Source organism: Streptomyces sp. F63, from assembly GCF_018070345.1.
Classification (GTDB): domain Bacteria; phylum Actinomycetota; class Actinomycetes; order Streptomycetales; family Streptomycetaceae; genus Streptomyces.
In genome coordinates this window covers 1-115343 of the sequence record NZ_JAGPXX010000004.1, presented here as the reverse complement: position 1 = coordinate 115343, position 115343 = coordinate 1, and the positions used below count along the sequence as shown (strand labels likewise).

The window sequence follows — 115343 nt, the reverse complement described above, 5'->3', positions numbered from 1 at the left end:
GCGGCGGCGGAACGCGGCAGCCGAACGGCGAACGGCCCCGGTGCGCAGTGCACCGGGGCCGTTCCGCGTCCGTGTCCGGACCGTCAGCCGCCGAACTCCTGCAGGCCCTTGAGCGCCTGGTCCAGCAGGGCCTGGCGGCCCTCCAGCTCCTTGGTGAGCTTGTCGGCCTTGGCGTTGTTGCCCGCGGCGCGGGCCGCCTCCACCTGGCCGCGCAGCTTGTCGACGGCGGCCTGCAGCTGGCCGGTCAGCCCTTCGGCGCGGGCCCGCGCCTCCGGGTTCGTCCGCCGCCACTCCGCTTCCTCGGCCTCCTGGATGGCGCGCTCGACCGCGTGCATCCGGCCCTCGATCCTCGGGCGGGCGTCGCGCGGCACATGGCCGATGGCCTCCCACCGCTCGTTGACCGAACGGAAGGCCGCCCGCGCCGCCTTGAGGTCGGTGACCGGCAGCAGCTTCTCCGCCTCGGCCGCCAGCTCCTCCTTGCGGGTCAGGTTCTCCCGCTGCTCGGCGTCGCGCTCCGAGAACGCCTCGGAGCGGGCCTGGAAGAAGACGTCCTGCGCGCCGCGGAAGCGGCTCCACAGGTCCTCCTCCGCCTCCCGCTGGGCGCGGCCGGCCGCCTTCCAGGCGGACATCAGCTCCCGGTACCGGGCGGCCGTCGGACCCCAGTCCGTGGAGCCGGAGAGCGACTCGGCCTCGGCGACCAGCTTCTCCTTGGCCTGGCGGGCCTCCTCCCGCTGCGCGTCGAGCGCGGCGAAGTGCGCCTTGCGCCGCTTGGAGAAGGCCGAACGGGCGTGGGAGAAGCGGTGCCACAGCTCGTCGTCCGTCTTGCGGTCGAGCCGGGGCAGCCCCTTCCAGGTGTCGACCAGGGCGCGCAGCCGCTCGCCGGCCGACCGCCACTGCTCGCTGCCGGCCAGCTCCTCGGCCTCGGCGACCAGCTTCTCCTTGGCCTGCCGCGCCTCGTCGGACTGCCGGGCCTTCGCCGCCCGGCGCTCCTCGCGCCGCGCCTCGACGACCTCGACGAGCTTGTCGAGCCGCTGCCGCAGGGCGTCGAGGTCGCCCACCGCGTGGTGCTGGTCGACCTGCTCCCGGATGTGGCCGATGGCCGTCATCGCGTCCTTGGCCGAGAGATCGGTGGTCCGCACCCGGCGTTCGAGGAGGCCGATCTCGACGACCAGCCCTTCGTACTTGCGCTCGAAGTAGGCAAGGGCCTCATCGGGAGAGCCGGCCTGCCACGATCCGACGACTTTCTCGCCCTCGGCCGTACGCACGTACACGGTCCCCGCCTCGTCGACGCGGCCCCACGGGTCGCTGCTCACAGCGCCTCCTCCACATGATGCCGTCACGAGCGCACGGCTCGCGGCATCGTCCACAGTTCCGCCCTCCTCACCCCCTGCGGGGAGGAGGGGCCCGGGCCGGCTCAACGCCCTGACCGGTTACACGCCAAACATAGGCGAATCCCGGGCCGGCTGTCCGCATCCGGACGGCCGGTATTTGGCCTCCGGGCGGGTCAGGCCTTGCGCACCGTCGCCTTGTTGATCACAACGGTGGCGTTGGGCGGGGTGTTCTGCGTCGCGTCGGGGGCGGCGGCACCCGCGTCGGCGATCTTCTTCAGGACCTTCATGCCCTCCTTGTCGACGGTCCCGAACGGCGTGTAGTCGGGCGGCAGCTGGCTGTCCTGGTAGACGAGGAAGAACTGGCTGCCGCCGCTGTCCCGGCCCTTCTTCTCCGCCGCGTTGTACTTGTTGGCCATCGCGACGGTGCCCGCCGGATAGACGTTCCCCTTGAGCCGGGGGTCCTTCAGGTTCTCGTCGGGGATGGTGTAGCCGGGGCCGCCCTGGCCCGTCCCCTGCGGGTCGCCGCACTGCAGGACGTAGATGCCCGACTCGGTCAGCCGGTGGCACCTGGTGTGGTCGAAGAACCCCTCGCCCGCCAGGAAGTTGAAGGAGTTGACGGTCCGGGGGGCCTTCCCGGCGTCCATCGTGATGCCGATGTCGCCGCAGGTCGTCTCCAGCTCCATCACGTAGGAGGCCGAGGTGTCGATCGTCATCTTCGGCTCCTTCTTCCACTGCTCGGTGCCGGGCTTGCCCTCGGCCGGCTCGTCGCAGGGGTCGGGAGCCTTGCTCGTCGCGGACGCCTCCGGGGAGGCCGCGGCGTCGTCCTTCGTGCCGTCGTCACCGCCCAGGCCGGCCGTGGCGGCAGCCGCCGCGCCCGCTACCAGGACGGCGGCCACCGCGGCCGCGATCACCGCGTTGCGGCGGCGTGCCCTGCGCCGCTGCGCGCGGCGCTCCTGCTGCCGTTCGAACTTCTTCCGGGCGAGTTCTCTCCGCCGCTGGTCGCTCGTGGCCACCGGTCCGTCTCCTCGTGACGTGGGGGGTCTGCGGGTTGGATCTGTCGGGTTTGTGCCGGTTCGGCAGTTTCGGTCCGTGTCGGTTCGCCCCTGCCGCCGTGGAACCTGGCCGTACCGTATACGGGTTCGCGGCCGCGGGACCGCCGCCGGTAGGCTCTGACCTGATCGGAATCCAGTGACCGGACCACATGTTGGGGACGATTGTGCTCATTGCCGGGTTCCCCGCCGGGGCCTGGGGGACCAACTGCTACCTGGTCGCCCCCGCCGCGGGCGAGGAGTGCGTGATCATCGATCCGGGCCACGAGGCGGCCCCCGGCGTCGAGGAGACGCTCGCCAAACACCGTCTCAAGCCCGTCGCCGTCATCCTCACCCACGGGCACCTCGACCATGTCGCCTCGGTCGTGCCCGTCTGCGGCGCCCACGGCGTACCGGCCTGGATCCACCCCGAGGACCGCTACATGATGAGCGACCCGGAGAAGGCCCTCGGCCTCTCCATCGGGCGGCAGCTCATGGGCGAGCTGACGATCGGAGAGCCCGATGACGTCGAGGAACTGGCCGACGGGGCGAAGCTGGAGCTGGCCGGCCTGGAGTTCGGCGTCGCGCACGCGCCCGGGCATACCAAGGGGTCGGTGACCTTCCGGATGCCCGAGCGGGCCGATGTGCCGCAGGTCTTCTTCTCGGGTGACCTGCTGTTCGCCGGCTCCGTCGGACGCACCGACCTGCCCGGCGGCGACCACGCCGAGCTGCTCCGGTCGCTGGCCCGGGTGTGCCTGCCGCTGGACGACTCGACCGTGGTGCTGTCCGGCCACGGCCCCCAGACCACCATCGGCCGCGAGCGCGCCGCCAACCCCTTCCTGCGGGAGCTGGCCGCCGGCCCCGGAACGTCCGCACCGGGCGTTCCACGACGAGGAATGTGAAGCTTCCCCCAGTGAGCACCTTCAAGGCCCCCAAGGGCACGTACGACCTCCTCCCGCCCGACTCCGCCGTGTACCTCGCGGTGCGCGAGGCGATCTCCGCCCCGCTGCGGCGCGCCGGCTACGGCTACGCCGAGACCCCCGGCTTCGAGAACGTCGAGCTGTTCTCGCGCGGTGTCGGCGAGTCGACCGACATCGTCACCAAGGAGATGTACACCCTCACCACCAAGGGCGGCGACGAGCTGGCGCTGCGCCCCGAGGGCACCGCCTCCGTGCTGCGCGCCGCGCTGGAGGCGAATCTGCACAAGGCCGGGAACCTCCCGGTGAAGCTCTGGTACTCCGGCTCGTACTACCGCTACGAACGCCCGCAGGCCGGCCGCTACCGGCACTTCTCGCAGGTCGGCGCCGAGGCCATCGGGGCCGAGGACCCGGCGCTGGACGCCGAGTTGATCATCCTTGCCGTGGACGCGTACCGCTCGCTGGGCCTGCGGGACTTCCGGCTGTTGCTGAACTCGCTCGGCGACAGGGAGTGCCGTCCCGTCTACCGCGCCGCCCTCCAGGACTTCCTGCGCGGACTCGACCTCGACGAGGACACCCGGCGCCGCATCGAGATCAACCCGCTGCGCGTCCTCGACGACAAGCGGGAGGCCGTGCAGAAGCAGCTCACCGGGGCGCCGATGATGCGCGACCACCTGTGCGCGTCCTGCACGGCCTACCACGAGGAGGTGCGGGAGCTGCTGACGGCGGCGGGCGTGGTCTTCGAGGACGACACCAAGCTGGTCCGCGGGCTGGACTACTACACCCGCACCACCTTCGAGTTCGTCCACGACGGCCTGGGCTCGCAGTCCGCGGTCGGCGGCGGCGGGCGCTACGACGGCCTCTCCGAGATGATCGGCGGGCCGGCCCTGCCCTCCGTCGGCTGGGCGCTCGGTGTGGACCGCACGGTACTCGCGCTGCGCGCCGAGGGCGTCGAACTCGGGCTGCCCGCGGCCACCCAGGTGTACGCGGTGCCGCTCGGCGAGGAGGCGCGCCGCGTGCTCTTCGGCGTCGTCACCGAGCTGCGCCGGGCCGGGATCGCGGCGGACTTCAGTTACGGCGGGCGCGGCCTCAAGGGCGCCATGAAGTCCGCGAACCGCAGCGGGGCGAGGATCGCCCTGGTCGCCGGGGAGCGGGATCTGGCCGAGGGCGTGGTCCAGCTCAAGGATCTGGAGAGCGGCGAGCAGCGGGCCGTACCGGCCGGCGAGATCACCGCGGCGGTCCGGGCCGCGCTGGGCTGAGGGGCTGAGCCCGGGTCCGGGGGAGCCGGGGACACGCCCCCGGCGCCGCGGACACCTGACGCACGGAGCCCGGCCGGTTCTCCGCCGCCGGCCGGGCTCCCCCCCCGTTCACGCTCCCGTGGTCCGCGCACCGGGAGCCGGCCGACGGCACCTCGTACAGGCCCCGCCGGAACCCGGCACCGCGCGCGGCCGCGTCCCGCCGAAGGCGCCGGATGCCGCGGGGAGACCCGGGGCATCCGGCGCCGGCGTCGTCAGCCGCAGCTGCTCTTGATCCACTGGTGGGACTTGAGCTTGTAGGTGCCCGCGAGGTTGCCGCGCTTGCCCTGCGGGGTGCAGCCCTTGCGCGTGTTGTAGTCCTTCCACTGGTAGTAGGCGACACCGGTGAAGCTGGAGCTCGTTCCGCGGTTCCACACGGACTTCACCTCGTCGGTCTGGGACCAGGAGCACTTGCTGGTGCCCTGGGTCCAGTCCGGGTCGGCCACGCTCCACGCGCACATGAGGCCGGTGCCGTCGCGACCGGTGAAGAAACAGACATTTCCGCTGACGCATGACTCCCACGGGGTGGGGGCGGCGGTCGCGGTCGTACCGGGCAGGGCCACGACCGCGGCGGCCGTCGCGGCGGCGACCGCCAGGGTCGTACGGATCTTGCGCATGGGATCTTCCCCACTTTCTCGCACACGGGTCAATGTGCTGGTGTTCCTGGTGGTGAAACGTCGTTCGGCCCGGCGTGGACGGTGGTGCGCCCCCCGGCCTCTCCGGCGGAATCGCGCCACAGCCCGGCTCGCCGGGACGCCCACAGCCTGGCGCGTTGTCCGCGACATGTCATTGGCCACCGGTGCACTACCCTTGCCGCACAGTGCACAGATGTCCGGGCGGCGTTCAGCAAGGCCCGTCCCGTGGACATCACTGCGGACCGGGGGCCAGGGAATCCTGTGGAGATCGTCTTCGACAGCACCGCTCTGCCTGCCCGGGAACGCCTCGACGCCTGGACGGAGGTCACGGCCCTGGCGCTGATGAGGACCCGCATCAAGGTCACCGACCCGTCCTCGTTCGAGGCGCGGCTGTGGGCCACGGTGCTGGGAGCCGCCCGGCTGACCGTCACGTCCTACGGGCCGCTGGTCGCCCAGCGCACACCGGCCCTGATCCGGCAGCTGGACCCCGAGTGGTACCAGCTGGCCGTGGTCCGCAGCGGACACCAGGGCATCGAGCAGGCGAGGAACCGCTCCCGCCTGGAGCCCGGCAGCCTCGTCGTCTACGACAGCTCGCGCCCGTTCGAGGCCGTGGTCGAGGACACCGGCCCGACCGAGACGCTGCTGCTGCAGTTTCCCAAGAGACTGCTGCCCCTGCCGAGTTCCAAGATCGACCGGCTGCTGGCGGTGCCGCTGCCCGGGACGCGGGGCATCGGCCGCGTCTTCGCCCGGTTCGTGCACACGCTGACCGAGGAGCCGTCGGCGGGCTGGCCCGCGCTCGACCGGGTCCGGCTGGGGCAGACCGCGCTGGACCTGGCGGCGGCGGTTCTGGCGCATCACGTGGACGATGAGTCGGCCACACCGTCGCGGTCGCCCAAGGAGGTCCTCTTCCTGCGCTTCACGTCGTTCATCGAGCAGCATCTCCACGACCCGGAGCTGGGCCCGGCAGCGCTCGCGGCGGCGCACCAGGTCTCGCTGCGCTATGTGCACCGGATCTTCCAGGAGCACGGCACGTCGGTGAGCGCGCACATCAAGGAGCGGCGTCTGGACCGGTGCCGGCGGGATCTGGCCGACCCGGCCCTGCGCCATCTCACCGTCCACGCCATCGCCACCCGGTGGGGGTTCACCCGGGCCCCCGAATTCAGCCGTTCCTTCCGTGCCGCCGTGGGCGCGCCTCCCGGCCGGTACCGCGCCGCGGCCCTCGCCGGGACCGCCGAGGACGACGGCGAGAGGCCCCCGGGACCGCGGAGTCCCCGGCGCGGCCGCCCCGGTGGCGAGCCGGAGTCCGGCCTGTCCCGGTGACACGGTCCGGTCCGCCCGGAGCCGCCCGCGGGCGAGGCCGCTGCGGCCTTATGGCCGCCGTACGGCGGGTGCGGAAGAATGTGCGGCCGCCGTCCCTCATCCGGTTGACCGGCCGGGGGAGAGCGGCGACCGGTGCCACAATGGCAGGAGGCCCGCCCGGACACCGGCCGGGACCGACGGAAGCGACGGGAAACGGCGATATGACGATGACAGAGCGGGACGGCCTGCCCGCCACCGACGGGGACGGCGGCGGGCACGGAGAGCACGGGGCGGCCGGTGTCCGCGGCGCCCTCGGCAGCGGCCGCGCCTTCGCCCTCATGCTCGTGATCACCGGCGCGGCGGGCCTCCTCGCCGCCTGGGTCATCACCCTCGACAAGTACAAGCTGCTGGAGGCCAAGGTGGAGGGCACCACCTTCACCCCCGGCTGCAGCCTCAACCCCGTCGTCTCCTGCGGCAACATCATGGAGAGCGACCAGGCGTCCGTCTTCGGCTTCCCCAACCCCATGCTGGGCCTGGTCGCCTACGGCATGGTGATCGCCATCGGCGTGGCCCTGCTGGGCGGCGCCCGCTTCCCCCGCTGGTACTGGCTCGGCCTGAACGCCGGAACCCTCTTCGGCGTGGGCTTCTGCATGTGGCTCATGTACCAGTCGCTGTACGTGATCGGCTCGCTCTGCCTGTGGTGCAACCTCGCCTGGGTCGCCACCATCGTGATGTTCAGCTACGTCACCGCGCACAACATCCGGCACCGCCTCCTCCCGGCGCCGGACGGGCTGCGCCGCGCGGTGGCGGAGTTCCACTGGGTGCTGCCGGTGGTCTGGATCGGCGCCATCGGCATGCTGATCCTGACCCGCTGGTGGGACTTCTGGACGAGCTGAGCCCGGCCCCTTCCCGGGCCGCGCCGGCCGCCCGCGCGCCCCGTCATCCCGCTGCGGCGCCGACGGGGCGCGCGCATGCCGCGCCGGCCGCCGCTGTTTCCGGGCAGCGGACTGCCGGGGGCCCCTCTCCCGGCCCGGACGGCGTTGTCGGCGCGGTGCCTTAGGGTTTCCGACGTGGAGCCCGACCTGTTCACCGCCGCCGCCGAGGACCGCCAGCGCAAGGACCCGGCGAGCAGCCCCCTGGCCGTACGGATGCGCCCGCGCACCCTGGACGAGGTGATGGGCCAGCAGCATCTGCTGCGGCCCGGGTCTCCGCTGCGCCGGCTCGTCGGCGAGGGGGAGGGCGGCCCCGCGGGCCCGTCCTCGGTGATCCTCTGGGGCCCGCCCGGCACCGGCAAGACCACCCTCGCGTACGTCGTCAGCCAGGCCACCAACAAGCGCTTCGTCGAACTCTCCGCGATCACGGCCGGGGTGAAGGAGGTGCGGGCCGTCATCGACGGCGCCCGCCGCGCCTCCGGCGGCTACGGCCAGGAGACCGTCCTCTTCCTCGACGAGATCCACCGCTTCAGCAAGGCGCAGCAGGACTCCCTGCTCCCGGCCGTCGAGAACCGCTGGGTCACGCTCATCGCCGCCACCACCGAGAACCCGTACTTCTCGGTCATCTCCCCGCTGCTCTCCCGCTCGCTGCTGCTCACCCTGGAGCCGCTGACCGAGGACGGCCTGCGCGATCTGCTGCGCCGCGCCGTCGCGGACGAACGCGGGCTCGGCGGCGCGGTCTCCCTGACGGCGGACGCGGAGAACCACCTGCTGCGGATCGCCGGCGGCGACGCCCGCCGCGCGCTCACGGCCCTGGAGGCCGGTGCCGGATCGGCCATCTCGCAGGGGGAGAAGGAGATCACGCTCCGGGCGCTGGAGGAGGCCGTCGACCGGGCGGCGGTGACGTACGACCGCGACGGCGACCAGCACTACGACGTCGCCAGCGCGCTCATCAAGTCCATCCGCGGTTCGGACGTGGACGCCGCGCTGCACTACCTGGCCCGGATGATCGAGGCGGGCGAGGACCCCCGGTTCATCGCCCGGCGGCTGATGATCTCCGCGAGCGAGGACATCGGCATGGCCGACCCGACGGCCCTCCAGACCGCCGTCGCGGCGGCCCAGGCGGTGGCGCTGATCGGCTTCCCGGAGGCCCGGATCGCGCTGGGCCAGGCGGTGATCGCCCTCGCCCTCGCGCCCAAGTCCAACGCCGCCTACCTCGCGATCGACGCGGCCCTCGCGGACGTACGGGCCGGGCTGGCCGGCCCCGTACCGCCGTATCTGCGCGACGGCCACTACCAGGGCGCGCAGAAACTCGGCCACGCGCAGGGCTACGTCTATCCGCACGACGTCCCCGGCGGCATCGCCGCGCAGCAGTACGCCCCGGACGCCGTCCACGGCAAGCGCTACTACGAGCCGACGCGCTACGGGACGGAGGCCCGCTACGCGGACGTCGCCGAGCGGGTGCGGGCCCGCCTCCGCGGCGAGGCCTCTCTGCCGCGCCCGCCGGAGCGCGCCCCGGCCCGGCCGGGGGCGGAGGGGCGGCCGGCCGGGACCGGGGGAGTGCCGGAGCGGCCCGGGGACGGACCGGAGAAGCGCGGGCAGGACCCGGGGCAGTCGGCGAACCCGGGGCAGTCGGCGAACCCGGAGAAGCGGGCGGAGCCGGGGAAGGGCAGCGCCGGGTAACCGGCGCAACTCTCGCGGCGGGGGCCGGGAAGCGCCTCGACCGGGGTCCGCCGGCCGGGGCAGGATGCTCCCATGACCGTCCCCGCCGCGCCCCCCTCCGGCCCCGCCGCCCAGGGCGTCGACGCGTCCGGCGTCCTTGCCTTCCTCGACGCCCTCGAAGCCGCCCCGGAGATCGAGCCGCACAGCCTGGTGATCGTGCGGCACGGGCACCCGGTCGCCTCGGGCTGGTGGGCGCCGTACACCGCCGAGCGCCCCCACCTGCTGTACTCGCTCAGCAAGAGCTTCACCGGGACCGCCGCCGCCCTGGCCGAGGCCGAGGGCCTGCTCGACTTCGACGCGCCGGTGATCTCGTACTTCCCGGAGTTCGAGGCCGGCATCACCGATCCGCGCAGCCGGGCCCTGCTCGTGCGGCACGTGGCGGCCATGGCGAGCGGCCACCGGCGGGACACCGTCGAGGAGGCCTACCGCCGGGACCCCGCCGAGCCCGTCCGGGGATTCCTGCTGCTGCCGCCGGACGAGGACCCGGGCACGGTCTTCGCCTACAACCAGCCCGCCACCTACACGCTCGCCGCGATCGTCCAGCGCGTGACCGGACAGTCGCTCACCGGCTATCTGCGGCCCCGGCTGCTGGACCCGCTGGGCATCGGGGAGGTGTTCTGGCGTCGCGACCGCACGGGCCGCGAGCTCGGCTTCAGCGGACTGCACGCCACCACCGAGGCCGTGGCCCGGCTCGGGCAGCTGTATCTGGACGACGGGGTCCGGCAGGGCCGGCGGCTGCTGCCCGAGGGCTGGGTGGACCGGGCCACGCGTCCCCGCACACCGACCGCCGGAGCCATCGGGGACGCGGAATGGCGGGACTGGGACCACGGCTACGGCTACCAGTTCTGGATGTCCCGGCACGGCTACCGGGGTGACGGCGCGTACGGCCAGTTCTGCCTGGTGCTGCCGGAGCAGGACGCCGTGATCGCGACGACCGCGGCGACCGAGCGGATGCCGGAGTTCCTGAACCTGGTCTGGGAGCATCTGCTGCCCGCCTTCGGCCCCGCGCCGCTGGCCGGCCGGGAGGCCGCCGACGCGGAGTTGCGGGACCGCCTCGGGCGGCTCGCGCTGCCGCCCGCCCCGGGCCGGTCCGCGCCCCCGGAACGGGCGCGGGACTGGGCGGCCGCCGAGTTCACGTCCTCCGGAGCGGCGGGCCCGGTCCGCGCGGCCCGGCTCGCCCGGGGCGGCGACGGCTGGACGCTCACGCTCACCGGCGAAAGGGACCGGCCGGACCGGCCGGACCGGCTGGACCTGCGCATCGGAGGGGAGGGCTGGTGGGTCGCCGAGGAGCCCGTCCCGACCGCGGTGAGCGGCGGCTGGACCGAGGCCGGCACGCTGGCGGTGGAGACGGTGTTCCTGGAGACCCCGCACCGCCTGGCGCTGACCTGTTCCCTCGCGGACCGGACGGTCGCCGCGCAGTGGCGCACCCAGCCGCTGCACGGCGGCCCGCTCACCTCGCTGCGCGCCCCGCGCGGCCCGGCCTGAGCCCGGCCTGGTCCGGTCTGAGCCCGGCCGGACCCGGTCGGCGCCCCGGGGGCGCCCGGGGCCGCCCCGGCGGAGCGGGGGCTCCCGCCCCCGACTCGACGGGAATCCGCGGCCGAATGCGCAACCGCGGGCCGCCGGAGTCCGCGGTCGACGCCCTTCCGTGAAGCCCCTCCGTGAAGCCCTTCCCGGAGCCGCCGCAGCCTCAGCGCAGGCCGAAGCGACGGGACCAGGCGAACATGTCGGCCGTCGTCGCGTTCCCCCCGCACACCACCAGGCCGAGCCGGGCCCCGTCGCCGACCCGGTCCAGGACCCGCCGGGCGGCGGGCAGCAGACAGCCGGCGGCCGGTTCGGCCCACACCTTGGCGTGGTCGGCCAGGTCCAGCGAGCCCTGGACGGCCTCCTGGTCCGACACCACGAGAACGTCGGTGACGAGAGCGGAGACATGGTCGTACGTCAGCGGCGACACGGACGGGGCGCTGAGCGTGGAGACGATCGACGTCAGGGCGACCGGCCGCGGGCCGCCCGCCGCCAGCGCCTCGGACATGGCCTGCGCGCCCTCGGTCTCCACGCCCCACACCCGCACGCCGGGCCGGCTCGCCCGCAGGGCGGCGGCGACGCCGGAGATGAGAGCGCCGCCCCCGATGCTCACGAGAACGTCGGTGAGCTCACCGGCATCGGCGGCGAACTCCAGTCCGACCGTGCCCTGTCCGGCGATCACCACTGGGTCGTCGAAGGGGTGGACCGGGGTCAGCCCCTCCTGCTGGAGCCGCGTCATGAGCGCGAAAGCCCCGTCCATGTCGTCGGTCAGCCGCACCAGCGCGCCGGCCGCCTCACAGATCTCCACGGCACGGCCGGGCGCCGAGCGCGGCATCACCACCGTGGCCTTCACATCAAGGGCCGCGGCCATGACCGCGAGGGCGATCCCGTGGTTGCCGCCGCTGACGGCCACCACTCCGGCGGCCCGCTCGGCCTCGCCCAGCGACAGCAGCTTCGCCGCCGCCCCGCGCGCCTTGAACGAACCGGTGCGCTGCAGCAGTTCGAGCTTCGCGGTGACCGGGGCACCGAGCAGCGCCGACAGGCCCGGGCTGTCCACGGTCGGGGTGCGCACGACGCGCCCGGCGATCCGCTCGGCCGCGGCTTCGATCTCCGAGATGCCGATCACGGCAGTCATCCTTCCGGCGCGGGGTCGCGGAGCGCGCCGTGTGGAACCCTGACTCACGGAGAGAGCCGGGTCAACGCGGTTCGTGGACGGTGCGCGGCGAGCGGGCCACCGCGGCCCCGCGGGCCGGCCGGGCCGTGCCGGCCCCTCGGCCCGTTCCCGGCCCCGGAGCCGCGTCAGCCGGCCGCGGAGCCATTGCCCGGCCCCGGATACCATGGGGTACGGCGACGGGCGCGGCGTCCGCGATCTCGATCAGCGCGGTGAGCCCGTCGTCCTGCGCGTGGGCCGCGGCGCGAGCCGCGGGGGAGTCCCCAGGCGTCAGCAGCAGCACGTCCCCGTCCGCCGTGACGGCGCGTGCCGTGGGCGCACCGGCGTCCCAACCGCCCGAATCCGCGCTGGGAATGGCCTGCGCGGCGGAGGCGTTCGACTCCGCGAGGGTACGTACGCGCCCGGCTGCCACCGGCTGCCGGGCGTCTTCCCAGGGGCGCGGCTGACCCGTCGTCCCGGCAGGGGCCGGCACGGATTCCGTGGGGCGGCCGGAGCCGGGCACGGGGCTCCGAAGTCGAAACATGCGTTCCCCTCCGATAAGGTAAGCCTCACCTAATGTGTATGGAGGGTGTTTCCCCGTGAACCAGTCGCGTCCCAAGGTCAAGAAGTCGCGGGCCCTCGGCATCGCCCTGACGCCGAAGGCCGTCAAATACTTCGAGGCCCGCCCGTACCCGCCGGGCGAGCACGGCCGTGGCCGCAAGCAGAACAGCGACTACAAGGTCCGGCTGCTGGAGAAGCAGCGTCTGCGCGCCCAGTACGACATCAGCGAGCGCCAGATGGCCCGTGCCTACGACCGCGCCCGGAAGGTCGAGGGCAAGACGGGCGAAGCGCTCATCGTCGAGCTGGAGCGCCGTCTGGACGCGCTCGTCCTGCGGTCGGGCCTCGCCCGCACCATCTACCAGGCCCGCCAGATGGTGGTCCACGGCCACATCGAGGTCAACGGCCGGAAGGTCGACAAGCCGTCCTTCCGGGTCCGCCCGGACGACGTCGTGCGGGTGCGCGAGCGCAGCCGCGCCAAGCACCCCTTCCTGGTCGCCCGTGAGGGCGGCTACGACACCGACGGCGAGACCCCCCGCTACCTGGAGGTCAACCTCCAGGCGCTGGCCTTCCGCCTGGACCGGGACCCCAACCGCAGGGAGATCCCGGTCATCTGCGACGAGCAGCTCGTCGTCGAGTACTACGCCCGCTGACGCCCCCTCACTCACGTCGGCCGGTGCCCGCGGAAACGTATCGCCTCCCGCGCGCCCGTCCGACGGGCCGGAACCGCCGTCTCCCCGCGCGCACCGGGGAGGCGGCGGTCCGCGTTCCGGCCCGGACGGGCCCTTCCGGCGCCACGCCAAATCGGGTACGGGGCCGTCGGCGCGAGACGCTAGGCTTCTGCCAGGTCCCGCGCCGCCGAACAGGCCGGACCGCCCGGCGGACCGGCCCGCCCGGGCCCGCCGCCCGGCGCGCGGGTCCCCGGCCGGGGGCCGGTAACCTCCCGGGGCGCATCCGGGTCGCAGTCGTCTGAGGGAGCGGTGCCAAGGTGTCCGGTGGAGAAGTGGCCGGGATTCTCGTAGCCGTCTTCTGGGCGATTCTGGTGTCCTTCCTGGCCGTGGTGCTGGTGAGGCTGGCCCAGGTGCTCAGAGCGGCCACCCGGCTGGTGGCGGACGTCACCGAGCACGCCGTCCCGCTGCTGGGCGAGGCCTCCGAGACCGTCCGCTCCGCGCAGACCCAGCTCAGCCGGGTCGACGCCATCGCGTCCGACGTCCAGGAGGTCACCTCCAACGCCTCGGCGCTCTCCTCGACCGTCGCCTCCACCTTCGGCGGCCCGCTGGTGAAGGTCGCCGCGTTCGGCTACGGCGTCCGCAGGGCAATCGGACGCAAGGGCGCGCCGCAGGAGCGGCGCCGCACCGTGATCAGGAGTCGAGCGGTGCCCCCGGCCCGCAAGGGCGGGCGGGGCGACCGGCGAGGGAGAGGCTGACCGATGTTCCGCCGCATGTTCTGGTTCACCGCGGGCGCCGCCACCGGCGTGTGGGCCACCACCAAGGTCAACCGCACGCTGAAGCGGCTCACGCCGGAGAGCCTGGTGGCCCAGGCGGCCGACAAGGCCGTCGAGGCGGGCCACCGCCTCAAGGACTTCGCCCTCGACGTCAAGGCCGGCATGGCGCAGCGCGAACTCGAACTCAACGACGCCCTGGGCATCGCCGCCCAGGACGGCCCCCAGGAACTGCCCCCGCCGCGCCGCCCGGCCGCGCTGGGCCCGACCCACCCGAACAACCGGAATGAGGACCACTGATGGAGTCGGCTGAAATCCGCCGCCGCTGGCTGAGCTTCTTCGAGGAGCGGGGGCACACCGTCGTCCCGTCGGCGTCGCTGATCGCGGACGACCCGACGCTGCTGCTGGTCCCCGCGGGCATGGTGCCCTTCAAGCCGTACTTCCTCGGTGAGGTCAAGCCGCCCTTCCCGCGCGCCGCCAGCGTCCAGAAGTGCGTCCGCACCCCGGACATCGAAGAGGTCGGCAAGACCACCCGGCACGGCACCTTCTTCCAGATGTGCGGCAACTTCTCCTTCGGCGACTACTTCAAGGAAGGCGCCATCGAGCTCGCCTGGGAGCTGCTCACCGGCTCCGTCGAGCACGGCGGTTACGGCCTCGACCCGGAGAAGCTCTGGATCACCGTCTACGAGGAGGACGACGAGGCCGAGCGCATCTGGCGCGACAAGGTCGGCGTGCCCGCCGAGCGCATCCAGCGCCTGGGCAGGGAGCACAACTACTGGTCCATGGGCGTCCCCGGCCCCTGCGGCCCCTGCTCGGAGATCAACTACGACCGCGGCCCGGAGTTCGGCGAGGAGGGCGGCCCGGCCGTCAACGACGAGCGCTACGTGGAGATCTGGAACCTGGTCTTCATGCAGTACGAGCGCGGCCCCGGCTCCGGCAAGACGGACTTCCCGATCCTCGGCGAGCTGCCCAGCAAGAACATCGACACCGGCCTCGGCATGGAGCGGCTGGCGATGATCCTCCAGGGCGTCCGCAACATGTACGAGACGGACACCCTCCGCGTCGTCATGGACAAGGCCACCGAGCTCACCGGCGTCCGCTACGGTGCCGCCGAGGACTCGGACGTCTCGCTGCGCGTGGTCGCCGACCACCTCCGCACCTCCGTGATGCTCATCGGCGACGGTGTCACCCCCGGCAACGAGGGCCGCGGCTACGTGCTGCGCCGCATCATGCGCCGCGCCATCCGCAACATGCGGCTGCTCGGCGCCACCGGGCCGGTCGTCGGCGAGCTCGTGGACACCGTCATCGGGACCATGGGCGAGCAGTACCCGGAGCTGATCACCGACCGCAAGCGCATCGAGACCGTCGCGCTCGCCGAGGAGGCCGCCTTCCTCAAGACCCTCAAGGCCGGCACCAACATCCTCGACACCGCCGTCTCCGAGACCAAGAGCGCCGGCAAGGCCGTCCTCCCCGGCGACAAGGCGTTCCTGCTCCACGACACCTGGGGCTTCCCGATCGACCTCACCCTGGAGATGGCCGCCGAACAGGGCTTGTCCGTGGACGAGGAGGGCTTCCGCCGGCTGATGAAGGAGCAGCGGGAGCGCGCCAAGGCCGACGCCCGCGCCAAGAAGACCGGCCACGCCGACGTCTCCTCCTACCGCGAGGTGGCCGACCGCGCCGGGGCCACGGTCTTCACCGGCTACACCGACACCGAGGGCGAGTCGACCGTCGTCGGCCTGCTGGTGGACGGCGTGCCCGCGCCGGCCGCGCAGGAGGGGGACGAGGTCGAGGTCGTCCTCGACCGCACCCCCTTCTACGCCGAGGGCGGCGGCCAGCAGGCCGACACCGGCCGGATCCGGCTCGACACCGGAGCCGTCGTGGAAGTGCGCGACGTACAGCAGCCCGTACCGGGTGTCAGCGTGCACAAGGGCGTCGTCCAGGTCGGTGAGGTCACGCTCGGCGCCGGCGCGCACGCCGTGATCGACGTGATCCGCCGCCGGTCCATCGCCCGCGCCCACAGCGCCACCCACCTCACCCACCAGGCGCTGCGCGACGCCCTGGGCCCGACCGCCGCCCAGGCCGGCTCGGAGAACGCCCCCGGCCGCTTCCGCTTCGACTTCGGCTCGCCGACGGCCGTCCCCGGCACGGTCCTCACCGACGTGGAGCAGAAGATCAACGAGGTGCTGGCCCGTGAACTCGACGTCACCGCCGAGGTGATGTCGATGGAGGACGCCAAACGGCAGGGCGCCATCGCCGAGTTCGGCGAGAAGTACGGCGACCGGGTGCGCGTGGTCACCATCGGCGACTTCTCCAAGGAGCTGTGCGGCGGCACCCACGTCCACAACACCGCGCAGCTCGGCCTGGTCAAGCTGCTCGGGGAGTCCTCCATCGGTTCCGGTGTGCGCCGGGTGGAGGCCCTGGTCGGCGTGGACGCCTACCAGTTCCTCGCCCGCGAGCACACGGTCGTCTCCCAGCTCACCCAGCTGGTGAAGGGCCGCCCGGAGGAGCTGCCGGAGAAGATCTCCGGGATGCTCGCCAAGCTCAAGGACGCCGAGAAGGAGATCGAGCGCTTCCGTGCCGAGAAGGTGCTGCAGGCCGCCGCCGGCCTGGCCGCCGGCGCCAGGGACGTCCGGGGCGTCGCGCTGGCCGCCGGGCGGGTCCCGGACGGCACCGGCGCCGACGACCTGCGCAAGCTCGTCCTCGACGTGCGCGGGCGGATCCAGGGCGGCCGGCCCGCCGTGGTGGCGCTGTTCACCGTTGTCAAGGACCGTCCGCTGGCCGTGATCGCCACCAACGAGGCCGCCCGCGAGCGCGGCATCAAGGCCGGCGAACTGGTCCGCACCGCCGCCAAGACCCTCGGCGGCGGTGGCGGCGGCAAGGACGACGTGGCGCAGGGCGGCGGCCAGAACCCGGCCGCCGTCGACGAGGCCGTGGCCGCCGTCGAGCGGCTCGTCGCCGAGAAGGCGGCCTGACGGCATGACGGAGGAGAACCGGGCGGCGCTCCGGCGCGGGCGGAGGATCGCCGTTGACGTCGGGGACGCCCGGATCGGGGTCGCCTCCTGCGACCCCGACGGGATCCTGGCCACCCCGGTGGAGACCGTGCCGGGACGCGACGTCCCGGCCGCCCACCGGCGGCTGGCGGCGATCGTCGCCGAGTACGAGCCGATCGAGGTCGTGGTCGGGCTGCCCCGTTCCCTGAAGGGAACGGAGGGCCCGGCCGCGGCCAAGGTCAGAAGCTTCGCCCTGCAGCTCGCCAGGACGGTCCGGCCGGTCCCGGTGCGCCTCGTCGACGAGCGGATGAGTACGATCACGGCGGCGCGGGGCCTGCGGGCCTCCGGTGTGAACTCCCGCAAGGGGCGCTCGATGGTGGACCAGGCCGCGGCCGTGGTCATCCTGCAGAACGCGCTGGAGACCGAAAGGGTGTCGGGCGCTCCTCCGGGCGAGACCGTCGAACTGGTCATCTGATCGCGATACGGTAACGTTCGCGCGAAAGTGCGACCCGAACACCGTCGCATACAAGCGGAATGAGGCGGACCGGACCACTGCGCTCCCCACGCGCGCACCGGGAGCCGCCTCCTGTGGGCCAGGAGACCGATGACTGAGTATGGCCGGGGCCGAGGTTCCGAACCGTGGCATCCCGAGGACCCGCTCTACGGGGACCGGGGCTGGGACGGGCAGCAGACGGCGGACGGCCTGTCTCCTCACAGAGAGCAACCGCGGCAGTACCCCGGGCAGTACCAGCAGCAGGCCCCGTGGGACCCCCAGGGCGCGCCGTATCCCGGGCCGCAGTACCCGGACCAGGGATACCCCCAGCAGGGCGGGCAGCAGGGGTACCCCCAGCAGGGATACCCCCAGCCCCAGCACCCCCAGCCCCAGCAGCCCCAGTACCCCCAGCAGGGCGGCCGGCAGCACGGCTGGGCCGGCGGTCCGCAGGACACCGGCCAGGGCTACGCCATGGACCCGTACGGGCACGGCGGCCCGTACGGGCAGCAGCCGTCCGACCCCTACGGCCACCCGTACCCGCAGCAGCCCGGACAGCAGGGCCCCCCGCAGCCGTACGGGGAGGGCCGGCCGCACGGGCACCCGGAGCAGGGCCGGAGGCACCCCGATCCCGGGACCGGCCCGCAGCCGCAATACCGCCCCGCACCGCACGAGCGGCAGCCCGGCGAGGACGACTGGCAGCAGGGGGAGGACGGTCCCGGGCACGCCTTCTTCGCCGACGAGCCGGACAACGCCCCCGGCCGCCGCGGAGGCCGGGCGGCAGCCCGCGACGAGCGTTCCGCCCGCCGCGGTGACGGCTACGACGAACCCGGCGGCCACGACGACGCGTTCGACGACGACCACGACGACCACGACGGCGGGGACGGGGAAGGCCGCCGCGGCGGCCGGCCCAAGAAGCGCCGCAGCGGCGTGGCCTGTCTCTTCGTCGCCGTCGTACTCGGCGGCGGTGTGGCGGCCGGCGGCTGGTTCGCGTACGACTTCTACCAGACCCACTTCGGTCCGGCGCCGGACTTCGCCGGGGAGGGCTCCGGCTCCGTGCAGGTCGAGATCCCGCAGGGCGCCGGCACCGGCGAGATGGGCCGGATCCTCAAGGGCGCCGGTGTGGTGAGGAGCGCCCAGGCGTTCGTCGACGCGGCGGAGGAGAACCCGAAGGGCCTCACCATCCAGCCCGGCGTCTACGCGATGAAGAAGGAGATGTCGGGCGCCGCGGCCGTCGACTGGATGCTCTCCCCGGAGAGCCGCAACGCGCTCATCGTCCCCGAGGGCATGCGCAACGCACAGGTCTACGCGGCCATCGACAAACGGCTCGAACTGAAGGCCGGGACCACGGCGGAGGTCGCCGAGAAGAAGGCCGGGAAGCTCGGACTGCCCGACTGGGCCGATGACAACGAGAAGATAATGGACCCGCTGGAAGGGTTCCTCTACCCGGCCCGCTACGACGTGAGCGAAGGCGCCAAGCCCGAGGACGTCCTGAAGAAGATGATCGCCCGCGCCGCGGCCGAGTACGAGAAGCTGGACGTCGAGGCCAACGCCGAGAAGCTGAAGCTCGATTCGCCGCTGCAGCTCGTCACCGTCGCCAGCCTCGTCCAGGCCGAGGGCAAGACCAGCGACGACTTCAGCAAGATGGCCCGGGTCGTCTACAACCGCCTCGACCCGGGCAACACCGAGACCTACGGGAAGATCGAATTCGACTCGGCCTTCAACTATCTGAAGGGCCAGAGCGAAATCAACATCGGGATCAAGGAGATCCGCACCACCGATCACCCGTACAACACCTACTTCTACCGCGGCCTGCCGCCCGGCCCCATCGGCAACCCGGGAGCCGAGGCGATGAAAGCGGCGATCGACCCGGAGCCCGGAGACTGGTACTACTTCGTCGGCGTCGACGGGGAGAACACCAAGTTCGCGGAGACCCACGAGGAGCACGAGAAGCTCGTGGAGGAGTTCAACGCGAACCAGAAGAACAAGGGCTGAGGATGAGCGCAGCGACACCCCCGGCGACACCCCCGGCGACACCCCCGGCGGCGGACCCCGCGGCGACCGCCGCGCCGCCGCCCGCTCCCGGCGGCCCCGCCGGGAGCGGGCGCCGCGCCGCCGTCCTGGGCCTGCCCATCGAGCACTCGCTCTCCCCGGTGCTGCACCGGGCCGCGTACGCCGCCCTCGGCCTGGACGGCTGGCGCTACGACCGCTTCGCGGTGGACGAGGCCGCCCTCCCGGCCTTCCTCGGCGGTCTGGACGCCTCCTGGGCGGGCCTGTCGCTGACCATGCCGCTCAAACGCGCCGTCATCCCGCTGCTGGACCGGATCAGCGACACGGCCGCCTCGGTGGAGGCCGTCAACACGGTCGTGTTCACCGCCGGCGGAGGCCGCGCCGGGGAGAACACCGACATCCCCGGCATCGTCGCGGCGCTCCGCGAGCGCGGCGCCGGACGGGTCGCGCGGGCCGCGATCCTCGGCGCCGGGGCCACCGCCTCCTCCGCCCTCGCCGCGCTCTCCCGGATCTGCTCCGGCGAGGTCACGGTGTACGTCCGCAGCGAGAGCCGGGCGGCCGAGATGCGCGGCTGGGGCGAGCGGCTGGGCGTCCCCGTGACCACCGCGGGCTGGGACGCCGCCGCCGGGGCGTTCGACGCCCCGCTGGTCGTCGCCACCACCCCGGCCGGTGCCACCGACCACCTCGCCGCGGCCGTGCCGGAGCATCCGGGCACCCTGTTCGACGTGCTCTACGATCCGTGGCCGACCCGGCTCGCCGCGGCCTGGTCCGCGCGCGGCGGGGCCGTCGTCGGCGGTCTCGACCTCCTCGTCCACCAGGCCGTGCTCCAGGTGGAGCTGATGACGGGCCGCGCCCCGGCGCCGCTGGCGGCCATGCGCGCCGCCGGGGAGGCCGCGCTCGCCGCCCGCTCCACCGGCCCCGCTCGTACCACGAGCTGAAACGGCTGTCCGTTTGGCGGACCGGCGCCCGGTCCGCCGCCCCCGGCATGGCAGGATCGACGGCGGCGGGCCGGGGCCGCGCACCCGGCCGTGCCGCCGCACACACCAGGGCGCGAGCATGAGGAGCACCGTTGAGCAGGTTGCGCTGGCTGACCGCGGGGGAGTCGCACGGCCCCGCACTGGTCGCGACGCTGGAAGGGCTGCCCGCGGGCGTGCCCGTCACCACGGACATGGTGGCGGACGCCCTGGCCCGGCGGCGGCTCGGCTACGGCCGGGGCGCCCGGATGAAGTTCGAGCGGGACGAGGTCACCTTCCTCGGCGGCGTCCGGCACGGCCTGACCCTCGGCTCCCCGGTCGCGATCATGGTGGGCAACACCGAGTGGCCCAAGTGGGAGCAGGTCATGGCCGCCGACCCGGTGGACCCGGCCGTCCTCGCCGAACTGGCCCGCAACGCCCCGCTGACCCGCCCCCGTCCCGGCCACGCCGACCTCGCGGGCATGCAGAAGTACGGCTTCGACGAGGCCCGGCCGGTCCTGGAGCGCGCCTCCGCCCGGGAGACCGCCGCCCGGGTGGCGCTCGGCGCCGTCGCCCGCTCCTATCTCCAGGAGACGGCCGGCATCGAGATCGTCTCCCACGTCGTCGAACTGGCCGCCGCCAGGGCCCCGTACGGGGTGCTGCCCCAGCCCTCCGACGTGGAACGGCTGGACGCCGACCCGGTGCGCTGCCTCGACCCGGCGGCGAGCGAGGCGATGGTCGCCGAGATCGACCGGGCCCACAAGGACGGCGACACCCTCGGCGGCGTCGTCGAGGTACTGGCCTACGGCGTCCCGGTCGGCCTGGGCTCGCACGTCCACTGGGACCGGCGGCTGGACGCCCGCCTCGCCGGAGCCCTGATGGGCATTCAGGCCATCAAGGGCGTGGAGGTCGGCGACGGCTTCGACCTCGCCCGGGTGCCCGGCTCGCAGGCCCATGACGAGATCGTCTCCACCGAGGACGGCATCCGCCGCACCTCCGGCCGCTCCGGCGGCACCGAGGGCGGGCTCTCCACCGGCGAACTGCTGCGCGTGCGGGCCGCGATGAAACCCATCGCGACCGTGCCCCGCGCCCTGGCCACCGTCGACGTCGTCACCGGCGAGGCCACCCGGGCACACCACCAGCGCTCCGACGTCTGCGCCGTGCCCGCGGCGGGCATCGTGGCCGAGGCCATGGTGGCGCTCGTCCTGGCGGACGCGGTGGCGGAGAAGTTCGGCGGCGACAGCGTCCCCGAGACCCGGCGCAACGTCCGCTCCTTCCTCGACGCCCTGGCCATCCGGTGACGGGGACGGAAACGCAGCCGGGCGACGGGCCCGCGCCCGGCCGTGGCCCCGCCGTCGTGCTGATCGGCCCGCCCGGCTCCGGCAAGTCCACCGTCGGCGCGCTCCTCGCCGAGCGGCTCGGCACCGGCTACCGCGACACCGACAGCGACATCGAGCGGATCGCGGGCAAGCCGATCCCGGAGATCTTCTTCGAGGACGGCGAACCGCACTTCCGTGCCCTGGAACGGCGGGCCGTCCGCGAGGCGGTCGCGGAACACCCCGGCGTCCTCTCCCTCGGCGGCGGGGCGGTCATGGACGAGGAGACCCGGAGCCTGCTGACCGGACTGCCGGTCGTCTTCCTCGACGTCGGCCTCGCCGACGCCGTCAAGCGCGTCGGTCTCGACGCCCCGCGCCCGCTGCTGGCCGTCAACCCCCGCCGGCAGTGGCGCGCCCTGATGGAGCAGCGCCGCCCGCTGTACACGGAGACCGCCCGCGCCGTCGTGGCCACCGACGGCCGCAGCCCGGAGGACGTCGCCGAAGCGGTCCTCGACGCACTCGAACTGAGGCAGACATGACGGAAACCCCCACCGCCATCGAGGTCGGCGGCACCGCCGGCACCGACCCGTACACCGTGCTCGTCGGCCGGCAACTCCTCGGCGAGCTGCCCTCGCTGATCGGCCCCGCGGCCCAGCGGGTGGCCGTCGTCCACCCCGAGGCCCTGGAGGCCACCGGCGAGGCACTCCGCGCCGACCTCGCGGCGCAGGGCCACGAGGCCATCGCGATCCAGGTGCCCAACGCCGAGGAGGCCAAGACCGCCGAGGTCGCCGCCTACTGCTGGAAGGCGCTCGGCCAGACCGGCTTCACCCGCTCCGACGCGATCGTCGGCGTCGGTGGCGGCGCCACCACCGACCTCGCGGGCTTCGTCGCCGCGAGCTGGCTGCGCGGCGTGCGGTGGATCGCGGTGCCCACCACCGTCCTCGGCATGGTCGACGCGGCCGTCGGCGGCAAGACCGGCATCAACACCGCCGAGGGCAAGAACCTCGTCGGCGCCTTCCACCCGCCCGCCGGCGTCCTCTGCGACCTGGCCAGCCTGGACTCGCTCTCCGCCCACGACTACGTCAGCGGGCTCGCCGAGGTGGTCAAGGCCGGCTTCATCGCCGACCCGGCCATCCTCGACCTCGTCGAGAGCGACCCGGAGGAGGCCCGCCGGCCCGGCGGCCGGCACACCGCCGAGCTGATCGAGCGCTCCATCCGGGTCAAGGCCGAGGTGGTCTCCTCCGACCTCAGGGAGTCGGGCCTGCGGGAGATCCTCAACTACGGCCACACCCTCGGCCACGCCATCGAGAAGAACGAACGCTACACGTGGCGGCACGGCGCGGCCGTCTCCATCGGCATGGTCTTCGCCGCCGAACTCGGCCGCCTCGCCGGGCGGCTGGACGACGCCACCGCCGACCGGCACCGCACCGTCCTGGAATCCCTCGGCCTGCCGGTCTCCTACCGCGGCGACCAGTGGCCCCGGCTGCTGGAGACCATGAAGGTCGACAAGAAGTCCCGCGGCGACCTGCTGCGCTTCATCGTCCTCGACGGCCTCGCCAAGCCCACCGTCCTGGAGGGCCCGGACCCGGCCCTCCTGCTGGCCGCCTACGGGGAGGTCTCCGCATGACCGCAGGACCACGGCACGTCCTGGTGCTCAACGGCCCCAACCTCGGCCGGCTGGGCTCCCGCGAGCCGGACGTCTACGGCTCGACCAGCTACGCCGGGCTGGTCGAGGAGTGCACCCGTCTCGGTGCCGAACTCGGCTTCACGGTCGACGTCCGGGAGACCAACGACGAGGGCGAGATGATCCGCTGGCTGCACGAGGCGGCCGACGGGCGCATCCCCGTCGTCATCAACCCCGGTGCCTTCACGCACTACTCGTACGGCATGCGGGACGCCGCCGCACAGCGCACCGCGCCCCTGATCGAGGTGCACATCTCCAACCCGTACGCGCGGGAGGAGTTCCGGCACACCTCGGTCATCGCGGCGGTCGCCTCCGGGACCGTCGCCGGCTTCGGCCTCGGCTCCTACCGGCTGGCGCTGCGCGCCCTGGCCGACGCCGCGACCGGCTGACCGGGCACGTTCCGCCGACCCCGGCCGTTCTGCGGATACGGCCGGGGACGGTACCGTTCGGTGGCGTTCGGCCGCACGAACGCGTCGAACACCGGCCAGTCCGCCCGCACGAGACGGAGACTCAGCGGATGCAGCACGCGACGGGGGCTCCGCTGCCACCACCCCACGGCCCCGCCCACCCCTCCTGGGCGCAGGGAGGCCCCCCGGGCCATCCGGGGCACCAGCGCGGTCCCGCGCCGCACGGCGGGGCCCCGGTGCCGCCGGGCCCGCCCGGACCGGTGCCGCCGGGCCACCGCCCGCAGCCCGCCCCGCCGGGGCCGCCGCCGGGCCCGCACCAGCCGCACCAGCCGCACCAGCCGCAGCCGGACCAGCCGGGCCCACCGCACCAGCCGCCGCCGCCCGGCCCGCCGCACCGGCAGCCCGCACCACCCGCCCCGCCGTATCCGCGGCCGGCCGGCCCGCCGCCGCACCAGGCCCCGTCTCCCGGCCGGCACGGCGCTCCGGGGCAGCAGGGGCACCACGCCCAGCCGCAGCACGGGGACGCCACCGGGCTTCTGCGGCTGCCCGCCGGGGCCCCCGTGCCCGCGCCCGGTGCCGCGCCGGGCGCGGCGGCATCCGACGCGGCGCACGCCGCCGTCGCGGTGCTGCTGATAGGACCGGCCGGAGCGGGCAAGACGACGGTCGCCCGGCACTGGGCGGACAGCCGGCGGGTGCCGACCGCGCACATCAGCCTGGACGACGTCCGCGAATGGGTCCGCTCCGGCTTCGCCGATCCGCGCTCGGGCTGGAACGACCACTCCGAGGCGCAGTACCGGCTGGCCCGCCGCACCTGCGGTTTCGCGGCCCGCAACTTCCTGGCCAACGGCATCTCCTGCATCCTCGACGACGCCGTCTTCCCGGACCGCCCGGCCGTCGGCCTCGGCGGCTGGAAACGCCATGTCGGGCCGGGACTGGTGCCGGTGGTGCTGCTGCCCGGGCTGGAGATCGTCCTGGAGCGGAACGCCGCCCGCAGCGGCACCCGCCGGCTGACCGACGAGGAGGTCGCCCGTATCCACGGCCGGATGGCGGGCTGGTACGGCTCCGGGCTGCCGATCATCGACAACTCGCAGTACGACGTGGCGACCACGGCCCGGGCCCTGGACGACGCCATCAGCCGCAGCCTGGCCAGCCCGCCGCAGTTCTGACACCCCGCCCCGGGGCCGGCCCCCCGTCCGGACGCGTTCGGGGGGCCGGGCCCGGGACGCGCCCATAAGGTCGGAACATGTCAGAGGTGCACGCGTCCCGCCGCTCACAGCTGCGCGACCGGTGCGCGGCAGCCGGTGAGGCTGCCGTCCTCGTCTCGCGCCCCGCCAACATCCGTTATCTCGCCGGCGCGGCACCGGCCGGCGGCGCCCTGCTGCTCGGGCCCGGCGGCCCGGGCGGCCCGGTCGGCGACGTCCTCCTCTGCCCGCGCCCGCCGGCCGGAGACCTCGCCGAAGGGCAGGTGGCCGGTGATCTGCGGGTGCGGGTGCTGCCCGCGGGCACCGCGGACTCGGCCGCGGCCGCCGCCGGCCTCGCCGCCTCGGCGGGCGCGGAGCTGCTGGCCGTCGAGGAGCACGACCTCTCCGTCACCCGGCACCGGGCCCTCGGCGCGGCCGCCCCGCACGTGCGCCTCACCGACCTGGCCCGCGCCGTCGAGCAGCAGCGGCTGGTGAAGGACGAGGAGGAGATCGCCTCCCTGCGGATCGCGTCGGAGATCGCCGACCAGGCCCTGGGCGAGCTGCTGGAGTCGATCCTCGTCGGCCGCACCGAACGCCATCTGGCGCTGGAGCTGGAGCGCCGCCTCGTCGACCACGGTGCGGACGGGCCGGCCTTCCCCACCTCGGTCGGCACCGGCCCCAACTCCGGTGTCCCCGGCCACTCCCCGTCGGACCGGCGGGTGGAGGAGGGTGACTTCCTCAGCGTCTGCCTGGGTGCCGAGTACCGGGGCTACCACTGCGAGCTGGGGCGCACCTTCGTCATCGGCACCTCGCCGGCCCGCTGGCAGATCGAGCTGTACGAGGTGGTGTTCGCGGCGCAGCGGGCGGGCCGGGAGGCCCTGGCGCCCACCGTGGAGTACCGGGAGGTGGACCGGGCTGCCCGGCAGATCCTGGACGCGGCGGGACACGGCGGCGGGCAGCCGCGGTGGACGGGACACGGGGTGGGGCTGGAAATCCACGAGGACCCCGAACTGTCCCCGACCGCCATGGGTAAACTGGACGCTTGTGTGCCGGTCACCGTCGGACCGGGGGTTCACCTCCCGGGCCGGGGCGGTGTCCGGATCGACGACACGCTCGTCGTCCGTCCCGAGGCGGACGGCGGACCCGAGCTACTCACCATCACGACCAAGGAACTGCTCGCTTTGTAGTCGTGCCCGGTGGCCGCGCGTTCGTATTCGCCGCCGGTGCCGTGGCCGCTGTAGCCTGCGCAACGCCCTTGGTTCCATCAGCTTCAGTCCAGGAGACACCGCAACCGTGGCATCCACGAACGACCTCAAGAACGGCATGGTGCTCAAGCTCGAAGGCGGCCAGCTCTGGTCCGTCGTCGAGTTCCAGCACGTCAAGCCCGGCAAGGGCCCCGCCTTCGTCCGCACCAAGCTGAAGAACGTGCTCTCCGGCAAGACGGTCGACAAGACCTTCAACGCCGGGGTGAAGGTCGAGACGGCCAGCGTCGACAAGCGCGGGATGCAGTTCTCGTACAAGGACGGCGACGACTTCGTCTTCATGGACTCGGAGACCTTCGACCAGATCTACATCTCCCCGGCGACGGTCGGCGACGCCGCCAACTACCTCCTGGAGGGCTTCGAGGCGGTCGTGGCGATGTACGAGGGCAACCCGCTCTACATCGAGCTGCCCGCCGCCGTCGAGCTGACGATCGAGTACACCGAGCCGGGCGTGCAGGGCGACCGCTCCACCGGCGGCTCCAAGCCCGCCAGGCTGGAGACGGGTTACGAGATCGGCGTGCCGCTCTTCATCACCAGCGGCGAGAAGATCAAGGTCGACACGCGCTCCGGTGAGTACCTCGGCCGGGTGACGGGCTGACCGTGGCTGCCCGCACCAAGGCCCGCAAGCGTGCCTTCCAGATCCTCTTCGAGTCCGACCAGCGCGGGGTGCCCGTGCGCACGGTGCTCGCGGACTGGCTGCGGCTCGCCCGGACCGACGACCGGCAGCCGCCGGTCAACGAGTACACCCTGCAACTGGTCGAGGGATACGCCGAGCACGCCCGTCACATCGACGAGCTGATCGGCACCTACTCCGTCGGCTGGACCCTCGACCGGATGCCCGTCGTCGACCGCTGCCTGCTGCGGCTGGGCGCGTACGAGCTGATCTGGGAGGACGACACACCGGACGCGGTGGTCATCGACGAGGTGGTGCAGCTCGCCAAGGAGTTCTCCACCGACGACTCGCCGTCCTTCGTCAATGGTCTGCTGGGCCGTTTCAAGGAGCTGAAGCCGGGGCTCCGCCGGGCCTAGCCCCGGCTCTCCGGCCCCCGGGCCGGGCGTCCGGCCCGCGCGAACGCCGCTCGCGGCCGCGTACGGCGCCGGACCGCAGCGGGACCGCCGGACCGCAGCGGGACCGCAGGACCGCACCGGGTCCGCAGGACCGCACCGGGTCCGCAGGACCGCACCGGGCCCGCGGCGGGAATCCGCACGGACTTCCGCCGCGGGCCTGGTGCGTTTCTGTGACGTGTTCTAGGTTCACCGCATGCCCGATCATGATCACGACAACCCTGCCCCGGTGGCGGCCACCGGCGCAGGCCGTCCCGCGCGGAGGAGCGGACCGGCCGCAGGCGACGGCCCGCTGGCCGCCCGGGTCAGGATCGGCTACGGCCTCGGGTCCTTCGCCACCGGAACCTTCGGCACCGTTCCGGGCCTGCTGCTGCTCTACTACCTCACCGACATCCTCGGCGTCACCGCCGGCCTCGCGGGACTCCTCGTCTTCCTCCCCAAGGCGTGGGACGTCCTGCTCAACCCGTGGATCGGCAGCCTCTCCGACCGCACCGCGCACCGCTGGGGCCCGCGCCGCCCCTGGATGCTGCTGGGCGCGCTCACCATGCCGCTCTGCTTCGCCGCGATGTTCGCCGCCCCGGACCTGGAGCGCGGCTGGGCCGCGGCGTACGTGGCCGTGCTCTTCCTGCTGACCGCCACCGGATACGCCTGCTTCCAGGTCCCGTACGTGGCCCTGCCCGCCGAACTCACCGCGGACCCCGACGAGCGCGCCCGCGTGATGAGCTGGCGGGTCGCCTTCCTCGGCGCGGCCATCCTGCTCTCCGGCGCGCTGGCGCCGCTGCTGGCCGGGGCCTCCGGCGACGACCACGGCTCGCCCGGCGGCTACCGGCTGATGGGCGCCGTCATCGGCGCCCTGCTCTGCGCCGGGATGCTGGCCGCCTTCGCCGCGACGGCGCGTGCGCCCGCCGTGCTGCGTGTGACGAGCGAACCCGGCCTCCCGGCGCAGCTCAGGGCGGCCCGCGGCAACCGGCCCTTCACCTGGCTGCTCGCCGCCTTCGTCACCCAGGCCGCCGCGACGGGCCTGATGCTGGCCGGCACCCAGTACTTCGCCACGTACATCCTGCACCGGCCCTCCGCCACCAGCGTCCTCTTCGCCTGCCTCATCCTGCCCTCGCTGCTCGCGATGCCGCTCTGGCTGGCCGTGGGCCGCCGCACCGGCAAGCGCTCCGCGGCCCTCGCCGCCTCCGGCTGCTTCCTGGCCGGGGCCGCGACGGCCGCCTTCGCCCGCGAACTGCCCGGCGGGGCGGTCTACGCGGCCGTGGCCCTCGCCGGAGCCGGCTACGCGGGCATGCAGATGCTGCCGCTGGCCATGCTGGGCGACGCCATCGCCGCCGACGCCTTCACCAGCGGACGCCGCCGGGCGGGCCTCTTCACCGGCCTCTGGACGGCGGGGGAGACCCTGGGCCTCGCCGTCGGCCCCGGGCTCTACGGACTCGTCCTGGCGGCGGGCGGCTTCGTCTCCTCCGGTGCCGGGCACCGGGTGGCCCAGCCCGGTTCCGCGCTCACCGCGATCGTCACCGGCTTCGGCGCCCTCCCCGCCCTGCTCCTGCTGCTCAGTCTGCCGCTGCTCGCCCGCTACGACCTGACGGAGGAGAAGCTGGGCGCCCTTCGCGACGCGGCGGCGGAGCCGGCAGCGGTGCCCGTACCCGCGCCGGTACCCGGAACGGTGTCCCCCTCGATGCCGGGGCCGGGGTCCGCGCACGGCCCGCACGGCCCGTCCCCCGCCCCCGAGTCGCCCCGTGGGAGCGGAGGTTGTCCCGGTGAGCCGAGCGGCGGCGAACACACTGGAGCGGGCCCCCCGGCGGGCCCTTCCGGATGACCGTGACGGCCGGGCGGCCCACCGCCCCCGGGCACCGGCCGTCGCCCCGTCCCCGGCCACCGGCCCCCCCATCCCCCGACGCGACGGAGTCCCCATGACCGCCTCCACCCCTTCCACCGGCCCCGGCGGGCCCCAGAGCCCGGCCGGCCCCGCACCGCACACCGGCCCCGCGGCCCGGGGCGCCGCCCCGCGCGGCATCCTCGACCGGCTCGACGCCCTGCGCGAAGCCGACCTGCCCGTGCACGGCGGCCGCACCATGGCGTACGTCTACGACTCCGGCCTCGACGGCGTCGAAGAGCTCGCGGCCGCCGCGCAGGCGCGGTTCGCGGGCGTCAACGGACTCGACATGACGGCCTTCCCCAGCGTCGTCGCCCTGGAGAACGCCGTGGTGGGCCGCGCCGCCCGGCTGCTGGGCGGCGGCCCGGACACCGTCGGCACGTTCACCAGCGGCGGCACCGAGAGCTGCCTGCTCGCCGTGCTCACCGCCCGCGAGCACGCCCGGCGCACGCGCGGTGTGACGGCTCCCGAACTCGTCCTGCCCACCACCGTCCACGCGGCCTTCCACAAGGCCGCGGCCCTGTTCGGGCTGCGGACCGTCTCCGTACCGGTGGACCCGGAGACGTACCGGGTCCGCCCGGAGGACGTCGCGGCGGCGATCACCCCCCGCACCGCCCTCGTCGTCGTCTCGGCGCCGTCCTACGCCCACGGGGTCGTCGACCCGGTGGCCGAGGTGGCGGCCGAGGCGGAGCGCCGCGGCGTGCTCTGCCATGTCGACGCCTGCATCGGCGGCTGGTACCTGGGCCATCTGCGGTACGCGGACGGCGTCCCGCACCCGCCGGCCTTCGACCTCTCCGTCCCCGGGGTCACCTCGCTCTCCGTGGACCTGCACAAGTACGGCTACACGGCCAAGGGCGCCTCCGTGCTGCTCGTCCGCGACGCGGAGCTGCGCCGACACGGCTGGTTCGCGCACGCCTCCTGGCCCGGCTATCCGGTGGTCAACGCCACGCTCCAGGGCACCAAGTCCGCCGGTCCGCTCGCCGCGGCCTGGGCCGTGCTGGAACACATCGGGACCGACGGCTACACCGAGCTCTCCCGCCGCGTGCACGCGGCCACGGCGGCCCTCACCGCGGGGATCGGCGCCCTCGACGGCCTCCGGGTCCTCGGCCGCCCCGAGGCCTCCCTGATCGCGGTCGCCTCCGAGGACCCGGCCGCCCTGGACGTCTTCGTGGTGGCCGACGAGATCCGGGCGGAGGGCTGGTACCTCCAGCCGCAGCCCGCCTTCGACGGCTCCCCCGCCACGCTCCACCTCACCGTCACGGCGGCCGTGGCGGGGGAGGAGACCGTACGGCTGCTGCTCGCCGATCTCGCGAAGGCCGTGGAACGGGCCCGGGCGCTGGGCCCCGCCACGGTCGGCCCGGCCCTCGCGGAGGCGGCGGCCGGCCTCGACCCGGACGCCCTCGGCCCCGAGGAGGTGGCACTGGCCCTCTCCCTGGCCGGCATCGGAGCGGACGGCGCCCTTCCGGAGCGGATGGCGCCCGTCCTGGCCGTTCTCCAGGCGCTGCCGCCGCGGCTCACCGAACGGCTGCTTCCCGAGGTCATCGGACGCCTCTACCGGCCGGAATCCGGTGCGCCGCCCGCGCCGGGGGAGGGGAGCCGGCCGGCGGAGGGCTGAGCGGCGCGGACCTCCGCCGGCGCGTGGCCGGCCGCCGGCCCCGGCACACGGGGCTGGAGGTCACCATGAGTGAGAAGGCGCTCGCCCAGCGCACAGGGAAGGCGTCGCGGTGGCTACGGACGGCGGGTGTGGCCGCGCCCCCGCGCGGCCCGGGCCGCGCCCCGGCGGCGGGGGCGCCCCGGGTCCGCGGCGGCTCCGCGAGCCGGCCCTCCCGCCGCTTCGCGGCCCGTCGCCGGGGCGCGCCCCGGCGTGCGGGAACGCCCCCGGCGGAGCCGGAAACGCCTCGCGGGGCGGTGCGGTGCGTGCGGCTCCGCACCGCCCCGCGGACGGCTTGCTCACCCGTGGGCCGCGGCCCCCGCCGGCCCGCCGGCCCCGGCGGCGGACGGCGCCCGACCGGTCAGGCGTCCTCGTGCTGCACGGCCCGGCGGGCGTCCGCGTCCAGCACGCCCCAGCTGATCAGCTGCTCGGTGAGCACCGAGGGGGACTGGTCGTAGATCACCGCGAGAGTGCGCAGGTCGTCCTGGCGGATGGAGAGAACCTTGCCGTTGTAATCGCCGCGCTGGCTCTGGATCGTCGCGGCGTACCGCTGGAGGGGGCCGGCCTTCTCCTGCGGCACATGGGCGAGCCGCTCCAGGTCCAGGACGAGCTTCGGCGGCGGTTCGGCGGCGCCCCCGGGCGTGGTGCCCGGCAGGAGCTCCTGCACGGGGACGCCGTAGAAGTCCGCGAGCTCGGCAAGACGCTGCACGGTCACCGCACGGTCGCCCCGCTCGTAGGAGCCGACGACGACGGCCTTCCAGCGGCCCTGGGACTTCTCCTCGACGCCGTGGAGGGAAAGGCCCTGCTGCGTGCGGATGGCGCGAAGCTTGGCTCCGAGCTGTTTGGCGTATTCGCTGGACATATAGCTCCCCGGACGAATTGGTAACTCACTGTGATGTTACGCAGCGTAATCCTGCTTCGTCAAGCGGAGGGGGTCCCACCGGGATCCGGCCCGGGCGCCGGGCGCCTCCGCCGGGGTCCGCGGCCGTCTCACGGTACCCCCTCCCGTACCTCGGTACGGCCTTCCGTACGGGAGGACCGGCCTCCGTGCTCATCCGCCCCGGGGCCGGGCCTCCGTCCCCGGCCCCCACGCCCCGGGCGGCGCCGCCCGCCGCCGCCCTGGTATCGTTCACCGGGCACGATCCCCGACGTCCTTTAACATCCGTCCCGTGAGGCGGAGAAGGAGGTCCGTTTCCCATGGACGCAACCTCAGCCCGCTCCGATGCATCCGGCCCGTCCGCCCCAGCGGCTCGCCCCGTGCTGGAGGCCCCGGACATCGCCCGGGTCCTGACCCGCATCGCCCACGAGATCGTCGAACGCGCCAAGGGCGCCGACGACGTCATACTGCTCGGCATCCCCACCCGCGGAGTCTTCCTCGCCCGCCGCCTCGCGGCCAAGCTGGAGGAGATCACCGGGCGCCCGCAGTCCGCGGGCTCGCTGGACATCACCATGTACCGGGACGACCTGCGGCTCCGCCCGGCCCGCGCGCTCGCCCGCACCGACATCCCCGCCGACGGGATCGACGGGAAACTGGTCGTCCTCGTCGACGACGTGCTCTTCTCCGGCCGGACGATCCGCGCCGCGCTCGACGCCCTCGGCGACATCGGCCGCCCGCGCGCCGTGCAGCTCGCGGTCCTCGTGGACCGGGGCCACCGCGAACTGCCCATCCGCGCCGACTACGTCGGCAAGAACCTCCCCACCTCGCTGCGGGAGACGGTCAAGGTCCAGCTCACCGAGGAGGACGGCCGCGACAGCGTGCTCCTCGGACGGCGCGGCACCGTCCCGCCCGGCGAGCGGTAGCGCCCCTCCCCGTCCCGCACCGGCCACGCGCCCGGCACCGCGCACGCGCGTACCGCGCCCTCCCGCGCCGCCGTACCGGAATCCCCGGCTCCGGCCGGTGGGGTCCGGGCGGCCGGTTCGCACCCGGAGGCCCCCGACCGCCCTCCCGGCCGCGCCGGGACCGAAGCCCCCGCGAAGCCCGCACACCGTTCCCGAAACCCTCCCACGGAGCACCGGATGCAGCGCCACCTCACCTCGGCCGCGGATCTCACCCGTGACGACGCCGTCCTCGTCCTCGACACCGCCGAGGAGATGGCCCGGGTCGCCGACCGGCCGATCAAGAAGCTCCCCACCCTGCGCGGCCGTACCGTCGTCAACCTGTTCTTCGAGGACTCCACCCGGACCCGGATCTCCTTCGAGGCCGCCGCCAAGCGGCTCTCCGCCGACGTCATCAACTTCTCCGCCAAGGGCTCCTCGGTCTCCAAGGGCGAGTCCCTCAAGGACACCGCGCTCACCCTGGAGGCCATGGGCGCCGACGCCGTCGTCATCCGCCACCACGACTCCGGCGCCCCGCACCGCCTCGCCACCTCCGGCTGGATCGGCGGCTCCGTCGTCAACGCCGGCGACGGCACCCACGAGCACCCCACCCAGGCCCTGCTCGACGCCTTCACCATGCGCCGCCACCTCGCGGGCGCCCCCGACGGCGGCCCGGTGCCCCACGGGGCCCCCGGCGACGGCACGGGCCGCGACCTGGCCGGCCGCCGGATCACCATCGTGGGGGACGTGCTGCACAGCCGCGTCGCCCGCTCCAACGTCCTTCTGCTCACCACCCTGGGCGCCGAGGTCACCCTCGTCGCCCCGCCGACCCTGGTGCCGATCGGTGCCGGGAACTGGCCCTGCGAGGTCTCCTACGACCTGGACGCCGTCCTCGCCAAGTCCGACGCCGTGATGATGCTCCGCGTCCAGCGGGAGCGGATGAACGCCGCCTTCTTCCCCACCGAGCGCGAGTACGCCCGCCGCTACGGCCTGAACAGCGACCGGATGGCCCGGATGCCGGACCACGCCATCGTGATGCACCCCGGCCCGATGAACCGCGGCATGGAGATCACCGCCGAGGTCGCCGACTCCGCGCGCTGCACCGCCGTCGAACAGGTGGCGAACGGCGTCAGCATCCGGATGGCCGTGCTCTACCTGCTGCTCGGCGGAGCCGGACCCGCCGTCACCGGCACGCCCGACACCACCACCCGCACCGAGGAGAACGCCTGACCATGAGCGCCACGAGCGAGCCGAAGAAGACCCTGATCCGCGGTGCGCGCCTCCTCGGCGGCGAGCCGCTGGACGTCCTGATCGACGGCGGCACCGTCGCGGAGACCGGTACCGGCCTGCAGGCGCCCGGGGCCACCGTCGTGGAGGCCGCCGGGCGGATCCTGCTGCCCGGCCTCGTCGATCTCCACACCCATCTGCGCGAACCCGGCCGGGAGGACTCCGAGACCGTCCTCACCGGTACCCGTGCGGCGGCGGCCGGCGGCTACACCGCCGTGCATGCCATGGCCAACACCTTCCCCGTCGCCGACACGGCCGGCGTCGTCGAGCAGGTCTGGCGGCTCGGCCGGGAGTCCGGCTACTGCGACGTCCAGCCGGTCGGCGCCGTCACCGTCGGCCTGGAGGGCAAGCAGCTCGCCGAACTCGGCGCCATGCACGACTCCGCCGCCGGGGTGAGGATCTTCTCCGACGACGGCAAGTGCGTCGACGACGCCGTGATCATGCGCCGGGCCCTGGAGTACGTGAAGGCGTTCGACGGCGTCATCGCCCAGCACGCCCAGGAGCCCCGGCTCACCGAGGGCGCCCAGATGAACGAGGGCGTCGTCTCCGCCGAACTCGGCCTGGGCGGCTGGCCCGCCGTCGCCGAGGAGTCGGTCATCGCCCGCGACGTGCTGCTCGCCGCGCACGTCGGCTCCCGGCTGCACGTCTGCCATGTCTCCACCGCCGGCTCGGTCGAGATCATCCGCTGGGCCAAGTCCAAGGGCTGGAACGTGACCGCCGAGGTCACCCCGCACCACCTGCTCCTCACCGACGAACTCGTCCGCTCGTACAACCCCGTCTACAAGGTGAATCCGCCGCTGCGCACCGAGGCCGACGTGATGGCCCTGCGCGCGGCGCTCGCCGACGGCACCATCGACTGCGTCGCCACCGACCACGCGCCGCACCCGCACGAGGACAAGGACTGCGAGTGGGGCGCCGCGGCCATGGGCATGGTCGGCCTGGAGACCGCGCTCTCCGTCGTCCAGCACACGATGGTCGACACCGGGCTGCTCGACTGGGCGGGCGTCGCCGACCGGATGTCCTTCCGCCCCGCGTCCATCGGGCGCCTCCACGGGCACGGGCGACCGGTCGCCCCCGGTGAGCCCGCGAACCTGACCCTGCTCGACCCCGCTTACCGTGGAGTGGTGGACCCCGCGGGCTTCGCCTCCCGCAGCCGCAACACCCCCTACCAGGGCCGTGAGCTGCCGGGACGGGTGACGCACACCTTCCTGCGGGGCCGCGCGACGGTCGTGGACGGAAAGCTGGCGTAACGGTGACAACGGCAACAACGGCAACACTGACAACTCTGACGGCGACCACCCTGGCCGCCCCCCTCGCGGACCTCGCCGCGGAGCCGCGGTCCCAGGAGGTCACCGACTGGGCCGACCGGATCGGCTGGGTCGTCGGCCTGCTCCTCCTCGTGGCGCTGCTGTACTGGCTGATGCGCCAGGGCTGGAAGTGGCGCGGAACCCTCCAGTCCGACCTGCCCGAGCCCGCCGCCGTCCCCGAGCGCGGCACGGAGCCGGCCGCCCGGCCGGACGGGCGCGCGGACGAGCCGCCGCCGCTCACGCTCACCGGCCGCTACCACGGCTCCACCACCGCCGGGCAGTGGCTCGACCGGATCGTCGCCCACGGCCTCGGCACCCGCAGCCGCGCGGAGCTCACCCTCACCGCCGCCGGCCTCGACGTCGTGCGCCCCGGCGCCCGCAGCTTCCGCATCCCGGCCGGTGACCTGCGCGGCGCCCGTCTCGACAAGGGCATCGCCGGCAAGGTCCTCACCGAGAACGGCCTGCTGGTGATCACCTGGGAGCTGGGCGGCAGGCTTCTCGACTCCGGCTTCCGCGCCGACCGGGCGGCCGAGCACGCCGCCTGGGTCCGGCGCGTCAACGAACTCTCCGGTGGCCCCATCGACGTAGCCGCCATCCCGCACGACAAGGAAGGCGCAGCATGACGACCTCGTCCCGCGGGGCCAGGACCCCCGCCGTACTCGTCCTGGAGGACGGCCGCAGCTTCCGCGGCCGCGCCTACGGGGCCGTGGGGGAGACCTTCGGCGAGGCGGTGTTCTCCACCGGCATGACCGGCTACCAGGAGACCCTCACCGACCCCTCGTACCACCGCCAGGTCGTCGTGATGACGGCCCCGCACATCGGCAACACCGGCGTCAACGACGAGGACCCGGAGTCGAAGAGGATCTGGGTGGCCGGCTACGTCGTGCGCGACCCCGCCCGCACCCCGTCCAACTGGCGCTCCGTGCGCACCCTCGACGAGGAACTGTCCGCCCAGGGCGTCGTCGGCATCAGCGGCATCGACACCCGGGCGCTCACCCGCCATCTGCGCGAGCGCGGCGCCATGCGCGTCGGGATCTTCTCCGGTGACGCGATCACCGGCGAGGACGCCATGCTGGCGCGGGTGCGGGAGGCGCCCGCGATGAAGGGCGCCGACCTGAGCGCCGAGGTGGCCACGACCGAGCCGTACGTCGTCCCCGCGATCGGCGAGAAGCGCTTCACCGTCGCCGCCGTCGACCTCGGCATCAAGGGCATGACCCCGCAGCGCATGGCCGAGCGCGGCATCGAGGTGCACGTCCTCCCGGCCGACGCCACCCCCGAGGACGTCTACGCCGTCGAACCCGACGGGGTGTTCTTCTCCAACGGGCCCGGCGACCCGGCCGCCGCCGAGGGCCCCGTCACTCTGATGCGGTCCGTCCTGGAGCGGAGGACGCCCCTCTTCGGCATCTGCTTCGGCAACCAGATCCTCGGCCGCGCCCTCGGCTTCGGCACCTTCAAGCTCAAGTACGGCCACCGGGGCATCAACCAGCCGGTGCAGGACCGCGCCACCGGCAAGGTCGAGGTGACGGCGCACAACCACGGCTTCGCCGTCGACGCGCCGCTGGACGCCCCGTCCGACACCCCGTACGGCCGCGCCGAGGTCTCCCACGTCTGCCTCAACGACAACGTGGTGGAGGGGCTGCGACTGCTGGACCGCCCCGCCTTCAGCGTCCAGTACCACCCGGAGGCGGCGGCCGGCCCGCACGACGCCGCCTATCTCTTCGACCGGTTCGTCGAGCTCATGCGCGACGCCCAGCACCACACCCCGGAGGGCCAGCGTGCCTAAGCGCACCGACATCCAGTCCGTCCTGGTCATCGGCTCCGGCCCGATCGTCATCGGCCAGGCCGCCGAGTTCGACTACTCCGGCACCCAGGCCTGCCGTGTCCTCAAGTCCGAGGGCCTGCGGGTGATCCTGGTCAACTCCAACCCGGCCACGATCATGACCGACCCGGAGATCGCCGACGCCACCTACGTCGAGCCGATCACCCCCGAGTACGTCGAGAAGATCATCGCCAAGGAGCGCCCCGACGCGCTGCTGCCCACCCTCGGCGGCCAGACCGCGCTCAACACCGCCATCTCCCTGCACGAATCCGGGGCGCTGGAGAAGCACGGCGTCGAGCTGATCGGCGCCAACGTCGAGGCGATCCACAAGGGCGAGGACCGCGACCAGTTCAAGGACGTGGTCGCCGCCGTCAACGCCAAGATCGGCCACGGCGAGTCGGCCCGCTCGGTGATCTGCCACTCCATGGAGGAGATCCTCGCGGGCGTCGGGGAACTCGGCGGCTACCCGGTCGTCGTCCGCCCCTCCTTCACCATGGGCGGCGCCGGCTCCGGCTTCGCCCACGACGAGGAGGAGCTGCGCCGCATCGCCGGCCAGGGCCTCGCCCTGTCGCCGACCACCGAGGTGCTCCTGGAGGAGTCCATCCTCGGCTGGAAGGAGTACGAACTGGAGCTGATGCGCGACAAGCACGACAACGTCGTGGTCGTCTGCTCCATCGAGAACTTCGACCCGATGGGCGTCCACACCGGCGACTCCATCACCGTCGCCCCGGCGATGACGCTCACCGACCGCGAGTACCAGATCCTGCGGGACATCGGCATCGCCGTGATCCGCGAGGTCGGCGTCGACACCGGCGGCTGCAACATCCAGTTCGCCGTCAACCCCGAGGACGGCCGGGTCATCGTCATCGAGATGAACCCGCGCGTCTCCCGCTCCTCGGCGCTCGCCTCCAAGGCCACCGGCTTCCCGATCGCCAAGATCGCGGCCCGGCTCGCGGTCGGTTACACCCTGGACGAGATCCCCAACGACATCACCGAGCAGACCCCGGCATCCTTCGAGCCCACCCTCGACTACGTGGTCGTCAAGGCGCCCCGCTTCGCCTTCGAGAAGTTCCCGGCCGCCGACGCCACCCTCACCACCACCATGAAGTCGGTCGGCGAGGCCATGGCCATCGGCCGCAACTTCACCGAGGCGCTGCAGAAGGCGCTCCGCTCGCTGGAGAAGAAGGGCTCCCAGTTCGACTTCACCGGCGACCCGGCCGCCCTCGGCGACAAGAAGGCGCTGCTGGAGACGGCCGTGAAGCCGACCGACGGCCGGATCAACACCGTCATGGCGGCCATCCGCGCCGGAGCCACCCGCGAGGAGGTCTTCGAGGCCACGAGGATCGACCCCTGGTTCACCGACCAGCTCTTCCTCCTCCAGGAGATCGCCGGCGACCTCGCCGCCGCGCCGAAGCTGGAGCCGGAGCTGCTGGCCGAGGCGAAGCGGCACGGCTTCTCCGACGCCCAGATCGCCGGCATCCGGGGGCTGCGCGAGGACGTGGTCCGCGAGGTCCGGCACGCCCTCGGCGTGCGCCCCGTCTACAAGACGGTCGACACCTGTGCCGCCGAGTTCGCCGCCCGCACCCCGTACTTCTACTCGTCCTACGACGAGGAGACCGAGGTGGCGCCGCGCGAGAAGCCCGCCGTGATCATCCTCGGCTCCGGGCCCAACCGCATCGGCCAGGGCATCGAGTTCGACTACTCCTGCGTGCACGCCTCCTTCGCGCTGCACGACGCGGGCTACGAGACCGTCATGGTCAACTGCAACCCGGAGACCGTCTCCACCGACTACGACACCTCCGACCGGCTCTACTTCGAGCCGCTCACCCTGGAGGACGTCCTGGAGATCGTCCACGCCGAGCAGCAGGCGGGCCCGGTCGCGGGCGTCGTCGTCCAGCTCGGCGGCCAGACCCCGCTCGGCCTGGCCCAGGCGCTCAAGGACAACGGCGTGCCGATCGTCGGCACCTCCCCCGAGGCGATCAACCTCGCCGAGGAGCGCGGCGCCTTCGGCCGCGTGCTGGAGCAGGCCGGGCTGCCCGCCCCCAAGTACGGCACCGCCTTCTCCTTCGACGAGGCCAAGGCCATCGCGGCGGAGATCGGCTACCCGGTCATGGTCCGCCCCAGCTACGTTCTCGGCGGCCGCGGCATGGAGATCGTCTACGACGAGCCCTCGCTGGGCGAGTACCTCACCCGGCACGCCGGTCTCATCTCCGAACACCCGGTTCTCGTCGACCGGTTCCTCGACGACGCCATCGAGATCGACGTCGACGCGCTCTACGACGGCGAGGAGCTCTACCTCGGCGGCGTCATGGAGCACATCGAGGAGGCCGGCATCCACTCCGGTGACTCCGCCTGCGCGCTGCCCCCGATCACCCTCGGCGGCTTCGACGTCAAGCGGCTGCGGGCCTCGACGGAGGCCATCGCCAAGGGCGTCGGCGTCCGCGGGCTGATCAACATCCAGTTCGCCATGGCCGGGGACATCCTGTACGTCCTGGAGGCCAACCCGCGCGCCTCGCGCACCGTGCCCTTCACCTCGAAGGCCACCGCCGTGCCGCTGGCCAAGGCCGCCGCCCGGATCTCCCTGGGCGCCACCATCGCGGAACTCCGTGCCGAGGGCATGCTCCCGGCGCGCGGTGACGGCGGCACCCTGCCGCTGGACGCGCCGATCTCCGTGAAGGAGGCCGTGCTGCCCTGGAGCCGGTTCCGCGACGCCTCCGGCCGCGGTGTGGACACCGTCCTGGGCCCGGAGATGCGCTCCACCGGCGAGGTCATGGGCATCGACTCGGTCTTCGGCTCGGCCTACGCCAAGTCGCAGGCCGGCGCGTACGGGGCGCTGCCCACCAAGGGCCGCGCGTTCGTCTCCGTCGCCAACCGCGACAAGCGGGCCATGATCTTCCCCGCCCGGGAGCTGGTCGGCCTCGGCTTCGAACTGCTCGCCACCTCCGGCACCGCCGAGGTGCTGCGGCGCAACGGCATCAACGCCACCGTCGTCCGCAAGCAGTACCAGGGCGAGGGGCCGCACGGCGAGAAGACCATCGTCCAGCTCATCCACGACGGCGAGGTGGACCTCATCGTCAACACCCCCTACGGCACCGGAGGGCGGCTCGACGGCTACGAGATCCGCACCGCCGCCGTGGCCCGCGGCGTTCCCTGCCTGACCACGGTGCAGGCCCTCGCCGCCGCCGTACAGGGCATCGAGGCGCTGACCCGCGGCGACATCGGGGTCCGCTCGCTGCAGGAACACGCCGGACATCTCATCGCCGCCCGCGAGGAGTGAGGCGGGGGAGGGGGGCACCGGCGCGGTGTCCCCCTCCGTGCGACCCGGCGCGCTCCCGGCCGCCCGTGCGCGGGCAGGCGCGGCGGTCGCCACCGGGCGCTCCGGGCCCCGCAGCCGCGCGCAGGCCCTCGTCCGCGCGCCCCGCTCCGCCCCGCGCGCCCCGTTCCCCGCCCGGGCCCGGCCCGGCGTCCCGCCCCGCCCGCCGCTCCGGCCGGGCTCGCCACCCGCCCTCCCGTACCGCTCAACTCCCGCAGAAACGGCCCGAGATGTACGCCCTCCTCTTCAACCTCCTCTTCCGGCACCTGGATCCGGAGCGCGCCCACCACCTGGCCTTCGGCTGGATCCGGCTCGCCGCCCGCGTCCCCGTCCTGCGCGTGCTGCTCGCGGCCGTCCTCGCCTCCCGCCGCCCGGAGCTGCGCACCAGCGCCCTCGGCCGCGAGATGCCCGGCCCGTTCGGGCTCGCGGCCGGCTTCGACAAGAACGCCACCGGCGTCGACGGCCTGGCGATGCTCGGCTTCGACCATGTGGAGATCGGCACGGTCACCGGCGAGCCGCAGCCCGGCAACCCCGCGCCCCGCCTGTTCCGCCTGACGGCGGACCGGGCCCTGATCAACCGGATGGGCTTCAACAACGACGGCTCGTCCGCCGTCGCCGCGCGCCTCGCGGCCCGCGCCGCCGCCCGCCGGGGCCGGCGCGGGGTGACCCTCGGCATCAACATCGGCAAGACCAAGGCCGTCCCGGAGAACGGGGCCGTCGCCGACTACGTCACCTCCACCGAGCGGCTCGCCGCCCACGCCGACTACCTCGTCGTCAACGTCTCCTCCCCGAACACCCCCGGCCTGCGGAACCTCCAGGCCACCGAGCAGCTCCGCCCGCTGCTCACCGCCGTCCGCGAGGCCGCCGACCGCACGGCCGGCGGCCGCCGCGTCCCCCTCCTCGTCAAGATCGCCCCCGATCTGGCGGACGAGGACGTGGACGCCGTCGCCGACCTCGCCGTCGAACTCGGCCTGGACGGCATCATCGCCACCAACACCACCATCGCCCGCGACGGCCTCGGCCTGCGCACCCGCCGGGACATCGTCGAGGGCGCCGGCGCGGGCGGGCTCTCCGGCGCCCCGCTCAGGGCCCGCTCCCTCCAGGTGCTGCGCCGGCTGTACGCGCGCGTGGGCGACCGCGTGACGCTCGTCGGCGTCGGCGGCGTGGAGACCGCCGACGACGTGTGGGAGCGGATCCTCGCCGGCGCCACCCTCGTCCAGGGCTACAGCGCCTTCGTGTACCAGGGGCCCCTCTGGTGCCGCCGCGTCCACCGCGGCCTGGCCGCCCGCCTGGCCGAGAGCCCGTACGCCACCCTCGCCGAGGCCGTCGGCTCCGACACCCGGAAGGCCACCGCGTGAACTCCCCCGACCAGCCGGACCCCCGCCCGCTCCCGGACCACCAGCAGGACCCGGACGGCCGCCCCGAGCCGTTCGGCACCCGGCTGCGCCGGGCCATGGACACCCGCGGGCCGCTCTGCGTCGGCATCGACCCGCACGCCTCGCTCCTCGCCCAGTGGGGGCTGAACGACGACATCGCCGGCCTGGAGCGCTTCACCCGCACCGTGGTCGAGGCCCTCGCCGACCGGGTGGCCGTCCTCAAGCCGCAGTCCGCCTTCTTCGAGCGGTTCGGCTCCCGCGGCCTCGCGGTGCTGGAGCGGGCCCTCGCCGACGCCCGCTCCGCCGGGGCCCTGGTGCTGATGGACGCCAAGCGCGGCGACATCGGCTCGACCATGGCCGCGTACGCCGACACCTATCTGGCCAAGGGCAGCCCGCTGTTCTCGGACGCGGTGACCGTGAGCCCCTATCTCGGCTTCGGCTCGCTGCGCCCCGCGCTCGACCTGGCGCGGGCATCCGGCTGCGGCGTCTTCGTCCTGGCGCTGACCTCCAACCCCGAGGGGGCCGAGGTGCAGCGGGCCACGGCCGCCGACGGCCGCTCCCTGGCGCAGGTGATGCTCGACCACATGGCCCGCGAGAACGCCGGCGCCGCGCCGCTGGGCTCGGTCGGCGCCGTGGTGGGGGCGACGCTGGGGGAGGCCCGCGCCGATCTGGCGATCAACGGGCCGCTCCTCGCCCCGGGCATCGGGGCCCAGGGGGCGACCCCGGCCGACCTCCCGGGCGTCTTCGGGCCCTCCGCCGGCAACGTGGTGCCGAGCGTCAGCCGCGGCGTGCTGCGGCACGGGCCCGCGCCGGCCGGACTGCGCACGGCGGCGGCGCGGCTGGCCGACGAGGTCCGGGCGGCTGTAAGCCCTGCGTAAGCCCGGTTCGGGGCCCGGCGGGGACGGGTCCCCCGCTTCGTTGAACAATCCTGGCCAAAAGTGGGGGTCTTATGTCTGGATTGTCCACATCAACAGAGTCTGACCAGGACTTTTCGCCTGTTCTCGCTGACTCGGGCCGCCCGGACCGCTAGTCTCCGTCGAGAGCGCTCGCATCAACGCGTCGCTCATCGCCCCGCACCAGCGGGGTGGCCAGTGTGACGATCCATCCGTATCCGACAGTTCGACATCCGAGGTGACGTAGGCGTGGCTCTTCCGCCCCTTACCCCTGAACAGCGCGCAGCCGCGCTCGAAAAGGCCGCCGCGGCTCGCCGGGAGCGCGCCGAGGTCAAGAATCGGCTCAAGCACTCCGGTGCCTCCCTGCACGAGGTCATCAAGCAGGGCCAGGAGAACGATGTCATCGGCAAGATGAAGGTCTCCGCGCTTCTGGAATCCCTGCCCGGCGTCGGCAAGGTCCGAGCCAAGCAGATCATGGAGCGGCTCGGCATCTCCGAGAGCCGCCGGGTCCGCGGCCTCGGCTCCAACCAGATCGCCTCTCTGGAGAGGGAGTTCGGCGGCACGCACGCCTGAGGCTCTCCGGCGCTCGCGCCCGGGGTTCTCCGGCACTCCCGGGAAGCTGGATAATCACCGCATGAGTGAAGCAGTCTCCCGGGGGGCGACCCGCCGCCCGCGACTGACCGTGCTCTCCGGCCCCTCCGGGGTCGGCAAGAGCACGGTCGTCGCCCATATGCGCAAGGTCCACCCCGAGGTCTGGCTCTCGGTCTCCGCCACCACCCGCTCCCCGCGCCCCGGCGAGCGCGACGGAGTGCAGTACCACTTCGTGCGGGACGACGAGTTCGACAAGCTGGTGGCCAACGGCGAGCTGCTGGAGTGGGCCGAGTTCGCGGGCAACCGCTACGGCACCCCCCGGCGCGCCGTCCTCGAGCGGCTGGAGGCGGGGGAGCCGGTCCTGCTGGAGATCGACCTGCAGGGCGCCCGCCAGGTGCGCGAGGCCATGCCGGACGCCCAATTGGTCTTCCTGGCCCCGCCGAGCTGGGGGGAGCTCGTCCGCCGTCTGACGGGCCGCGGCACCGAGCCCCCGGAGGTCATCGAGCGGCGGCTGGACGCGGCCCGGGTCGAGCTCGCCGCCGAGGAGGAGTTCGACACCACCCTCGTCAACACCTCCGTCGAGGACGTCGCGCGCGAGCTGCTAGCCTTGATGCAGGTAGATTGATCCATTCCATCCTTTTCACCGTTACCGGCGGCTCCTCCCCGGTAATCACCGGCACTTCGGAAGGCAGAGCGTGTCCTCTTCCATCACCGCGCCCGAGGGCATCATCAACCCGCCGATCGACGAGCTCCTCGAGGCCACGGACTCCAAGTACAGCCTCGTGATCTACGCCGCCAAGCGCGCGCGCCAGATCAACGCGTACTACTCCCAGCTCGGTGAAGGGCTCCTGGAGTACGTCGGCCCGCTGGTGGACACCCACGTCCACGAGAAGCCGCTGTCGATCGCCCTGCGGGAGATCAACGCCGGTCTGCTGACCTCCGAGGCCGTCGACGGCCCGGTCACCAAGCAGTGAGCGGCGGACAGCGAGAGCGGTGAAGCGCCGCGCGGCGCTTCCGGACGGGCCCGGCAGAGCATCTGCCGGGCCCGTGGTGTGTCATGGACCCCTGCGGCAGGGGTGAGCGCGAGAGACGAGGTGGACGGTGGATCCGGTGCAGCCGAAGGCGCCGAACGGGACGGCGGCCGGTGCGGAGCGGCCGAGGGTCGTCCTCGGGGTGAGCGGCGGTATCGCCGCGTACAAGGCGTGCGAGCTGCTGCGCCGGCTCACCGAGTCGGGCCACGACGTGCGCGTCGTACCGACCGCCTCGGCCCTGAACTTCGTGGGCGAGGCCACCTGGTCCGCGCTGTCCGGCCACCCGGTCTCCGCCGAGGTGTGGGAGAGCGTCCACGAGGTGCCGCACGTCCGCATCGGCCAGGCGGCCGATCTCGTGGTCGTGGCGCCCGCCACCGCCGACACCCTCGCCCGCGCGGCCCACGGCCTCGCCGACGACCTGCTGACCAACACCCTGATCACCGCCCGCTGCCCGGTGGTCTTCGCCCCCGCCATGCACACCGAGATGTGGGAGCACCCCGCCACCCGGGAGAACGTGGCGACGCTGCGCCGCCGCGGTGCCGTCGTCATCGAGCCCGCCGTGGGGCGGCTCACCGGCGCGGACACCGGCAAGGGGCGGCTCCCCGACCCCGGCGAGATCTTCGAGGTCTGCCGCCGGGTGCTGGCGCGCGGCGGGGCCGCCGCGGAGCGCGACCTCGCCGGCCGCCACGTGGTCGTGAGTGCCGGCGGCACCCGCGAACCGCTGGACCCGGTCCGCTTCCTCGGTAACCGCTCCTCCGGCAAGCAGGGCTACGCCCTGGCCCGTACGGCCGTGGCGCGCGGGGCGCGGGTCACCCTGATCGCCGCCCACACGCATCTGCCCGACCCGGCGGGCGCCGAGGTGGTCCGGGCCGGCACGGCCGTACAGCTGCGCGAGGCGGTGCTGGCGGCCGCCGCCGACGCGGACGCCGTCGTCATGGCCGCGGCCGTCGCCGACTTCCGGCCCGGCCGGTACGCCCAAGGGAAGATCAAGAAGAAGGACGGGGAGGAGCCCGCCCCCGTCACCCTGGTCCGCAACCCCGATGTCCTCGCCGAACTCTCGGCGGACCGGCCCCGGCCGGGCCAGATCGTGGTCGGCTTCGCCGCCGAGACCGACGACGTGCTGGCCAACGGCCGCGCCAAGCTCGCCCGCAAGGGCTGCGACCTGCTCGTCGTCAACGAGGTCGGGGAGGGCAGGACCTTCGGCGCGGAGGAGAACGAGGCGGTCGTCCTGGGCGCCGACGGCACGGAGACCCCGGTGCCCTTCGGGCCCAAGGAGGCGCTCGCCGACACGGTGTGGGACCTGGTGGCGCGGCGGCTGTCCTGAGGCCGGCCCGGGGCGGCCGGCGCGCCCCGGGCGCCCGTCCGCGGGGATCCGGGCCGCGAAACGCCGCGGCGCGCGGTCCGCTCCGGTCTGCCGGAATGCTCGACTCCCGCTGGTGCCGCACCGGTGCCGCAGATCACAAGCCTCCCAAGGATCGAGACACCGTGTCCACGACCGGGTGGCTCCGGATAAACTGCCTGCGGAACCGTGCAGCCGCAGCCTGGAACACGGTTCCGCCATGATTGAGCCAGCAGCCGCTGCAACCCCAGGGAGCGATGTGTCCCGCCGCCTGTTCACCTCCGAGTCCGTCACCGAGGGCCACCCAGACAAGATCGCTGACCAGATCAGCGACTCCATCCTCGACGCCCTCCTCATGGAGGACCCGGCCTCCCGCGTCGCCGTCGAGACCCTGATCACCACCGGCCTGGTCCATGTGGCCGGCGAGGTCACGACGAAGGCGTACGCGGACATCGCGACGCTCGTCCGCAGCAAGGTCCTCGAGATCGGCTACGACTCCTCGAAGAAGGGCTTCGACGGCGCCTCCTGCGGCGTGTCGGTCTCCATCGGCTCGCAGTCCCCCGACATCGCCCAGGGCGTGGACACCGCGTACGAGCAGCGCGTCGGGGGCACCTCCCCGCGCGAGGCGGACGACGAGCTGGACCGGCAGGGCGCGGGCGACCAGGGCCTGATGTTCGGCTATGCCTGCGACGAGACCCCCGAGCTGATGCCGCTGCCGATCAACCTGGCGCACCGGCTCTCGCGCCGGCTGTCGGAAGTGCGGAAGAACGGGACCATCCCCTACCTCCGCCCCGACGGAAAGACCCAGGTGACCATCGAGTACGACGGCGACAAGGCCGTCCGCCTCGACACGGTCGTGGTCTCCTCCCAGCACGCCTCGGACATCGACCTGGACAGCCTGCTGGCCCCCGACATCCGCGAGTTCGTGGTGGAGCACGTCCTCTCCGAGCTGATCGAGGACGGCATCAAGCTCGACACCGCCAACTACCGGCTGCTGGTGAACCCCACCGGCAGGTTCGAGATCGGCGGCCCGATGGGCGACGCCGGCCTCACCGGCCGCAAGATCATCATCGACACCTACGGCGGCATGGCCCGGCACGGCGGGGGCGCCTTCTCCGGCAAGGACCCGTCGAAGGTGGACCGCTCGGCGGCGTACGCGATGCGCTGGGTCGCCAAGAACGTCGTCGCGGCCGGGCTGGCCGCCCGCTGCGAGGTCCAGGTGGCGTACGCCATCGGCAAGGCCGAGCCGGTCGGCCTGTTCGTGGAGACCTTCGGCACCGCCACCGTCGACGTGGAGAGGATCGAGCAGGCCATCGGCGACGTCTTCGACCTCCGCCCGGCCGCGATCATCCGGGACCTCGACCTGCTGCGCCCGATCTACGCCCGGACCGCCGCCTACGGCCACTTCGGCCGTGAGCTGCCGGAGTTCACCTGGGAGCGCACCGACCGCGTCGAGGCCCTGCGCAAGGCCGCCGGAGCCTGACGGCGGCGGACCCCCGCGTTGCCCGGCCGCGGCCCGTCCGCTCACGCTCCCGCCGGACGCGTGCGGCGGGCCTCCGGGGCGGAGCGGGGCATGTCGGTCCCCTCTGGTAGGACTGGGGTGGTGAGCAGCGAGAACCGGCGGCCGGGCGGGGAACCGGCGCACCAGCCCCCGGTGGCGCACCAGCCCCCGGCGGCCGAACCACCCGGGGGCGAACAGCTGGCGCTGATCCGGGAGACGGTGCGGACGGCCAAGGTCCCCCGGGCCAAGCCGCGCACCTGGCGCGGTGCCGCGCTCGCCGGGACGGACCCGGTGGCCCGCGTCCTGGTGGACAAGGGCCTCGTCCACCTCGACCGCTACTTCGACTACGCCGTCCCGGCCGCCATGGACGCCGAGGCCCGCCCCGGCGTCCGGGTGCGCGTCCGGTTCGGGGCGGGGGAGCGGGACGGCCGCCGCGAGGGCGGCGGGCTGATCAACGGCTTCATCGTGGAGCGCCGCCCGGACAGCGACTACCAGGGCACGCTGGCCCCGATCGCCCAGGTCCTCTCCCCCGAGCCGGTGCTCTCCCCGGAACTGCTGGCGTTCTGCCGCGCGGTGGCCGACCGGTACGCCGGTGCCCTGGCCGACGTCGTCCAGCTCGCGGTACCCCGCCGGATGGCCCGCGCCGAGAAGAAGGAGTCGCCGCCGGCACCGCCCCCACCGCCCGCGCCGGAGCCCGGCAGCTGGGCCCGGTACGCCGGCGGCCCCGGCTATCTGAGCGCCCTGTCCTCCGGCGGCACACCCCGCGCCGTGTGGACCGCCCTGCCCGGCCCCGAATGGCCCGGGGAGCTGGCCCGGGCCCTGGCGGCCACGCTCGCCGGCGGCCGCGGTGCCCTCGCCGTGCTGCCCGACGGGCGCAGCGCCGCCCGGGTGGACGCCGCGCTGACCGCGCTGCTCGGCCCGGGCCACCATGTGCTGCTCACCGCCGACGCCGGACCCGAGGCCCGCTACCGCCGCTGGCTCGCCGTCTCCCGGGGCGCCGTCCGGGCCGTGATCGGCACCCGCGCCGCGATGTTCGCGCCCGTACGGCGGTTGGGGCTGGCCGCGATCTGGGACGACGGCGACTCCAGCCACAGCGACGACCACGCCCCGCACCCGCACGCGCGGGAGGTGCTGATGCTGCGGGCGGCACACGAGGGAGCGGGCTTTCTGCTGGGCGCCCACAGCCGCACGGTCGAGGCGGCGCAGCTCGTCGAGACCGGCTGGGCGCATCCGCTGGCGGCCGCTCGCGAGACGGTGCGCGCCACCGCGCCCCGGGTGCGCACGATCGGCGACGGCGAGGAGGCCCGGGACGCGGCGGCGCGGGCCGCCCGGCTGCCGAGCCTGGCCTGGCGTACGGTCCGCGACGCGCTCCAGCGGGGACCGGTGCTGATCCAGGTGCCCCGCCGCGGCTATGTGCCCCGGCTGGCCTGCGAACGCTGCCGCACGCCCGCGCGCTGCGCGCACTGCTCGGGGCCGCTGGAAGCGGTGGGCCCCGCCGAGGCGCTGTGCTGCGGCTGGTGCGGACGCGAGGCGCCGGGCTGGCACTGCCCGGAGTGCGGCGGAGCCCGGCTGCGCGGCCAGGTGTTCGGCGCCCGCCGCACGGCCGAGGAGCTGGGCCGGGCCTTTCCCGCGGTGCCGGTGCGCACCTCCGGACGGGACCATGTCCTGGACACCGTTCCGGACGCCCCCGCGCTCGTCGTCAGCACCCCCGGCGCGGAACCGGTCGCCGAGGGCGGCTACGCGGCGGCGCTGCTCCTCGACGGCTGGGCGATGCTCGGCCGCCCCGATCTGCGCGCGGGTGAGGAGACGCTGCGCCGCTGGCTGGGCGCGGCCGCGCAGGTGCGCCCCGAGTCCGCCGGAGGGACGGTCGTGGTGGTCGCGGAGCCGGCGCTGCGCCCGGTGCAGGCGCTGGTGCGCTGGGACCCCGCGGGGCACGCCGCGCGGGAGCTGGCGGAGCGGGCGGAGCTCGGTTTTCCGCCGGTCTCCCGGATGGCGGCCGTGGCGGGCCCGCCGGAGGCGGTCGCCGGCTTTCTGGAGACGGTCCGGCTGCCGGCCGGGGCCGAGGTGCTCGGCCCCGTGCCGATGCGCGTCCCCGGACCCGGCGGAGCCCGGCCGGGAGGGCCGCCCGCGGGGGAGCAGTGGGACCGGGCGCTGATCCGGGTGCGGCCCGGCAGCGGCGCCGCGCTGGCGTCGGCCTTGAAGGCCGCTCAGGCGGCCCGCCTCACCCGCCGCGAGGGGCCGCCGGTGCGGATCCGCGTCGACCCGCCGGACCTCGGCTGACCTTTCGGGGAGGAGCGGGGCGGCCCGCGGCGGGCTGCCGGGCGGGCCGGGACGAGGCCGGCCGTCAGCCGTTGCGGGGAGCGGGAAAGCCGTTCGGGCGCGGGGCGCCGGGCAGACCGTGCGGGCGGGAGGGCTCCGGCAGCGGGGAACCCGGCGGCCGGCCGGCGACGGAGCGGGCGGCGGGCACGACCGGCTGGGCGGACGGGGACCGCCGCTCCTGGGCGGCCGGGACCGGCTCCGGGTCCGGACCGGCCACCGCCGTGGTGGCGGACGCCGTGGCGGCGGAGGGGGTGGTGGTTGGTGCGGTGGCGGCGGCCGTCTCGGCCTCGGCCGCGCTGCGCGCCGCGCGCCGGGAGCCGCCGTAGCGCCGGTGGACGGCCTGCTTGGTGACGCCGAGGGCCGAACCCACCGCGTCCCAGGAGAAGCCCAGCGAGCGGTCGAAGTCGACGGCGGCCGTGACCAGGGTCTCGACGCTGTCCCGCAGCTCCTGCGCCAGCCGGACCGTCGGCGCCGGCGCCCGCCCGTACACGATGAAGCCCGCCGCGGACGGGCCGCCGCGGCGGGGGCGGTAGACGGTGCCGAGCTGAGCCGTGAGCGTGCGCAGGGCATCCGCCTGCCGGCGCACCCGCTCGATGTCCCGCACCAGCAGGTGCAGGCTGGCCCGGGCCTGGGTGTCGTGCGTGGAGTGGTCGGCCATCAACAAGCCTCTCGAAACCGGCGTTGCAGGGGACGGGCCCCCGGCAGGGGCCCCGTGGCTGGTCAATCTCCCGTGACCAACGCCCGACGGGCCCCGCTGGTCACGGTGTCGGGGGCACGGGCCGGTGCGGGGGGCGCGTGCCCGCGCGTACGCCCCCGGTCCCGGCCCTCTAGACTGGGGCGCTCCGTCGCCGGCCCCGGCCGCGCGGGCACCGTCCCGGTGCCGTACCCGGTGTCCAGGGGCTCCGGTCCGGGAACCGACCGATCCGAGAGGCAGTGCACCCCCCGATGAAGCTGGTCTTCGCCGGCACCCCCGAGGTCGCCGTCCCCGCTCTGGACGCCCTGATCGCCTCGGACCGGCACGAGGTCGCGGCCGTCGTCACCCGGCCCGACGCGCCCGCCGGCCGCGGCCGGCGGCTCGTCGCCTGCCCGGTGGCGCAGCGGGCGGAGGAGGCGGGCATCGAGGTGCTGAAGCCGGCCCGCCCCCGGGACGGGGACTTCCTCGCCCGGCTGCGGGAGATCGGGCCGGACTGCTGTCCCGTCGTCGCCTACGGCGCGCTGCTGCCCAGGGCGGCCCTGGACATCCCGGTGCACGGCTGGGTCAATCTGCACTTCTCGCTGCTGCCCGCCTGGCGGGGTGCGGCCCCGGTGCAGCACGCGGTGCTCGCGGGGGACGAGATGACCGGTGCGTCCACCTTCCGGATCGAGGAGGGGCTGGACACCGGGCCGGTGTTCGGAGTGATCACCGAGGAGATCAAGCCGACCGATACCAGCGGGGACCTGCTGACCCGCCTCGCCCTCGCGGGCGCCGGGCTGCTGGCCGCGACCATGGACGGCATCGAGGACGGCTCGCTCCAGCCGGTGCCGCAGCCGGCGGAGGGCGTGAGCATCGCGCCCAAGCTCACCGTCGGGGACGCGGAGATCGACTGGGCGGCACCCGCCCTCCGGGTCGACCGCGTCGTGCGGGGCTGTTCGCCCGCCCCCGGCGCGTGGACGCTGTTCCGCGGCGAGCGGCTGAAGGTCATGGCGGTGGGGCTGCTGCCCGAGCGGACGGATCTGGCGCCCGGCGCCCTGTCCGCGGCGAAGAACGCGGTCTGCGCGGGCACGGGTTCGCACGCCGTCGAACTGCTGTGGGTGCAGCCGCAGGGCAAGAAGCCGATGCGGGGCGCCGACTGGGCCCGCGGGGTCCGCATCGGCCCGGAGGACCGGCTCGGCGCCTGACGGGGCCGTACCCGAGGGAGCCGGGGCCCGATGTGGCCCGGCGTCCGGTGCCGGGCCGGGCCGGGCCGAGCCGGGCCGGCGCCCGGCGGGTCGGCGGCGTCCCCCGGTCCGTCCGGCCTGCCCGCCTGTCTCCCCGCGCCCGCCCGTCCGTCCGCCCGCCCGCCCGTCCGTCCGTCCGTCCGCCCGGCCGTGCGGGGCAGTGAGGGGCAGGGGGCGCCTCGTCCGGTCCGGGGTGGCGCCAACGGGCAGGGGCGCTCGATGAGTTCGGGAGCGCCAGAGGTGTGGCGGCAGGACCCGGCGCGAGGCGCCGGGCCGGGGCCGCGCGCCGCGTGAGGGAATCCCCGCCTCCGCCCCACCCCCTCCGGGGCAGCGGCTCGGCAGGGAATCCCGGCCACCCCGACGTCATCCGCGAACTCGCCCGATCAGCACTCATCAAGTTTGACTAACCGGACGCGGGGGCAGTACAGTCCCCGTCATTAATCAAGCTTGACTAATTCCCCGCGCCGAGCAGAGGAGCAGGATGACGGAGCAGCAGACAGTCCCCGAGGCCGGAGCCGCCTTCACCCCCGGTGACGAGGAGCGCCGGGCGCTGGACGCGTGGTTCGCCCGGTACGAGGCCCTCAGCGCCCGGGGCGAGGTCGAGGCGATGGCCGACATGGCCGTCTTCCCGCTCAACGTCGTCACCGACGACGCGGCCGGCGAGGGCTCGGCGGAGCAGTGGGACCGCGAGCAGTTCACCGCCACGATGCGCCGGATCCTGGGGGACGCGGGCGGCGAGGAGGTGAGCTTCGAGTCGGTGCGCACCCCGCATTTCCTGACCCCCTCGCTCGTCGTCGTCCACAGCGAGTCCGAGATGACGGCCGGCAGGCACACCCGGAACCTGCGGTACGCCGACATCCTGGTGAAGCGCCGTGGAGAGTGGGCGTTCCAGACCATGATCCAGGGCGGTTGGGGCGCTACGGGGGCGGACGGCGGAGCGTCGTAGTCTGGACGGACCGTCCTCGTAACCCGCGGAGCACCTTTCCCTGTGAGCACCGACCAGTCCCGTCGCCGCCGTCCCGGCAAGCCGTACCGCCGTCCCCGCAAGGACCCCGTCCGCATCCTCGCCTACGAGGCGCTGCGGGCGGTCGACGAGCGGGACGCGTACGCCAACCTCGTCCTGCCGCCCCTGCTCCGCACGGCACGCGAGAAGGGCGGCTTCGACGACCGCGACGCCGCGCTCGCCACCGAGCTCGTCTACGGGACCCTGCGCCGTCAGGGCACCTATGACGCGGTCATCGCGGCCTGCGTGGACCGGCCGCTGCGCGAGGTGGACCCGCCCGTCCTCGACGTCCTCTCCCTCGGGGCGCACCAGTTGCTCGGGACCCGGATCCCCAGCCACGCGGCGGTGAGCGCCACCGTCGAACTGGCCCGGGTGGTGCTCGGCGACGGGCGGGCGAAGTTCGTCAACGCCGTGCTGCGCAGGATCGCGGCCGACGACCTCGACGGCTGGCTGGAGCGGGTGGCGCCGGACTACGACGAGGACCCGGAGGAGCACCTCGCCGTCGTCCACTCCCATCCGCGGTGGATCGTCTCCGCGCTCTGGGACTCGCTCGGCGGCGGCCGGGCGGGCATCGAGGATCTGCTGGAGGCCGACAACGAGCGGCCCGAGGTGACCCTCGTCGCCCGCCCCGGCCGCTCGACCGCCGGGGAACTGCTGGACTCGGCGGGGGAGGAGTCGGCCCTGCCCGGCCGCTGGTCCCCGTACGCGGTGCGGTTGTCCGATGGCGGGGAGCCCGGGGCGCTGGAGCCGGTCCGCGAGGGCCGGGCCGGCGTCCAGGACGAGGGCAGCCAGCTCGTCGCCCTCGCCCTGGCCAACGCACCGCTGGAGGGGGAGGACAGCCGCTGGCTCGACGGCTGCGCCGGGCCCGGCGGCAAGGCCGCGCTGCTCGCCGCCCTCGCGGCGCGGCGGGGGGCGTCGCTCCTCGCCGCGGAGAAGCAGCCGCACCGGGCCCGGCTCGTGGCGCGGGCGCTGGCCGGCAACCCCGGCCCGTACCAGGTGGTCACCGCGGACGGCACCCGGCCGCCGTGGCGGCCCGGCAGCTTCGACCGGGTGCTCGTGGACGTCCCCTGCACCGGGCTCGGCGCGCTGCGCCGCCGCCCCGAGGCCCGCTGGCGCCGCCGCCCGGAGGACCTGGACGGCTTCGCGCCGCTCCAGCGCGGACTGCTGCGGGAGGCGCTGCACGCGGTCCGGGTCGGCGGCGTCGTCGGCTACGCCACCTGTTCACCGCACCTCGCCGAGACCCGCGCCGTCGTCGACGACGTGCTGAGGGGCCGCGGCGGACCGGCGCCCGGGGCCGAACTCCTCGACGCGCGGCCGCTGATGCCCGGTGTCCCCGCGCTGGGCGACGGCCCCGACGTCCAGCTCTGGCCCCATCTGCACGGCACCGACGCGATGTACCTGGCCCTGCTGCGCCGCACGTCCTGACCGTCCGGAGCCGGCAGGCCGGGTGGAGACCGGTCCGCCCGGTCCGACGGCGGCGCACCGGCCCGCCGGGCCCCGCTGCCCGGGCACGCAGGAGGAACAGCGCGGAGACCGTCCGGGGCTGCTGCTGGAGGTCGTGGCACAGGTGACCGGTGAGCCTCAGCAGGCCCGGACGCTCCGGCCGGTACGGGGGAGCGTACGCCCACCCGTACCGGCCGGAGCCGGGTGCCTCTGCGGGCGGCCGCCTCGGGGCTCAGCCCCGCGGGCCGGCCGCGTCGGTGCGGTCCGGGGCCGCGGTGCCCGGGGCCGCGGTCGCGGTGCGCTCCGCGGCGCTCATGGCGTCGTCCCGCTCGGTGCCGCGGAGGGACTGGGCCTGGGTGCCGCCGCCCGCCGAGTCCTCCACGGAGGAGCAGAACGGCACGGTGCCGGTGTTCTGGACGTACCGGGCGGCGACCCATCCGGAGCCGTCGCGCAGCAGGTACCAGAGGTCGTTGCCGTCGACGTTCTGGCCGTGGACCTTGCAGTTCAGCCCGACCTGGGCGTGGTAGGCGAGTACTCCGAGGTTCGCGGAGTTCGTGGTCGGCTGGGCCCGCTTCACGACACCGCTGGGGCTGATGACGGTGCCGTACGGCTGGGCCGGTGTGCCGACCTCCTCGCCGGCCCCGGCCCCGTTGGTGTCGCTGTGGCCCGAGCTGACGACGCCGTCCCGGCCGATGACGTTCTCGTCCCCGACCGCGAAGTGGTTGTTGTCCCCGTGCACCACGAAGGTCGTGCCGCCGTGGTGGCCGTCCCCGTACCCGTCGTGTGCCTGGGCGGCCGACACGCCTCCGCCCGCCAGGGCCAGTGCCGCCAGGACCGTCAGGCCGAGCCGCATCCCGTTCTGCTTCACAGGTGTTCCTTTCCGTTCGGTGCCATACACGCAGGCTTGCACCTTATGGACGGATAATCTGCTTAATGGTGGATTGCTGCTTTGGTGGGCGCGTGCGCCCCGGGCGGGCGGCACGGGCCGGACCGCCCGGGGGCGCATCGGCCGGCCCGTTCCGCCGGCAGGCGGCTGCCGCCGTCATGAAATCGTTCTCGGTCGGTTGGGGAGGGAGGGTCATGGAATGCCGGAAACGGGCGTCGGCGGACCCCTCCCGCGCATGGCAGGCTGTCCCCATGGCCGTGCAGATCAGTCCCAGCATTCTCTCCGCCGACTTCTCCCGCCTCGGGGAGGAGGCGAAGGCCGTCCAGGGCGCCGACTGGCTCCATGTCGACGTCATGGACAACCACTTCGTCCCGAACCTCACCCTCGGCGTGCCGGTCGTCGAGTCGCTGAGCAGGGCGACGGACACCCCGCTGGACTGCCATCTCATGATCGAACAGCCGGACCGCTGGGCCCCCGCCTACGTCGAGGCCGGCGCCGGCTCCGTGACCTTCCACGCCGAGGCCGCGGCCGCGCCGGTCCGGCTCGCCCGCGAGATCCGGGCCAAGGGGGCCAGGGCCTCGATGGCGCTCAAGCCCGCCACCCCCGTCGAGCCCTACGAGGACCTGCTGCCCGAGCTCGACATGATCCTGGTCATGACCGTGGAGCCCGGCTTCGGCGGACAGGCCTTCCTCGACATCATGCTGCCGAAGATCCGCCGTACCCGGGAGCTGATCGCCAAGCACGGCCTGCAGATGTGGCTCCAGGTCGACGGCGGTGTCTCGGCGGACACCATCGAGCGCTGTGCCGAGGCCGGAGCCGATGTCTTCGTCGCCGGCTCCGCCGTCTACGGAGCGGACGACCCGGCCGCCGCGGTGCGCGCCCTGCGCCGCCAGGCCGAGGAGACCACCGCCACGGCGGGCTGGGCCTGCAGCCACTGACACCGGGCCCGGAGGACACGGAGCGATGAACTCCGGTGAACTCTCCGGGGCGGTGGAACGCGAGGACCGGCCGGCGACCGCCGCTTCTGACAGGATGGCGGCGGGTGCGCGAAGGGGACAGTGAACAGTGAAGGAGAACGCGGTGTCGACGGGCCGATCAGCCATGCGGATGGGACCCGCGGAGCTGGTGCAGGCGGCGGCCATGGCCCGCCGTTTCTACCTTGAGGGAAAATCCAAGATCCAGATCGCGGAGGAGTTCGGCGTCAGCCGCTTCAAGGTCGCCCGCGTGCTGGAGACGGCGCTCGAACGCGATCTCGTCCGGATCGAGATCCGGGTGCCGGCCGAACTGGACGCCGAGCGCTCCGACGCGCTGCGCGCCCGCTACGGCCTGCGGAACGCCGTCGTCGTCGAATCGCCCTCCGACGCCGAGGACGACGGCGTGGACCCGGAGAACCTCGGCGAGGTCGCCGCCGACCTGCTCGGCGAACTCGTCAACGAGGGCGATGTCCTCGGCCTCGCCTGGGGCCGCTCCACCATCCACATGGCCGCCGCCCTCAACCGCCTCCCGCCCTGCACCGTCGTCCAGCTCACCGGGGTCTACGACGCCGGCACCGCCGAACGCGGCTCCGTGGAGGCCGTCCGGCGCGCGGCGACCGTCTCGGGCGGCGAGGCGCACCCCATCTACGCGCCGATGCTGCTGCCGGACGCCACGACCGCCGCCGCCCTCCGCGCCCAGCCCGGGATCGCCCGCGCCTTCGAGTACTTCGACAAGGTGACCGTCGCGGCCGTCTCCATCGGCTCCTGGGAGCCCGGCATCTCCACCGTCCACGACATGCTGTCGGAGGAGGAGCGCGCCCACTACGCCTCGCTGGGCGCCGTCGCCGAGATGTCCGCGCACCTCTTCGCCGCCGACGGCCGCCGGATCGGGCGCGATCTGGGCGAGCGCTGCATCACCGTCGAGGCCGACCGGCTGCGGCGCATCCCCGAGGTGGTCGCCATCGCCGGCGGGCGGCGCAAGGCCGCCGCGATCGACGCCGTGCTCCGCTCCGGACTGGTCACCAGCCTCGTCACGGACACGGCCGCCGCGGACCACCTTCTCCAGGAGACGGGCCCCAAGCCGCGCCCGGCGCTCGACCGCGCCGACCCGGACGGAGCGGACTCCGCGGAAGGGTGACGGCACCCCGCCGCCCCGGCGCCTCCCCGGACGTCCGCCCGGGGCCGGGAGCGGCCCCGGCCCGAGCGCCTGCCCGGGCCCGTGGCCGGATGATCCGGTAAAATTCCGGGGCAAGGCAGGTCTCACTGCCTGGCACGCGAACCCCCGCCGTACCCGCCACGCCCGCCCGCCCTCGCGGAGGAGCGGCAAGGGAAGCCGGGGGTCCTTTGCCGTGTCCACGTGGGAGTCACCTGCGCCGTTCCACCGAAATGTGAGACCCATGCGTTTCCTTGAGCCCGGCACGGGGCGCCACGTCGAGACAGCTCCGGTTCCGCACGACCTGACGTACGACGACGTCTTCATGGTGCCGAACCGTTCCGCCGTGGGTTCCCGGCACGGCGTGGACCTCGCCACCCCCGACGGCACCGGCACCACCATCCCCATCGTGGTCGCCAACATGACGGCGATCGCCGGCCGCCGGATGGCGGAGACCGTCGCCCGGCGCGGTGGTCTCGTCGTCATTCCGCAGGACATCCCGCTCGACGTCGTCAGCGAGGTCATCTCCTGGGTGAAGCAGCGGCACCGGGTCTTCGACACCCCCATCACCCTCGCCCCCACCGGGACCGTCGCCGACGCGCTCTCCCTGCTCCCCAAGCGGGCGCACGGCGCGGGCATCGTCGTCGAGGACGGCCGGCCCGTGGGCGTCGTCACCGAGACCGATCTGACCGGCGTGGACCGCTTCACCCAGCTCTCCGAGGTGATGTCCCGGGAACTGCTGCTCCTGGAGGACGGTGTCGACCCGCGCGACGCCTTCAACCGCCTCGACGCCGCCCACCGCAAGCTCGCCCCGGTGGTCGGCAAGGACGGGCGTCTCGCCGGCATCCTCACCCGCAAGAGCGCCCTGCGCGCCACGCTCTACACCCCGAACACCGACGCGGACGGCCGGCTCCGCATCGCCGTCGCCGTCGGCATCAACGGGGAATCCGTGCGCCGTGCCGAAGGGCTGGTGGCCGCCGGTGTGGACACCCTGGTCGTGGACACCGCGCACGGCCACCAGGACAGCATGATGAGCACCCTGAAGGCGATCCGCGCCCTGGATCCGCCGGTGCCGGTCGTCGCGGGCAACGTGGTCTCCGCCCAGGGCACGCGCGATCTGATCGACGCGGGCGCGGACATCGTCAAGGTGGGGGTCGGGCCGGGCGCCATGTGCACCACGCGCATGATGACCGGAGTGGGCCGCCCCCAGTTCTCCGCCGTCCTCGAATGCGCGGCCGAGGCCCGCCGGCACGGCAGGCACGTCTGGGCCGACGGCGGCGTGCGGCACCCGCGGGACGTCGCCATGGCGCTGGCCGCGGGCGCGTCCAACGTGATGATCGGCTCCTGGTTCGCCGGCACCCACGAGTCGCCCGGTGATCTGCAGCAGGACCCCGGCGGGCGCTTCTACAAGGAGAGCTACGGCATGGCGTCCGCGCGGGCCGTGCAGAAGCGCACCAGCGAGGAGTCGGCCTACGACCGCGCCCGCAAGGGCCTGTTCGAGGAGGGGATCTCCACCTCCCGGATGTACCTCGACCCGGCCCGCCCGGGCGTCGAGGACCTGATCGACGCGATCGTCGCCGGGGTGCGGAGCTCCTGCACCTACGCGGGCGCGGGCTCCCTGGAGGAGTTCCACGAGCGCTCCGTCATCGGTGTGCAGAGCGCCGCCGGCTACGCGGAGGGCAAGCCGCTCCACGCCAGCTGGCTCTGACGGCCGCAGGCGGCGGCGCGGCGCGGGGTGTCGTACGGGCACGGCGCCCCCGGGGCCCGGAGCGGGCGCTCCGCCGCGCTCCCCGTCGGCAGGGGAGGGGCGGACTGTGCTGTACTGCGGCTGTGGCGACCGCCGTCCGGCGCCCGCCCCGCCGGCGGTGCCGCGCGCAGCCCCTCCGCACAGAGAAGTGATCCATCCGCAGTGCGACTGAACGAGCTCGACGAACGCATCGTCCACGCCCTCGCCGAGGACGCCCGCCGCTCCTACGCCGACATCGGCGCGGAGGTCGGCCTCTCCGCCCCGGCCGTCAAGCGCCGGGTGGACCGGCTGCGGGCCGAGGGGGCGATCACCGGGTTCACCGTACGGGTGGACCCGGCGGCGCTCGGCTGGGCCACCGAGGGGTTCATCGAGATCTACTGCCGGCGCCACACCACCCCGGAGGCGATCCGCCGCGGCCTCTCGCGCTACCCGGAGGTGGTGTCCGCGTCCACCGTGACCGGAGACGCGGACGCCATCGCGCAGATCTTCGCCGCCGACATGCGGCATTTCGAACGGGTGCTGGAGCAGATCGCGGGCGAGCCCTATGTGGAGCGCACCAAGTCCGTCCTGGTGCTCTCCCCGCTGCTGCGGCGCTACGGCTCCGGGGCACCCCGGTAGCCCGAGGGGCGCGGCAGCGGGGAGGGGACCCGGCGGGCGCCGGCGGGGTGCGGACCCCATCGCGCAACGAATCGCCGCACCGGACCCAGCGGGCGCAATGAATCGCCTGCGGGCGGCAACGGAAGCGGCTTGTCCCGCCGGATCGGGCGACCGTACCGTCTTTCCGTCCCCTCATCGCCCGTTTCGTACCCCCGAGGATCTCCATGCCGCCGTTGCGCACCGCCCTGCTCCAGAGCTCCGGACGCCCCGGCGATGTGGCCCACAACCTGCGGCTTCTCGAGGAGGCGGCGGGCCGCGCCGCCGCCTCCGGCGCCCGGCTGCTGCTGACTTCCGAGCTGTTCCTGACCGGGTATGCCGTCGGCGGCCGGCTGCCCGCGCTGGCCGAGCCCGCCGACGGGCCGTCCGCCGGGCGGGTCGCCCGGATCGCCGCTGAACACCGGCTCGCCATCGGCCTCGGCTACCCGGAGCGGGACGGCGACGCCCTCTACAACTCCGTGCGGCTGACCGGTCCCGACGGCACCCCGCTCGCCGGCTACCGCAAGACCCACCTCTACGGGGAGTTCGAGACCGCCCAGTTCACCCCGGGCGGTGAGCCGGTCGTCCAGGCCGAGCTGGACGGCACCCGGCTCGGCCTGCTGATCTGCTACGACGTCGAGTTCCCGGAGGCCGTGCGCGCGCACGCCCTGGCCGGCACCGAACTGCTGCTCGTGCCGACCGCGCTGATGCGTCCGTACGAGGTCGTGGCGCGGACGCTCGTCCCGGCGCGCGCCTGGGAGAGCCAGCTCCACATCGCCTACGTCAACCGCTGCGGATCCGAAGGGGAGTTCGACTTCACGGGGCTCAGCTGCCTCGCGGCCCCCGACGGCACCGTCCCCGTCCGCGCCGGGACCGCCGAAGACCTGCTCATCGCCGACGTCGACCGGGACCTGCTCGACCGCGCCCGCGCGGCCACTCCCTACCTGCGCGACCGGCGCCCCGAGCTCTACGGCCCGCTCACCGCGGGCTGACGGACCGCCGCCCGCGCCCGGCCGGCCGCATCCGGCCACCCGCACCACCCGCACCACCCGGCCACCCGCACCACCACCCGCACCACCACCCGCACCCGCACCCGCCGTACCGCACCTCCAGGAGACCCCAGCCGATGACGTCCGTGCCCACCGCCGTCCACGACGAGCAGCACGCCGAGGCCCAGGCCGAGCCGCCCATCACCATGTTCGGCCCGGACTTCCCCTATCCGTACGACGACTTCCTGGCCCACCCGGCCGGGCTGGGCTCCGTGCCCGCCACCGAGCACGGCACCGAGGTCGCCGTCATCGGCGGTGGCCTCTCCGGCATCGTCACCGCCTACGAGCTGATGAAGATGGGCCTCAAGCCGGTCGTCTACGAGGCCGACCGGATCGGCGGCCGGCTGCGCACCGTCGGCTTCGAGGGCTGCGACCCGTCCCTGACCGCCGAGATGGGCGCCATGCGCTTCCCGCCGTCCTCCACCGCCTTCCAGCACTACGTGGACCTGGTCGGGCTGGAGACCCGCCCCTTTCCCAACCCGCTCTCGCCCGCCACTCCGTCCACGGTCGTGGACCTCAAGGGCGAGTCGCACTACGCCCGCACCCTGGACGACCTCCCCGAGGTCTACACCCAGGTCATGAACGCCTGGAACGCCTGCCTGGAGGAGGGCGCCGACTTCTCCGCCATGCAGCGCGCCCTGCGCGAGCGGGACGTCCCGGTGATCCGCGAGATCTGGTCCCGGCTGGTGGAGAAGCTCGACAACCAGACCTTCTACGGTTTCCTCTGCGACTCCGACGCCTTCCGGTCCTTCCGGCACCGGGAGATCTTCGGCCAGGTGGGCTTCGGCACCGGCGGCTGGGACACCGACTTCCCCAACTCCATCCTGGAGATCCTGCGCGTCGTCTACACCGGCGCGGACGACGACCACCGCGGCATCGTCGGCGGCAGCCAGCAGCTGCCGCTGCGGCTCTGGGAGCACCGGCCCGGGAAGCTCGTCCACTGGCCGCACGGCACCTCCCTGGCCGGGCTGCACGCGGACGGGGAGCCGCGCCCGGCCGTCACGCGGCTGCACCGCACGGCGGGCAACCGTGTCACCGTCACCGACGCACGCGGCGACATCCGCACCTACCGGGCCGCGGTCTTCACGGCGCAGAGCTGGATGCTGCTGTCCAAGATCGAGTGCGATGACGCACTCTTCCCGATCGACCACTGGACGGCGATCGAGCGCACCCACTACATGGAGTCCTCCAAGCTCTTCGTCCCCGTCGACCGGCCGTTCTGGCGGGACGAGGCCGTCGACGACAAGGGCGAGCCGACGGGGCGGGACGTGATGAGCATGACGCTCACCGACCGGATGACCCGGGGCACGTATCTGCTCGACGACGGCCCGGACCGGCCCGCCGTGATCTGCCTCTCCTACACCTGGTGCGACGACAGCCTGAAATGGCTCCCGCTGGACGCGAACGAGCGGATGGAGGTCATGCTCAAGTCGCTCGGCGAGATCTACCCGGGTGTCGACATCCGGCGGCACATCATCGGCAACCCGGTCACCGTCTCCTGGGAGGACGAGCCCTACTTCATGGGCGCGTTCAAGGCGAACCTGCCCGGCCACTACCGCTACCAGCGCCGGCTGTTCACCCACTTCGTGCAGGACCGGCTGCCGGAGGACCGGCGGGGGCTGTTCCTCGCGGGCGACGACGTCTCCTGGACGGCGGGCTGGGCCGAGGGCGCCGTGCAGACCGCGCTGAACGCCGTCTGGGGCGTCATGCGCCATCTGGGCGGCACGACGGACCCGGCCAACCCGGGCCCGGGCGACGTCTACGACGCGATCGCGCCGGTCGAACTGCCGGAGGACTGAGGGGAGCAGGGGGCTGACGGCACGGCCGCCGTGCCGTCAGCCCAGCGGTGTGAGGAGGAAGCGGCCGACCATGCCGGTCCCCGTGTCGAGCCGCTCCCGGAACTCCTCGCGGAGCCCCTCCGCCCCGCGCAACTCCCACAGCACCCGGGACGCGGCCCACGCGGCGTCCCGGGCGCGGATCAGGCACCAGGAACCGGTGAGATGCGTCAGCGGATCGGCGACGTCCAGCAGGTCCGGACCGGGCATCAGCTCCTCCCGGACCCGCTCCTCCAGCTCGACGAGGACGTCGTCCACCCGCTCGTAGTCGCTCCGCAGGGCGCGCGGTTCGCAGCCGCGGGCCGCGCAGGTGTCCACGACGGCCAGCGCCAGGTCGTGCCCGACGTGGGCGTTGACCCCGGCGAGGGCGAACTGCACCGGCAGCACGCCCGGGTGACGGCGGTGCTGGAACAGCGGGCGCCAGCAGGCCGGCGCCCGGCGCCCGGCTCCATCGGCGTCCACCGCCGCCAGATAGCGGCGGGCGAAGCGCGCCGTGAACTCGGCGGTCAGCGCCGGGTCCCGGAAGTGGCCCGCCGCGATCCGCCGCTCCAGTTCCCCGGTGACCGACAGATAGACGCGGTTGAAGACGGCGACACCGTCCTGCCGGGGAAGCGCGGCCTCCAGGGCGCGCATCCGATCCATCGCGTCCCGCACCTCGGCCGCTGCCCGTGGTTCCGTAGTGGTCATGCACGCACGGTGACATTTCCGTGTGCGTCTGTCCCGTGGTGTCACTGTTTGTGACCGGAACGGCCTAGCGGTGGCGTACACGTCGGTCAACTCCCGGTTGACGGCGGGCTCGTGGCCCCCCGGGGCCCGGCCGCCGTGGTCGGTCCGGCCGCCGCGTGAGCCGTACCTGCTCCCGCCGGGCGGCGCCGGGACGTACCCGGGCCCGCCCGGCGGGCCGGAGTCACTTTCCGGCGGTGCCGGTGCCCGCGGCGGTGCCCGCGCCGGTGTCCCTGCCGGTGTCCGTGCCGGTGCCGTCCGGCTCCTCCCGGGCCGCGTCGTCGTAGGAGGTGGTGCCCTCGTCCAGCAGCGGCTCCTCCGCCTTCAGGTGGGCCGGGGCCATGACGCGCAGCACGTGGTAGCCGCTGAGCACCACGATCGTGCCGAGCGCGATGCCGTTCAGCTCGAAGGTGTCCGTGATCCGCAGGCTGACCCCGCCGACACCGATGACGACGCCCGCGGCCACCGGCACCAGGTTCAGCGGATTGCGCAGGTCCACCTTGTTGTGCACCCAGATCTGCGCGCCGAGCAGGCCGATCATGCCGTAGAGGATGACCGTGATGCCGCCCAGCACGCCCCCGGGGATCGCCGCCACGACCGCGCCGAATTTGGGGCAGAGGCCGAAGAGCAGGGCGAAGAGGGCCGCGGCCCAGTAGGCGGCCGTGGAGTAGACCCGGGTGGCGGCCATCACGCCGATGTTCTCGGCGTAGGTCGTGGTGGCCGGGCCGCCGACGGCCGTGGAGAGGACACTGCCCGCGCCGTCCGCCGCGATCGCGGTGCCCAGCTCGTCGTCGAGCGGGTCACCGGTCATCTCGCCGACGGCCTTCACATGGCCGGCGTTCTCGGCGATCAGCGCGATCACCACGGGCAGGGCGACCAGGATCGCCGACAGCTCGAACTGCGGGGCGTGGAAGGACGGCAGCCCGAACCAGGCCGCGTCGGCGACGCCGGAGAGGTCCAGCCGCCAGTGGTCCACGGCCTCGGTGCCGCCCTGGACCGAGTGGATCTTTCCGAGACCGAGGTCGGACAACCAGGAGACGCCGTAGCCGAAGACGAGCCCGAGGAAGATCGCGATCCGCGACCAGAAACCGCGCAGCACGACCACGGCGAGCCCGGTGAACAGCATCGTCAGCAGCGCGGTCCACTGGTCCTGCGGCCAGTACACGGAGGCGGTCACCGGGGCCAGGTTGAAGCCGATCAGCATCACGACGGCGCCGGTGACGACGGGCGGCATCGCCGCGTGGATGACGCGCGCCCCGAACGTCCGCACGGCCAGCCCGCTGAGGAACAGCGCGACGCCGACGACCAGGATCGCCCCGGTGATCGTCGCGATCCCCCCGCCCTGTGCCTTGATCGCCGCCGCCACCCCGACGAAGGAGAGGCTGCAGCCGAGGTAGCTGGGCACCCGGCCGCGCGTCGCCAGCAGGAAGATCATGGTGGCGAAGCCGGACATCATGATGGCCAGATTCGGATCCAGACCCATGAGCACGGGCGCGACGAAGCTCGCCCCGAACATGGCCACCACATGCTGCGCGCCCAGCCCCGCCGTCCGCGGCCACGACAGCCGTTCCTCCGGCCCGACGACCGCACCGGGGGCGGGCACGCGCCCGTCGCCGTGCAGTTTCCAGCCCACGCCGAGGCCCATGACCACTCCACTCCGTCCGCTCCGTCGCCGGGGGTCGGCGACGATGAAATCCCGCCAATATTACGGGGGGTGCTCCGGGGGCGTTACGGCCGTGCGCGGAGTGACGGCGGTCACCGATGTGCGGGGTGCCGGGGCCGGGGGCAGGCTGGAACACATGAACGACAAGCCGCCTGTCCTCGTGCATCCGCCGGCCGGCACCGGCCGACGGGTCGAGATCCGCGGCCAACGCGCCGGCACCGCGACCGGCCCCCGGGATCTCCTCGAATTCCTGCGCCGCGCCGGGCTCGACCCGGACGAGGTGCACCTCGACGACCCCTCCCTGATCGAGTGGCGGGGCGGCGGCCCGGACGACTGGCCGGGACAGCTCTGACAACACGGCTCCGGGACGCGGCTCCGGGACGCCGCTTCGGCCCCGGCCGCGGAACGCGGCGCCGGTGCGGAGCCCGCGCGTTACCGGCGGTGCGGTGCCGCGGCGGGCGAGCCCGCACGGCCCGGCCGCAAGCCCGGATCCGGCCATGACGGGCCCCGGTGCCCCGCTCCGGTCCCGCCCGTCCCCGACAGGAGCGGTGGCGGCGCCGCCGTTCCCGTCGCCCGCTGTCGGTCACCGTCCCGTTTCCGCAGGTCACCGCCGGTCGCCGACCCTACGCAGCCTCCGGGCCCGCCGCGGCCCGCCCCGGCGGAGCGTGACGCACGGGGAGCGCGCTGTGAGGGAGGACACAAGACCCGCCCGGGTCGCCGCCGCCCTCGCGTGGCAGACTGGGGGTGTACCAGTGACGTCAGCGCACTCCGGGGTCGGTGAAAGTCCGAACCGGCGGTTAAAGTCCGCGACCCGGCCACTGCCAGTGGCCGGTTGACCAGGTGAGATTCCTGGACCGACGGTTAAAGTCCGGATGGGAGGCAGTGCGCGGCGGCCGAGCACCGGGTGCGCCGTCGTACAGCGGCGCGGTCCGCCCCGTCCGGGGTGAGCCGTGCGGCCGTATCCGCGCCGCCCCGCGTGTGACGTCCGCCTCTGTCCTCGTCGACAGCCCCGGAGTCCGTGCCCGCAGAGGCAGGAGGACCCGGTGGCCCCCGAAGCGCCCCGTACGGCCGAGACCCGCGCCATGCGGCGGGCCGTCGCGCTCGCTGCCCGCGGCACCGGCTCCACCAGCCCCAATCCCGTCGTCGGCTGCGTGATCCTCGACGCCGCGGGGGACGTGGCCGGTGAGGGATACCACCGGCGCGCCGGCGGCCCGCACGCCGAGATCCACGCCCTGCGCGCGGCCGGCGAACGCGCCCGCGGCGGCACCGCCCTCGTCACCCTGGAGCCCTGCGACCACACCGGCCGCACCGGCCCCTGCAGCCGCGCGCTGATCGACGCCGGGATCGCCCGCGTCGTCTACGCCGTCGCCGACCCGCACGACGCGGCCGCCGGCGGGGCCGCCACCCTCACCGCCGCCGGGATCGACGTCGAGGGCGGACTGCTGGCGGACGAGGCCGAAGAGGTCAACCTCGCCTGGCTCACCTCCGTACGCCGCCGCCGGCCGTTCGTCCGCTGGAAGTACGCGGCGACACTCGACGGCCGGACCGCCGCCGCCGACGGCACCAGCCGCTGGATCTCCTCACCCGAGTCCCGCGCGGACGTCCACCGGCTGCGCGCCGAGGCGGACGCCGTGATCGTCGGCTCCGGCACCGCCCGCGCCGACGACCCCCAGCTCGCCGTCCGCCACCCGGCGCTGCTCGACACCCTCGGCGCCGGGCTCCGCCAGCCGCTGCGCGTCGTCGTCGACAGCAACGCCTCCGCCGTCCGGCCCGGCGCCCGGATCCTGGACGGCAGCGCGCCCACCCTCGTCGCCGTCGCCGAGGACGCCGACGCCGCGCACCTGGAGGGACTCGCCCCCGTGGTGCGCCTGCCGCGCGCGCCCGGCGGCCGCGGCCTGTCCATCCCGATGCTGCTCCGCACCCTGTACGAGCGGGAGGTGCGGTCCGTGCTGCTGGAGGGCGGGGCCACCCTCGCCGGGGCCTTCGTGGCCGCCCGTGCCGTCGATCAGGTCGTCGGCTATCTGGCCCCGGCTCTGCTCGGCGCCGGACCGGCCGTTCTCGCGGACGCCGGAATCGGCACGATCGCCGACGCGTTGCGCCTGGACGTGACCGGTGCCGACCGCTGCGGTCCGGATCTGCGGATCACCGCTGTTCCCAGGGGGCCCGCCCCGGACACCGCCCCCGCCGCCTCCGCCCCTTCCGCCTCCGAGGAGAACTGACGTGTTCACAGGAATCGTCGAAGAACTGGGCGAGGTCGCCGCCGTCGAGGACCTGGGGGACTCCTCCCGCTTCCGGCTGCGCGGCCCGCTGGTCACCGCGGACGCCAAGCACGGCGACTCGATCGCCGTCAACGGTGTGTGCCTGACCGTCGTCGACACCGCCGGCGGCGAGTTCACCGCCGATGTGATGGCCGAGACCCTGAAGCGCTCCAGTCTCGGCGCGCTCGTCCCCGGCAGCCGCGTCAACCTCGAACGCCCCATGGCGCTCGGCGGGCGCCTCGGCGGCCACCTCGTCCAGGGACACGTCGACGGCACCGGCATCATCACCGGCCGCGAGCCGGGCGAGCACTGGGAGATCGTCACGGTCTCGCTGCCGCCCGGGCTGGCCCGCTACGTCGTCGAGAAGGGCTCGATCACGGTCGACGGCGTCAGCCTCACCGTCGTCGACGCGGCGGACGACCACTTCACCGTCAGCCTGATCCCGACCACCCTGGGCCTCACCACCCTGGGGATCAAGAAGGCCGGCGACCCGGTCAACCTGGAGGTCGACGTCCTGGCCAAGTACGTCGAACGGCTGCTCGGCGCGGGCGCCCCTCCCGCCGGCGCGCACGCCGCCGGGGCCGCCGCCGCGGCCGCCGGGGAGGCCGCCGGGGAGGCCGCCGCATGAGCGCCTTCGGCTGGCTGAACACCCACGCCTTCACCGTCCTCGGGCAGGACGTCATCTGGTCCGACATGGTGGGCAACACCCTGGGCCTGATCGCCCTCGCCCTCGGCTGGCGCCGCTCCCTGTGGACCTGGCCCGCCCAACTCCTCTCCGGCGCCGTCCTCGTCGCCGCCTACGCCTCCGCGCAGCTCAGCGGCGGAGTCGGCAAGCAACTGCTCGTCATCGGCGTCGCCGTGTGGGGCTGGCGGCAGTGGCGGACCGGGAAGCGGCGGACCGGGGACGGCACCCTCGCCGTGCGCTTCGCCACCGGGCGGGAGCGCGGCCTGCTGGCGGCCGGCACGGCCCTCGGCACCCTGGCTGTCGGCGGGCTGTTCACCGCCGTGCCCTCCCTGTCCTGGAGCCCCTGGCCGGACGCGTACATCTTCGTCGGCACCCTCGCCGCGATGGTCGCCCAGGCCCGCGGGCTGGTCGAGTTCTGGTTCGCCTGGATGCTGGTCGACGTGGTCGGCGTCCCGCTGGCGTTCGGCAGCGGACTGCCGTTCTCCGGCCTGGTCTACCTCATCTACTTCGTGCTCGTCCTGTGGGGCCTGCGCGACTGGTGGCTGCACACCCGCCGGCAGCCGGTGCCCGCCGTGGCCGGAGCGGCCCCGCCGCGCGCCGTGCCGGCCGGGGCGGCGGCCACGGAGAACTCCGCATGACCGCCCCCGCCCCCGCGCGGGCCGCCGCACCGGCCGCCGCCCGCGCCGCCGCACCGCCGCCCCGCCCCGCGGGAGCCGGCGACACTCCGGGCCCCGGCCCGTGGAGCACCGAAGGAGCCAGCATGAGCACCGCACTCCAGGACACCCACGACCGGTACGCGGACGACGGCATCGTCCTCGACCCCGTCGAGCGCGCCATCGCCGACATCGCCGCCGGCCGGCCCGTCGTGGTCGTGGACGACGAGGACCGGGAGAACGAGGGCGACCTGATCATCGCCGCGGAGAAGGCCACCCCCGAGATCGTCGCCTTCATGATGACCGAGTGCCGCGGCCTCATCTGCGCCCCGATGGAGGGCGACACCCTCGACCGGCTCGAACTCCCGCAGATGGTGCGGCAGAACACCGAGTCGATGGGCACCGCCTTCACCGTCTCCGTCGACGCCTCCGCCGGGCACGGTGTCACCACCGGCATCTCCGCCGCCGACCGCGCCACCACCCTGCGTCTGCTGGCCTCCGGGGACAGCACGCCCGGCGACTTCGTCCGCCCCGGCCACGTCTTCCCGCTGCGGGCCAGGCCCGGCGGCGTCCTCGCCCGCAACGGGCACACCGAGGCCGGTGTCGACCTCGCCCGGCTCGCCGGACTGCGCCCCGCCGCCGCGATCGTGGAGATCGCCGCCGAGGACGGCACCATGATGCGGCTGCCCGAACTCGTCGCCTTCGCGCGCAAGCACGGCCTGGCGGTCATCTCCATCGAGGACCTGGTCGCCCACCGCCGGCAGACCGAGCCCACCGTCTCGGGGGCGGCCGAGCCCGCTGTCTCCCGGGTGGCCGAGCCCACCGTCCGCCGCGAGGCCGAGACCCGGCTGCCCACCGCCTTCGGCGACTTCCGCGCCCACGGCTACCGTTCCACGGCCGACGGCGTCGAGCACATCGCCCTCGTCCGGGGTGACATCGGCGACGGCGAGGACGTCCTCGTCCGGGTGCACTCCGAGTGCCTCACCGGCGACATCTTCGGCTCGCTGCGCTGCGACTGCGGACCCCAGCTCCAGGAGTCCCTGGCCCGGGTCACCGAGGAGGGGCGCGGCATCGTCCTCTACCTCCGCGGCCACGAGGGCCGGGGCATCGGACTGCTGTCCAAGCTCCGGGCGTACGAACTCCAGGAGCACGGCCGGGACACCCTCGACGCCAACCTGGAACTCGGCCTGCCCGCCGACGCCCGGGACTACGCCGCCGCCGCGCGGATGCTCACCGACCTGGGCGTGCGCAGCCTGCGGCTGATGACCAACAATCCGGAGAAGACCGCGGCCCTGCTCGCGCACGGCCTGCGGGTCGTCCGGGAGCCCGCGCCGATCGCGGCGGGGGAGCACAATCTCCGCTATCTGCGCACCAAGCGCGACCGGATGGGCCACGACCTGCCCTGGCTGGACGACGGCCGGCCGTCGGCCCGCCACGTCCAGTAGCCCGCCGGGCCCCGGCGGCACGGGCACCGGCACAGACGCACAACACCGACAGCGACACCAGGCAACAGGCAACAGTCCCGCCCCGGCGGGCACGACGCGAGGGAAGACGACAGACGTGAGCGGTAAGGGTGCCCCCGAACTGTCCGTGCGGGACTCCGGCGATCTGCGGGTGGCCGTGATCGCCGCGCAGTGGCACGAGCAGGTGATGGACGGCCTGATGGACGGCGCCCTGCGCGCCCTCGGCGAGCTGGGCATCGAGGAGCCCACCGTGCTCCGCGTCCCCGGCAGCTTCGAACTCCCGGTCGTGGCCAAGGTGCTGGCGGGCCGCGGCTACGACGCCATCGTGGCCCTCGGCGTCGTCATCCGGGGCGGCACCCCGCACTTCGAATACGTCTGCCAGGGCGTGGCCCAGGGGCTCACCCAGGTCTCCGTCGACTCCGGCGTGCCGGTCGGTTTCGGCGTGCTCACCTGCGACACCGAGGAGCAGGCCCTGGACCGGGCCGGCCTGGAGGGCAGCCGCGAGGACAAGGGCCACGAGGCCGTGATGGCCGCCGTCGCCACCGCCACCACGCTCCGCTCCGTCGCCGAACCGTGGCGGCGCACCGAGGCGCCGGGCAAGCAGGGAACGCGAACCGGTAAGTTGTAGCCACCATGGCGAACAAGACATTCGAGGAGCTCTTCACCGAGCTCCGCCACAAAGCCGCCACCGGCGACCCCGCTACCTCCCGCACCGCCGAGCTGGTCGCGCAGGGCGTGCACAGCATCGGCAAGAAGGTCGTCGAGGAGGCGGCCGAGGTGTGGATGGCCGCCGAGCACGAGGGCCGTGACCGCACCGCCGAGGAGATCTCGCAGCTCCTCTACCATCTGCAGGTCATGATGGTCGCCCGGGGCATCTCCCTGGACGACGTATACGCTCACCTCTGAGCAGCGCCGCGCCGGGGGCCCGCCCCCGGCGGCGCGCGCCGCGGTCCGCGACCGCCGCCGTCCGCCCCGCCGCGCCGCGCGGCCGGCGCGGTGGCCGCCGCCCGCGGCGACAGCCCGAAGTACCCGTTCGCCCCCGGCCCGGCCCCCGTGCCCGGCGGACGAACGCCCCGAAGAACGCCGCCCCGCCGCCCCGAAGAAGCGAAGGAACGCCTCATGCTGCGCATCGCCGTCCCCAACAAGGGTGCTCTCAGCGAGCCTGCGTCGGAGATGCTCCAGGAGGCCGGTTACAAGCAGCGCAAGGACCGCCGCGAGCTGGTCCTGGTGGACTCCGACAACGACGTCGAGTTCTTCTTCCTCCGCCCCCGCGACATCGCCGTCTACGTCGGCTCCGGCCGGCTCGACATCGGCATCACCGGCCGCGACCTGCTGCTCGACTCGGGCGCGGACGCGGAGGAGATCATGCAGCTCGGCTTCGCCGGCTCCACCTTCCGTTACGCCACCCGCCCCGGCACCGCCAAGGAGGTCGGCGAGTTCGGCGGCATGACCGTCGCCACGTCGTTCGCCGGGCTCGTCACGCAGCACCTCGCCGACCACGGCGTCGACGCCTCCGTGGTCCGCCTCGACGGCGCCGTCGAGACCGCCATCCAGCTCGGCGTCGCCGAGATCATCGCCGATGTCGTGGAGACGGGCACCACCCTCCGCAACGCCGGCCTGGAGATCATCGGCGAGCCGATCCTCCGCTCCGAGGCCGTCGTCATCCGCCGCACCGGCGAGGACGGCGAGGATCCGAAGGTGCGGCAGTTCCTCCGCCGCATGCACGGTGTCCTCGTCGCCCGCCGCTACGTGATGATGGACTACGACATCCGCGTGGAGCAGGTGGAGCGCGCCGTCGCCCTCACCCCCGGCCTGGAGTCCCCGACCGTCTCCCCGCTGCACCACGAGGGCTGGGTCGCCGTCCGCTCGATGGTCCCCTCCCAGGACGCCCAGCGGATCATGGACGAGCTGTACGACCTCGGCGCCCGGGCCATCCTCACCACCGGCATCCACGCCTGCCGCCTGTAGAACCGCCGTCCGCGCCCGCCCGGGCGGGCGGGCGCGGGCCCGAACCCCCGGCGCCCCCTGTGTGCTCCTCCACCCCCGGCGGGGCACCCGCCGGCCGGCCCGGCCCGGCCGGCCTGCCCGCGCTGCCGCTGACGTTCCGGCCGACCCGCACCCGGGTGATCCTGCTGAGCGCGGGCACGGCGGTGCTCGCCACCCTGACGGTCCTCGCCCTGGTGCTGCCCGCCCTGAGCCTCGGCGAGCGCTCCAGCTTCATCCTCGTCGGACTGCTCGGCCTGGGCGTCATGGTGCTGCTCAGCCGCCCCCGGATCGACGCCGACGAGGAGGGCATCACGGTGGTCAACCTGACCGTCCGGCGCCGCCTCTCCTGGGCGGAGGTGCTGCGGGTCAACCTGCGGCCCGGCGACCCGTGGGTCCATCTGGACCTCGCCGACGGCACCCATCTGCCCGCCATGGGCATCCAGCCCGGCGTCGCCCGGGACAAGGCGATCGCCGACGCCCGCGCCCTGCGGGCCCTCGCCGACCACTACGGCACGGGCCATACGGCGGACTGAACGGACCGGATGGACCGGACGGACACCGCCCGCCCCCGGGGGCCGCGCATCCGGCACCGCGGTGCCCGGGAAACCCGGATCGCCCGTCCGCGTGCCTTCGCAGGCCCAGGAGCAGTGATTACCCTGTCCCGTGGCGGCGCGACGCGCGCCCCGCCCCGCACCGGACGGGTACCGCGGCAGCGTGCGTGCCCCGCGGGGCACCTGCGAGCCGAGGAGTGAATTCCCCAGCCGATGGACGGTTCGTCCTGTAGTACCCGCGCCGCCCTCCCCCCGGAGGCGGCGGCATGATCGTTCCCCTTCTCCTGCTGGCCGCGGCCCTGCTGCTGATCCTCGCCAACGGCTTCTTCGTGGCGGCCGAGTTCGGCCTCGTCACCGTCGAACGCGCGGACGCCGAACGGGCCGCCGCCGAGGGCGACCCGCGCGCCCGCACCGTCGTCAAGGCCCTGCGCGAGCTCTCCTTCCAGCTCTCCGGCACCCAGCTCGGCATCACCCTCACCTCCCTCGTCGTGGGCATGCTCGCGGAGCCCGCGCTCGCCCGGCTGCTGGCCGGGCCGCTCACCGCCGCCGGACTGCCGCCGGGCGCCGTCCCCGGGGTGGCCGTGGTCACCGGTGTCCTCGCGGCCTCCGCCCTGCAGATGGTCGTGGGCGAACTCGTCCCGAAGAACTGGGCGGTGTCGCGGCCCTTCGCGGTGGCCCGGTTCGTCGCCGGGCCGCAGTACGCCTTCGCCGCCGTCTTCCGGCCGGTGATCACCTTGCTCAACGGGGTCGCCAACCGGCTCGTCCGCGGCATGGGCGTGGAGCCGACCGACGCTCTGGACTCCGCCCGCACCCCCGGTGAACTGGTCTCCCTCGCCCGGCACTCGGCGCGCGCCGGGGCACTGGAGCAGGACACCGCCGATCTGTTCGTCCGCACCCTGTCACTGGCCGGGCTCTCGGCCCAGCACGTCATGACCCCGCGGGTGCGGGTCGCCGCGCTGCAGGACTCGGCCACCGCGGCGGACGTCGTCAACCTCACCCGGGCCACCGGGCTCTCCCGCTTCCCCGTCTACCGGGAGCGGCTGGACGAGGTCGTCGGCATGGTCCACCTCAAGGACGCCCTCGCCGTACCGGCGCCCGCGCGGCTGCGCACGCCGGTCTTGCGCGTCAGTGTGCCCCCGCTGATGGTGCCGGAGACCCTGCCCGTGCAGCGGCTGCTGGAGCGGCTGCGCCGGGAACAGCCGATCGCCGTCGTCGTCGACGAGTACGGCGGCACGGCCGGGGTCGTCACCCTGGAGGACATCATCGAGGAACTGGTCGGCGAGGTGCGCGACGAGCACGACGCCGCCGTACGGCCGGAACTGGCCCCCGCCCCGGCCGAGGAGAGCCGGCCCGCGTGGGACGCCGACGGCGGCTGCCGGATCGACGCGCTGCGGAGCGTCGGACTGGCGGCGCCGGACGGGCCGTACGAGACCGTGGCCGGACTCGTCGCCGACCTCCTCGGCCGCATCCCGGCCGTCGGGGACACCGCCGAACTCCCCGGCTGGCGGCTGCGGGTGCACCGGGTCCGCCACCACCGGGCCGAGACGGTGCGGCTGGTACGGGCGGCCTGCGCGCGCGGTCAGGGCGCGCCGGACTCCGCCGGGGCCACCCCGCCGCCGGACCGCCGCACGGCCGCGGAGGCGTCCGCGGCGCCCGGTGCACCGGCGCATGCCGGGCCGGCCGCGCATGCTGCGCCGTCCGCGCCCGCCGCGCCCGCTGTGCCGGCTGCGGCACCCGCCGCCCGGGGCGGCCGCGCCGGGGCCGGAGCCGGGGCGGCCGCCGACGGCCCGGTGGCCACGGGCACCCTGGTCCGGGGCATGGACCGGGCAACCCCGTCGGCTTCCTCGGCCCGGTCGGCCCCCTCGGCCCCGGGGCGGACCGGGGACGGCCCGCGCGCCCCGGAGACCGCGCGGCCGGCCGGCACGGCCCGTGCCGCCGGACCGGTACGGGCGGGAGACCCGCGATGAGCCTGCTCCAACTCCTCTTCGCCGCCCTGCTGGTGCTCGGCAACGGCTTCTTCGTCGGCGCCGAGTTCGCCCTGGTGTCCGTGCGCCGCAGCCAGATCGAGCCGCTCGCCGCCGCCGGTTCGGTCCGTGCGCGCACCGTGCTGACGGGGCTGGAGAACCTGCCCCAGATGATGGCGGCCGCCCAGTTCGGCATCACGGTCTGCTCGCTGACCCTGGGCGCCGTCGCCGAGCCGACCGTGGCCCGGCTGCTGGAGCCCGTCTTCCACGCCCTTCATCTGCCCGGGCCGCTGGTGCACCCGCTGGGCTACGCCATCGCCCTGGCCGTGGTCGTCTTCCTCCACCTCGTCGTGGGGGAGATGGTGCCGAAGAACCTCGCCATGGCCGCCCCCGAGCGGACCGCGCTGCGGCTCGCCCCGGCCCTGGTCGCCTTCGCCCGGCTGTGCCGTCCGGTGACGGCCCTCTTCGGCGCCTGCGCGCACCTGGTGCTCCGGCTCTTCCGGGTGGAGCCCAGGGACGAGATCGAGGCCGTCTTCACCAGCGAACAGCTGAGCCGCCTCGTCGCGGACTCCCACGAGGCGGGCCTGCTCGCCCCCGAGGAGCAGGAGCGGCTGGCCGACGCGCTCGGCATGGGCAGCAGACCGGTGACCGATGTGCTGCTCGACCCGGCGGCCCTCGTCACGGCCGGCCCCGGCGCGACCGCCCGGGAGATCGAGCGGCTGACCGTCCGCACCGGCTTCTCCCGCTTCCCCGTACGGGACGGGTCCGGGACCGGGACCGGTTTCCTGGGCTACGTCCATGTGAAGGACGTCCTGGACGCGGACGACGCCGGGGCCTGTGGTGACCCCGCCCGCCCGCCGGGCGGGGACGGGACCGGCGACGGCACCCCGGCCGGAGCGGGCCCCGGCGCGCCGGACGGCGGCCCGGCCGGGGCCGGCCGGGCGCTGCCGCGGCACGCGCTGCGTCCCATGCCGGTACTCCGCGCGGAGACGACCCTGGACGACGCGCTGACCGCGATGCGCCGGGCCGCCGCCCATCTCGCCCAGGTCGCGGACGCCTCCGGGCGGGTCCTGGGCCTGGTCGCCCTGGAGGACGTGCTGGAGACCCTGGTGGGCGAGGTGCACGACCCGGCCCACCGCTCCCGCCGCCTCACGGCCCAGCGGGGAGCCCGCGTCCTCGCGCGGCGCCCGCGGCAGACCCCGTCCCGGGAGGCGCCCGTCCGGGGCTGAGCGCCAGGCGGCGGCCGGGGCCGGGAACCGGGGCACGGAGGTGGAGGTACGGGCGTTGAGGTCTTCTGGTCTCAGAGGGCCGACTGCGGGCCGGGGCCGAGGGGGCCCCGGCCCGACAGCACCTCGCCGTAGGCCTGCATCAGGTCGGGCAGCCGCAGCGTGGCGAGGTCCTCGCGGGTCGGGGTGCCGGGGTAGCCCGCGAGCCGCAGGTCGCGGTAGGCGCAGCTCTTCTCGTACAGGGTGCGCAGGAAGCGGCCGTTGCCGAGCTCGTCGATCCAGCCCTGGTCGACCACGTGGCCGCAGATGCTGCGCAGTTCCTCGACGGCTTCCTCGTCCCAGCAGTCGCCGTTCTCGGCGGCCAGCACCTCGCCGATGCGCGTCAGCTCCAGCGGCCGGTAGCTGGGGAAGTCGACGCGGGTGGTGAAGCGGGAGCCGAGGCCGGGGTTGGCGGCGAGCAGCCGGTCCATGCCCTCCGGGTAGCCGGCGAGGATGACGACGAGGCGGTCGCGGTTGTCCTCGGCGCGTTTGAGGAGCACCTGCAGGGCTTCGTCGCCGTAGGCGTCGCCCTTGCTGTAGCCGGAGTTGGAGAGGCTGTACGCCTCGTCGACGAAGAGCACCCCGCCGAGCGCGGAGTCGATCAGTTCATTGGCCTTGACGGCCGTCTGGCCCAGGAACTCGCCGACCATGTCGGCGCGCTGGGCCTCCACCAGATGGTCGCCGCCGAGCAGGCCGAGGGCGTAGAAGACCCGGCCGAGGATGCGGGCGACCGTGGTCTTGCCGGTGCCGGAGGGGCCGGAGAAGACGAAGTGCCGCTTGGGCGGCTGGACCGGCAGTCCTTCGCCGGCGCGCAGCCGCGCCATGTGGAGCTGCGCGGAGAGCGCCCGCACCTGCCGCTTCACCGGCTCCAGCCCGACCATCCGTTCGAGCTCGTCCAGCGCCTGGGCCAGCAGGACGGGGTCGGGCGGCCCGTCCGGCAGTGGGGAAGTGGGGCGGGGGTGGACCGGCAGGACCGCCTTCTCGCGGATGCCGTCGGCGTCCACGGGGGCCAGGCCGGGCAGGGGGCCGTCCGGGTCGCCGGCCGGCTCCTGGCCGGACGCGGAGGGAGCGGGCGTGGCGGACGGCGTGGCCGGCGGGAAGTCGCGCCCCGGGTCGGCGGGCGGGTCGGAGCCGTAGCCGTCGGGGTCGGCCACGGCGTCCAGCAGGTCCTGGCCGCCGGTCCCCGCCAGGGAGACGGCCGCCAGGTCGCCCGCTTCCAGGCCGTCGCCGTCGGATATGGCGGCCAGCCGGGCGGCGGTGTCCATGAACGCCGGGTCCACCCGGTGCACGGCCCGGTAGAGGGGCAGCGCGGCGGCGCTGCGGCCGGTGCCCTCGCGAGCGCGGGCCAGCCAGTAGCGCAGTTCCTTGCGCTGCGGCTGCTCGCTGCGGCAGCGCATCAGGGCCGCGGACAGCAGCGGTTCGGCCTGCCCGTACATCTCCAGCCGGACCCGGGCCATGCCGCCGAAGAGACCGGCCTCGATGCCGAGCAGCGGGTCGTCGAGGAGGGGACCGGTGTGCCGGATGAGCAGCTCCCAGTCCTTGACGAGATAGGCCCGGCAGGCGTGCAGGAAACGGACCTGGGGGTCCGTGTCGACGGGAGGGCAGCCCGCCAGGGCGCGGTCCAGCTCGGCGACGTGGCGGCCGTCGAGCCAGTGCGAGGCGTGCGCGAGCAGCAGGTCGCGCGGGCTCTCCAGCACGGGCTGGACCCACCAGCCGAGCCAGTACCAGGAGTTGAGCTTGCGCCGGTGACGGGCGCGCTGCTCGCCGAAGCGGTCGCGGTGCCGGTACATCCGCAGCAGGGCGGTAGCCGGCTCGACGCGCAGGGCGTGCAGCCCGAGCCAGGCGTCGGCCATCCCGGGGTCCCTGCGCACCGCGGCCCGGAACTCGTCCTCCGCCTGTGCGTAGGCGCCCATGGTGTACGCGTCGACGGCGCGCAGCCAGGCGAGATCGGCCGGCGAGTCGTCCCGGCCCCGGGTGCCGAAGTCCATCGCGTCCCCCACAAACTGCCCCCGTGGTGGCGGCCGGCGGACGCCGGGCCGCAGCTCTTCAACCACCGCGCTGCGGGAGGGACTTGCGGCTCCTCCCGTCTGGCATCGTACCCGCGGGGGCGGGGCGTGCCGAAGGGCGCCGCGCAGGTGAGGGGTGGTATCGGCCCTTCGGCGCGGTCGCCGGGGGAGGGGGCGCGCGATCACCGAGTGTGATCGTCGGCGGCGAACTCCTGTGGGGAATGCGGCTTTTGTGAAGTGGTGGGGCAGAACGAAGCCCCCGATCACGGGGGAACAACCGGGGGCTTCGTGTCTGGGTGCGGCCCGAAGGGGCGCACACTGAGAACGTAAGACCTGTCCGGCCGCCAGGTCAAGCCGAGTTCGCGGACTGGCGGCCGCCCCGTGGCGGCTCTGTCGGGGCCGGACTGCGCAGCGGGTGGATAGGGTGACGCTCCGTGAAAGCGCGAGGGAATCATTCTGATCCCTGGGTCCTCCTGAACCACACATATCCCTCAGGTCGCTGCTGCACCAGAAGATCGGCGTGGGGGCGCGTGGGGTCGTATCCGAAGTGCTCCTGCTCCGACCGGGTCCAGCCGTCCCAGAACGCGGACAGCTCCGGGCCGTCGCGCCGCCGCCCCCGCTCCCAGGCCGTGTCCCGGGGGGTCTCCATCCAGATCAGCAGCGCGAGGAACGGCCGCAGCTCCCGCCGCCCGGCGCCGACACCCTCCACCAGGACCACCGGCGCGGGCGGCAGTTCCCGCTCCGCGGCGAAGCGCCTCCGGTGCCAGTCGTAGACCCGGTGGCGGGCCGTCCCGCCGCGGCGGAACGGGACGAGGACCTCATGGGCGAACCGCTCCGTCCAGCCGAAGGGTTCGCCGTGGGTGGCGAGATCGTCCAGCCGCAGGACCGGCGCCCCGCCCAGGGCGGCGGCCAGCCGCCCGGCGAACGTGCTCTTGCCCGACCCGGCGTGGCCGTCGACGGCGACCAGCCGCACGGGACCGCAGGACGGCGGCAGCGCGCGCAGCCGCCGGGCGAGGGCGGCGAGGTCCGAGTGCTCGGCGGCATCCACCCCGCCACGGTACGGCCCGCACCGCGGCCGGGCCGGAGGGCTCCCGCCGCACACGGCCCGGAGCGCGCGGCACCTCGCGACCGGACGGGCGTCCCGGGACTCCGGGGCTCCCGGGCCCGGGCGGTCCCCGCGGGCCGGCGGGGGATGCGGCCGACCGGCCCCTCCTCCAGTGGTATCGACCATTAATCATGCCGACATACGCGCACGAGTGCTGGTCGGCGGGTATCACGACGGGGATAGTGGAACACCCCGCGGAAGCGCCGACCCACGCGTCCGCGGACCGCGCAGCCCCGTACCCGCGCATTCAGCTCCGAGGCACCACCGGCCCATGACTGGGGGAATCCGCATGACCTCACCCACACCACGGCGCACCCTCCTGGCCGCCGCTCTCGCCGCGGCGGCGGGCGCCGCGGCGTCCCCTGCCCTCGCCGCCCCCGCCCGAGGCCGGACCCCCGGCGCCCCCGCGGGCCCGGACACCGCCACCGCCGCCCCGGACCTGCCCGGCACCGGCGCCGGCGCCGGGCAGGGTGTGCCCCGGGTGGACTACCACGGCTGGACCACCCCCTCGCACTGGCGCGGCGGCGCCGCCGAGGGCACCGCCGTCCGCCCCGGCCGCAGACCCGGCCTGGCCATCGCCCGCCCGGCCGGCCGGACCGACTACACCGACCCGCACACCCGGAAGACCGCCACCTGGGAATACGCCACCTGGACCGGCCCGGTCCGCGAACTCGCCGTCCCGGCGAACGAGGTGGTCCCCTCCTGGAACGCCCACACTCCGGCCGGCACCTGGCTCCAGGTCGAACTGCGCGGCACGTACACCGACGGCACCGACACCCCCTGGTACGTGATGGGCCGCTGGGCCGCGGGCGACGGCGACATCCGCCGCACCTCCGTCGACGACCAGTCGGACGGCCGGAGCAGCATCTGGACCGACACCTTCTCGGTCAACGGCTCCGCCGGCGACCTGCGCCTCGCCTCCTACCGACTGCGGCTCACCCTCTACCGCAAGCCCGGCAGCGGCCGCACCCCGGTGGTCTGGCGGCTCGGCGCGATGGCCTCCGACATCCCCGACCGCTTCACCGTCCCGGCCTCGGCCCCGGGCGCCGGGACCGCCCGGGAACTGAAGGTGCCGCGCTACTCGCAGAACATCCACATCGGCGAGTACCCGGAGTACGACAACGGCGGCGAGGCATGGTGCAGCCCCACCTCCTCCCAGATGGCCATCGAGTACTGGGGCCGCAAGCCGACGAAGAAGCAACTGGCCTGGGTCAACCCGGACTTCGCCGACCCGCAGGTCTGCCACGCCGCCCGCTACACCTTCGACCACCAGTACGACGGCTGTGGCAACTGGCCTTTCAACGCCGCCTACGCCGCGACGTACCGCGACATGCAGGGCATCGTCACCCGCCTCGGCTCCCTGAACGACGCCGAGAAGCTGATCGGCGCGGGCATCCCGGTGATCACGTCCCAGTCCTTCCTGGAGGCGGAGCTCGACGGCGCCGGTTACGGCACCGCGGGCCACCTGATGTGCCTCATCGGCTTCACGGAGAACGGCGACGTCATCGCCAACGACCCGGCGAGCGACAGCAACGACGCGGTGCGCCACGTCTACAAGCGCCGGCAGTTCGAGAACATCTGGCTCCGCACCAAGCGCTACAACGCCTCCGGCAAGGAGGCGAGCGGCACCGGCGGCATCTGCTACCTCTACTGGCCGGCCCACCCCACGGCCGTGCAGTGCCGGACGCTGAAGGAGCTCGGCATCCGCTGAACGGAAACCGGGACGGAACCGAACGGGACGGGGGCTCCGGCCGGACCGGGCCAGGAGCCCCCGTCGCGCGTCTTCGTCCCCCCGTCTCCCCCCTCCGCGGCTCAGCCGGAGGAGAGCGGGCCGGGGGCGGCGCCGGCTGACGGTTGCCCGTGCCGTCAGAACGTCCAGGACGCCGACGAGTCGAGCCCGGAGAGGACGGCGAAGACCACCAGATCGGCGACGCCGAGAGAGAGGCCGAGGAACGCCCGGCCCCGGCGGACCGTGGCGCGGCGGAGTGCGGTGACGGCCAGGGCCACCGCCATGGGACCGAGGACCACGTTCATCACGAGCAGGCCGAGGAGACCGAGGACGAACGACGCGACGGCCATGTCGTTCGGATCGCGGGGCCGCGAACGCCCCTGGGCGTAGGCGGGGGACGCCATGGCTCACACCCCTTCCGGCTGCCGGGCCCGGTGGCGCCGGTCCCGCTCGCGGGCGGCGAAGACGAGCAGCCACACGGCGATGACCAGGGCCGCCGCCAGGCCGACCGGCGCGGGAAGATGCGCGAGCGAACCCATGAGGACTCCGAGAAGCGCCAGGGCTGCGTCGAGGAGGAACACGATCTGCCTTCCTGGTAGCGGATCTTCCGTTCGCGGCGCAGGTGCGGACACCCGAGAAGCCGTCCCGGTACGGGTGTTCGCCGCCCGCCGTCCCCAAACCCGGTGATGGCGACGGCTTCGCACCCCAGGGGCGCCCCTGGCCCGGGAGGCGGGACCGCCGCCCGCCCGCCCGGCCGCCGGCCGCTCATCCGGCGGTGCGGCGGAGAACGAGAACGGTGTCGTTCCGGGCTGCTCGTGGTGCCCCCGACCCGGCGTTCAGGCGTACAAGGTGATCTACCCGCCCGCGGGCCGGGCGCCGGCCGTGAAGCCGCAGCCCCACGAAGGCTAGGGGTGGTTCTCCGTCCTGGCCGGGCAGGTCCCGGTTCGTGCTCGGCGAGCGGGATCCCCGGCTCCACCGGGGGAAGGCCGCGGAGTTCGACACCCGCCCCCCCCGCCTGGATCAGGCAGCCCCGGCAGCGCGCCCGCGGAACTGCTCACCCTTCTCGGCCGCAGGGAGAACGCGCCCACGCCGCCCCGTCCGGCGCGTGACCGCCAGGACCCGGCGCGGTCCGCCCCGCTGCTCCGGATGACGGAGAGCCGGGCGGCGCGGGGGCCGGGGCGGCGGAGGGGAGCGCCGCCCTGCGGCCGGGGCGTGGCAGGGTGGCCGGCATGGACGGCTATGGGTGGGAACTGGCGCTGGTCGCCGTGCTGATCGTGCTGAACGCCCTCTTCGCGGGCAGCGAGATCGCCCTCATCTCGCTGCGGGAGAGCCGGCTGAGGCTTCTGCGGCGTGGTGGCGGTGCGAACGCGGCCCGGCTGGTGCGGCTGGCCGAGGACCCCAACCGGTATCTCGCCACGATCCAGGTCGGGATCACCCTGGCCGGGTTTCTCGCGTCGGCGACGGCGGCGGTCTCCCTGGCCGAGCCGGTGTCGCCCCGGCTGTCGTTCCTCGGTGCGGCGGCGGAACCGGTGGCGGTCGCCCTGGTGACGGCGGTGCTGACGTTCGTGACGCTGGTGGCGGGAGAGCTGGCGCCGAAGCGGCTGGCCCTGCAGTTCGCCGAGCGGTGGGCGCTGCTGGCCGCCACCCCGCTCACGGTGCTTTCGGCCGTGTCCCGGCCGGTGATCTGGGCGCTGGGCCGGTCCACCAACGCCGTCGTCCGGCTGCTGGGCGGGGATCCGCACGCGGGCCGGGAACCCCCGACTCCGGAGGAACTCAAGGACATGGTGGTCGGCCAGCGCGGGCTGACGGCCCAGCAGCGCCGCATCCTCGCAGGCGCCCTGGAGCTCCACGAACGCATCCTGCGGGATGTGCTGGTGCCGCGCCGGTCGGTGTTCACGCTCGCCGCGTCGCTGCCCGCGGCGGAGGCGCGCGCCGAACTGGCGGGCGCCGGCCACTCCCGGGCGCCGGTTGTGAGGGCTGGACACTTCGAGGACGTGGTCGGTGTGGTGCGCCTGCGGGACCTGACGACCAGTGACGACATGGTCCCGGTCGCCGAGGTGGCCCGGCCGGCCGTGGTGTTCTCCGACTTCATGAAGGTGTCCGAGGCGCTGCGGCGGTTCCGGGCGGACCGCCAGCAGTTCGCGCTGGTCGTCGACGAGTACGGGTCGGTCCAGGGCATCGTCACGATCGAGGACCTGCTGGAGGAGATCGTCGGGGAGATCTACGACGAGACGGACCGTGACGTGCTGTCCGTGCGCCGGCAGCCGGACGGCTCCCTGCTGCTGCCGGGGTCCTTCCCGGTCCACGACCTGCCCGACATCGGGGTCGAGGTGGACGATCCGGCGCGGCGGGGACGTTTCACCACGATCGCCGGTCTCGTCCTGGACCGGCTCGGCCGCATTCCGAGGGGACCGGGGGCGAAGATCTCCCTGAACGCATGGGACGTCGAGGTCACCGAGGTGGACCACCACGCCGTCACCGGCGTCCGGCTCCGCCGCCACACCGCCGGCGAGAGGGAGGACGACGGCCGGGAGGACGACGGGCCGGCAGGTGGCGACCGGGCGGGCGGGGGCGAGCCCGGGAACGGTGCGTGAGCGGGGCGGACGGGGCCGGGTGGTGTGTCGGGTCAGCCCCGGGCCGTGCGGTCCTGCTGGGGCGGGATGCTGTTCGGCGCGCCGTTCGCGGAGGAGGGCCGCTGCCCCTGTTCCGGTGTGTGCGGCGGCCGCCCGGGGTCGTCCCGGGCCGGCTCCGGCCCACCGGCCCGGGGCGGCTGCTGCCGCTGCTCCCGGTCGAACGCGGCCGCCTGCAGTTCGTACAGCTCGCGGAAGTGGCCGCCGGGCCGGGTCAGCAGTTCGTCCGGCGGGCCGGATTCGATCAGGCGGCCCTCGTGGAGGACGTGCACGAGGTCGGCGTGGCGGACGGAGGCCATGCGGTGGGTGATGAGGACGATCGTCTGCCCCGCGTCGGCGAGTTGGCGGATCTGCCGGAAGACCCGCTCCTCGGCTTTGGCGTCCAGTGCGGCCGTCGGCTCGTCCACGACGAGGATCTCGCCGTCCCGGTAGCGGGCGCGGGCGATGCCCAGCCGCTGCCACTGGCCTCCGGAGAGCTGGTGGCCGCCCTTGAAGGTGCGGGAGAGCAGGGTGTCCCAGCGGCGCGGGAGTTCGTCGACGAAGTCGACCCCGGCGTGCTCGGCGGCCTCGGCCAGCCGGCGGTCGCAGAGCGGGGCCGAGGTGTCGGCGATGGCGACGTTGACGCGGGCGGTCATCGGCCAGCGGTAGTGGTCCTGGGCGACCACGGCGAACCGTTCGAAGACGGCCTGCCGGTCGGCGCCGGCCGCGTCCACGCCGTCCCACAGGATGCGCCCCCGCTGCGGCGCGTAGAGCCCGCACAACAGCTTGACCAGCGTGGATTTGCCGGAGCCGTTCTCACCGACCAGAGCCACCACGCCGCCCAGCGGAATGGACAGGCTGACCTCGCGGAGGACGGGGGTGTCCTCGCAGCCCGGGTAGGCGAAGGTGACGTCCTCCAGCCGGATCTCCCGCGCCCCGGCGGGCAGTTGCCGGCCGCCGACGGGGATCTGGCGGTCGGCGGACTCCTTCAGCAGCCGGTTCAGATCGGCGACGTGCATCGACTCCTCGTGCAGGTAGTTGACGCGCCGGATCAGTCCGTCGAGGGCGCCGGTGCCGGTGCGGATCGCCATGACGGCGGCACCCGCGGCGGCCAGGGCCATGGCGCCGGTCCACAGCAGCGCGCCCAGCAGCAGATACGTGACGAGGGTGACCAGCCCGGTGAGGGCCGAGGCCAGCAGGCCGGTGCGGGCGGCCAGCCGGGCCAGCCGGGTCTGCTCCTCCTCCGCGGCCCGTGACATGCCCCGGAAGTGCTCCAGGATGAACGGGCCCGCGCCGTGCACCCGGATCTCCGCCGCCGCGTCCGTGTCCGTCAGCAGGTGCGAGAGCATCGAGGACGCCCGGGCGTGCTGGAGCCAGCGGTGGAACGACCGGTACCGGCGGCGCGCGACCGTCAGCGAGGCCCAGGCGCTCGGCACCACCATCACCACCAGCATCGGCAGCAGCACCGGGTGCAGGACGGTCAGCACCCCGGCCGCTGCCACCAGGGACAGCAGGCCGGAGACGACGGCCACGCAGTGACCGACCATCCGCCGCGCCGAGTCCGCGCCGAACTGGGCCGATTCCAGCAGCCGGTGGAACTCCTCGTCCTCCATGGCCGCCATCTCGACCCGGTAGGCCCGCTCCAGGTACATCTCCCGCGCCAGCCGCTCCACCCGCGGCTCCAGCGGCCCGGTGAACCGGGTGGACGCGGCCGAGCAGAGCGCCCCCACGGCGGCCGCGCCCGCGACGAAGAGGATGACGGGCAGGGACTCCCGCAGTCGGCCGTCGAGGGCGCCCGGCCCGAGCAGCACCGCGAGCAGCGCGTTGACCCCGAGCAGGCCCACGGCCTGCGCCACCCCCCGCCCGGTCTCGGCGAGCGCGACCGCCGCCGTGGCTCCCCGCCCGGCCTGCCAGGAGAGCCGCACGGCCATCCCCATCAGCCGGGGGAGGGTGGCCGCCATGGTGCGGAGCGTGAGGGCGTAGCGGGTCTCCTCGTACGAGGCCCAGCTCGTGTCGTACACCAGCCGCCCGCCGAACAGCAGCCGCTCACTCGCCGACACGGCGCCGGCGGCCGCGGCCCCGGCGCCGCCGTCAGATGCGCTGTCGCGCCCGCCGTCAGACGCGCCGTCGTGCCCGCCGTCCGGCGCACGGTCATGTCCACCGTCTCGGGCCCCGTCCCGATCGCCGTTCCGCAGGCCGTGGTGCTCCGGCGATCCGGTCGCCGCCGAACCCGTCATCGCGTTCCCCCTCGCATGGTCGGTCCCGCCCCGTCCGCTCCGGTGGCGGCGTTTCACCCGGGGGCGCCGCTCCGCCGGACCATCCGCGAGCGGCGGAGGACGGCGGTGGCGGCCCCGGGCACGCCGGCGGCAGCGGACGGGCAATCAAACGGATGCTCGGTTCAACGGCGGGAAGCGCCGCTGCGTAACGGGCCGGGCAGAGTGGATTCCGGGGTGGCGGCGGCCATCGCGGGCGTGCGCGCGGCCCCGCGCACCGCGCGCTCCCCGCACCGCGCGCTCCCCGCACCGCGCGCTCCCCGCACCGCGCGCTCCCCGCACCGCGCGCTCCCCGCTGCCCGCAACCCCGCACCGCGCGCTCCCCGGCTCCCCGGGTGCCGCCGGAGCCGTATCCCGGTCACGGGCGGCCCGGCGTTCGCGCTCCCCGGGTGGCCCCCCGGCGGCGGTCGGCCGGTGTCCGCGGGGCACTCCCGGCCGGCGGTGCCCCGGGCGGGCCCGCCGGGCCGGGAGCGGACCGGGAGCGGACCGGAAGCGGGGCGCGAGCCCTCCGCGGCGTGACGGAGACCTCTTGTGCAACTAGTTGCACAAAGCCTCGCCGGTCCTCTACAACAGGGGTACGACCCCGCGCGAGGAGACGACGGATGACCGCGTACCCCCACCTGCTGAGCCCGCTCGACCTGGGCTTCACCACCCTGCCCAACCGTGTGCTGATGGGCTCCATGCACGTCGGGCTCGAAGAGGCCGAGCGCGGCTTCGAGCGTATGGCCGCCTTCTACGCGGCGCGGGCGCGCGGCGGCGTCGGGCTCATCGTCACCGGCGGCATCTCCCCGGACGAGCGGGGCCGCCCCTACGAGGGCGGCGCCAAGCTGACCACGGAGGCGGAGGCCGAGCAGCACCGGGTCGTCACCGAGGCCGTGCACCGCGAGGGCGGCCGGATCGCGATGCAGATCCTGCACTTCGGCCGGTACGCCTACCACCAGGACCTGGTGGCCCCCAGCGCGATCCGCGCCCCGATCAACTCCGCCGTCCCGCGCGCCCTCACCGAGGACGAGATCGAGGAGACCATCGAGTCCTTCGCCCGCGCCGCCGCGCTGGCGCAGTCGGCGGGCTACGACGGCGTCGAGATCATGGGCTCCGAGGGCTATCTGATCAACGAGTTCATCGTCTCGGCCACCAACCACCGCACCGACCGCTGGGGCGGCTCGTACGAGAACCGCATGCGGTTCCCCGTCGAGATCGTCCGCCGGGTCCGCGAGCGCGTCGGGCCGGACTTCATCCTGATCTACCGGCTCTCCATGCTCGACCTCGTCCCCGGCGGTTCCACGCTGGACGAGGTGGTCACCCTCGCCAAGGCGATCGAGGAAGCGGGCGCGACGATCATCAACACCGGCATCGGCTGGCACGAGGCCCGCGTCCCCACCATCGCCACCTCCGTGCCGCGCGGCGCGTTCAGCTGGGTCACGCAGAAGGTGATGGGCGCGGTCTCCGTGCCGCTCGTCACGAGCAACCGCATCAACACCCCCGAGGTCGGCGAGCGGATCCTCGCCGAGGGCCGCGCCGACATGGTGTCGCTGGCCCGGCCGTTCCTCGCCGACCCCGACTTCGTGGCCAAGGCCCGCGCCGGCCGCCCCGAGACGATCAACACCTGCATCGGCTGCAACCAGGCCTGCCTCGACCACACCTTCAGCCTCAAGATCACCTCTTGCCTGGTGAACCCGCGCGCCTGCCACGAGACCGAACTCGTGCTCGGTCCCACCCGGAAGAGCAAGCGTGTCGCCGTGGTCGGCGCGGGACCGGCGGGCCTCGCCCTGGCCGTGACGGCCGCCGAACGCGGCCACGCCGTCACCCTCTTCGACGCGGCCGATGAGATCGGCGGCCAGCTCAACCTGGCCCGCCGGATCCCCGGCAAGGAGGAGTTCGACGAGACCCTGCGCTACTTCCGCGTCCAGCTGGCGGAGCACGGCGTGGACGTCCGGCTCGGCGCCCGGATCGAGGCCGGCGACCCGGCGCTCGCCGCGTACGACGAGATCGTCGTCGCCACCGGCGTCACCCCCCGCACCCCCGACATCCCGGGCATCGGCCACCCCAAGGTCGTCAGCTACCTCGACGTGCTCCACGACCGCGCGCCCGTCGGCGACCGGGTGGCGGTCATCGGCGCGGGCGGCATCGGCTTCGACGTCGCCGAGTACCTCACCGACGGCGGCGAGAAGACGAGCCTGGACCCGGACGCCTACTTCCGCCAGTGGGGCGTCGACACCGACTACCGCGAGCCGGGCGGTCTCGGCGCCCCCGAACGCCCCCGGCCGCCGCGCACCGTCCACCTGCTCCAGCGCAAGACCGGCAAGGTCGGCGCCACCCTCGGCACCACCACCGGCTGGATCCACCGCGCCGAGCTCAAGCACCGCGGCGTGACGACCGTGGCCGGCGCCACGTACGACCGCATCGACGACGAGGGCCTGCACATCACGGTCGACGGCACCGCGAGCGTCGTCCCCGTCGACACCGTGGTGCTGTGCGCCGGCCAGGAACCGAACCGCGAGCTGTACGAGGCGCTGCGCGCCCAGGGCCGCCCGGTCCACCTCATCGGCGGCGCGGACGTCGCCGCCGAGCTCGACGCCAAGCGGGCGATCCTCCAGGGCACGGAGCTGGCGGCGGCGCTGTGACGGCCGGCGGCGGGCCCCGGGGCACGGCGGCCCGCCGCGCAGTGGCCGGGGGCGCGGGCAGCCGGCCCGGACCCGGCAGCCGGCGCGCGTCCCGCGGCCGGGGCCCTCGGGCCCCGTACCGCTCGGTGAGCGCCCGAGGAGCACCAGAGGAGCGCCCGGTGAGCGGCCGGCGGGCCCGGGGACCGTCCGGGAGGCGGTGCGCGGGGCCGTCCGGGAAACCGTCCCTAGGATGCCCGTATGTCCCTGCCGCACGCGATCCTCACCGCCCTGCTGGAGAAGCCGTCCTCGGGCCTGGAACTGGCCCGCCGCTTCGACAAGTCCATCGGCTACTTCTGGTCGGCGACGCACCAGCAGATCTACCGCGAGCTGGGACGCCTGGAGGAGAGGGCCCTGATCCGGGCCCTGCCGTCCGACCGTCCCGCGCAGGGCAAGCGCAAGGAGTACGAGGTGCTGCCCGCGGGCCGCGCCGAGCTGACGGACTGGGTGGCCCGCAGGGAGGAGCCCAAACAGATCCGGGACCCGCTGCTGCTGCGCATGCGCGCGGCGGCGGTGGTGGGGACGGCCGGTCTGGAAGCAGAACTGGAACGCCATCTGGAGCTGCACCGGCGGCAGCTGGCCGAGTACGAGGACATCGGGCGCCGCGACTTCGGCAGCGCTCCGGGGGAGGAGCCGGACCGGCTGCGGCACCTCGTCCTCCAGGCCGGCATCGACCAGGAGACCTTCTGGATCGGCTGGCTGACCAAGGCCCTGGCGGGCCTCCGCGCGACCTGAGCCCCGCCGGGCGGGCCCCGGCACCGCCGGCCGGCCCGCGGCCGCCGGAAGGACCCCCGCACCCGGCCCGGCGGGCGGGCCGGAGCACGCCCGCCGGGGGGACGACGCCCGCCGCCATCGGGGCGGCGGTGCGCATCGCGAGAGAAATCAGGAGAGGCCATGTCCACTCACCAGCGTTTCCGTACCGCCGCCGAACAGCGGGACCTCGCCGCCCTGGAGGGTCTCTTCACACCCGGCGCCCGCCTCTACAGCCCGGTGAAGTTCCGTCCCTTCGAGGGCCGGCCCATGATCATGGGCGTGCTGGGCGTACTGATGCGCGTCTTCGAGGACTTCCGCTACGTCGGCGAGTTCACCGGCACGGCCGAGCGGAGCGCCACCGGTGAAGCGGCGGACTCCGCCGTGCTGATCTTCCGGGCGACCGTGGACGGCAAGGAGATCCACGGCATGGACCTCCTCAGCTTCGGCGAGGACGGCCTGATCACGGAACTCACCGTCATGGTCCGCCCGCACTCCGCCGTCGTCACCCTCGGCCAGGCCGTCCTGAACGGCCTGGTGGAGGACGGCCTGGCCCCGGCACCCGCACAGGGCTGACCGCGAGAAGGAGGGAGCCCCCGGGTCACTCTCCCGGCGTGGCGCCGTCCACCAGCACCGCGGCGTTCCTGACGCCTGCCAGCCGGGCGAAACCCAGCGCGTATTCCCGCAGATTGGCTTGTACGGTGCGGAGTTCCGCCCGGCACTCCGCGTCCTCCGGCCACTCCGATTCGGGCCGGTCGGGATGGTCCTGCTCGAATGCCGTGAGCCGGGGATGCCAGGTGGACAGGAACGGCCTCAGCTCACGGTTCAGCATGGTGATGGCGAGATATTCCACCGTCTGCTCGTCCGTGACCTGCACCGAGGGGCGCGCGGACTTCAACGCCTCCCGGGCGGTGGCGAACAGGCCGTACAGCGAGGTGAGGGCTTCCCGCAGCAGTCCCTGGTCGGTGGCCAGCGGCTGGGTCGACACCCGGGTGACGGTCTCGACGAACAGCCGCCAGGCCACCTGCTTGGCCTCGTTGTTCACCACGAAGGTCAGCTCACTGAGCTGCGGCACGGCGACACGCACCTCGGTCAGCCTGGCGGCACGCCCATAGACCTGGAAGGCCAGCACACTGACCGCGCCGGCGAAGGCGCCGGTGACCACGAACAGGTTCCGCCCGGACAGTTGGGTGACCCCGAAGACCACCAGTCCGGCCATGGCGCCTATGAGCACGGAGATGCAGATCCGCGCGGTGGGGGTACGCACCAGCCGGGACACCGGATGCCGCCGGTTCATGGCTCCCATCCCCGGGTCCTCCCCCTGTATCGCCCGCCACCAATCTAGCGGATCGCCGTTCGGCCCGTGCCCGCGCACACCGGCGACCGCCCTCCAGCCGCCCGCGGAGCCGGTGAAGGCTTCCCGGGGGTGCCGACGCGACCCGTCTCCGGGGACTCCGGGGGAGGCGAACCGTTTCCGCGGAGACCGTGCGGCACCCGTCCGCGGCCTGCGGGACGGTGGGCTCGTACGGACTCGACCAGCGTGGTACACATGGAAGTTGGTTCGGCGCGTTCGGGGGCGGCATGGACACGGGGGACGACGCCATGGCTGACGCCGTGGAGGGAACGGAAGAGGCCGAAGGAGCGGAGAACGCCGCGGCACGGGCCCCGGCGGCCGGCGGTGCGAAGCAGCGCGACGCCTTCATCTCGTACAGCCAGAGCAAACACGCGCCGCTCGCGAGGAAGCTCCAGCGGGGCCTGGAACGGCTGGCCGTCTCCCGCTTCCGGCCCATGCGGATGAGCGTGTTCCGCGATGTCACCAGCCTGCCGGCGAACCACGACCTGTGGCAGTCCATCCAGCGCGAACTGGCGCGCTCCCGCTACCTCATCCTGCTCGCCTCCCCGGAGGCCGCCGCCTCGCCCTGGGTGGCCAGGGAAATCGACTACTGGCTGCGCGAGCGCGACACGGAACACCTGCTCATCGCCGTCGCGAGCGGTGAGATCGAGTGGGACGAGAGGGCCGGCGACTTCGACTGGCGGAGGACCACATGCCTGCCGCGCAACCTGGCGGGCCACTTCACGTCCGCGCCGCTCTGGGTGGACCTCCGCGAGATCGGGGAACGCGCCCATCACTCCTTGCGCTACCCGCCCTTCCGCGCCGCGGTCGCCACCCTCGCCTCGCCGCTGCACGGCCGCCCCAAGGAAGAGCTGGAGCACGACGACTTCCGGCAGCTCCGGTTCGTCAAACGGCTCAGCTGGTCGGGCGTCGCCCTGCTCGTGACGCTGCTCGTCCTCGCGGTCTACGGCTTCTTCGACGCCGCCAGACAGCGCGACGAGGCCGTGGCCCAGGCCCGCGTCTCCGCCTCGCAGGCGCTCGCCGCCCGCTCCGGGCAACTCCTCGCCACCAGCCCCAACCAGGCCGCGCAGTACGCCCTCTACGCCGAGGAGACCCGGTCCACCCCCGAGTCCCGGCGCGCCCTGGCCCAGGCCGTGGCCGCCGCGCCGTACGCCAGACGGCGGCTGCGCGCGGACTCCGACTCCGTGCTGGGACAACAGGGCGCGGGCCGCCCGGCCCAGACGGACGTCGTCCTCAGCGCGGACGGCACGACCGCCGCGTACCGCTCCGAGTACGACCGGGTCCAGGGCATACGGCTCTACGACGTGCGCTCCGCCCGGCAGTCGGGCCTGCTGCGCGACGACAGCAGACCCAGGGCGCTGAGCCGCGACGGCGGCATCCTCGCCACGGAGGCCTACCTCAACCGGATCCAGCTGTGGGACACCCGGACCGGCAAGCTGCTGCGCACGGTGGCCACGGGGCACACGAAGGACCTTCCCCGCGTCGTGCAGGGTCTCCATGCCCTCGCCCTCTCGCCCGGCGGACGGTGGGTCGCGGCCTCCCACTACACCCCCGAGGGCCATGCGTACGCCGTCGTGTGGAACGCGTCCAGCGGGCGCGAGATCGCCCGTCTCAGGGTCAGCGACACCCGGATCGGGCTCGGTTTCTCCGCGGACGGCTCCCGGATGACCCTGGTCGACAGCGGGCGCCGGGAGGTCCGGGAGTTCCTGCCGGAGCCGGCGCGCTGGGAGGCGGCCCGCTCCCTGCCGGGAATGACCCCCGCCCCCGCGCGAGCCCTGCAACACAGCGGGATCCTGCTGTTCGACGGGGCGCGCAAAGCCCTGACCCGGACGCCGGAGCGCGCGGAGGTGTGGGACCTGGAGAAGCGCCGCCGTATCGCCGAACGGTCCTTGGGCAACTACGAGAACATGACGGTCGCGGGCGGCGGGGGAACCGTCGTGGTGGGCGGGCGCGACGGCAGCGTCCGGCTCTACGACGCACGCCTGCGGCCCGGTACGGAACTGGGGCGCCTGGCCCGGCCGGCCGGCGCTCTCGCCGCGTCGGCCGACGGCGCCCAGGTGGCGGCCGGTTCGTACGGCGGCGAGCTGAACCTCTACACCACCGGAGCCCGGCGGGGGCAGCGAGTCGCCCTCGGCGACGGGGAGTTCACCTACGGGGACCTGACCCCCGACGGGCGGACGGCGGTGCGCCGCACCGAGCGGCACACCGAGTTCTGGGACCCGCGCACCGGCCGCCGCCTCGGCCGGATTCCGTACGTCAACCCGTCCGTGAACGAGGAGGACACGGCTTACACGCTCAGCGGCGACAAGCGGTACGTCGGCATGCAGAGCGTGGAGGACACCAAGGGGGAGACCCACACGCGCTTCGCCATCTGGGACCTGCGCACCGGGAAGCGGACGGACTGCCGCGTGGACATCGAGGGGCTCCACCAGGACCTGATTCCCCCTGCGGTGTTCTTCCTCCCGGGTGACCGGCACGTCGTCGGCGCCTGGAACGGCGCCGTGGAAGTGCTCGACACCCGGGCCTGCACCCGCAGCACGGTGAAGCCGCAACTGGTGTACGACACCCCCGCCCTCGGCCTGAGCGGGGACCGCAGGACCCTGGTCGTCCTGGGCCAGGGCACCAACGACGTCGACACCTGGCGCTGGGACGGCGACCACACCTTCGAGCACACCGCCCACACCACCCTGCCGTCCGAGGTCGACGCCGTGGGCATCGGCGTCGACCACGAGGGGAAGCAGGCGGCCTTCTCCGACAGGGAGAGCCATCTGTACGTCGTGCGCCTCGACTCCGGACAGCGTGTGCGCGCCACCGGCCGACTGCCGGAGATGACCGGTGACGCGGCGTTCAGCCGGGACGGCAGTCTGGTGTTCCAGGGCTTCCGCACCGAAACCTCCCGGGGGGTGCGCATCCTCGACGCGGCCAGTGGCGATCAGCTCGACGTCTGGGCCACGGACCCCCCGGCCGCCTCCGCGGAGCCCTACGAGGGCATGCAGGTGGTCCCCGGCCCCGGCGACGACCTCCTCACCCTCGGCCCCGACCGCAGGATCGTCCGCCGTACGGCCGGCGTGGAGGCGTGGCGCGGCCTGCTGTGCGGCCTGGTGAGCCAGCCCCTGCCCGCCAGGGAACGGGACCGCTACCTGAAGGGCCTGGACGTGGCGGCGCCCTGCCGCTGACGGGCGCGGGAGGTCACCCGGCTCCGCCCCTTCGTCCCCGCCGGATGCCGTCACCGTGCCGTGAGGCACCGCGCACCGGCACGGTCCGGTCCGGTCCGGTCCGGCCCGTGCACCGGGGCCATACCGGGCGCCGCACCGGGCGGAACACGCCGGTACGCCGGGGCACCGGCCCCGGGCCGGAGGCCCACTCGCACACCGGCGCACGGGCCGGGGCACGGGTGCGCATGTGCGCCGCCGCACCGCACACCGGCCCTCCGCACGGCGCGTACCGGGCGGCGCCGTGCCCGTACAGCCCTCGGGTGACGGTGCGCCCCCTCTGGTCAACACGGCGCCGGCGCGGCAGGGTTCGGGGACGTGGCCAACGACCTCCGCCTCCCCCCGTGCCCTGCCCGACTCCCGCCCCCCGTACGGCACTTCGGGGCGCGCGCGCCCGCCGTCCCGGCGTCCGGGGCACGGCCGGCGGCGCCCGCCCCGCGCCGGGCGCTGACCGTCGCGCCGCACGGGGTGGCCGTGGACGGCGGGCCCCGGCCGGGCGCGTCGGCGGCCTGCGTCTACTGGTCGGAGGTCACCGCCGAGGGACCGGTGGCGGGCCGCACCGTCGCCGTGCGGCTCGGCGGCTACGCGGCACCCACCCGACGGCTCGCGCTCCGCTGGCTCCGCGCCCAGGCGCACCGGATCGCCGACGGGCTCGACCCCGACCCGGCGGAGCCGTGGGCGGCGGAAGGCATCCTCCGCCCCGTGCCGGAGCGGTACGCCGACGCGCCCGCCGCGTTACGCCGCTGGGCCGCCGACGACCTGCGGCAGCAGGCCGCGGCCGTGCGGCTCGCCGACGGCCTGCCGTTCCGCCTCACCGCCGACGACCACACGGGGCGCTACTCGCTCCTGGCCCGTCCCGTGGCCGTCACGGCCCTGCCCCGCGTCGCCGCCGCCTCCGCCGCCGCCCCCGCCCCGGCGGCGTAGCGGCCGCGCCCCCGGCGGCCCGGGTCGATGGCCGGGTCGGCGGCCCGGGTCAGTGGCCGATGTCCAGGCCACCCGCTTCGACCAGGCCGCTCTCGTACGCGAAGATGACGATCTGCACCCGGTCGCGCAGGCCGAGCTTGCCGAGGATGCTGGACACATGGGATTTGACGGTGGCGGGCCCGATGAAGAGCCGGGCGGCGATCTCCGCGTTGCTCGCGCCCCGGGCCGCGGCCACCACGATCTCGCGCTCGCGCTCGGTGAGCCGTTCCAGGCGGCCCGCCACCGCCGTGTTCACGCGGCGCTCCGCGAACCGGTCGACGAGGCGCCGGGTGATCGAGGGGGCCAGCAGCGCCCCGCCCCCGGCCACGGTGCGCACGGCGGTGGCCAGTTGCTCGGGCGGGATGTCCTTGAGCACGAAGGCGCTGGCACCGGCGCGCAGCGCCTCGTACACGTACTCGTCCGGGTCGAAGGTGGTCAGGATCAGCACCCGGGCGTCCCAGTCCGCCTCCCGCAGGATCCGGGAGGTGGCCTCGATGCCGTCCATGCCGGGCATGCGGATGTCCATGAGGACCACGTCCGGACGGTGGGCCCGGGCCGCCTCGACGGCCTCCTGCCCGGTCCCCGCCTCGGCCACGACCTCGATGTCGTCGTGGACCCGCAGGATCATGACGAAGCCCCGGCGGACCAGCGCCTGGTCGTCCACGACGACGACGCGGATGCTCACGCGGCCTCCCCTCCCGCGGGCAGCCGGGCGGCCAGCCGGAACCCGCCGCCGGGCCGGGGCCCCGCGTCGAGACTGCCGCCGAGGAGGAGGGCCCGCTCCCGCATGCCGACGATGCCGTGCCCCGGCACCGGGTCCCGGGTGCCGGCCGCCGCGGCCGGGCCGGCGGCTCCCCGGCCGTCGTCCGCCACCTCGATCACGAGATCGCCGTCCTCCCTGCCCAGACGCACCTCGGTGCGGGTCCGCGGCCCGCTGTGCTTGAGCACGTTCGTCAGGGCCTCCTGGACGATGCGGTACGCCGACAGTTCCACCCGGGCCGGGAGAGGGGCTCCGGCACCGCCGTCGACCGAGATGTCGACCGAGACGTCCAGACCTGCTTCGCGGACCTGATCGACGAGCCGGGGAAGATCGTCCAGCCGGGGCTGCGGCCCCAGCCGTTCGCGGTCCGCGTCCGCGTCCGCGTCCGGCCGCAGCACTCCCAGCAGATGACGCAGCTCGTCCAGTGCCTGGCGCCCGGCCTCCTCGACCGCTGCCATCGCCTCCCGGGCCTCCTGGGGATCGTGGGCGGCCACCATCCGGGCCGCACCCGCCTGCACCGTCATCATGCTCACCCGGTGCGCCACCACGTCGTGCAGTTCGCGGGCGATGTGGCTGCGCTCCTCGGTGACGATCCGGCGCGCCTCGGCGGCCTGCTCGTACCGGAGCTGTACGGCGCGTTCCGCCCGCAGCCGCAGGCGCCGGCCGAGGTACCAGGCGCCGGCCAGGACCAGGACGCCGAAGCCGATGTCCGCCCAGGGAACGGAGCCCAGCAGGCCGTCGACGGTCAGCGCGGCGAGGGCCGCGACGACGCCGAGACGGTTCCACCGGGTGGCACCCGCGTACTTCCCCACGCTGTACAGCGCGATGACCACCATCCCGCCCATCGTGGCGTAGCGGCTTCCCAGCGTCGGGGCCCAGGCGGCCAGCACCACCGCCAGCACCGCCGCCGGCTCGCGGCGGCGCCGGTAGAGCGCCGCACCGGCCGCGGCGAACAGCAGCAGCACGGGGAGGGGGACGGCGGTGACCGGGCGGAGGGCGAGCGTGCCGCCCGGTGCCTCCTCCACGAACACCGTCAGCAGGAGGACGGCTGCCGCGAGTACGGCGTCGGCCGCGCGCGGCCGGCGGGCGAAGGGCCCGCGGAACCGGTCCGGCCCGCCGGGGAGCGGAGTACCGGGGGGCGGCGGCGCCGTGCGGTTCATCATCGCTCCCGGGGAGAGGCTTCCGGTGCCGCGGCGAGCCGCCGGGATCGACCGGGCCCACCATCGTAGGGGCAGGTCGGAGGCGTGGTCACCCGCCCGCGGGCGGATCACCTCCTCCGCCGCGCGGGGGAGGCGCCGCCGCGGCCTCCCCGCCGTGCGGGGGAGGGGCGGACCCGTCCGGCGGCCGGGGACAGCCCGGGCGCCGGCGCCCACGATGGAACCACCCCCCACGTCCACCTCACGCCGTCTCACGGCAACCCCGCGCCGGCCCCGTACGTCTCGCCGCGGCGTACCGGGCAACGCCCCCGGGCGGCGGCCGTCCCACAGGAGCACACACAGCCATGGACCGATTCACGCGCCGCATCGGCGGCGCGAGCGCCCGCCGGCCCTGGGCCGCCATCGCCGCCTGGGCGGTCGCCCTCCTCCTCGTCCTGCCCCTGGCCGGCACGGTCGGCGGGGCCTTCGCCGACGACCTGGTCGCTCCCGGCAGCCGGAGCGCGAAGGCGATGGAGCTGCTCGAAGAGCGGTTCCCCGACGCGTCCCGCGGCAGTGCCGTGGCGGTCTTCGCCGCGCCGGAGGGCGAGCGGCTGCGGCGGCACCGGGAGGCCGTCGACGCAGCGGTGGCCCGGCTCGCCGAGGTGGAGCACGTCGCGTCGGCGGCCGGTCCCTTCACCGCCGGCGCTCTCTCGCCCGACGGGCGCATCGGCGTCGCCCGGATCACGTTCGACGTGCCCGTGATGGACGTGGACCCGGGGCAGATCGAGGCCCTGGCCGAGGCGATCGAGCCCGCACGCGATGCGGGCGTCGTGGCCGAACTGGGCGGTGACGCCGTCTTCCTCAACGCCGAGACGGAGACCTCGGGGGCGGAAGCGGCGGGCCTGGTGGCCGCGCTGGTCATTCTGGTGGTGGCCTTCGGCACGGTCGTGGCCGCGCTGGTGCCGATCGCCCTCGCCCTGGTGGCCGTCGCCGCCGGCGTGGGCAGCATCCTGCTGCTGGCCAACGCGATGGACGTCTCCACCGCCGCCCCCACGATCGGCGCCATGATCGGCCTGGGCACCGGCATCGACTACGCCCTGTTCGTCGTGGCCCGCCACCGCGAGAACCGTGCCGCCGGCCAGGACAACGCCACCGCCCTGTCGAACGCCATGGGCTCGGCGGGCTCGGCCGTGCTGTTCGCGGGCGGCACCGTCGTCGCGGCGATGGCCGCCCTCGCGCTGACCGGTCTGAGCTTCCTGACGTCGATCGGCCTGAGCACCGCTCTCGTGGTGGCCTTCGCCGTCGCGGCCGCCCTGACGCTCCTGCCGGCCCTGCTCGCGCTCCTCGGTGACCGCGTCCACAAGACCTGGCGCCGGGGCCGGAAGCGCCCCGCGAAGAGGACCGAGGACACGGCGTGGTGGCGGTTCGCCCACCGCGTGTCCGCCCGGCCGTGGCGTCACCTCCTCGCCGCCTCCGCGGTGCTGCTGGCGCTGGCCGCACCCGCGCTGCACATGGAGACGGGCTTCCCCGACGCCGGTGACGACTCCACGAGCACCACCCACCGGCGCGCGCACGATCTGCTGGCCGAGGGGTTCGGCCCCGGCTTCAACGCGCCCCTGTTCGTCGTCGCCGATCTGCGCGGTCCGGGGGCCGACGCCGGGGACATCCCCGGGCTGGCCCGGCGCATCGCCGCCGACCCCGGCATCGTCGCGGTCGGCGAGCCGCGGACCTCCGCGGCCGGGGACACCGTCGTGCTGCCCGTGACCCCGGCCACCGGTCCCGCGGACGACGGGACGTCGGAGACGCTCGCGCGTGTCCGCGGCCTCCTCCCCGGCCATGCCGCCGTGGCGGGCGGGACCGCTGTGACGGACGACCTCACCGGGCAGCTCGCCGACACCCTGCCGGTCCTGATCGCCGCGATCCTGGTGGCGTCGTTCCTGCTGCTGATGGTCGTCTTCCGTTCCGTGGCGCTGCCGCTGAAGGCCGCCGCGGTCAACCTGCTGTCCATCGGCGGGGCCTACGGCGTGGTGGTCGCCGTGTTCCAGTGGGGCTGGCTGGGCGGCCTGTTCAGCCTCGACGGGACCCTGCCGATCGCCTCGCCCCTACCGACGATCTTCTTCGCGGTCCTCTTCGGCCTGTCCATGGACTACGAGGTGTTCCTGCTCTCCCGCGTCCGCGAGGAGTACGAGGCGACGGGGGACGCCACCGAGTCCGTGGCGCGCGGCATGGCGGCCACCGGCCGCGTGATCACCTCGGCCGCGCTGATCATGACGGTGGTGTTCCTCGGGTTCGTCGCCAACCCCTCACCCCTCGTCAAGATGATGGGCCTGGGCCTGGCGACCGCCATCGTGCTGGACGCCACGCTCGTCCGCATGGTGCTCGTGCCCGCGGCCATGGCCCTGCTGGGGCGTGCCACCTGGTGGCTGCCCGGATGGCTCGGCCGCCGGCTGCCCCGGGTCCGCCCGGAGGCCACGGAGCCTCCGCCCGGGCCGGAGCCGGAGCCCGGGCCGGAGTCCGGGCCGGAGTCCGGGCCGGCGCTCGCTCCCGCCTCCGGAAGCCGCTGACGCGGGGCCCCGGCGGGCGGGCGCGGAGCCCGCCCGCCGGGGGGCCGTTGGGCCGTGGAACACCGGCGGCCCGCGGAACACCGTGCGGGGGCACAGCTCGCTTGACAGATCACCTTCCCTGCCAAAAGCTGGACCGACCAGTTGGTATGGAGTGGTGGAGCATGGCCGTTCAGGTGGGGATCCCGACCTCCCGCGGAGTGTTCGAGGCGTTCGTCGCCGGGCCCGAGGACGGCCGTCCGGTCCTGTTGCTGCACGGTTTCCCGCAGACCGGGCTCGGCTGGGAGGGGCAGATCGCCGCCCTGGCGGCCGAGGGGTTCCGGGTGGCCGCGCCCGACCAGCGGGGGTACGCGACCGGGGTCCGCCCGGAGGACCCCGCCGCCTACGGCATGGACTCCCTCGTCGCCGACGTGGTGGCGATCACCGGTGCACTCGGCTGGCCGGTCTTCGATCTGGTCGGCCACGACTGGGGCGGCGCGGTGGCCTGGTGGACCGCCGACGCCCACCCGGACCGGCTGCGCACCCTCACCGTCGTGTCCACCCCGCACCCGGGCGCCCTGGCGCGCACCCTCCGCACCGACCCGGACCAGCGGGAGCGCTCGCGGTACATGATCGAGTGGCGGGACCCGGCGACCGAGCGGCGCATGCTCGCGGACGGCGCCCGGGAACTGCGCGCCCTCTACGGCGGCGGGGTCCCGGCGCGGCGGGTCGAGGAGTACGTGCGGCACCTGTCGCGGCCGGGCGCCCTGACCGGGGCGCTGAACTGGTACCGGGCCCCCCGCCCCCGCCACGCGATCGGTGCCACCGGTGTGCCCGCGCTGTACGTCTGGGGCACGGAGGACACGGCCTTCGGCCCCGCCGCGGCCGAGGAGACCGGGCGCCACGTCAAGGGGCCCTACCGCTTCGAGCGCCTGCGGGGCGTCAGCCACTGGGTGCCCGAGGAGGCCCCCGGCGTGCTGAACCGCCTGATGCTGGAACATCTGACGGCGCACGCCGGTGACTGACGTCCCCCGGGCGGCGCCGGCGGCGGCCGCCCCGCGGCCCGCCGGGTCACCAGGTGCGGGACTCGCTCAGCAGATGGTCGCGGACCAGCGCCACATGCGGGTTGTCCGCGGTGCCGGGGCGCTGGACGAGATAGGCCGTGTTGATGGGCGGGTCCTCCGGGTCGAGCAGCGGGACCAGGGCGCCCGAGGCGAGTTCGGCCCGGCACAGGTAGCTCGGCAGGACGGTGAAGCCGGCCCCGGCGGCGACGGCCGTCAGCACACCCCGCAGATCCGGCATGGTCAGCGCGGCCTGCCCGGTGAGACGCCGGCCGAAGACGTGGCGCCAGTAGCGGCGGGCGATGGGCAGGTCCTCCGCGTACGTCACCAGCGGTACCCCGCACAGGGCGGCCGGCCCCTCGGCGGCGACCCGGTCCGGGCCGATCCGCCGGGCCCACCCGGGCGAGGCGACCAGGACGAACTCCTCGTCCGCCAGCGGTACGGACTCCAGGGTGCGGCCGCGCGGCCGGCGGGAGGAGACGACCAGGTCGTGGCGGCCGGCCCGGAGGCCCTCCAGCAGGTCGTCGGAGAGGCCGGTGGCGACCCGCAGCCGCACACCGCGGGCGACCAGCGGTGCGAGGACGCGCAGGGCGCAGGAGCCGAGGAAGTCGGCCGGCCCGGCGAGGTGCACCGGCGCGGCGGCGTCCCCGTCGGCCCGGTCGCGGTCGGCGACCGCGGTGAGGGCGTCGATCGGGCCGGCGACCCGGTCCGCCAGGTCGTCGGCGAAGGGCGTGGACGCCACCCCGCGCGACTGCCGCTCGAAGAGCTGGCGCCCGAGGTGCCGTTCCAGCGCGCGGATCTGCGTGGTCACGGTCGGCTGGGACAGGCCGAGCAGGGGCGCGGCGGCCGTGTACGAGCCGGTCCGGTGCACGGCCAGGAAGGTGCGGAGCAGAGAGAGATTCAGTGGCGCGGCCGGGGCCTGCCCGGAGCCGGACGCGCCCGGCGGACGGTCCGACGGGTCCGGCGCTCCCGCCGGAGAGCCCTGGTGCGGCCCGGAAGGGACTTCCCGCGACGCCTCCCGCGAGCCATTGGATTCCCTATTTCTCATCTTGTGAATCCTATTGGATCGCGGAAGCGGAGGCCCCCTACGGTCAGGGGTGCGGGCGAACTGACGCTCTGAGTGCAGAACGTCAGACCGTCACCCGAGAGAGAACACGGAGCACGGGAGCGCCGGACCACCGGAGCGCCCACCGACCCAACCGGCACCCGGACCGGCACCCGGACCCGAACCCGGAAAGAGAGCACCCCCATGGCAAAGATCCTGTTCGTGATGACCGGCGTCGACTACTGGACGCTGGCCGACGGCACCCGGCACCCCACCGGCTTCTGGGCCGAGGAGGCCGTGGCCCCGTACGAGGTGTTCACCGCCGCGGGCCACGAGATCGTGGTCGCCACCCCGGGCGGCGTCGCGCCCGCGGTCGACAAGGCGAGCCTCGCACCGGAGGTCAACGGCGGCCCGGAGGGCGCCGACGCGATGGCGAAGAGGCTCGCGGCGATCGGCGAACTCCGGCGGCCCGTCAAGCTGGAGGACGTGGACCCGGCCGGCTACGACGCCGTCTTCTACCCCGGCGGCCACGGCCCGATGGAGGACCTGGCCGTGAACGCCGACTCCGCCGCCGTGCTCACCCGGACCCTGGCGTCGGGCCGCCCCCTGGGCGTGGTCTGCCACGCGCCCGCCGCGCTGCTGGCCACCGTCGGCGCGGACGGCGGCACGCCGTTCGCCGGCTACCGGCTCACCGGATTCAGCAACGCCGAGGAGCAGCAGGCGGGCCTGGCGGACCGGGCGAAGTGGCTGCTCCAGGACCGCCTCGTCGCGATGGGCGCGGAGTACGCCGAGGCCGAGCCCTGGTCCCCGAACGTCGTCGTCGACCGCAACCTCTACACCGGCCAGAACCCGGCCTCCTCCGGCCCGCTCGCGGCCGAACTGGCCAAGGCCCTGGGCTGACCGTGAGCGGCGACCGGCTCACGGAGGTCCTGGACGCCACGTACGACTGCCTCATCCGGTACGGCGTACGGCGCACCACGGTCGACGACATCGCCGGCGCGATGAACGTGTCCCGGTCGGCCGTCTACCAGTACGTCCGCGGCAAGGACGACGCGGTCCGCCGGCTCGCCGAGCGCCTGCACACGCGGGCGCTGGAGCGGGCCCGGCGGGCCGCCTCCGCCGACGCCCCGCCCGCCACCCGCGTCCGGGGCGTCCTGGAGGCCAAGCTGCGCCTGGTGCTGGACCTGTCCGGGGACTCGCCGCACACCGCCGAACTCCTCGACGAGAAGGCCCGGTTGTTCGGTGACATCTGCCACGGATTCACCGCCGACCTGCGCACCCTGCTGATCCGGGTCTTCACCGAGGCGGGCCTCGGGGGCGCGGACCCGGCCGAGGAGGAGGCGGACGAGAACAGGCCGGCCGGCCCCGCGGCGGAACCCCGGCCGTCCGGCGGCCCGGCGGCGGACGCCCGGCGGCCGCCGGGCGGCACCGGGACGGTCGGTCCGGCCCGGGCGGTTGGCGGGGCGGTCGACCCCGCCGGGGCGGCCGACATGTGCATCGCCCTCGTGCTCGGCCTGGAGTCCGTACCCGGCGGTGAACGGCTGCTCCGCCCGGCGGTGGACGCGCTGCTCACCGGACTGCTCGGTGACGCGGGAGCCGCCCCCTGACCCCCGCGCCCCGGCGGTGAACCGCCCGCTCCGCCCCGGTGCCCGCCCCGGCCTCCGCCCACCCACCCGCTTCCGCCCCCGCCCGCCGCTCCTTCGACGCCTCACCGGAACACCCCCGGCCAGCGGCCGGACGGCAGCGCCGCGGGCGGGGCCCGGCAGCCCCTCCCACCACTCCTCCGACAGAACGGGACACGACCGTGACAGCGACCCCGACCACCCACCAGGACACCGCCTTCACCGCCGAGCACGCGGCGGCCCTCGCCGGCCGCCTGCGCGCCGCCTTCCGCAGCGGGCGCACCAAGCCGCTCGCCTGGCGCAAGCAGCAGCTCGCCCGGCTGCGTGCGCTGCTGACCGAGAACGGCGACGCCATCGCCGCCGCCCTCCACACGGACCTCCGCAAGAGCCGCGCCGAGTCCGACTCCATGGAGATCGCCAGCACCGTCACCGAGATCGACCACTACCTGGAGCACCTGGAGGAGTGGCTGCGTCCGCAGCCCGCGGGCGTTCCCGAGGCCGCCTTCCCGGAGGGCACCACGGCCCGCACCCAGTACGACCCCCTGGGCGTGGCCCTGGTCATCTCCGCCTGGAACTACCCCGTCAACCTGCTGCTGGTGCCGGTCGCCGGCGCGCTGGCCGCGGGCAACGCGGTGGTGGCCAAGCCGAGCGAGCTCTCCCCGGCCACCTCGGCGCTGGTGGCCCGGCTGCTGCCCGAGTACCTGGACACCGACGCCGTCGCCGTGGTGGAGGGCGGAGTCCCGGAGACCACCGCCCTGCTGGCCCAGCGCTTCGACCACGTCTTCTACACCGGCAACGGGACCGTCGGCCGCATCGTCATGAAGGCGGCCGCCGAGCACCTCACCCCGGTGACCCTCGAACTCGGCGGCAAATCCCCGGCCTTCGTCGACCGCGACGCCGATGTGGCCGCGACGGCGGCGCGGCTCGCCCAGACGAAGTTCGCCAACGCCGGGCAGACCTGCGTCGCCCCCGACTACGTCCTCACCGACCCGGACACCGCCCGCGCCCTCGAACCGGCCCTCACCGCCGCCATCGGGCAGCTCTTCGGCCCCGACCCGCGGTCCTCCGACGCGTACGGGCGCATCGTCAACGAGCGCCACTTCGACCGCGTGGCCGCCCTCCTGGACTCGGGGCGGACGGTGACCGGCGGCAGCCACGACCGCGCCGACCGGTACATCGCCCCCACCGTGCTGGCCGACGTGCGGCCGGACGCGCCGGTGATGCGCGAGGAGATCTTCGGCCCCGTGCTGCCCCTCGTCACCGTGGACGGACTCGACGAGGCCATCGCCTTCATCAACGAGCGCGACAAGCCGCTCGCCCTGTACGCCTTCACGGACAACGACACCACGCGGGAGCGGCTCGCCGCCGAGACCTCCTCCGGAGCGCTCAACTTCGGCCTGCCCATCTACCACCTCGCCGTCCCCGAACTGCCGTTCGGCGGCGTCGGCCCCAGCGGCATGGGCAACTACCACGGCCGTCACTCCCTCGCCGCGTTCAGCCACCACAAGGCCGTCCTGGACGTGCCGCTCGCCTGACTCCCCGCACCGGTCCGGGCCGCCTGGCCCCCGCCGCGCCGCCCGGCCCGCCCGGGCGAACCGGCCCGGCCGGCCCCGCACACCCAGAAAGCACCGACACCGACATGCCGGCAACACGCCGCACGCGGCCCCGGGGCGCACCGCGCCCGCCCCGGGGCCGCGGCTCCCTCCCCGGCCGTATCACCGGACCCGCCCCCGGCTCCGTCCCCGGCCCTCTCCTCGTCCTGGCGCTCGCGCCGGCGGCCATGGTCGTCTCCGTGATGCAGACCGTGGTCGTGCCGATCCTGCCCGTCATCCGGAACGAGCTGTCCCTCAGCTCCTCCGCCGCGAGCTGGCTGATCACCGCGACCCTGCTCTCCGCCGCCGTGTCCACCCCGCTGCTGGGACGCCTCGGCGATCAGCACGGCAAGCGGCCCGTCCTCCTCGGCGTCCTGGCGCTGACCACCGCCGGTTCCGTCCTCGCCGCCACCGCCGGCTCGCTCCCGCTGCTCATCACCGCCCGCGTCCTGCAGGGATCCTCCACCGCGCTCTTCCCGCTCGCCCTCGCCGTCCTCCGCGACGAGGTGCGCCCCGACCGGCTGCCCGGCGCCATGGGCCTCGTCAGCGGAACCCTGGCCTTCGGCAGCGGATCCGCACTGGTCGGCGCGGGACTGCTCACCCGGGGACCCGAGGCCGGCTACGACCGCGTCTTCTGGCTCGCCACCGCACTGTCGGCCGTCGCACTGGCCGCCGTCGCCCTGGCCGTGCCGCCGTCCCCGGAGCCCGCGGGCGGGCGCACGGACTGGGCGGGGGCGGCCCTCCTGGCCACCGCCCTGGTGCTCTTCCTGCTACCGGTGTCCCAGGGAAACACCTGGGGCTGGGACTCGCCCCGGGTGCTCGGCTGCCTCGCGGGCGCGGCGGTGGCGACGTCCGTGTGGGTGCTGGTGGAGCGCCGGGTGCGGGAGCCGATGGTGGATCTGCGGATGTTCCTGCTGCGGCCCGTGCTCTTCACCAACATCGCCGGAGTGCTGCTCGGTTTCGGCCTGTTCACCCAGTTCATCGGCGTCTCGTATCTGGTGCAGACGCCCCCGGACATCGCGGGGTACGGCTTCGGCGCCTCCGTGCTGCGGGCCTCCGTCGTCTACCTGCTCCCGGGAGCGACGGCCTCGCTCGCGGCGGCCCGGCTCGGCGGAGTGCTGGCGCACCGGCTCGGCCCCCGGATCACCCTGGCCGCCGGAGCCGGCGCGGGTGTCGCCGGCTTCGCCGTGCTCGCCCTCGCCCACGGCACGCCCGCGGCGGTCGTCACCGGGGGCGTCCTGACCGGCATCGCCGTGGCCTTCGGCTTCGCCACCCTGCCCGCGTTCATCGTCGCCGGCGTACCGGCGCACCAGAGCGGTATCGCGGGCGGCCTCAACTCGATCTCCCGGTCGGTGGGCAGCTCCGTGGCGAGCGCCGTCATCACCGCGCTCCTCGCTGCGGGCACCCTGCCGGACCTGCCGCCGGGTGCGCCCGCGCTGCCCGCCGAGAGCCAGTACACGCTGAGCTTCGCCCTGGGCGGTGCCGCCTTCGCCCTCGTCGTGCTCGTCGCCCTGGCCGGGCTGAACCTCGACCGGCCGCGGGCGCGTGTCGTCCTGGAGACGGGACCGGCGGCGGACCGGCAGGCCGAGGGCCGGCAGGCCGAGGAGCCGTCCGCGGACGGCCCCCCGGGCGGCTCCGGGGGTGCGGTGCTGCCCGGGGCCGGGGCCGGGGCCCTGAGCAGAGAGTGACAGCCGGGACGGGTTAGGTTCTGGACATGTCACCGTCCGACGCGTCCCCCCGCGACTTCGAGGCTGTCTTCCACGCCACGACCGCGCCCCTCCTCGTCCTCACCACCGATCTGGTGATCAGCGACGTCAACCGCGCCTATGCGTCGGCGACGTACCGGGAGCGGGATGAACTGCTCCAGCTGCACGTGTTCGACGCCTTCCCCGACAACCCCCACGACCCGCAGGCGGACGGGGTGGCGAATCTGGGCGCCTCGCTGCGGCGCGTCCTGAGCGGGGCGGGCGTGGACACCATGAAGGTCCAGAGGTATCCCGTTCCCTTCCGGGACAGCCCGACTGGCTTCCGCGACATGCACTGGAGCCCGGTCAACAGCCCCGTCACCGGCCCCGGCGGCGAGATCACCGCGCTCCTGCACCACGTCGAGGACGTCACCGCCTTCCACGAGGACCTGCGGCGCGTCGAACGCGCCTACGGGCAGGCCGGCACCCCCGCCGCCCGCACCCACACCGCGGTCGCCCAGCGGCGCTACGCGGAGCACGTCGAGCAGACCGCCGACGACACCGGACGCCGGCGCGAGCTGGAACAGGAGATCGCCCAGCTCCAGCAGGCCCTGCGCTCGCGCGGTGTGATCGACCAGGCCATCGGCATCGTCCAGGCCGAACGCCGCTGCGCTCCCGAGGACGCCTTCCAGCTGCTGGTCACCCTCTCCCAGCGCACCAGCATGAAGCTCCGCGACATCGCCGGCGCCCTGGTGCGCCTGGCCGAGACCGCCCCGCCGGGGCCGCTGCTGCCGGGCCCCCGGTAACGTCCCGCCCGCCCGCACCGGTCCCGTGCCCGCCCGCACCCGGTCCCGTGCCCGCCCGGACGCCACCACCGGCCGCGCCGCGCACGTCCGCTGCGCCCGGTCCTGTGCGAGACTCGGCCCGTGATCGTCGAACGCGCGTACGCACATGTGGAGTCGCACGACGAGGGGGAGTGGCCCTGGTCCGTGCCCTGTGTGCGCGGCCTCCTCGCGGACGGGCTGCGCTTCACGGCGCCGGTGACCTTCCTCGTCGGCGAGAACGGCTCGGGCAAGTCCACCCTGGTCGAGGCCCTCGCCGAAGCCTTCGGCCTGGACCCCTACGGTGGCTCGCACGACTGGCGCTACGCCAGCCACCGCGGCAAGTCGGTCCTCGGCGAGCGCATCCGCTTCGAAGCGGCGCCGCGCGGACGCCGCATGCTCGGCAACTGGGCGGCCCGCAAGGGCTTCTTCCTGCGCGCCGAGACGGCCCTCGACGCGCTCGACCGGGAAGGCTTCGCCCCCGACTCGGTCAGCCACGGCGAGGGCTTCCTCGCGGCGTTCCGGGGCAAGTTCCTCCGCCCCGGGCTGTACGTCATGGACGAGCCGGAGGCCGCTCTCTCCTTCTCCTCCTGCCTGGAACTCCTCGGCCACCTGGACCAGTTGGTGAAGAACGGCGGCCAGGTCGTCTGCGCCACCCACTCCCCGCTGCTGACCGCCCTGCCGGGCGCGGACATCGTCGAGGTCGGCGACCACGGCATGCGCCGGACGGAGTGGAGCGACCTCGCCCTGGTCGACCACTGGCGCCGCTACCTCGACGACCCGCGCGCGTATCTGCGGCACATCCTCGACTGAGGACGAGTCCCGGCCCCCCGCCTACGGCCCCCCGCCCACGGCCCCGGCCCCGGCCCACGTCCGTGCGCCGGGCCCGCGCGGCCGCACCCCCCCAGACCGGGGAGCGTACGGCCGTCGTACGGGACGTCGTCCAGGGTGAAGAAGGCGTCGGCGAAGTCGTCCCGGTCGCCGAAGACGTTCGCCCACCAGGCGAGCGAGGTGCCCCACCCCTCCCAGGCCCCGTAATCCGTGCCCGGCTCCACCCGCACCGTCGCATCGGCGTGCGCCGTGCCCGGGGCCCGTACGGACGGCGGCGGCGTGCAGGGCCCCTGCGCCCGCCCGTTGCCTGGCGCCCGTCGCCCACGGCCCGCCGTGGGCCGCCGTCGCTGCGGCGACCGGCCGGGGCCGGACCTGGTGGGGTCGGCGCCGGCCCCCTCCCGGGGAGGCGGGCCACGGGGGCAGCCGTCAGCCGCAGCTACCGGTGATTCACTCGGGCCACCCAGTAGCCGGAGCGCCCGGAGTGGTCGCCCGGCCCGCCGATGAGACCCGCGCGGGCGATGAGGAGACGGTCGCCCACGGCCGCCGCCGACGCCTGCTCGCAGGCGACCTTCGCCTCCCCGTACAGCGAGCGGTCCACCTCGCTCCGGTCGGTCGGGGCGAGCAGGGCCGCCGACTCGTCCGCACCGGGCTCGCGCCGGTCGGCGGCCACGAGCCGTGCCCCGTCCGCGACTTCGCCGCTCTCCCCGCGCGCGAGGCACGTCACCCGGTGGCCGCGCGCCAACGCCGGCCGCGCCACCTCCCGGCCCACCCACGCCGTTCCACCCAGCACCAGAATCTCCATTCCGCCACCCAAGCACCGTGCGAGCGGGACGCGCAGCCGGCTTCGCTGACAGCGGATCGGATCCGGCGGCCCGTTGCTCCCCGGAGCGGCGGCCAAGCGCGACCGGACTCACCGACCCGGCTTCGGGGGCCGGCGGTTGAAGACCCGTGATCTCCGTTGGTGAACGTGTCAGTTGGCGGGATCGGTGAGCGTCTGCGTTCCGAGCACGGTCAGCAGGGCGAGGCGTTCGGCGTCCTCGGTGCCGGGTTCGGCCGTGTAGACCATGATCCGAAGGCCGCTGCCCGCCACGGTGAGTATGTCGCAGTCCAGTGTCAGTGGTCCGGCGTGCGGGTGGTCGATGGTCTTGCGGGCGGCCTCGTGCCGGCCCACCGCACCGGCCTCCCACAGCGCGGCGAACCGGTCGCTGCTGGTGCGCAGTTCCGCGATGAGCCGCCGCAGCCGCCGGTCCGCCGGGTAACGGCCGGCTGCCGCGCGCAGGTCGGAGACCAGCGCGGCCTCGAAGTCGCGCAGGGACTGCGGCGTGTGGCGGGCCCGGGTGCCCGGGCCGAGGAAGTGGCGCCACACGGCGTTGCGATCGTCGTCACGCCGGCCGGACGGATCCCCCATGAGAGCCGCGTACGGCGCGTTGGCCAAGAGGAGGGTCCAGGACGCGTCATAGACCGCCACGGGTGTCCCCGTCAGTCTGTCGAGCAGCCGCTGGACACTCGGGGTGATGTGCACCGGCACCGTCCGCGGGCCCGGCGGCGCGAGACCGGCCAGCCGGAACAGGTGGGCGCGCTCGTCCCCCGACAGCCGCAGCGCCCTGGCCAATGCCTCGACGATCTGGGGCGAGGGGTGGGCGGCGCGGCCCTGTTCGAGCCGGGTGACGTAGTCGGCGGACATCCCGGCGAGCATGGCCAGCTCCTCGCGGCGCAGCCCGGTCGTGCGCCGGGGCCCGCCGGCGGGCAGCCCGGCCGCCTCGGGCGGGACCCGTTCGCGCCAGCGGCGCACCGCCCGCCCGAATTCCGTCGCCGCCATGCCTGCCAGTGTGCACCGCCTGTCGTCCGGCCGCCTGGTACTGCCGGTCCCAGGAAGAACGGACGCCTGGCCGGCCGCACGGTCCCGCAGGACGGTGGGGACATGACCAGAACACTGATCACCGGAGCGAACAAGGGTCTCGGCTTCGAGACCGCCCGCCGCCTCATCGCCGCGGGCCACACCGTCTACATCGGCAGCCGGGACTCCGGGCGCGGCCGCCGGGCCGCCGCGCGGCTGGGCGCGCGGACCGTACAACTCGACGTCACCGACGATGTCTCCGTCGAGGCCGCGGCCCGAGCCATCGAGGCGGAGGGGGGACTGGACGTGCTGGTCAACAACGCCGGCGTCGAAGGAAGAAACGAGGACAACGGCGTGATCGGCGCTGCCGATGTCACCGCCGACATGATGCGGCGGGTGTTCGAGACCAACGTCTTCGGCACGGTGCGGGTCACCCACGCGTTCCTGCCGCTGCTGCGGCGGTCCGCTTGCCCGGTCGTGGTCAACGTCAGCAGCGGCCTGGCCTCCCTCACCCGGGTCACCACCGCCGGTACCCCGGCCCACGCCTATCCGGGCGTCGCGTACCCGGCGTCGAAGACCGCGCTCAACATGCTCACCGTGCAGTACGCGAAGGCGTTTCCGGACCTGCGCATCAACGCGGTGGAGCCCGGCTACACCAAGACGGACCTCAACGGGAACACCGGCATCCAGACCGTCGAACAGGGCGCCGAGATCATCGTCCGCATGGCGCAGGCGGGCCCGGGCGGCCCCACGGGGGGCTACTTCGACGCCCAGGGGCCTCTGCCCTGGTGAGCCGCTCCTGGCCATGACGGCAGGGCGGCTGAGCGCCTCCCCTCGCGCCCGAGGACCACCTGGCGCTGCCGCTCGTGCTCGGCCCGGTCGGCATCAGCGGCACGAGAACGCATATCGGCGATCCGGGCTGTCCAGCCCGGCGGTCCCGAACAAGGAGCCCTGCCACGCCGACAGGCGCGCGGCGGGGCTCCCTCGCTTCGCCGTGCAGGAGGTCAGGCGGACGGGCCGGTGACGAGCCCGACGAAGGACGACCAGGTGTCCGGGGACACGGTCAGCACCGGTCCGGTGAGGTTCTTGGAGTCCCGGACGTGGACGGAGTCCTTCATGGAGGCCACCTCCACGCACTCACCGCCTCCACCGGTGCTGTAACTGCTCTTGAACCATGCTGCCTCGGGCACGGCCGACTCCGAGCGCTCAGCGTTCATGCCTCTCCCAACAGTCTCTCGACGAAAGTCGATGACTCACGCGGTGTGAGTGCCTGAGACCGGAGGATGCCATAGCGGGTTTCGAGTTCGCGGATCTTTGAGCGGTCGGTGTAGAGACGGCTGTCGTCCTGCACCTCGGTGTAGGCGACGCGCTGTCCCGTCGATGCGTCGATCAGCGTGAAAGGTCCTCCCAGGGCCGCGTGATCCTCATGCTCGGTCGGCATGATTTGGATCTCCACGTTGCGGAACTGCCCCAGGCGAAGCATCTTCTCCCACTGCCCTCGCAGAGTCGTGCGCCCGCCGATGGGCCTGCGAAGGGCCGCCTCCTCGATGATGAAGCTGAGCAGGGGCGCGGGCCGGCGGCCGAACGCCGTCACGATGCCCGTTCCCGCCTCGTCGTCGCGGTGCCCGAAGCCGGCGGCCGCCGACGGGCCTTGGCACCGGGCCGCCTCCGTCGTCTCCTGTGCCGTCGGTTCCTCGCGCATGTCGTCCCCCTCGTGCATGTGCCCCACCGTCCTTCCAGCCGGCCGTATGCTCAGCACTGCCCAACCGGACGGGCCCGGGACCGGTAACGCCGCACAGCGCGTACAACGCCGCGAACGGTGCGCGTGCGCCGCGTACAGCGCACCGCTTCGGCTGTCCCCGCCAGCACAACGGTGGCCGGTGAGGGGACAGTTGAGCGGACGGGGCGCGTCACCGCTGGTCACGCCCGGTCTCAGCCGCCAGCGTGGCGGCATGAACAGCGAGACCGGGCAGAACGCGGCCCTTGTCGGAATCCCGTCCGTCGCACAGAACTTCGCCCTGCGCTTCAGCTCCACACCGCGTGGTGCGCGGCTGGCGCGGCGGCTGGCCGGGCAGTGGCTGGACGAGCGGGGCGTGCCGTACGGAAGCGAGGCGCACGACGCCGTGACGCTGGTGGTGGCGGAGTTGAGCGCGAACGCCGTACGGCACGGGCATGTCCCCGGGCGGGACTTCCGGATCGGCATGGCCTTCGGCACCGGGTGCGTACGGATGGAGGTGACCGACACCCGGGCCGAGCGGCTGCCGGTGCCGCCGGGAGAGCGGGACCCGGCGGCGGAGTCGGGGCGGGGGCTGCGCCTCGTCGCAGCGCTGGCCGACCGGTGGGGCTGGTCGCCCCGGAGCGACGGTCCGGGGAAGACTGTCTGGGCGGAGTGCCGGCTGCCGGGCCGTCCGGCCGTCCGGCCGAGAGGGGCGGGCTGATCACCGTTGCCCTTGTGGTGCGGGGAATCCGCTGGGGCGCGCGGGCCCCGCCGTGGGAGGATGCCGCCGCAGCGCGCGGCGTGTTGCGGTGTCTGTGGGCCAACACGGCTGGGGGACAGAGATGTTCGCGGTATCCCTGGGCGAGGACGGTGCGGAGCTGGGGCCGCTGGAGCCCTGGCACGCCGGGGAGCTCCTCGCCCACATCGACCGGGGGCGGGAGTACATCGGGCAGTACACCGGCCTGGCCGACGTGGTGACGGATCCGGAGTCGAGCCGGGCGTACCTCGTGTCGTACGCGGAGAAGGCGGCCGCCGACACCGGGCGGATCTACGGCATCCGGCTGGGTGGCGGGCTCGTCGGCGGTGTGCTCTTCCGTACCTTCGACGTGCGGCACGGCACCGCCGAGGCGGGCTGCTGGCTGGAGCCGTCGGCGGTGGGGCGGGGCCTGGTCACCAGGGCGGCGCGCGTCATCATCGACTGGGCCGTCGAGGAGCGGGGCATCCACCGTGTGGAGTGGCGGGTCGCGGTGGGGAACACAGCCAGCATCGGCGTCGCCCGGCGGCTGGGGATGACGAGGGAGGGCGTGCTGCGCCAGGACTACCCGCGCGGGGGAGAACGGTTCGACACGGAGATCTGGTCGGTGCTCGCCCCGGAGTGGCGGGCGGGCCGGGCGGCACGCTGAGTGGACGGTTTCCGGCCCGGCCTTGGCGCACCGCGCATACGTCGTGACGGGGACGAAGGTCCGGCGAGCAGACGAACAAGCGAGCAGGCGAGCAGGCGAACGGGGACTTCGTGCCAGTCGGATATCTGATCAGCGTGGCCGTCATCGCGGCCGTGACGCTCTGCGCGCTGGCCCCGCCGCGGCGGCCGCGGCCGCTCGCCGGGCTGAGCTTCCGCCTCGGGCTGCTGCTCACCGAGGCGCCGGTTCTGGGCGGCTACTGGCTGCTGGCCTCGACGCTGACGGCCTTCGCTCAGGGGGACATCGCGACTCCGGCTGCCTGGGCGGTGTTCGGGGTGGCGGCTCTCACGGGCGCCGGTCTCGTGGTCATCGCGCGGCGCGGTCTGCGGGCCGCCCCGGTACTGGAGCGGGCCCTCGCCGAAGGGCTGGGGCCGGACCGGCGGGCAGCCGCCGGTGCCGGCCAGGAGCGGAGGCCCGGCCGGCGCCGCCGGCTCGTCCGGGCCCTGCTCGCGCCGGTGCCCCTGCGGCGTCGCGACGTCGAGCGGATACCGAACCTCCGCTACGGTGACGCCGGCCGCCGCAACCTGCTCGACGTCTACCGCCACCGCTCCCGCCCGGTGGGCGGCCCGGTGCTGATCCATCTGCACGGCGGGGGATACCGGCAGGGCCGCAAGAACACCCAGTCGCTCCCTCTCCTGTACCGCCTCGCGAGCCGGGGATGGGTCTGCGTGAGCGCCGACTACCGCCTGAAGCCGGCCGCGCGCCACCCCGACCACCTCGTCGATCTGAAGCGGGTGATCGCCTGGGTCCGGGCCCATGGACCGGAGTACGGCGCCGATCCGTCCCGGCTGTTCGTCGCGGGCAGTTCGGCGGGCGGGCACATGGCGGCCCTGGCCGCGCTCACGCCGAACGACGCCGTCTTGCAGCCGGGGTTCGAGGACGCCGACACCTCGGTCACCGCGGCCGTCTGCCTGGGCGGCTACTTCGGCCCGTACTACGACGACGACAGCTCCTCGTCACCGGCGGCCCACGTCCGGGCGGACGCGCCGCCGTTCCTCATCGTCCACGGTGACCGGGACACGGTCGTCCCGGTGACGGAGGCCCGCCGGTTCGCCGGGACACTGCGCACCGCGTCCGCGAGCCCTGTCGTCCACGCCGAACTCCCGGGCGCGCAACACGCTTTCGACCTGTTCCCCTCAGTGCGCTTCGAGGCGGTGGTGGACGCCGTCGAGAAGTTCGCGGACCGTGTCCTGCGGGGCCGCTGAGATCACCGTGTCTGCCCGGTCCTCCCTGTCGCGGGTGCGCCTGTACGCCTACGAGGGCCATGCGCGGGCCGATCCGGGGGCGGGTGAGCGGGCGGGCGCCCGGGTGCCGTTGCCTCCGGGGGTTCCGCAACGTCAGGATACGGACCCGTCACGGCGTCCGGCGTCCGCCGCCGGTTCTGGAAGGAGTGTCCGTGCCGATGGTGTCCGAGTTCGCCGTGCTGGTCCCGGAGGAGGTGCGCGGGCTGCAGGAGAGGGCGGCCCGGGCCCTTCCGGCGGAGCGGGTGGAGAGGATCGGGGGGTGGTGGCTGCGCCACGCCCCCCGATCCCCCTGGTGGGTCGGGACGGTGCTGCCCCACGGAGCCACCCGGCGCCCCGGTGAACTGGCGCGCAGGGTCGGCGAGGCCGAGAGGTTCTACGCCGACCGGGGCGGGACGGCCCGGTTCCAGATCAGCCCGCCGGTCTGCCCGGACGGTCTCGATCCGCTCCTCGCGGAGCGCGGCTACCGGCGGGAGAGCCTGGTGTCCCTGCAAGTGGCGTCGGCCGCGCGAGTTCTGGAGCGGATGCCGGTTTCCGGTGAGTCGCCGCTGCGTGTGCGGCTGGACGGTCTCCCGTCACCGGCGTGGTCCGAGGTCTGGCACGCCGTACAGGGCCACGGCGTCGACCCCGGGGCCGAGCGGGAGTTGCTCGCTCGCGTGGAGGGGCCGTCCGCCTACGCCACCGCGATGCTCGGGGACGAGGCCGTAGCGGTGGGCCGTGCGGTCGCGGACACGGACTGGGCGGGCGTGTTCGGCATGGCCACGCTGCCCCTGGCGCGCGGCCGCGGCGCGGCTCGCGGAGTGCTGTCCGCGCTGGCCGGCTGGGCCCGCGCCCACGATGTCGAGCGCATGTACCTCCAGGTCGAGCGGGACAACGCCCCCGCTGTCCGGCTGTACAAGCGGGCGGGGTTCCGGGAAGTCTGCCGCTACCACTACCGGATCGCGGGGGATGAGCGCCGCCACCGGCGTTCGGCCTGAGCCCGGACGAAGGCCCCGATCCCATCCCCATCCCCATCCCCGTGCCCGTGCCCGTGCTCGGTGCTGGGCGTCGCCGCGACCAGCCCCACTCCCGCCCGACCCCAAGCCGGCCGTCGCTGTCGTCAAACCGGCCGCTCGGCCCGAGCGCACTCGATCACGTGAGCATCAAGTCCCGGGGACGGGCGCGGTCCCGCGTCACGTCAACGAGCGGGTGAGCCAAGCCACTTCACCGCTGTCCTCCGTGGAGACGTGGTCCCGTTCGAACCCGAGCTTCTCCAGGACGCGCAACGACGGTGTGTTCCACGTTCCGACGGTCGACCAGAGCCGTTTCCGCCCGGTCGCGACAGCGGCGTCGAGCACCGCGCCGGCGGCCTCGGTGGCGTAGCCGTGCCCGTGCACCCGCTGGAACAGCTCATACGCGATCTCGGGCTCTTCCAGAGTGGTGCGGCCGGTGATCAACCCGCAGTAGCCGATGAAGTCCCCTTCGTCGCGGCGCTGGACGGGCAGCAGGGCGATCCCCGTCGCCGCCGTTCCGGCGAGCAGCTTCCCGATGGCCGTCCGGATGTGCTCGACCGTGGGCGTCCCCTTGCCGCGTTCGGCGAGGAGGGCGCAGAACTCGGCGGCGTCCGATTCGGCCCAGGGGCGCAGTATCAGCCGCTCGGTCTCAAGATGGAACGACATCGTCTTGTAGGCGGACATGGGCTCCAGTCTGCTCCACGGGGTCACCAAGAGGTATCCGAAACGAACGATCGCTCTGGGCTTGAGCCGTGACGTGAAGTCAAGCGCAGTACCTCGATTGTCTGCGGTCCGAGCAGCGGCGCGCCTATGCGTGGGTGGTGACTCCACCCACGCGTAAACGCGCGGGCTTCCTGCGTCGGTGGCTATGCCGTCGCGCAGAGGGCCAGCCCGGCCCTGTTGAGGACGTTCGTCGCGCCGACGTGGTCCGCGTTCGCTGCGAACCCGCACGTCGTGCACCGGAACCTTTCCTGGGTGACGCGGTTCTCCTTCGCGACATGCTCGCACTCGGGGCACGTGCGGGAGGTGCTGCGCGCGTCCACCGGAACCATCAGGCGACCGGCACTCTCAGCCTTGTTCGCCAGGATTCCGAGGAACTGCGCCCAACCCGCGTCGAGGACGCTGCGGTTGAGTCCGGCCTTCGCGGCAGCACCGTTGGGCAGGAAGCTGCCGGGCTGCTCGGGGT

At 74.4% G+C, this 115343-nt stretch carries 99 protein-coding genes, 3 pseudogenes and 1 riboswitch; of the genes and pseudogenes, 77 read left to right on the top strand and 25 right to left on the bottom strand.

What is annotated here, in order from left to right; genetic code table 11:
• Positions 1–83 precede the first annotated feature (83 nt).
• Both KBZ10_RS06495 and KBZ10_RS06490 read right to left on the bottom strand, forming a co-directional pair.
• Positions 84–1313: a DUF349 domain-containing protein gene (locus KBZ10_RS06495; RefSeq protein ID WP_210986535.1), complete on the bottom strand. Its 1230-nt coding sequence runs from the start codon at positions 1311–1313 to the stop codon at positions 84–86.
• Positions 1314–1504: 191 nt separating this feature from the next.
• Entirely contained in the window at positions 1505–2344 is an 840-nt protein-coding gene (locus KBZ10_RS06490) for a peptidylprolyl isomerase (protein WP_210986534.1), read from the bottom strand.
• Between the two features lie 203 nt (positions 2345–2547).
• Here KBZ10_RS06490 and KBZ10_RS06485 point away from each other — a divergent pair, with 203 nt between their 5' ends.
• Together KBZ10_RS06485 and hisS are read left to right on the top strand one after the other, a co-directional pair.
• Positions 2548–3261, top strand: coding sequence for an MBL fold metallo-hydrolase (locus KBZ10_RS06485; protein ID WP_210986695.1), 714 nt, complete (start codon positions 2548–2550; stop codon positions 3259–3261).
• An 11-nt stretch (positions 3262–3272) separates the two neighbouring features.
• The gene (gene hisS, locus KBZ10_RS06480; RefSeq protein WP_210986533.1) at positions 3273–4535 is read left to right on the top strand and encodes a histidine--tRNA ligase; all 1263 of its coding nucleotides are present in this window, start codon (positions 3273–3275) and stop codon (positions 4533–4535) included.
• Between the two features lie 251 nt (positions 4536–4786).
• Here hisS and KBZ10_RS06475 read toward each other — a convergent pair whose 3' ends face one another.
• Positions 4787–5188 (bottom strand): peptidase inhibitor family I36 protein, encoded by a 402-nt coding sequence (locus KBZ10_RS06475; RefSeq protein ID WP_210986532.1) that lies wholly within the window; start codon positions 5186–5188, stop codon positions 4787–4789.
• A gap of 243 nt (positions 5189–5431) precedes the next feature.
• On the opposite strand from KBZ10_RS06475, the gene KBZ10_RS06470 reads away from it, so the two are divergent.
• The 4 genes from KBZ10_RS06470 (at position 5432) to KBZ10_RS06455 (ending at position 10644) form a co-directional block, all read left to right on the top strand.
• Positions 5432–6526 carry a helix-turn-helix domain-containing protein gene (locus KBZ10_RS06470; protein ID WP_307847237.1) on the top strand — a complete coding sequence of 365 codons (1095 nt, stop codon included), beginning with the start codon at positions 5432–5434 and terminating at the stop codon, positions 6524–6526.
• A gap of 200 nt (positions 6527–6726) precedes the next feature.
• Positions 6727–7401, top strand: a complete 675-nt coding sequence (locus KBZ10_RS06465; RefSeq protein WP_247701917.1) for a vitamin K epoxide reductase family protein — start codon at positions 6727–6729, stop codon at positions 7399–7401.
• Positions 7402–7575: 174 nt separating this feature from the next.
• Positions 7576–9120: a replication-associated recombination protein A gene (locus tag KBZ10_RS06460; protein ID WP_307847235.1), complete on the top strand. Its 1545-nt coding sequence runs from the start codon at positions 7576–7578 to the stop codon at positions 9118–9120.
• 72 nt (positions 9121–9192) lie between these two features.
• On the top strand, positions 9193–10644 hold the full coding sequence (locus KBZ10_RS06455; protein ID WP_210986531.1) for a serine hydrolase: 1452 nt from the start codon (positions 9193–9195) through the stop codon (positions 10642–10644).
• Between the two features lie 202 nt (positions 10645–10846).
• Here KBZ10_RS06455 and KBZ10_RS06450 read toward each other — a convergent pair whose 3' ends face one another.
• A complete protein-coding gene (locus tag KBZ10_RS06450; RefSeq protein WP_210986530.1) occupies positions 10847–11806 on the bottom strand; it encodes a threonine/serine dehydratase in 960 nt (319 codons plus the stop codon).
• Between the two features lie 623 nt (positions 11807–12429).
• Here KBZ10_RS06450 and rpsD point away from each other — a divergent pair.
• From rpsD to KBZ10_RS06365, 17 genes are all read left to right on the top strand, one after another.
• Entirely contained in the window at positions 12430–13041 is a 612-nt protein-coding gene (rpsD, locus tag KBZ10_RS06445; RefSeq protein ID WP_210986529.1) for a 30S ribosomal protein S4, read from the top strand.
• A 335-nt stretch (positions 13042–13376) separates the two neighbouring features.
• Positions 13377–13814 (top strand): DUF948 domain-containing protein, encoded by a 438-nt coding sequence (locus tag KBZ10_RS06440; protein ID WP_210986528.1) that lies wholly within the window; start codon positions 13377–13379, stop codon positions 13812–13814.
• 3 nt (positions 13815–13817) lie between these two features.
• Positions 13818–14129: a DUF6167 family protein gene (locus KBZ10_RS06435; RefSeq protein ID WP_210986527.1), complete on the top strand. Its 312-nt coding sequence runs from the start codon at positions 13818–13820 to the stop codon at positions 14127–14129.
• Positions 14129–16801, top strand: coding sequence for an alanine--tRNA ligase (gene alaS, locus KBZ10_RS06430; protein ID WP_210986526.1), 2673 nt, complete (start codon positions 14129–14131; stop codon positions 16799–16801). The genes KBZ10_RS06435 and alaS overlap by 1 nt, the downstream gene beginning before the upstream one ends.
• Positions 16802–16805: 4 nt before the next feature.
• Complete coding sequence (ruvX, locus tag KBZ10_RS06425; RefSeq protein WP_210986525.1) at positions 16806–17294, top strand: Holliday junction resolvase RuvX; 489 nt, start codon at positions 16806–16808, stop codon at positions 17292–17294.
• Positions 17295–17423: 129 nt separating this feature from the next.
• Entirely contained in the window at positions 17424–19304 is a 1881-nt protein-coding gene (gene mltG, locus KBZ10_RS06420; RefSeq protein ID WP_210986524.1) for an endolytic transglycosylase MltG, read from the top strand.
• 2 nt (positions 19305–19306) lie between these two features.
• Positions 19307–20257 (top strand): shikimate dehydrogenase, encoded by a 951-nt coding sequence (locus KBZ10_RS06415; protein ID WP_210986523.1) that lies wholly within the window; start codon positions 19307–19309, stop codon positions 20255–20257.
• A gap of 131 nt (positions 20258–20388) precedes the next feature.
• Entirely contained in the window at positions 20389–21573 is a 1185-nt protein-coding gene (aroC, locus tag KBZ10_RS06410) for a chorismate synthase (RefSeq protein WP_210986522.1), read from the top strand.
• The gene (locus tag KBZ10_RS06405; RefSeq protein WP_210986521.1) at positions 21570–22127 is read left to right on the top strand and encodes a shikimate kinase; all 558 of its coding nucleotides are present in this window, start codon (positions 21570–21572) and stop codon (positions 22125–22127) included. Before aroC ends, KBZ10_RS06405 begins: the two co-directional genes overlap by 4 nt.
• Positions 22124–23215 (top strand): 3-dehydroquinate synthase, encoded by a 1092-nt coding sequence (gene aroB / locus KBZ10_RS06400; protein WP_210986520.1) that lies wholly within the window; start codon positions 22124–22126, stop codon positions 23213–23215. The genes KBZ10_RS06405 and aroB overlap by 4 nt, the downstream gene beginning before the upstream one ends.
• Entirely contained in the window at positions 23212–23661 is a 450-nt protein-coding gene (aroQ, locus tag KBZ10_RS06395; RefSeq protein WP_210986519.1) for a type II 3-dehydroquinate dehydratase, read from the top strand. Before aroB ends, aroQ begins: the two co-directional genes overlap by 4 nt.
• A gap of 128 nt (positions 23662–23789) precedes the next feature.
• A complete protein-coding gene (locus tag KBZ10_RS06390; protein ID WP_210986518.1) occupies positions 23790–24845 on the top strand; it encodes an AAA family ATPase in 1056 nt (351 codons plus the stop codon).
• 77 nt (positions 24846–24922) lie between these two features.
• Complete coding sequence (locus KBZ10_RS06385; RefSeq protein WP_210986517.1) at positions 24923–26047, top strand: M24 family metallopeptidase; 1125 nt, start codon at positions 24923–24925, stop codon at positions 26045–26047.
• A gap of 106 nt (positions 26048–26153) precedes the next feature.
• On the top strand, positions 26154–26720 hold the full coding sequence (gene efp, locus KBZ10_RS06380) for an elongation factor P (RefSeq protein WP_210986516.1): 567 nt from the start codon (positions 26154–26156) through the stop codon (positions 26718–26720).
• A gap of 2 nt (positions 26721–26722) precedes the next feature.
• On the top strand, positions 26723–27151 hold the full coding sequence (gene nusB, locus KBZ10_RS06375; protein ID WP_210986515.1) for a transcription antitermination factor NusB: 429 nt from the start codon (positions 26723–26725) through the stop codon (positions 27149–27151).
• 232 nt (positions 27152–27383) lie between these two features.
• Complete coding sequence (locus tag KBZ10_RS06370; RefSeq protein ID WP_247701915.1) at positions 27384–29006, top strand: MFS transporter; 1623 nt, start codon at positions 27384–27386, stop codon at positions 29004–29006.
• A gap of 94 nt (positions 29007–29100) precedes the next feature.
• On the top strand, positions 29101–30678 hold the full coding sequence (locus tag KBZ10_RS06365) for an aspartate aminotransferase family protein (protein WP_210986514.1): 1578 nt from the start codon (positions 29101–29103) through the stop codon (positions 30676–30678).
• Between the two features lie 397 nt (positions 30679–31075).
• Here the strand turns inward: KBZ10_RS06365 and bldD are convergent, their stop codons facing one another.
• Positions 31076–31576, bottom strand: coding sequence for a transcriptional regulator BldD (gene bldD, locus KBZ10_RS06360; protein WP_019708725.1), 501 nt, complete (start codon positions 31574–31576; stop codon positions 31076–31078).
• Positions 31577–31911: 335 nt separating this feature from the next.
• Here bldD and pyrR point away from each other — a divergent pair, with 335 nt between their 5' ends.
• The 14 genes from pyrR (at position 31912) to KBZ10_RS06290 (ending at position 49266) form a co-directional block, all read left to right on the top strand.
• Positions 31912–32514 (top strand): bifunctional pyr operon transcriptional regulator/uracil phosphoribosyltransferase PyrR, encoded by a 603-nt coding sequence (pyrR, locus tag KBZ10_RS06355; protein ID WP_210986513.1) that lies wholly within the window; start codon positions 31912–31914, stop codon positions 32512–32514.
• Positions 32515–32730: 216 nt separating this feature from the next.
• Positions 32731–33759 (top strand): aspartate carbamoyltransferase catalytic subunit, encoded by a 1029-nt coding sequence (locus tag KBZ10_RS06350; RefSeq protein WP_210986512.1) that lies wholly within the window; start codon positions 32731–32733, stop codon positions 33757–33759.
• A gap of 2 nt (positions 33760–33761) precedes the next feature.
• Positions 33762–35066, top strand: coding sequence for a dihydroorotase (locus KBZ10_RS06345; RefSeq protein ID WP_210986511.1), 1305 nt, complete (start codon positions 33762–33764; stop codon positions 35064–35066).
• A gap of 2 nt (positions 35067–35068) precedes the next feature.
• The gene (locus KBZ10_RS06340) at positions 35069–35746 is read left to right on the top strand and encodes a hypothetical protein (RefSeq protein WP_374223313.1); all 678 of its coding nucleotides are present in this window, start codon (positions 35069–35071) and stop codon (positions 35744–35746) included.
• Positions 35743–36906, top strand: a complete 1164-nt coding sequence (gene carA / locus KBZ10_RS06335; RefSeq protein ID WP_210986510.1) for a glutamine-hydrolyzing carbamoyl-phosphate synthase small subunit — start codon at positions 35743–35745, stop codon at positions 36904–36906. Before KBZ10_RS06340 ends, carA begins: the two co-directional genes overlap by 4 nt.
• The gene (gene carB, locus KBZ10_RS06330) at positions 36899–40219 is read left to right on the top strand and encodes a carbamoyl-phosphate synthase large subunit (protein ID WP_210986509.1); all 3321 of its coding nucleotides are present in this window, start codon (positions 36899–36901) and stop codon (positions 40217–40219) included. Before carA ends, carB begins: the two co-directional genes overlap by 8 nt.
• 266 nt (positions 40220–40485) lie before the next feature.
• On the top strand, positions 40486–41613 hold the full coding sequence (locus KBZ10_RS06325; protein WP_210986508.1) for a quinone-dependent dihydroorotate dehydrogenase: 1128 nt from the start codon (positions 40486–40488) through the stop codon (positions 41611–41613).
• 95 nt (positions 41614–41708) lie between these two features.
• The gene (pyrF, locus tag KBZ10_RS06320) at positions 41709–42509 is read left to right on the top strand and encodes an orotidine-5'-phosphate decarboxylase (RefSeq protein ID WP_210986691.1); all 801 of its coding nucleotides are present in this window, start codon (positions 41709–41711) and stop codon (positions 42507–42509) included.
• Positions 42510–42773: 264 nt separating this feature from the next.
• Positions 42774–43097, top strand: coding sequence for an integration host factor (locus KBZ10_RS06315; RefSeq protein WP_019708716.1), 324 nt, complete (start codon positions 42774–42776; stop codon positions 43095–43097).
• A gap of 61 nt (positions 43098–43158) precedes the next feature.
• On the top strand, positions 43159–43740 hold the full coding sequence (gmk, locus tag KBZ10_RS06310; RefSeq protein ID WP_210986507.1) for a guanylate kinase: 582 nt from the start codon (positions 43159–43161) through the stop codon (positions 43738–43740).
• Positions 43741–43810: 70 nt separating this feature from the next.
• The gene (gene rpoZ, locus KBZ10_RS06305; RefSeq protein ID WP_030541928.1) at positions 43811–44089 is read left to right on the top strand and encodes a DNA-directed RNA polymerase subunit omega; all 279 of its coding nucleotides are present in this window, start codon (positions 43811–43813) and stop codon (positions 44087–44089) included.
• 136 nt (positions 44090–44225) lie between these two features.
• Complete coding sequence (gene coaBC / locus KBZ10_RS06300; protein ID WP_210986506.1) at positions 44226–45470, top strand: bifunctional phosphopantothenoylcysteine decarboxylase/phosphopantothenate--cysteine ligase CoaBC; 1245 nt, start codon at positions 44226–44228, stop codon at positions 45468–45470.
• Positions 45471–45744: 274 nt separating this feature from the next.
• Positions 45745–46968 carry a methionine adenosyltransferase gene (gene metK / locus KBZ10_RS06295; RefSeq protein WP_210986690.1) on the top strand — a complete coding sequence of 408 codons (1224 nt, stop codon included), beginning with the start codon at positions 45745–45747 and terminating at the stop codon, positions 46966–46968.
• Positions 46969–47088: 120 nt separating this feature from the next.
• Complete coding sequence (locus tag KBZ10_RS06290) at positions 47089–49266, top strand: primosomal protein N' (protein WP_374223312.1); 2178 nt, start codon at positions 47089–47091, stop codon at positions 49264–49266.
• A gap of 64 nt (positions 49267–49330) precedes the next feature.
• Here KBZ10_RS06290 and KBZ10_RS06285 read toward each other — a convergent pair whose 3' ends face one another.
• Positions 49331–49963 (bottom strand): hypothetical protein, encoded by a 633-nt coding sequence (locus KBZ10_RS06285; protein ID WP_210986504.1) that lies wholly within the window; start codon positions 49961–49963, stop codon positions 49331–49333.
• Positions 49964–50250: 287 nt separating this feature from the next.
• Between KBZ10_RS06285 and fmt the strand changes: the two genes are divergently transcribed.
• From fmt to KBZ10_RS06270, 3 genes are all read left to right on the top strand, one after another.
• Entirely contained in the window at positions 50251–51183 is a 933-nt protein-coding gene (gene fmt / locus KBZ10_RS06280) for a methionyl-tRNA formyltransferase (RefSeq protein ID WP_210986689.1), read from the top strand.
• Between the two features lie 520 nt (positions 51184–51703).
• The gene (locus KBZ10_RS06275) at positions 51704–52168 is read left to right on the top strand and encodes a nuclear transport factor 2 family protein (protein ID WP_210986503.1); all 465 of its coding nucleotides are present in this window, start codon (positions 51704–51706) and stop codon (positions 52166–52168) included.
• A gap of 42 nt (positions 52169–52210) precedes the next feature.
• Positions 52211–53650, top strand: a complete 1440-nt coding sequence (locus tag KBZ10_RS06270; RefSeq protein ID WP_210986502.1) for an RsmB/NOP family class I SAM-dependent RNA methyltransferase — start codon at positions 52211–52213, stop codon at positions 53648–53650.
• A gap of 250 nt (positions 53651–53900) precedes the next feature.
• Here the strand turns inward: KBZ10_RS06270 and KBZ10_RS06265 are convergent, their stop codons facing one another.
• Complete coding sequence (locus KBZ10_RS06265) at positions 53901–54536, bottom strand: hypothetical protein (protein WP_247701913.1); 636 nt, start codon at positions 54534–54536, stop codon at positions 53901–53903.
• A 269-nt stretch (positions 54537–54805) separates the two neighbouring features.
• Between KBZ10_RS06265 and rpe the strand changes: the two genes are divergently transcribed.
• The 6 genes from rpe (at position 54806) to KBZ10_RS06235 (ending at position 61909) form a co-directional block, all read left to right on the top strand.
• A complete protein-coding gene (gene rpe, locus KBZ10_RS06260) occupies positions 54806–55492 on the top strand; it encodes a ribulose-phosphate 3-epimerase (RefSeq protein WP_210986501.1) in 687 nt (228 codons plus the stop codon).
• A 169-nt stretch (positions 55493–55661) separates the two neighbouring features.
• Complete coding sequence (locus tag KBZ10_RS06255; protein WP_210986687.1) at positions 55662–56666, top strand: sugar-binding transcriptional regulator; 1005 nt, start codon at positions 55662–55664, stop codon at positions 56664–56666.
• Positions 56667–56925: 259 nt separating this feature from the next.
• Positions 56926–58389 carry a GuaB1 family IMP dehydrogenase-related protein gene (locus KBZ10_RS06250; protein WP_210986500.1) on the top strand — a complete coding sequence of 488 codons (1464 nt, stop codon included), beginning with the start codon at positions 56926–56928 and terminating at the stop codon, positions 58387–58389.
• A gap of 201 nt (positions 58390–58590) precedes the next feature.
• Entirely contained in the window at positions 58591–59046 is a 456-nt protein-coding gene (locus KBZ10_RS06245; protein WP_210986499.1) for an Lrp/AsnC family transcriptional regulator, read from the top strand.
• A gap of 203 nt (positions 59047–59249) precedes the next feature.
• A complete protein-coding gene (locus KBZ10_RS06240) occupies positions 59250–60053 on the top strand; it encodes a carbon-nitrogen hydrolase family protein (protein ID WP_210986498.1) in 804 nt (267 codons plus the stop codon).
• A 134-nt stretch (positions 60054–60187) separates the two neighbouring features.
• On the top strand, positions 60188–61909 hold the full coding sequence (locus KBZ10_RS06235; protein ID WP_210986497.1) for an NAD(P)/FAD-dependent oxidoreductase: 1722 nt from the start codon (positions 60188–60190) through the stop codon (positions 61907–61909).
• Between the two features lie 36 nt (positions 61910–61945).
• On the opposite strand, the gene KBZ10_RS06230 is transcribed toward KBZ10_RS06235, so the two are convergent.
• Both KBZ10_RS06230 and KBZ10_RS06225 read right to left on the bottom strand, forming a co-directional pair.
• Positions 61946–62632 (bottom strand): DUF5995 family protein, encoded by a 687-nt coding sequence (locus KBZ10_RS06230; protein WP_210986496.1) that lies wholly within the window; start codon positions 62630–62632, stop codon positions 61946–61948.
• A gap of 220 nt (positions 62633–62852) precedes the next feature.
• The gene (locus KBZ10_RS06225) at positions 62853–64313 is read right to left on the bottom strand and encodes a uracil-xanthine permease family protein (protein ID WP_210986495.1); all 1461 of its coding nucleotides are present in this window, start codon (positions 64311–64313) and stop codon (positions 62853–62855) included.
• 154 nt (positions 64314–64467) lie between these two features.
• Between KBZ10_RS06225 and KBZ10_RS06220 the strand changes: the two genes are divergently transcribed.
• The 11 genes and pseudogenes from KBZ10_RS06220 (at position 64468) to KBZ10_RS06170 (ending at position 75120) form a co-directional block, all read left to right on the top strand.
• A complete protein-coding gene (locus tag KBZ10_RS06220; RefSeq protein WP_210986494.1) occupies positions 64468–64683 on the top strand; it encodes a hypothetical protein in 216 nt (71 codons plus the stop codon).
• A gap of 407 nt (positions 64684–65090) precedes the next feature.
• Positions 65091–65221, top strand: a riboswitch (FMN riboswitch).
• Positions 65222–65413: 192 nt separating this feature from the next.
• Positions 65414–66550, top strand: coding sequence for a bifunctional diaminohydroxyphosphoribosylaminopyrimidine deaminase/5-amino-6-(5-phosphoribosylamino)uracil reductase RibD (ribD, locus tag KBZ10_RS06215; RefSeq protein WP_210986686.1), 1137 nt, complete (start codon positions 65414–65416; stop codon positions 66548–66550).
• A 1-nt stretch (position 66551) separates the two neighbouring features.
• Positions 66552–67217 (top strand): riboflavin synthase, encoded by a 666-nt coding sequence (locus KBZ10_RS06210; protein ID WP_210986493.1) that lies wholly within the window; start codon positions 66552–66554, stop codon positions 67215–67217.
• Positions 67214–67912, top strand: coding sequence for a nicotinamide mononucleotide transporter family protein (locus tag KBZ10_RS06205; RefSeq protein WP_210986492.1), 699 nt, complete (start codon positions 67214–67216; stop codon positions 67910–67912). Before KBZ10_RS06210 ends, KBZ10_RS06205 begins: the two co-directional genes overlap by 4 nt.
• Before the next feature lie 122 nt (positions 67913–68034).
• Positions 68035–69372 (top strand): bifunctional 3,4-dihydroxy-2-butanone-4-phosphate synthase/GTP cyclohydrolase II, encoded by a 1338-nt coding sequence (locus KBZ10_RS06200; RefSeq protein ID WP_210986491.1) that lies wholly within the window; start codon positions 68035–68037, stop codon positions 69370–69372.
• A gap of 115 nt (positions 69373–69487) precedes the next feature.
• The gene (gene ribH / locus KBZ10_RS06195) at positions 69488–70018 is read left to right on the top strand and encodes a 6,7-dimethyl-8-ribityllumazine synthase (protein ID WP_210986490.1); all 531 of its coding nucleotides are present in this window, start codon (positions 69488–69490) and stop codon (positions 70016–70018) included.
• A gap of 5 nt (positions 70019–70023) precedes the next feature.
• Complete coding sequence (locus KBZ10_RS06190) at positions 70024–70296, top strand: phosphoribosyl-ATP diphosphatase (protein ID WP_210986489.1); 273 nt, start codon at positions 70024–70026, stop codon at positions 70294–70296.
• Positions 70297–70509: 213 nt separating this feature from the next.
• Positions 70510–71358 (top strand): ATP phosphoribosyltransferase, encoded by an 849-nt coding sequence (gene hisG / locus KBZ10_RS06185; protein WP_210986488.1) that lies wholly within the window; start codon positions 70510–70512, stop codon positions 71356–71358.
• A 59-nt stretch (positions 71359–71417) separates the two neighbouring features.
• The gene (locus tag KBZ10_RS06180) at positions 71418–71909 is read left to right on the top strand and encodes a PH domain-containing protein (protein WP_307847230.1); all 492 of its coding nucleotides are present in this window, start codon (positions 71418–71420) and stop codon (positions 71907–71909) included.
• A gap of 284 nt (positions 71910–72193) precedes the next feature.
• Positions 72194–73495, top strand: a pseudogene (locus tag KBZ10_RS06175) (hemolysin family protein); the annotation flags it as partial.
• A 395-nt stretch (positions 73496–73890) separates the two neighbouring features.
• Positions 73891–75120, top strand: coding sequence for a hemolysin family protein (locus KBZ10_RS06170; RefSeq protein WP_210986487.1), 1230 nt, complete (start codon positions 73891–73893; stop codon positions 75118–75120).
• A gap of 71 nt (positions 75121–75191) precedes the next feature.
• Here KBZ10_RS06170 and KBZ10_RS06165 read toward each other — a convergent pair whose 3' ends face one another.
• Entirely contained in the window at positions 75192–77144 is a 1953-nt protein-coding gene (locus tag KBZ10_RS06165; RefSeq protein ID WP_210986486.1) for an AAA family ATPase, read from the bottom strand.
• A gap of 469 nt (positions 77145–77613) precedes the next feature.
• Positions 77614–78210, bottom strand: a complete 597-nt coding sequence (locus KBZ10_RS06160; RefSeq protein WP_210986485.1) for a uridine kinase — start codon at positions 78208–78210, stop codon at positions 77614–77616.
• A gap of 346 nt (positions 78211–78556) precedes the next feature.
• Between KBZ10_RS06160 and KBZ10_RS06155 the strand changes: the two genes are divergently transcribed.
• On the top strand, positions 78557–79978 hold the full coding sequence (locus tag KBZ10_RS06155; RefSeq protein ID WP_210986484.1) for a peptidase C39 family protein: 1422 nt from the start codon (positions 78557–78559) through the stop codon (positions 79976–79978).
• A 155-nt stretch (positions 79979–80133) separates the two neighbouring features.
• Here KBZ10_RS06155 and KBZ10_RS06150 read toward each other — a convergent pair whose 3' ends face one another.
• Entirely contained in the window at positions 80134–80400 is a 267-nt protein-coding gene (locus tag KBZ10_RS06150; protein WP_210986483.1) for a DUF4190 domain-containing protein, read from the bottom strand.
• Between the two features lie 3 nt (positions 80401–80403).
• A complete protein-coding gene (locus KBZ10_RS06145; RefSeq protein ID WP_210986482.1) occupies positions 80404–80577 on the bottom strand; it encodes a hypothetical protein in 174 nt (57 codons plus the stop codon).
• A 648-nt stretch (positions 80578–81225) separates the two neighbouring features.
• Between KBZ10_RS06145 and KBZ10_RS06140 the strand changes: the two genes are divergently transcribed.
• Positions 81226–82590: a hemolysin family protein gene (locus KBZ10_RS06140; protein WP_210986481.1), complete on the top strand. Its 1365-nt coding sequence runs from the start codon at positions 81226–81228 to the stop codon at positions 82588–82590.
• Between the two features lie 32 nt (positions 82591–82622).
• On the opposite strand, the gene KBZ10_RS06135 is transcribed toward KBZ10_RS06140, so the two are convergent.
• A complete protein-coding gene (locus tag KBZ10_RS06135; RefSeq protein WP_210986480.1) occupies positions 82623–84842 on the bottom strand; it encodes an ABC transporter ATP-binding protein in 2220 nt (739 codons plus the stop codon).
• 638 nt (positions 84843–85480) lie between these two features.
• Between KBZ10_RS06135 and KBZ10_RS06130 the strand changes: the two genes are divergently transcribed.
• From KBZ10_RS06130 to KBZ10_RS06120, 3 genes are all read left to right on the top strand, one after another.
• Positions 85481–87502 carry an NADPH-dependent 2,4-dienoyl-CoA reductase gene (locus KBZ10_RS06130; RefSeq protein ID WP_210986479.1) on the top strand — a complete coding sequence of 674 codons (2022 nt, stop codon included), beginning with the start codon at positions 85481–85483 and terminating at the stop codon, positions 87500–87502.
• A 237-nt stretch (positions 87503–87739) separates the two neighbouring features.
• Positions 87740–88273, top strand: a complete 534-nt coding sequence (locus KBZ10_RS06125; RefSeq protein ID WP_210986478.1) for a PadR family transcriptional regulator — start codon at positions 87740–87742, stop codon at positions 88271–88273.
• Positions 88274–88432: 159 nt separating this feature from the next.
• Entirely contained in the window at positions 88433–88864 is a 432-nt protein-coding gene (locus KBZ10_RS06120; RefSeq protein ID WP_210986477.1) for a nuclear transport factor 2 family protein, read from the top strand.
• 25 nt (positions 88865–88889) lie between these two features.
• Here KBZ10_RS06120 and KBZ10_RS06115 read toward each other — a convergent pair whose 3' ends face one another.
• The gene (locus KBZ10_RS06115; RefSeq protein WP_210986476.1) at positions 88890–89594 is read right to left on the bottom strand and encodes a hypothetical protein; all 705 of its coding nucleotides are present in this window, start codon (positions 89592–89594) and stop codon (positions 88890–88892) included.
• A gap of 296 nt (positions 89595–89890) precedes the next feature.
• Here KBZ10_RS06115 and KBZ10_RS29985 point away from each other — a divergent pair, with 296 nt between their 5' ends.
• A complete protein-coding gene (locus tag KBZ10_RS29985; protein ID WP_210986475.1) occupies positions 89891–92818 on the top strand; it encodes a toll/interleukin-1 receptor domain-containing protein in 2928 nt (975 codons plus the stop codon).
• Positions 92819–93328: 510 nt separating this feature from the next.
• On the top strand, positions 93329–93778 hold the full coding sequence (locus KBZ10_RS06105) for a hypothetical protein (RefSeq protein WP_247701912.1): 450 nt from the start codon (positions 93329–93331) through the stop codon (positions 93776–93778).
• Positions 93779–93827: 49 nt separating this feature from the next.
• Here KBZ10_RS06105 and KBZ10_RS06100 read toward each other — a convergent pair whose 3' ends face one another.
• Both KBZ10_RS06100 and KBZ10_RS06095 read right to left on the bottom strand, forming a co-directional pair.
• Positions 93828–94502, bottom strand: coding sequence for a response regulator transcription factor (locus tag KBZ10_RS06100; protein ID WP_210986474.1), 675 nt, complete (start codon positions 94500–94502; stop codon positions 93828–93830).
• Entirely contained in the window at positions 94499–95737 is a 1239-nt protein-coding gene (locus tag KBZ10_RS06095) for a sensor histidine kinase (protein ID WP_210986473.1), read from the bottom strand. The genes KBZ10_RS06100 and KBZ10_RS06095 overlap by 4 nt, the downstream gene beginning before the upstream one ends.
• A gap of 341 nt (positions 95738–96078) precedes the next feature.
• Here KBZ10_RS06095 and KBZ10_RS06090 point away from each other — a divergent pair, with 341 nt between their 5' ends.
• Positions 96079–98277: an MMPL family transporter gene (locus tag KBZ10_RS06090; protein ID WP_210986472.1), complete on the top strand. Its 2199-nt coding sequence runs from the start codon at positions 96079–96081 to the stop codon at positions 98275–98277.
• A 161-nt stretch (positions 98278–98438) separates the two neighbouring features.
• Complete coding sequence (locus tag KBZ10_RS06085) at positions 98439–99278, top strand: alpha/beta fold hydrolase (protein WP_210986471.1); 840 nt, start codon at positions 98439–98441, stop codon at positions 99276–99278.
• A 46-nt stretch (positions 99279–99324) separates the two neighbouring features.
• Here the strand turns inward: KBZ10_RS06085 and KBZ10_RS06080 are convergent, their stop codons facing one another.
• Entirely contained in the window at positions 99325–100362 is a 1038-nt protein-coding gene (locus KBZ10_RS06080; protein WP_210986470.1) for a LysR family transcriptional regulator, read from the bottom strand.
• Between the two features lie 201 nt (positions 100363–100563).
• Between KBZ10_RS06080 and KBZ10_RS06075 the strand changes: the two genes are divergently transcribed.
• The 6 genes from KBZ10_RS06075 (at position 100564) to KBZ10_RS06050 (ending at position 106892) form a co-directional block, all read left to right on the top strand.
• The gene (locus tag KBZ10_RS06075) at positions 100564–101259 is read left to right on the top strand and encodes a type 1 glutamine amidotransferase domain-containing protein (RefSeq protein WP_210986469.1); all 696 of its coding nucleotides are present in this window, start codon (positions 100564–100566) and stop codon (positions 101257–101259) included.
• 2 nt (positions 101260–101261) lie between these two features.
• Complete coding sequence (locus tag KBZ10_RS29170) at positions 101262–101966, top strand: helix-turn-helix domain-containing protein (protein WP_307847228.1); 705 nt, start codon at positions 101262–101264, stop codon at positions 101964–101966.
• Positions 101967–102163: 197 nt separating this feature from the next.
• Positions 102164–103516 (top strand): aldehyde dehydrogenase family protein, encoded by a 1353-nt coding sequence (locus KBZ10_RS06065; protein WP_210986468.1) that lies wholly within the window; start codon positions 102164–102166, stop codon positions 103514–103516.
• 104 nt (positions 103517–103620) lie between these two features.
• Positions 103621–105261: an MFS transporter gene (locus KBZ10_RS06060; RefSeq protein WP_210986467.1), complete on the top strand. Its 1641-nt coding sequence runs from the start codon at positions 103621–103623 to the stop codon at positions 105259–105261.
• A gap of 26 nt (positions 105262–105287) precedes the next feature.
• A complete protein-coding gene (locus KBZ10_RS06055; RefSeq protein WP_210986466.1) occupies positions 105288–106064 on the top strand; it encodes an ANTAR domain-containing protein in 777 nt (258 codons plus the stop codon).
• A gap of 120 nt (positions 106065–106184) precedes the next feature.
• Positions 106185–106892 (top strand): AAA family ATPase, encoded by a 708-nt coding sequence (locus KBZ10_RS06050; protein ID WP_210986465.1) that lies wholly within the window; start codon positions 106185–106187, stop codon positions 106890–106892.
• Positions 106893–106981: 89 nt separating this feature from the next.
• Here KBZ10_RS06050 and KBZ10_RS29165 read toward each other — a convergent pair.
• From KBZ10_RS29165 to KBZ10_RS06040, 3 genes and pseudogenes are all read right to left on the bottom strand, one after another.
• Positions 106982–107179 (bottom strand): annotated as a pseudogene (locus tag KBZ10_RS29165) (beta-1,6-galactanase); the annotation flags it as partial.
• A gap of 182 nt (positions 107180–107361) precedes the next feature.
• Positions 107362–107712, bottom strand: a pseudogene (locus KBZ10_RS06045) (oxidoreductase); the annotation flags it as partial.
• A gap of 168 nt (positions 107713–107880) precedes the next feature.
• Complete coding sequence (locus tag KBZ10_RS06040) at positions 107881–108729, bottom strand: helix-turn-helix transcriptional regulator (protein WP_210986464.1); 849 nt, start codon at positions 108727–108729, stop codon at positions 107881–107883.
• 102 nt (positions 108730–108831) lie between these two features.
• On the opposite strand from KBZ10_RS06040, the gene KBZ10_RS06035 reads away from it, so the two are divergent.
• Entirely contained in the window at positions 108832–109539 is a 708-nt protein-coding gene (locus tag KBZ10_RS06035; RefSeq protein WP_210986463.1) for an SDR family NAD(P)-dependent oxidoreductase, read from the top strand.
• A gap of 212 nt (positions 109540–109751) precedes the next feature.
• Here the strand turns inward: KBZ10_RS06035 and KBZ10_RS06030 are convergent, their stop codons facing one another.
• Together KBZ10_RS06030 and KBZ10_RS06025 are read right to left on the bottom strand one after the other, a co-directional pair.
• Positions 109752–109964: a DUF397 domain-containing protein gene (locus KBZ10_RS06030; RefSeq protein WP_210986462.1), complete on the bottom strand. Its 213-nt coding sequence runs from the start codon at positions 109962–109964 to the stop codon at positions 109752–109754.
• A complete protein-coding gene (locus KBZ10_RS06025) occupies positions 109961–110467 on the bottom strand; it encodes a DUF5753 domain-containing protein (RefSeq protein ID WP_210986461.1) in 507 nt (168 codons plus the stop codon). Before KBZ10_RS06025 ends, KBZ10_RS06030 begins: the two co-directional genes overlap by 4 nt.
• A gap of 232 nt (positions 110468–110699) precedes the next feature.
• Here KBZ10_RS06025 and KBZ10_RS06020 point away from each other — a divergent pair, with 232 nt between their 5' ends.
• The 4 genes from KBZ10_RS06020 to KBZ10_RS06005 all read left to right on the top strand — a co-directional run bounded on the left by KBZ10_RS06020 (position 110700) and on the right by KBZ10_RS06005 (position 114142).
• Positions 110700–111185: an ATP-binding protein gene (locus KBZ10_RS06020; RefSeq protein WP_210986460.1), complete on the top strand. Its 486-nt coding sequence runs from the start codon at positions 110700–110702 to the stop codon at positions 111183–111185.
• Positions 111186–111306: 121 nt separating this feature from the next.
• On the top strand, positions 111307–111867 hold the full coding sequence (locus KBZ10_RS06015) for a GNAT family N-acetyltransferase (protein WP_210986459.1): 561 nt from the start codon (positions 111307–111309) through the stop codon (positions 111865–111867).
• Between the two features lie 110 nt (positions 111868–111977).
• A complete protein-coding gene (locus tag KBZ10_RS06010) occupies positions 111978–113129 on the top strand; it encodes an alpha/beta hydrolase (protein WP_307847226.1) in 1152 nt (383 codons plus the stop codon).
• 197 nt (positions 113130–113326) lie between these two features.
• The gene (locus KBZ10_RS06005) at positions 113327–114142 is read left to right on the top strand and encodes a GNAT family N-acetyltransferase (protein WP_210986682.1); all 816 of its coding nucleotides are present in this window, start codon (positions 113327–113329) and stop codon (positions 114140–114142) included.
• Positions 114143–114337: 195 nt separating this feature from the next.
• On the opposite strand, the gene KBZ10_RS06000 is transcribed toward KBZ10_RS06005, so the two are convergent.
• Together KBZ10_RS06000 and KBZ10_RS05995 are read right to left on the bottom strand one after the other, a co-directional pair.
• Entirely contained in the window at positions 114338–114841 is a 504-nt protein-coding gene (locus KBZ10_RS06000; RefSeq protein ID WP_210986458.1) for a GNAT family N-acetyltransferase, read from the bottom strand.
• A 182-nt stretch (positions 114842–115023) separates the two neighbouring features.
• Positions 115024–115343, bottom strand: a 320-nt coding sequence (locus KBZ10_RS05995; RefSeq protein WP_210986457.1) for a zinc ribbon domain-containing protein, incomplete at its 5' end; no start/stop codon positions are given.

What these genes read in the sequence shown, in the direction of transcription:
- KBZ10_RS06120 (WP_210986477.1), top strand. Translation starts at nt 88,433, where the DNA reads ATGTCCACTCACCAGCGTTTCCGTACCGCCGCCGAACAGCGGGACCTC.
- KBZ10_RS06285 (WP_210986504.1), bottom strand. Translation starts at nt 49,963, where the DNA reads ATGGCCGACCACTCCACGCACGACACCCAGGCCCGGGCCAGCCTGCAC.
- rpe (WP_210986501.1), top strand. Translation starts at nt 54,806, where the DNA reads ATGGCCGTGCAGATCAGTCCCAGCATTCTCTCCGCCGACTTCTCCCGC.
- fmt (WP_210986689.1), top strand. Translation starts at nt 50,251, where the DNA reads ATGAAGCTGGTCTTCGCCGGCACCCCCGAGGTCGCCGTCCCCGCTCTG.
- KBZ10_RS06225 (WP_210986495.1), bottom strand. Translation starts at nt 64,313, where the DNA reads ATGGGCCTCGGCGTGGGCTGGAAACTGCACGGCGACGGGCGCGTGCCC.
- KBZ10_RS06115 (WP_210986476.1), bottom strand. Translation starts at nt 89,594, where the DNA reads ATGGGAGCCATGAACCGGCGGCATCCGGTGTCCCGGCTGGTGCGTACC.
- KBZ10_RS06390 (WP_210986518.1), top strand. Translation starts at nt 23,790, where the DNA reads ATGCAGCACGCGACGGGGGCTCCGCTGCCACCACCCCACGGCCCCGCC.
- KBZ10_RS06190 (WP_210986489.1), top strand. Translation starts at nt 70,024, where the DNA reads ATGGCGAACAAGACATTCGAGGAGCTCTTCACCGAGCTCCGCCACAAA.
- KBZ10_RS06415 (WP_210986523.1), top strand. Translation starts at nt 19,307, where the DNA reads ATGAGCGCAGCGACACCCCCGGCGACACCCCCGGCGACACCCCCGGCG.
- KBZ10_RS06135 (WP_210986480.1), bottom strand. Translation starts at nt 84,842, where the DNA reads ATGACGGGTTCGGCGGCGACCGGATCGCCGGAGCACCACGGCCTGCGG.
- pyrF (WP_210986691.1), top strand. Translation starts at nt 41,709, where the DNA reads ATGGACACCCGCGGGCCGCTCTGCGTCGGCATCGACCCGCACGCCTCG.
- KBZ10_RS06240 (WP_210986498.1), top strand. Translation starts at nt 59,250, where the DNA reads ATGCCGCCGTTGCGCACCGCCCTGCTCCAGAGCTCCGGACGCCCCGGC.
- KBZ10_RS06075 (WP_210986469.1), top strand. Translation starts at nt 100,564, where the DNA reads ATGGCAAAGATCCTGTTCGTGATGACCGGCGTCGACTACTGGACGCTG.
- KBZ10_RS06125 (WP_210986478.1), top strand. Translation starts at nt 87,740, where the DNA reads ATGTCCCTGCCGCACGCGATCCTCACCGCCCTGCTGGAGAAGCCGTCC.
- KBZ10_RS06055 (WP_210986466.1), top strand. Translation starts at nt 105,288, where the DNA reads ATGTCACCGTCCGACGCGTCCCCCCGCGACTTCGAGGCTGTCTTCCAC.
- KBZ10_RS06385 (WP_210986517.1), top strand. Translation starts at nt 24,923, where the DNA reads ATGTCAGAGGTGCACGCGTCCCGCCGCTCACAGCTGCGCGACCGGTGC.
- KBZ10_RS06370 (WP_247701915.1), top strand. Translation starts at nt 27,384, where the DNA reads ATGCCCGATCATGATCACGACAACCCTGCCCCGGTGGCGGCCACCGGC.
- KBZ10_RS06030 (WP_210986462.1), bottom strand. Translation starts at nt 109,964, where the DNA reads ATGAACGCTGAGCGCTCGGAGTCGGCCGTGCCCGAGGCAGCATGGTTC.
- KBZ10_RS06250 (WP_210986500.1), top strand. Translation starts at nt 56,926, where the DNA reads ATGCGTTTCCTTGAGCCCGGCACGGGGCGCCACGTCGAGACAGCTCCG.
- KBZ10_RS06085 (WP_210986471.1), top strand. Translation starts at nt 98,439, where the DNA reads ATGGCCGTTCAGGTGGGGATCCCGACCTCCCGCGGAGTGTTCGAGGCG.
- alaS (WP_210986526.1), top strand. Translation starts at nt 14,129, where the DNA reads ATGGAGTCGGCTGAAATCCGCCGCCGCTGGCTGAGCTTCTTCGAGGAG.
- KBZ10_RS06255 (WP_210986687.1), top strand. Translation starts at nt 55,662, where the DNA reads ATGGGACCCGCGGAGCTGGTGCAGGCGGCGGCCATGGCCCGCCGTTTC.
- KBZ10_RS06035 (WP_210986463.1), top strand. Translation starts at nt 108,832, where the DNA reads ATGACCAGAACACTGATCACCGGAGCGAACAAGGGTCTCGGCTTCGAG.
- KBZ10_RS06165 (WP_210986486.1), bottom strand. Translation starts at nt 77,144, where the DNA reads ATGGACTTCGGCACCCGGGGCCGGGACGACTCGCCGGCCGATCTCGCC.
- KBZ10_RS06205 (WP_210986492.1), top strand. Translation starts at nt 67,214, where the DNA reads ATGAGCGCCTTCGGCTGGCTGAACACCCACGCCTTCACCGTCCTCGGG.
- pyrR (WP_210986513.1), top strand. Translation starts at nt 31,912, where the DNA reads ATGGACGCAACCTCAGCCCGCTCCGATGCATCCGGCCCGTCCGCCCCA.
- KBZ10_RS06130 (WP_210986479.1), top strand. Translation starts at nt 85,481, where the DNA reads ATGACCGCGTACCCCCACCTGCTGAGCCCGCTCGACCTGGGCTTCACC.
- KBZ10_RS06350 (WP_210986512.1), top strand. Translation starts at nt 32,731, where the DNA reads ATGCAGCGCCACCTCACCTCGGCCGCGGATCTCACCCGTGACGACGCC.
- KBZ10_RS06040 (WP_210986464.1), bottom strand. Translation starts at nt 108,729, where the DNA reads ATGGCGGCGACGGAATTCGGGCGGGCGGTGCGCCGCTGGCGCGAACGG.
- KBZ10_RS29985 (WP_210986475.1), top strand. Translation starts at nt 89,891, where the DNA reads ATGGCTGACGCCGTGGAGGGAACGGAAGAGGCCGAAGGAGCGGAGAAC.
- KBZ10_RS06230 (WP_210986496.1), bottom strand. Translation starts at nt 62,632, where the DNA reads ATGACCACTACGGAACCACGGGCAGCGGCCGAGGTGCGGGACGCGATG.
- carA (WP_210986510.1), top strand. Translation starts at nt 35,743, where the DNA reads ATGACGACCTCGTCCCGCGGGGCCAGGACCCCCGCCGTACTCGTCCTG.
- KBZ10_RS06150 (WP_210986483.1), bottom strand. Translation starts at nt 80,400, where the DNA reads ATGGCGTCCCCCGCCTACGCCCAGGGGCGTTCGCGGCCCCGCGATCCG.
- KBZ10_RS06015 (WP_210986459.1), top strand. Translation starts at nt 111,307, where the DNA reads ATGTTCGCGGTATCCCTGGGCGAGGACGGTGCGGAGCTGGGGCCGCTG.
- gmk (WP_210986507.1), top strand. Translation starts at nt 43,159, where the DNA reads ATGAGTGAAGCAGTCTCCCGGGGGGCGACCCGCCGCCCGCGACTGACC.
- KBZ10_RS06140 (WP_210986481.1), top strand. Translation starts at nt 81,226, where the DNA reads ATGGACGGCTATGGGTGGGAACTGGCGCTGGTCGCCGTGCTGATCGTG.
- KBZ10_RS06235 (WP_210986497.1), top strand. Translation starts at nt 60,188, where the DNA reads ATGACGTCCGTGCCCACCGCCGTCCACGACGAGCAGCACGCCGAGGCC.
- KBZ10_RS06455 (WP_210986531.1), top strand. Translation starts at nt 9,193, where the DNA reads ATGACCGTCCCCGCCGCGCCCCCCTCCGGCCCCGCCGCCCAGGGCGTC.
- KBZ10_RS06220 (WP_210986494.1), top strand. Translation starts at nt 64,468, where the DNA reads ATGAACGACAAGCCGCCTGTCCTCGTGCATCCGCCGGCCGGCACCGGC.
- KBZ10_RS06000 (WP_210986458.1), bottom strand. Translation starts at nt 114,841, where the DNA reads ATGTCCGCCTACAAGACGATGTCGTTCCATCTTGAGACCGAGCGGCTG.
- KBZ10_RS06095 (WP_210986473.1), bottom strand. Translation starts at nt 95,737, where the DNA reads ATGAACCGCACGGCGCCGCCGCCCCCCGGTACTCCGCTCCCCGGCGGG.
- mltG (WP_210986524.1), top strand. Translation starts at nt 17,424, where the DNA reads ATGACTGAGTATGGCCGGGGCCGAGGTTCCGAACCGTGGCATCCCGAG.
- ribD (WP_210986686.1), top strand. Translation starts at nt 65,414, where the DNA reads ATGCGGCGGGCCGTCGCGCTCGCTGCCCGCGGCACCGGCTCCACCAGC.
- hisG (WP_210986488.1), top strand. Translation starts at nt 70,510, where the DNA reads ATGCTGCGCATCGCCGTCCCCAACAAGGGTGCTCTCAGCGAGCCTGCG.
- KBZ10_RS06345 (WP_210986511.1), top strand. Translation starts at nt 33,762, where the DNA reads ATGAGCGCCACGAGCGAGCCGAAGAAGACCCTGATCCGCGGTGCGCGC.
- KBZ10_RS06090 (WP_210986472.1), top strand. Translation starts at nt 96,079, where the DNA reads ATGGACCGATTCACGCGCCGCATCGGCGGCGCGAGCGCCCGCCGGCCC.
- KBZ10_RS06365 (WP_210986514.1), top strand. Translation starts at nt 29,101, where the DNA reads ATGACCGCCTCCACCCCTTCCACCGGCCCCGGCGGGCCCCAGAGCCCG.
- KBZ10_RS06025 (WP_210986461.1), bottom strand. Translation starts at nt 110,467, where the DNA reads ATGCACGAGGGGGACGACATGCGCGAGGAACCGACGGCACAGGAGACG.
- aroB (WP_210986520.1), top strand. Translation starts at nt 22,124, where the DNA reads ATGACGGAAACCCCCACCGCCATCGAGGTCGGCGGCACCGCCGGCACC.
- KBZ10_RS06005 (WP_210986682.1), top strand. Translation starts at nt 113,327, where the DNA reads ATGGTGTCCGAGTTCGCCGTGCTGGTCCCGGAGGAGGTGCGCGGGCTG.
- KBZ10_RS06475 (WP_210986532.1), bottom strand. Translation starts at nt 5,188, where the DNA reads ATGCGCAAGATCCGTACGACCCTGGCGGTCGCCGCCGCGACGGCCGCC.
- KBZ10_RS06465 (WP_247701917.1), top strand. Translation starts at nt 6,727, where the DNA reads ATGACGATGACAGAGCGGGACGGCCTGCCCGCCACCGACGGGGACGGC.
- KBZ10_RS06080 (WP_210986470.1), bottom strand. Translation starts at nt 100,362, where the DNA reads ATGAGAAATAGGGAATCCAATGGCTCGCGGGAGGCGTCGCGGGAAGTC.
- KBZ10_RS06170 (WP_210986487.1), top strand. Translation starts at nt 73,891, where the DNA reads ATGAGCCTGCTCCAACTCCTCTTCGCCGCCCTGCTGGTGCTCGGCAAC.
- KBZ10_RS06155 (WP_210986484.1), top strand. Translation starts at nt 78,557, where the DNA reads ATGACCTCACCCACACCACGGCGCACCCTCCTGGCCGCCGCTCTCGCC.
- KBZ10_RS06275 (WP_210986503.1), top strand. Translation starts at nt 51,704, where the DNA reads ATGACGGAGCAGCAGACAGTCCCCGAGGCCGGAGCCGCCTTCACCCCC.
- ruvX (WP_210986525.1), top strand. Translation starts at nt 16,806, where the DNA reads ATGACGGAGGAGAACCGGGCGGCGCTCCGGCGCGGGCGGAGGATCGCC.
- KBZ10_RS06020 (WP_210986460.1), top strand. Translation starts at nt 110,700, where the DNA reads ATGAACAGCGAGACCGGGCAGAACGCGGCCCTTGTCGGAATCCCGTCC.
- KBZ10_RS06060 (WP_210986467.1), top strand. Translation starts at nt 103,621, where the DNA reads ATGCCGGCAACACGCCGCACGCGGCCCCGGGGCGCACCGCGCCCGCCC.
- KBZ10_RS06325 (WP_210986508.1), top strand. Translation starts at nt 40,486, where the DNA reads ATGTACGCCCTCCTCTTCAACCTCCTCTTCCGGCACCTGGATCCGGAG.
- bldD (WP_019708725.1), bottom strand. Translation starts at nt 31,576, where the DNA reads ATGTCCAGCGAATACGCCAAACAGCTCGGAGCCAAGCTTCGCGCCATC.
- KBZ10_RS06200 (WP_210986491.1), top strand. Translation starts at nt 68,035, where the DNA reads ATGAGCACCGCACTCCAGGACACCCACGACCGGTACGCGGACGACGGC.
- aroQ (WP_210986519.1), top strand. Translation starts at nt 23,212, where the DNA reads ATGACCGCAGGACCACGGCACGTCCTGGTGCTCAACGGCCCCAACCTC.
- KBZ10_RS06435 (WP_210986527.1), top strand. Translation starts at nt 13,818, where the DNA reads ATGTTCCGCCGCATGTTCTGGTTCACCGCGGGCGCCGCCACCGGCGTG.